The 115,343-nt window shown below is 66.0% G+C and carries 94 protein-coding genes and 2 pseudogenes (1 of these 96 running past the window's edge); 49 read left to right on the top strand and 47 right to left on the bottom strand.

Going from position 1 to position 115,343, the window contains the following annotated elements:
- A protein-coding gene (locus tag IP65_RS06525) for a BLUF domain-containing protein (protein ID WP_022678507.1) crosses the window boundary here: on the top strand, positions 1 to 295 show its 3' portion. Its footprint begins 155 nt before the window's first position; 295 of the gene's 450 nt are visible here — the last part of the coding sequence; its start codon lies beyond the left edge, outside the window; the stop codon is at positions 293 to 295.
- A gap of 88 nt (positions 296 to 383) precedes the next feature.
- Complete coding sequence (locus IP65_RS06530; protein WP_022678508.1) at positions 384 to 1,526, top strand: GGDEF domain-containing protein; 1,143 nt, start codon at positions 384 to 386, stop codon at positions 1,524 to 1,526.
- Positions 1,527 to 1,533: 7 nt separating this feature from the next.
- On the opposite strand, the gene IP65_RS06535 is transcribed toward IP65_RS06530, so the two are convergent.
- Complete coding sequence (locus IP65_RS06535) at positions 1,534 to 2,295, bottom strand: GntR family transcriptional regulator (protein WP_022678509.1); 762 nt, start codon at positions 2,293 to 2,295, stop codon at positions 1,534 to 1,536.
- 171 nt (positions 2,296 to 2,466) lie between these two features.
- Between IP65_RS06535 and IP65_RS06540 the strand changes: the two genes are divergently transcribed.
- The 3 genes and pseudogenes from IP65_RS06540 to IP65_RS06550 all read left to right on the top strand — a co-directional run bounded on the left by IP65_RS06540 (position 2,467) and on the right by IP65_RS06550 (position 3,616).
- Positions 2,467 to 2,637, top strand: a complete 171-nt coding sequence (locus tag IP65_RS06540; protein WP_156306442.1) for a hypothetical protein — start codon at positions 2,467 to 2,469, stop codon at positions 2,635 to 2,637.
- Positions 2,638 to 3,005: 368 nt separating this feature from the next.
- Positions 3,006 to 3,299: pseudogene (locus IP65_RS06545) on the top strand (HU family DNA-binding protein); the annotation flags it as partial.
- Positions 3,300 to 3,337: 38 nt separating this feature from the next.
- A complete protein-coding gene (locus tag IP65_RS06550; RefSeq protein WP_022678512.1) occupies positions 3,338 to 3,616 on the top strand; it encodes a hypothetical protein in 279 nt (92 codons plus the stop codon).
- A gap of 45 nt (positions 3,617 to 3,661) precedes the next feature.
- Here IP65_RS06550 and IP65_RS06555 read toward each other — a convergent pair whose 3' ends face one another.
- Entirely contained in the window at positions 3,662 to 4,117 is a 456-nt protein-coding gene (locus IP65_RS06555) for a GreA/GreB family elongation factor (RefSeq protein WP_022678513.1), read from the bottom strand.
- A 264-nt stretch (positions 4,118 to 4,381) separates the two neighbouring features.
- Between IP65_RS06555 and IP65_RS06560 the strand changes: the two genes are divergently transcribed.
- From IP65_RS06560 to IP65_RS06575, 4 genes are all read left to right on the top strand, one after another.
- Positions 4,382 to 4,939, top strand: a complete 558-nt coding sequence (locus IP65_RS06560) for an SOS response-associated peptidase family protein (RefSeq protein WP_022678514.1) — start codon at positions 4,382 to 4,384, stop codon at positions 4,937 to 4,939.
- Between the two features lie 185 nt (positions 4,940 to 5,124).
- Entirely contained in the window at positions 5,125 to 6,126 is a 1,002-nt protein-coding gene (locus IP65_RS06565; RefSeq protein WP_022678515.1) for a diacylglycerol kinase family protein, read from the top strand.
- The gene (locus tag IP65_RS06570) at positions 6,123 to 7,016 is read left to right on the top strand and encodes a hypothetical protein (RefSeq protein ID WP_054131147.1); all 894 of its coding nucleotides are present in this window, start codon (positions 6,123 to 6,125) and stop codon (positions 7,014 to 7,016) included. Before IP65_RS06565 ends, IP65_RS06570 begins: the two co-directional genes overlap by 4 nt.
- Positions 7,013 to 7,774 carry an NTP transferase domain-containing protein gene (locus IP65_RS06575; protein ID WP_054131268.1) on the top strand — a complete coding sequence of 254 codons (762 nt, stop codon included), beginning with the start codon at positions 7,013 to 7,015 and terminating at the stop codon, positions 7,772 to 7,774. Before IP65_RS06570 ends, IP65_RS06575 begins: the two co-directional genes overlap by 4 nt.
- On the opposite strand, the gene IP65_RS06580 is transcribed toward IP65_RS06575, so the two are convergent.
- Both IP65_RS06580 and IP65_RS06585 read right to left on the bottom strand, forming a co-directional pair.
- A complete protein-coding gene (locus IP65_RS06580; protein ID WP_054131148.1) occupies positions 7,771 to 9,084 on the bottom strand; it encodes a lipopolysaccharide biosynthesis protein in 1,314 nt (437 codons plus the stop codon). The genes IP65_RS06575 and IP65_RS06580 overlap by 4 nt on opposite strands.
- Positions 9,081 to 10,268, bottom strand: coding sequence for a hypothetical protein (locus IP65_RS06585; RefSeq protein WP_022675438.1), 1,188 nt, complete (start codon positions 10,266 to 10,268; stop codon positions 9,081 to 9,083). Before IP65_RS06585 ends, IP65_RS06580 begins: the two co-directional genes overlap by 4 nt.
- Before the next feature lie 188 nt (positions 10,269 to 10,456).
- Here IP65_RS06585 and IP65_RS06590 point away from each other — a divergent pair, with 188 nt between their 5' ends.
- Positions 10,457 to 10,897, top strand: a complete 441-nt coding sequence (locus IP65_RS06590) for a DUF2141 domain-containing protein (protein ID WP_022675437.1) — start codon at positions 10,457 to 10,459, stop codon at positions 10,895 to 10,897.
- On the opposite strand, the gene IP65_RS06595 is transcribed toward IP65_RS06590, so the two are convergent.
- The 10 genes from IP65_RS06595 to IP65_RS06640 all read right to left on the bottom strand — a co-directional run bounded on the left by IP65_RS06595 (position 10,886) and on the right by IP65_RS06640 (position 26,228).
- Positions 10,886 to 11,458 (bottom strand): TetR/AcrR family transcriptional regulator, encoded by a 573-nt coding sequence (locus IP65_RS06595; protein WP_022675436.1) that lies wholly within the window; start codon positions 11,456 to 11,458, stop codon positions 10,886 to 10,888. The genes IP65_RS06590 and IP65_RS06595 overlap by 12 nt on opposite strands.
- Positions 11,459 to 11,573: 115 nt before the next feature.
- A complete protein-coding gene (locus IP65_RS06600; RefSeq protein ID WP_022675435.1) occupies positions 11,574 to 13,343 on the bottom strand; it encodes a diguanylate cyclase in 1,770 nt (589 codons plus the stop codon).
- A gap of 177 nt (positions 13,344 to 13,520) precedes the next feature.
- Complete coding sequence (locus IP65_RS06605; protein WP_054131149.1) at positions 13,521 to 15,977, bottom strand: TonB-dependent receptor; 2,457 nt, start codon at positions 15,975 to 15,977, stop codon at positions 13,521 to 13,523.
- Between the two features lie 102 nt (positions 15,978 to 16,079).
- Positions 16,080 to 16,751: a response regulator transcription factor gene (locus IP65_RS06610; RefSeq protein ID WP_054131150.1), complete on the bottom strand. Its 672-nt coding sequence runs from the start codon at positions 16,749 to 16,751 to the stop codon at positions 16,080 to 16,082.
- Positions 16,748 to 18,040: a sensor histidine kinase KdpD gene (locus IP65_RS06615; protein ID WP_054131151.1), complete on the bottom strand. Its 1,293-nt coding sequence runs from the start codon at positions 18,038 to 18,040 to the stop codon at positions 16,748 to 16,750. Before IP65_RS06615 ends, IP65_RS06610 begins: the two co-directional genes overlap by 4 nt.
- Positions 18,041 to 18,109: 69 nt before the next feature.
- Complete coding sequence (locus IP65_RS06620; protein ID WP_054131269.1) at positions 18,110 to 19,570, bottom strand: efflux transporter outer membrane subunit; 1,461 nt, start codon at positions 19,568 to 19,570, stop codon at positions 18,110 to 18,112.
- On the bottom strand, positions 19,563 to 20,765 hold the full coding sequence (locus IP65_RS06625) for an efflux RND transporter periplasmic adaptor subunit (RefSeq protein WP_022677974.1): 1,203 nt from the start codon (positions 20,763 to 20,765) through the stop codon (positions 19,563 to 19,565). Before IP65_RS06625 ends, IP65_RS06620 begins: the two co-directional genes overlap by 8 nt.
- Positions 20,755 to 24,009, bottom strand: coding sequence for an efflux RND transporter permease subunit (locus IP65_RS06630; RefSeq protein ID WP_054131152.1), 3,255 nt, complete (start codon positions 24,007 to 24,009; stop codon positions 20,755 to 20,757). Before IP65_RS06630 ends, IP65_RS06625 begins: the two co-directional genes overlap by 11 nt.
- Positions 24,010 to 24,163: 154 nt before the next feature.
- The gene (locus tag IP65_RS06635; protein ID WP_054131153.1) at positions 24,164 to 25,558 is read right to left on the bottom strand and encodes a HAMP domain-containing sensor histidine kinase; all 1,395 of its coding nucleotides are present in this window, start codon (positions 25,556 to 25,558) and stop codon (positions 24,164 to 24,166) included.
- Positions 25,548 to 26,228: a response regulator transcription factor gene (locus tag IP65_RS06640; RefSeq protein ID WP_022677977.1), complete on the bottom strand. Its 681-nt coding sequence runs from the start codon at positions 26,226 to 26,228 to the stop codon at positions 25,548 to 25,550. The genes IP65_RS06635 and IP65_RS06640 overlap by 11 nt, the downstream gene beginning before the upstream one ends.
- Before the next feature lie 65 nt (positions 26,229 to 26,293).
- Here IP65_RS06640 and IP65_RS06645 point away from each other — a divergent pair, with 65 nt between their 5' ends.
- On the top strand, positions 26,294 to 26,707 hold the full coding sequence (locus tag IP65_RS06645) for a group II truncated hemoglobin (protein ID WP_054131154.1): 414 nt from the start codon (positions 26,294 to 26,296) through the stop codon (positions 26,705 to 26,707).
- Between the two features lie 309 nt (positions 26,708 to 27,016).
- On the opposite strand, the gene IP65_RS06650 is transcribed toward IP65_RS06645, so the two are convergent.
- Positions 27,017 to 28,447, bottom strand: a complete 1,431-nt coding sequence (locus IP65_RS06650) for a PLP-dependent aminotransferase family protein (protein WP_054131155.1) — start codon at positions 28,445 to 28,447, stop codon at positions 27,017 to 27,019.
- A 100-nt stretch (positions 28,448 to 28,547) separates the two neighbouring features.
- Here IP65_RS06650 and IP65_RS06655 point away from each other — a divergent pair, with 100 nt between their 5' ends.
- The gene (locus IP65_RS06655) at positions 28,548 to 29,216 is read left to right on the top strand and encodes a pyridoxamine 5'-phosphate oxidase family protein (protein WP_022677611.1); all 669 of its coding nucleotides are present in this window, start codon (positions 28,548 to 28,550) and stop codon (positions 29,214 to 29,216) included.
- 103 nt (positions 29,217 to 29,319) lie between these two features.
- On the opposite strand, the gene IP65_RS06660 is transcribed toward IP65_RS06655, so the two are convergent.
- From IP65_RS06660 to IP65_RS06700, 9 genes are all read right to left on the bottom strand, one after another.
- Complete coding sequence (locus IP65_RS06660; protein WP_022677610.1) at positions 29,320 to 30,489, bottom strand: pyridoxal phosphate-dependent aminotransferase; 1,170 nt, start codon at positions 30,487 to 30,489, stop codon at positions 29,320 to 29,322.
- 77 nt (positions 30,490 to 30,566) lie between these two features.
- Positions 30,567 to 31,037 carry an Lrp/AsnC family transcriptional regulator gene (locus IP65_RS06665; protein WP_022677609.1) on the bottom strand — a complete coding sequence of 157 codons (471 nt, stop codon included), beginning with the start codon at positions 31,035 to 31,037 and terminating at the stop codon, positions 30,567 to 30,569.
- 61 nt (positions 31,038 to 31,098) lie between these two features.
- A complete protein-coding gene (locus IP65_RS06670; RefSeq protein ID WP_022677608.1) occupies positions 31,099 to 31,788 on the bottom strand; it encodes a response regulator in 690 nt (229 codons plus the stop codon).
- Entirely contained in the window at positions 31,785 to 34,442 is a 2,658-nt protein-coding gene (locus IP65_RS06675) for a sensor histidine kinase KdpD (RefSeq protein WP_054131156.1), read from the bottom strand. The genes IP65_RS06670 and IP65_RS06675 overlap by 4 nt, the downstream gene beginning before the upstream one ends.
- The gene (kdpC, locus tag IP65_RS06680) at positions 34,442 to 35,053 is read right to left on the bottom strand and encodes a potassium-transporting ATPase subunit KdpC (RefSeq protein WP_022675161.1); all 612 of its coding nucleotides are present in this window, start codon (positions 35,051 to 35,053) and stop codon (positions 34,442 to 34,444) included. The genes IP65_RS06675 and kdpC overlap by 1 nt, the downstream gene beginning before the upstream one ends.
- Positions 35,054 to 35,065: 12 nt before the next feature.
- Positions 35,066 to 37,063 (bottom strand): potassium-transporting ATPase subunit KdpB, encoded by a 1,998-nt coding sequence (kdpB, locus tag IP65_RS06685; RefSeq protein WP_054131157.1) that lies wholly within the window; start codon positions 37,061 to 37,063, stop codon positions 35,066 to 35,068.
- 29 nt (positions 37,064 to 37,092) lie between these two features.
- On the bottom strand, positions 37,093 to 38,808 hold the full coding sequence (gene kdpA, locus IP65_RS06690; protein ID WP_054131158.1) for a potassium-transporting ATPase subunit KdpA: 1,716 nt from the start codon (positions 38,806 to 38,808) through the stop codon (positions 37,093 to 37,095).
- A gap of 13 nt (positions 38,809 to 38,821) precedes the next feature.
- Positions 38,822 to 38,911 carry a K(+)-transporting ATPase subunit F gene (gene kdpF / locus IP65_RS06695; RefSeq protein WP_022675158.1) on the bottom strand — a complete coding sequence of 30 codons (90 nt, stop codon included), beginning with the start codon at positions 38,909 to 38,911 and terminating at the stop codon, positions 38,822 to 38,824.
- 123 nt (positions 38,912 to 39,034) lie between these two features.
- A complete protein-coding gene (locus IP65_RS06700; RefSeq protein ID WP_133726776.1) occupies positions 39,035 to 39,313 on the bottom strand; it encodes a hypothetical protein in 279 nt (92 codons plus the stop codon).
- A 166-nt stretch (positions 39,314 to 39,479) separates the two neighbouring features.
- On the opposite strand from IP65_RS06700, the gene IP65_RS06705 reads away from it, so the two are divergent.
- Positions 39,480 to 40,109, top strand: coding sequence for a DUF1826 domain-containing protein (locus tag IP65_RS06705; protein WP_022675156.1), 630 nt, complete (start codon positions 39,480 to 39,482; stop codon positions 40,107 to 40,109).
- Here IP65_RS06705 and IP65_RS06710 read toward each other — a convergent pair.
- Entirely contained in the window at positions 40,085 to 41,053 is a 969-nt protein-coding gene (locus IP65_RS06710; RefSeq protein WP_054131270.1) for a bile acid:sodium symporter family protein, read from the bottom strand. The genes IP65_RS06705 and IP65_RS06710 overlap by 25 nt on opposite strands.
- A gap of 129 nt (positions 41,054 to 41,182) precedes the next feature.
- Between IP65_RS06710 and IP65_RS06715 the strand changes: the two genes are divergently transcribed.
- On the top strand, positions 41,183 to 42,043 hold the full coding sequence (locus tag IP65_RS06715; RefSeq protein ID WP_054131159.1) for a LysR substrate-binding domain-containing protein: 861 nt from the start codon (positions 41,183 to 41,185) through the stop codon (positions 42,041 to 42,043).
- Here the strand turns inward: IP65_RS06715 and IP65_RS06720 are convergent.
- On the bottom strand, positions 42,007 to 42,951 hold the full coding sequence (locus IP65_RS06720; protein WP_022675356.1) for a LysR family transcriptional regulator: 945 nt from the start codon (positions 42,949 to 42,951) through the stop codon (positions 42,007 to 42,009). The two genes, IP65_RS06715 and IP65_RS06720, sit on opposite strands and share 37 nt — an antisense overlap.
- A 118-nt stretch (positions 42,952 to 43,069) precedes the next feature.
- Here IP65_RS06720 and IP65_RS06725 point away from each other — a divergent pair, with 118 nt between their 5' ends.
- The 5 genes from IP65_RS06725 (at position 43,070) to aguB (ending at position 46,735) form a co-directional block, all read left to right on the top strand.
- Positions 43,070 to 43,768: a pirin family protein gene (locus IP65_RS06725; RefSeq protein ID WP_022675355.1), complete on the top strand. Its 699-nt coding sequence runs from the start codon at positions 43,070 to 43,072 to the stop codon at positions 43,766 to 43,768.
- A 106-nt stretch (positions 43,769 to 43,874) separates the two neighbouring features.
- Positions 43,875 to 44,315 (top strand): OsmC family protein, encoded by a 441-nt coding sequence (locus tag IP65_RS06730; protein ID WP_054131160.1) that lies wholly within the window; start codon positions 43,875 to 43,877, stop codon positions 44,313 to 44,315.
- 42 nt (positions 44,316 to 44,357) lie between these two features.
- Positions 44,358 to 44,678, top strand: a complete 321-nt coding sequence (locus IP65_RS06735) for a hypothetical protein (RefSeq protein ID WP_054131161.1) — start codon at positions 44,358 to 44,360, stop codon at positions 44,676 to 44,678.
- 144 nt (positions 44,679 to 44,822) lie between these two features.
- Positions 44,823 to 45,884 (top strand): agmatine/peptidylarginine deiminase, encoded by a 1,062-nt coding sequence (locus IP65_RS06740; RefSeq protein ID WP_197279222.1) that lies wholly within the window; start codon positions 44,823 to 44,825, stop codon positions 45,882 to 45,884.
- Positions 45,872 to 46,735: an N-carbamoylputrescine amidase gene (gene aguB, locus IP65_RS06745; protein WP_022675351.1), complete on the top strand. Its 864-nt coding sequence runs from the start codon at positions 45,872 to 45,874 to the stop codon at positions 46,733 to 46,735. Before IP65_RS06740 ends, aguB begins: the two co-directional genes overlap by 13 nt.
- Positions 46,736 to 46,876: 141 nt before the next feature.
- Here aguB and IP65_RS06750 read toward each other — a convergent pair whose 3' ends face one another.
- Entirely contained in the window at positions 46,877 to 47,347 is a 471-nt protein-coding gene (locus tag IP65_RS06750; protein WP_022675350.1) for an Lrp/AsnC family transcriptional regulator, read from the bottom strand.
- Positions 47,348 to 47,536: 189 nt separating this feature from the next.
- Here IP65_RS06750 and phhA point away from each other — a divergent pair, with 189 nt between their 5' ends.
- The 4 genes from phhA (at position 47,537) to IP65_RS06770 (ending at position 53,689) form a co-directional block, all read left to right on the top strand.
- Positions 47,537 to 48,403 carry a phenylalanine 4-monooxygenase gene (gene phhA / locus IP65_RS06755; RefSeq protein WP_022675349.1) on the top strand — a complete coding sequence of 289 codons (867 nt, stop codon included), beginning with the start codon at positions 47,537 to 47,539 and terminating at the stop codon, positions 48,401 to 48,403.
- A 9-nt stretch (positions 48,404 to 48,412) separates the two neighbouring features.
- Complete coding sequence (locus IP65_RS06760) at positions 48,413 to 48,715, top strand: 4a-hydroxytetrahydrobiopterin dehydratase (protein ID WP_022675348.1); 303 nt, start codon at positions 48,413 to 48,415, stop codon at positions 48,713 to 48,715.
- Positions 48,716 to 49,005: 290 nt separating this feature from the next.
- Positions 49,006 to 52,023, top strand: a complete 3,018-nt coding sequence (locus tag IP65_RS06765; RefSeq protein ID WP_054131162.1) for a TonB-dependent receptor — start codon at positions 49,006 to 49,008, stop codon at positions 52,021 to 52,023.
- 106 nt (positions 52,024 to 52,129) lie between these two features.
- Positions 52,130 to 53,689 (top strand): tryptophan halogenase family protein, encoded by a 1,560-nt coding sequence (locus IP65_RS06770; protein WP_082349819.1) that lies wholly within the window; start codon positions 52,130 to 52,132, stop codon positions 53,687 to 53,689.
- Positions 53,690 to 53,770: 81 nt separating this feature from the next.
- On the opposite strand, the gene IP65_RS06775 is transcribed toward IP65_RS06770, so the two are convergent.
- The gene (locus IP65_RS06775) at positions 53,771 to 54,961 is read right to left on the bottom strand and encodes an ROK family transcriptional regulator (RefSeq protein ID WP_107716300.1); all 1,191 of its coding nucleotides are present in this window, start codon (positions 54,959 to 54,961) and stop codon (positions 53,771 to 53,773) included.
- Between the two features lie 228 nt (positions 54,962 to 55,189).
- Between IP65_RS06775 and IP65_RS06780 the strand changes: the two genes are divergently transcribed.
- Positions 55,190 to 57,760: a glycoside hydrolase family 3 protein gene (locus IP65_RS06780; protein ID WP_156306445.1), complete on the top strand. Its 2,571-nt coding sequence runs from the start codon at positions 55,190 to 55,192 to the stop codon at positions 57,758 to 57,760.
- Between the two features lie 68 nt (positions 57,761 to 57,828).
- Here the strand turns inward: IP65_RS06780 and IP65_RS06785 are convergent, their stop codons facing one another.
- Positions 57,829 to 59,118 carry a sugar porter family MFS transporter gene (locus tag IP65_RS06785; RefSeq protein WP_054131165.1) on the bottom strand — a complete coding sequence of 430 codons (1,290 nt, stop codon included), beginning with the start codon at positions 59,116 to 59,118 and terminating at the stop codon, positions 57,829 to 57,831.
- A gap of 215 nt (positions 59,119 to 59,333) precedes the next feature.
- On the opposite strand from IP65_RS06785, the gene IP65_RS06790 reads away from it, so the two are divergent.
- From IP65_RS06790 to IP65_RS06800, 3 genes are read left to right on the top strand one after another with little or no spacing between them, the layout of a single operon-like run.
- Positions 59,334 to 62,765: a LamG-like jellyroll fold domain-containing protein gene (locus IP65_RS06790; RefSeq protein WP_082349822.1), complete on the top strand. Its 3,432-nt coding sequence runs from the start codon at positions 59,334 to 59,336 to the stop codon at positions 62,763 to 62,765.
- The gene (locus IP65_RS06795) at positions 62,765 to 64,237 is read left to right on the top strand and encodes a carboxylesterase/lipase family protein (protein WP_054131166.1); all 1,473 of its coding nucleotides are present in this window, start codon (positions 62,765 to 62,767) and stop codon (positions 64,235 to 64,237) included. The genes IP65_RS06790 and IP65_RS06795 overlap by 1 nt, the downstream gene beginning before the upstream one ends.
- A complete protein-coding gene (locus tag IP65_RS06800; RefSeq protein WP_231627581.1) occupies positions 64,234 to 65,025 on the top strand; it encodes a GDSL-type esterase/lipase family protein in 792 nt (263 codons plus the stop codon). Before IP65_RS06795 ends, IP65_RS06800 begins: the two co-directional genes overlap by 4 nt.
- On the opposite strand, the gene IP65_RS06805 is transcribed toward IP65_RS06800, so the two are convergent.
- Positions 65,018 to 66,094 (bottom strand): putative zinc-binding metallopeptidase, encoded by a 1,077-nt coding sequence (locus IP65_RS06805; RefSeq protein ID WP_054131167.1) that lies wholly within the window; start codon positions 66,092 to 66,094, stop codon positions 65,018 to 65,020. The genes IP65_RS06800 and IP65_RS06805 overlap by 8 nt on opposite strands.
- Positions 66,095 to 66,240: 146 nt before the next feature.
- Between IP65_RS06805 and IP65_RS06810 the strand changes: the two genes are divergently transcribed.
- Positions 66,241 to 66,501, top strand: a complete 261-nt coding sequence (locus tag IP65_RS06810) for a hypothetical protein (protein WP_054131275.1) — start codon at positions 66,241 to 66,243, stop codon at positions 66,499 to 66,501.
- Between the two features lie 785 nt (positions 66,502 to 67,286).
- On the opposite strand, the gene IP65_RS06815 is transcribed toward IP65_RS06810, so the two are convergent.
- From IP65_RS06815 to IP65_RS06830, 4 genes are all read right to left on the bottom strand, one after another.
- Positions 67,287 to 67,838 carry a hypothetical protein gene (locus IP65_RS06815; protein WP_054131168.1) on the bottom strand — a complete coding sequence of 184 codons (552 nt, stop codon included), beginning with the start codon at positions 67,836 to 67,838 and terminating at the stop codon, positions 67,287 to 67,289.
- 225 nt (positions 67,839 to 68,063) lie between these two features.
- Positions 68,064 to 70,316, bottom strand: coding sequence for a CHASE2 domain-containing protein (locus IP65_RS06820; RefSeq protein WP_054131169.1), 2,253 nt, complete (start codon positions 70,314 to 70,316; stop codon positions 68,064 to 68,066).
- Positions 70,313 to 71,683, bottom strand: coding sequence for a FecR domain-containing protein (locus IP65_RS06825; protein ID WP_231627582.1), 1,371 nt, complete (start codon positions 71,681 to 71,683; stop codon positions 70,313 to 70,315). Before IP65_RS06825 ends, IP65_RS06820 begins: the two co-directional genes overlap by 4 nt.
- On the bottom strand, positions 71,664 to 72,350 hold the full coding sequence (locus IP65_RS06830; RefSeq protein ID WP_022676752.1) for a response regulator transcription factor: 687 nt from the start codon (positions 72,348 to 72,350) through the stop codon (positions 71,664 to 71,666). The genes IP65_RS06825 and IP65_RS06830 overlap by 20 nt, the downstream gene beginning before the upstream one ends.
- Before the next feature lie 237 nt (positions 72,351 to 72,587).
- On the opposite strand from IP65_RS06830, the gene IP65_RS06835 reads away from it, so the two are divergent.
- Entirely contained in the window at positions 72,588 to 74,066 is a 1,479-nt protein-coding gene (locus IP65_RS06835) for a PAS domain-containing sensor histidine kinase (protein ID WP_022676751.1), read from the top strand.
- Positions 74,067 to 74,084: 18 nt separating this feature from the next.
- On the opposite strand, the gene IP65_RS06840 is transcribed toward IP65_RS06835, so the two are convergent.
- Both IP65_RS06840 and IP65_RS06845 read right to left on the bottom strand, forming a co-directional pair.
- Entirely contained in the window at positions 74,085 to 74,363 is a 279-nt protein-coding gene (locus tag IP65_RS06840; RefSeq protein WP_022676750.1) for a hypothetical protein, read from the bottom strand.
- Positions 74,364 to 74,567: 204 nt separating this feature from the next.
- A complete protein-coding gene (locus tag IP65_RS06845; protein WP_022676749.1) occupies positions 74,568 to 75,257 on the bottom strand; it encodes a TetR/AcrR family transcriptional regulator in 690 nt (229 codons plus the stop codon).
- Between the two features lie 107 nt (positions 75,258 to 75,364).
- Here IP65_RS06845 and IP65_RS06850 point away from each other — a divergent pair, with 107 nt between their 5' ends.
- The 4 genes from IP65_RS06850 (at position 75,365) to IP65_RS06865 (ending at position 81,557) form a co-directional block, all read left to right on the top strand.
- The gene (locus IP65_RS06850) at positions 75,365 to 76,591 is read left to right on the top strand and encodes an efflux RND transporter periplasmic adaptor subunit (protein WP_043609506.1); all 1,227 of its coding nucleotides are present in this window, start codon (positions 75,365 to 75,367) and stop codon (positions 76,589 to 76,591) included.
- 6 nt (positions 76,592 to 76,597) lie between these two features.
- Positions 76,598 to 79,768 (top strand): efflux RND transporter permease subunit, encoded by a 3,171-nt coding sequence (locus IP65_RS06855; RefSeq protein WP_022676747.1) that lies wholly within the window; start codon positions 76,598 to 76,600, stop codon positions 79,766 to 79,768.
- Positions 79,769 to 79,773: 5 nt separating this feature from the next.
- Positions 79,774 to 81,207, top strand: a complete 1,434-nt coding sequence (locus IP65_RS06860; RefSeq protein WP_028657970.1) for an efflux transporter outer membrane subunit — start codon at positions 79,774 to 79,776, stop codon at positions 81,205 to 81,207.
- Between the two features lie 68 nt (positions 81,208 to 81,275).
- Entirely contained in the window at positions 81,276 to 81,557 is a 282-nt protein-coding gene (locus tag IP65_RS06865) for a hypothetical protein (protein WP_231627583.1), read from the top strand.
- 80 nt (positions 81,558 to 81,637) lie between these two features.
- On the opposite strand, the gene IP65_RS06870 is transcribed toward IP65_RS06865, so the two are convergent.
- Complete coding sequence (locus tag IP65_RS06870; RefSeq protein WP_022676744.1) at positions 81,638 to 82,726, bottom strand: Gfo/Idh/MocA family protein; 1,089 nt, start codon at positions 82,724 to 82,726, stop codon at positions 81,638 to 81,640.
- Positions 82,727 to 82,756: 30 nt separating this feature from the next.
- Here IP65_RS06870 and IP65_RS06875 point away from each other — a divergent pair, with 30 nt between their 5' ends.
- The 4 genes from IP65_RS06875 (at position 82,757) to IP65_RS06890 (ending at position 88,412) form a co-directional block, all read left to right on the top strand.
- Complete coding sequence (locus tag IP65_RS06875; protein WP_028657968.1) at positions 82,757 to 83,665, top strand: aldo/keto reductase family oxidoreductase; 909 nt, start codon at positions 82,757 to 82,759, stop codon at positions 83,663 to 83,665.
- A complete protein-coding gene (locus tag IP65_RS06880) occupies positions 83,662 to 84,723 on the top strand; it encodes an LLM class flavin-dependent oxidoreductase (protein ID WP_022676742.1) in 1,062 nt (353 codons plus the stop codon). The genes IP65_RS06875 and IP65_RS06880 overlap by 4 nt, the downstream gene beginning before the upstream one ends.
- A gap of 79 nt (positions 84,724 to 84,802) precedes the next feature.
- Positions 84,803 to 86,062: an MFS transporter gene (locus IP65_RS06885; protein WP_022676741.1), complete on the top strand. Its 1,260-nt coding sequence runs from the start codon at positions 84,803 to 84,805 to the stop codon at positions 86,060 to 86,062.
- A gap of 64 nt (positions 86,063 to 86,126) precedes the next feature.
- Complete coding sequence (locus tag IP65_RS06890) at positions 86,127 to 88,412, top strand: TonB-dependent receptor (protein WP_022676740.1); 2,286 nt, start codon at positions 86,127 to 86,129, stop codon at positions 88,410 to 88,412.
- Between the two features lie 64 nt (positions 88,413 to 88,476).
- On the opposite strand, the gene IP65_RS06895 is transcribed toward IP65_RS06890, so the two are convergent.
- Entirely contained in the window at positions 88,477 to 89,193 is a 717-nt protein-coding gene (locus IP65_RS06895; RefSeq protein ID WP_054131170.1) for an anti-sigma factor, read from the bottom strand.
- On the bottom strand, positions 89,190 to 89,654 hold the full coding sequence (locus tag IP65_RS06900; RefSeq protein WP_054131171.1) for an RNA polymerase sigma factor: 465 nt from the start codon (positions 89,652 to 89,654) through the stop codon (positions 89,190 to 89,192). Before IP65_RS06900 ends, IP65_RS06895 begins: the two co-directional genes overlap by 4 nt.
- Positions 89,655 to 89,695: 41 nt before the next feature.
- On the opposite strand from IP65_RS06900, the gene IP65_RS06905 reads away from it, so the two are divergent.
- Positions 89,696 to 91,045, top strand: a complete 1,350-nt coding sequence (locus IP65_RS06905) for a S8 family serine peptidase (RefSeq protein ID WP_231627584.1) — start codon at positions 89,696 to 89,698, stop codon at positions 91,043 to 91,045.
- Positions 91,046 to 91,176: 131 nt separating this feature from the next.
- Entirely contained in the window at positions 91,177 to 91,995 is an 819-nt protein-coding gene (locus IP65_RS06910) for a hypothetical protein (RefSeq protein WP_156306449.1), read from the top strand.
- Between the two features lie 39 nt (positions 91,996 to 92,034).
- Here IP65_RS06910 and IP65_RS06915 read toward each other — a convergent pair whose 3' ends face one another.
- Positions 92,035 to 92,994: a LysR family transcriptional regulator gene (locus IP65_RS06915; RefSeq protein WP_054131278.1), complete on the bottom strand. Its 960-nt coding sequence runs from the start codon at positions 92,992 to 92,994 to the stop codon at positions 92,035 to 92,037.
- A 122-nt stretch (positions 92,995 to 93,116) separates the two neighbouring features.
- Here IP65_RS06915 and IP65_RS06920 point away from each other — a divergent pair, with 122 nt between their 5' ends.
- Positions 93,117 to 94,268: an MFS transporter gene (locus IP65_RS06920; protein WP_054131173.1), complete on the top strand. Its 1,152-nt coding sequence runs from the start codon at positions 93,117 to 93,119 to the stop codon at positions 94,266 to 94,268.
- On the opposite strand, the gene IP65_RS06925 is transcribed toward IP65_RS06920, so the two are convergent.
- The 3 genes and pseudogenes from IP65_RS06925 to IP65_RS06935 all read right to left on the bottom strand — a co-directional run bounded on the left by IP65_RS06925 (position 94,265) and on the right by IP65_RS06935 (position 98,811).
- Positions 94,265 to 94,975, bottom strand: a complete 711-nt coding sequence (locus tag IP65_RS06925) for an HAD family hydrolase (RefSeq protein WP_054131174.1) — start codon at positions 94,973 to 94,975, stop codon at positions 94,265 to 94,267. The genes IP65_RS06920 and IP65_RS06925 overlap by 4 nt on opposite strands.
- 48 nt (positions 94,976 to 95,023) lie before the next feature.
- A pseudogene (locus IP65_RS06930) lies at positions 95,024 to 96,151 on the bottom strand (Ca2+-dependent phosphoinositide-specific phospholipase C).
- Positions 96,151 to 98,811 (bottom strand): TonB-dependent receptor, encoded by a 2,661-nt coding sequence (locus IP65_RS06935; protein WP_082349832.1) that lies wholly within the window; start codon positions 98,809 to 98,811, stop codon positions 96,151 to 96,153. Before IP65_RS06935 ends, IP65_RS06930 begins: the two are co-directional and overlap by 1 nt.
- Positions 98,812 to 99,159: 348 nt before the next feature.
- Between IP65_RS06935 and IP65_RS06940 the strand changes: the two genes are divergently transcribed.
- The 6 genes from IP65_RS06940 (at position 99,160) to IP65_RS06965 (ending at position 107,015) form a co-directional block, all read left to right on the top strand.
- Entirely contained in the window at positions 99,160 to 99,669 is a 510-nt protein-coding gene (locus IP65_RS06940) for an RNA polymerase sigma factor (protein ID WP_211183156.1), read from the top strand.
- Complete coding sequence (locus IP65_RS06945) at positions 99,666 to 100,673, top strand: FecR family protein (protein ID WP_022674544.1); 1,008 nt, start codon at positions 99,666 to 99,668, stop codon at positions 100,671 to 100,673. Before IP65_RS06940 ends, IP65_RS06945 begins: the two co-directional genes overlap by 4 nt.
- Before the next feature lie 159 nt (positions 100,674 to 100,832).
- A complete protein-coding gene (locus tag IP65_RS06950) occupies positions 100,833 to 103,952 on the top strand; it encodes a TonB-dependent receptor (RefSeq protein WP_231627585.1) in 3,120 nt (1,039 codons plus the stop codon).
- 113 nt (positions 103,953 to 104,065) lie between these two features.
- Positions 104,066 to 105,616, top strand: a complete 1,551-nt coding sequence (locus tag IP65_RS06955) for a tryptophan halogenase family protein (RefSeq protein WP_022675900.1) — start codon at positions 104,066 to 104,068, stop codon at positions 105,614 to 105,616.
- A gap of 21 nt (positions 105,617 to 105,637) precedes the next feature.
- Positions 105,638 to 106,354, top strand: coding sequence for a SapC family protein (locus IP65_RS06960; RefSeq protein ID WP_022675901.1), 717 nt, complete (start codon positions 105,638 to 105,640; stop codon positions 106,352 to 106,354).
- A 10-nt stretch (positions 106,355 to 106,364) separates the two neighbouring features.
- Positions 106,365 to 107,015 carry a DUF6445 family protein gene (locus IP65_RS06965; protein WP_054131175.1) on the top strand — a complete coding sequence of 217 codons (651 nt, stop codon included), beginning with the start codon at positions 106,365 to 106,367 and terminating at the stop codon, positions 107,013 to 107,015.
- A gap of 18 nt (positions 107,016 to 107,033) precedes the next feature.
- Here the strand turns inward: IP65_RS06965 and chrA are convergent, their stop codons facing one another.
- Together chrA and IP65_RS06975 are read right to left on the bottom strand one after the other, a co-directional pair.
- On the bottom strand, positions 107,034 to 108,344 hold the full coding sequence (chrA, locus tag IP65_RS06970; protein WP_022675903.1) for a chromate efflux transporter: 1,311 nt from the start codon (positions 108,342 to 108,344) through the stop codon (positions 107,034 to 107,036).
- Between the two features lie 144 nt (positions 108,345 to 108,488).
- A complete protein-coding gene (locus tag IP65_RS06975) occupies positions 108,489 to 109,157 on the bottom strand; it encodes a hypothetical protein (RefSeq protein ID WP_022675904.1) in 669 nt (222 codons plus the stop codon).
- 139 nt (positions 109,158 to 109,296) lie between these two features.
- On the opposite strand from IP65_RS06975, the gene IP65_RS06980 reads away from it, so the two are divergent.
- From IP65_RS06980 to IP65_RS06990, 3 genes are all read left to right on the top strand, one after another.
- The gene (locus IP65_RS06980; protein ID WP_022675905.1) at positions 109,297 to 110,541 is read left to right on the top strand and encodes a GTP-binding protein; all 1,245 of its coding nucleotides are present in this window, start codon (positions 109,297 to 109,299) and stop codon (positions 110,539 to 110,541) included.
- A 149-nt stretch (positions 110,542 to 110,690) separates the two neighbouring features.
- Positions 110,691 to 111,389 (top strand): VIT family protein, encoded by a 699-nt coding sequence (locus IP65_RS06985; RefSeq protein ID WP_054131281.1) that lies wholly within the window; start codon positions 110,691 to 110,693, stop codon positions 111,387 to 111,389.
- Between the two features lie 189 nt (positions 111,390 to 111,578).
- A complete protein-coding gene (locus IP65_RS06990) occupies positions 111,579 to 113,309 on the top strand; it encodes a phospholipase D-like domain-containing protein (protein ID WP_054131176.1) in 1,731 nt (576 codons plus the stop codon).
- A gap of 22 nt (positions 113,310 to 113,331) precedes the next feature.
- Here IP65_RS06990 and IP65_RS06995 read toward each other — a convergent pair whose 3' ends face one another.
- Positions 113,332 to 113,946: a response regulator transcription factor gene (locus tag IP65_RS06995; RefSeq protein WP_054131177.1), complete on the bottom strand. Its 615-nt coding sequence runs from the start codon at positions 113,944 to 113,946 to the stop codon at positions 113,332 to 113,334.
- Positions 113,946 to 115,316 (bottom strand): histidine kinase, encoded by a 1,371-nt coding sequence (locus IP65_RS07000; protein ID WP_054131178.1) that lies wholly within the window; start codon positions 115,314 to 115,316, stop codon positions 113,946 to 113,948. Before IP65_RS07000 ends, IP65_RS06995 begins: the two co-directional genes overlap by 1 nt.
- Positions 115,317 to 115,343: the final 27 nt, after the last annotated feature.

Genomic DNA, 115,343 nt, shown 5'->3' on the forward strand with positions numbered 1-115,343 from the left:
CGGGCAGCATTTCATCCAGGCACTGGAAGGCCCCGCCACCGCACTGGCGCAGATGCGAAGCACGATCTGTGATGATGTGCGCCACACCCACATCATGACGCTGGCCGAAGGCACGCTGCCCTATCGCCGTTTCGATGGCTGGGCACTCGCCTATGCCGGGGCATCAGTCTATCTGGCCGGCCAGGTTCGCACGGCCATGGCCGATGGTGCACCCGCGCTACTAAGCCTGTTGCAGGCGTTTGCCAGGCCCCTGCCCGGCGCGAACCCCGGCTGCGGCCAGCATCGTGCGACGTGATCAACATTTGTTAACCCCGCAATCGCAATCTGCACGTAATCATTGAGCCCGCCTGCGCCGCAGGCGGTGCCATGTGGAGAGAGCGCCGGTGCCCCGAACGACGTTTCCGGCCGGTGCCGGCGCGGATGCCGCTGCCGGCGGGCCAGCACTGGCCGACCGCATCTATGCCGAACTCGTGCGCGGGCTCTATGCCACGCCATTGCAAGCGATCTACATGGCGGTGATCTTTGCCGCCTATCTCGCCCTGATGATCCACGACACAGGGGATCGCGTGATCATGGTACTGGGTTGCCTGGCGGCTTGTGCCTGGACCACGCGGATCATCCTGGCGGTGCGCTTGCGTCACCGCGCCCTGACCGCCCTGCTCGACCGGCCCGCCGCGCGCCGGCTGGAACTGCTGTTCGCTATCCCCTATGGCAGCTTTGCCGGGTTGCTCGGCCTGATCGGGGCGCGGGTGATCCACCTGGATCGTGGCGATGCGCGGGCCCTGACGATCTGCGTGCTTGTCGGGTTTTGTGCAGGCGTGGCGACCGGCGTTGGCGCCCGGCCGCGTCTTGCCTCGCTGTTCATGGCCCTGGCGATGACACCAACCCTGCTGCTCGCGCTGGCCGAGGCCCGCCCTTTGACGATCGGGCTGGCGTTTATCGCCACGGCTTTCGTGATCGGCGGCCGACAGTCGCTGCGCATGCGCCATGACATGGTCAAGGCTGAGATCGGCCATCGGCTGGTCTCGCTCTCGCTGGCCCGGCGCGACAACCTGACCGCCCTGCCCAATCGCCTCGCCCTGCGCGAGCATTTCGAGGCCAATGCTGCCGTCATGTCTCCCCACGGCCTCGTCGCCGTACATTATCTCGATCTCGATGGCTTCAAGCCAGTCAACGATGCCTATGGCCACGGCACTGGCGATCGCCTGCTGGAACAAGTGGCCAATCGCCTGCGCGGCGCGATCCGCAATGGCGATATCGTTGCGCGCCTGGGCGGCGATGAATTTGCCGTCGTGCAATTTGGCCTGTCACGCAGCGAAGAGGCCGGTCTTCTCGCGCAGCGCCTGCGCACCACGATCGCCGAGCCGTTCGAGGTGGATGACCATGTCATCCTGATCTCCACCTGTGTGGGCAGCGTGGTGAGCGACAATCGCGCCGATCAGCTCGATGCGCTGCTGCAGGAGGCGGACGCGCGCCTGTACCAGGCCAAGCGCGAGCGCGGCGCCAATCGCCGCCGCGTCGCCTGAGGCTGCGTCAGATCTCGCTCAATTCGGCGACCAGGTCATAGGCATCGCCACGATAATAGCTGTGGGTGATTTCGATCACCCGACCATCGGGCAGAAACGCCCGGCGTTCGATGAACAGGCACGGATCGCCGGCAGCGATGCCCAGTAGATCGGCCATCTCCGCCGGAAAGCCGATCGCGCGCACGCGCTGCAGCGCCCGCACCGGCCTGTGCCCAGCCTGTTGCAAGGCCGTGTAGAGCGAGTTCTCGACCGTCGCGACCGAAGGCAGGCCCCAACCCGGCACGGTGGCGCCTTCAAGCGCCATGGTCACGCCATCGGCGTAACGGATGCGCTGGAAGCGATAGACTTTCGAGCCCGGCGACAGGCCCAGCGATAGCGATTCCTCGGGCGTAACGAGGCCTTCGGAACGATCGATCCACTTGTTGCCGGGCTTGCGCCCGCGCGCCATCATGTCTTCCGAAAACGATGACAGCGCCGAAAAGCTCTTTTCCACGCGGCCGCTGCTGGCTTTCTGAAGGTTTTCCGAGACAAAGGTGCCCGCGCCCTGGCGCCTTTCCAGCAAGCCTTCTTCCACCAGGCCATCGATCGCCTTGCGGATCGTGACGCGCGACAGCCCGTATTCCTCGCAAAGGTCGCGCTCGCTGGGCAGAGCGGCGCCGGCGGCAAGGCGACGGCTGTCTACCGCGTGACGAATAAGCTTTTGCAGCCGCATGTAGCGTGGGCCGGCTTCGTTTTCCCGAAGCGCACCAATCTGATCAACGAAGGCCATGGCTCTCCTTTACGCCCAAGCACTACGCCGCCCGGGAACCGAGAACAACAGGGATTTTATCTGTATGGCAATGGTTATGGATTGAACTCACACCCAATCAAGGCGCTGGGCAAGAATCGGGACGTTGTTCGAATGCATGCCGTGGCGCGATTCTGCCGTTGGACCAGCGTGATGGCCGCATTTTTCGGTCCGATATGGAAAATTCATGTGTTTGCGTGGCTGACCCCGGATGTGTCGCTGAGCCTGCGCTTGCCTCATACCGCATATGCGCAATCGCGCCGTCATGAAGGCGATGCGCAGAACCGTTACAGTTGTTATCGCGTGCCCCAATCCGCTGATTGAGCGGAGCCTGACGATGGGGCCTGCAGCGCAGCCGACGTAGGCGCAAGCCAACCCTGTTTACGGCAATTTCCGTTGTCGCGTCGGGATATTCGGCAATATCGCTGGCTATCGCCAGGCCTGTGCAACCTTACGCAAGCGCCCGGACATGCAGACGCCGAAAGATCGTTAACGTCAGCGCATGGATTGCTGCCGGAAAACCGGCCTCCTGCGTGCTGCAACGCGTCATGATCTGGCTATGGCCCCAGACAATGACGGTGCCAACGTGCCGTAGCGGTGGAAAACGCGCCGGCGAATGAACGCAAACCCATGGTTCTTCGTCTCTCCGCCGATTTACAGCGCGCAAATCAGGCGTTAGGCCCCACGCAGCATTTTGGAGAAACGCTACCATGAACACTACTGAACTTGTCGATGCCGTTGCCGCCAGCCAGGGCATTGCCAAGGCCGAGGTCCGCAAGACGGTCGACGCCGTTTTCGCCGCCATCGCCGAAGCCGCTGCCAAGGGTGAGGAAATCTCGCTGAACGCGTTCGGCAAGTTCAAGGTCAAGGACGTGCCGGCCCGCGAAGGCCGCAATCCCTCGACCGGCGAACCGATCCAGATCGCGGCTTCGCGCAAGCTCAGCTTCGCGCCGGCCAAGGCTCTCAAGGACAAGCTGAACGGCTAATCGCCGCTGCTGGCTTTTTCCCCTCGGAAAGGCGTTTCGTGGATTTCGACGACCAGATGCGCCGCTACTTCGGCGCTGCCGATCCTGCATCGGTAGCGCCAGCGGCACTGGCCGCGGGCATGGAACGCCTTTCCGTGGATTTTGGCCTGGAGCATGATCCCGGCCGGCGCTTTGCGATGTGGGCGTTGATGCACATCCTGGGCAATGCGCCCGATCTCGACGTGGCCTTTCCCGATCCTGCCGAGCGGGACGCTGCGCGCAACTTCATGGATATGCTGGACCAGCTCCAGGCGCAGGCCCCCACCGACCCCGCTTGAGCGCCCATCGCGCCGCGCAGGCTTTCCCAGCGACGCCGATCAGCTTCACGTGATCGTGACGATCTCCACCGCTTCGGCCTTGCCACCAAAATCCACATATTCGCCCGCTTCGGCGCCCATGATCGCGCGCGCCAGCGGCGCGGAAAACGCCAGCAGGCCTGCCGCTGGGTCGGCCTCGTCGTCGCCGACGAGCGTGACCGTCCGCTCCCGACCGTTGTGCACCAGCGTGACCGTGGAACCGAACTCCACCACGTCACCGGCCGGCGCAGGCATTACCTGGGCGGTGGCCAGGCGCGTACTCCAATAGCGCAGATCGCGGCGCGCGGCCTTGAGCGCCTCCTCATCCTGCAGCGTGGCGATCAATGCCTCCACCTCTGCCACTCTGGCGCTCAATTGCGCCAGGCCACGCGCCGTTACCAGATTGGGCCCAGCCGGGATCGGCCGCTCGAACTTGGGTTCGAGATGCTCGTCATCACTTTCGCGGCGGAACGCAACGCTCATGCCTGGTCCTTGGTCAGCAGGGGTGGGTCCCCCCTCTTGCCCGCTTTGCGCGACAGAGCAAGAGCAGCCACCGCCCCACGAGCGCAGACCATAAAAAGCCGGCGGGCAAAAGCGCAAGCCTTGCCCGCCGGCAGCAGGGTGAAATAGAGTTGCGAGCGTCACAATGCCCTGCGCGCACCGAAAAGGCCAGAGGGGCCAGCAAGCCATTTCTCTGCGTGAAATGCTTGGCGGCATGGCCATGCTGTTTCACAAGGATTGCCAGCCATGTCACTCGCCTATGTTCTCGATGCCCCGGCCCATGCCATTGCCCAGGCGCTGGCGGCCGATGCCAACGGCGATGTCTGGACCGGTGGCGCGGTGAACCCGGGCGGCTATGCTCCGGTGGTGGTGCGCGGCCGCGATGGCCGGCGGCGCCTGGTGCCGCGCCAATGGGGCGTGCCACCACCGCCCCGCGGGCAGCATGTGGTGACGACGGTGCGCAATGTGGAAAGCCCGTTCTGGATAGGCACTTTGCGCCATCCCGAGATGCGCTGCCTGGTGCCGGCCACGCATTTTCGCGCAGGCGGCGCACGGCGGTGGTGGCGATCGCCCGATGCGCCGATCATGGCCTTTGCCGGCATCTGGCGCGATTCCGAAGTGCCCAGCTTTGCCATCCTGACCGTTGGTGTCGACGCGCTATCGGGCCCAGCCAATCCCCCCGCCTCCGTCCCCCTGCTGCTGACGGCGCCGCAACAGGCGCGCTGGCTGGCGCAAGGCTGGAAGGAGGTGGACACGCTGGTCCAGGCGCTTCACCCCGATCGGATCATGCCACTGGGCGATTGAGCGGCGGCTGCTTTTTACGAACCGTACCCAAGCCTGCCTTACGCGCCCGCCTATTTTGCACCGAATAACAGTTTTTTTTGGAAACTGATCTTGGCTTTGCGCGTTGGCGACACCATTGGAGTTTTTACGGACCGTCATGTCAAAGCGCTGCGCCACTGGCGCGGTGCGCATTCTATCGAGCGGAAATGAGACAGGAATTCAATCAACACGGCGGGGTGGCGATCATCCGCGCCAAGGATTTTACCCCCACCGAAGTCAGCCGCCCGGTGCCCCGCGTAGGCGTGGTGAGCAATCCGCGCAGCCACCGCAACAACGGCGGCTCACGCCCGACCGAACTGCCCGAGGCCGTCGTGTTCAAGCGCGAACCCTCATCGCGCAACGAACTGGTCAGCATCATCACCCAGTTTGCCAACGAAGGCGTCGAACTCATTGTAATCGATGGCGGCGACGGCACCGTACGTGATGTCTTGAGCGTGGCGCACATGGTGTATCGCGGGGCATTGCCGCGCGTGGCGGTGATCCCCTCGGGCAAGACCAACGCGCTGGCGTTCGATCTGGCCTTGCCCGCGCACTGGAGCCTGGGCGACGCGATCCGAGCGCACATGGAAAACCGCGTCGCCGACCGCGCGCCGGTGCATATTCACTGGAACAACAATGCCCTGCCCGACCAGCTCGGCTTTATCTTTGGCCTGGGCGTGTTCAGCCGCGCAACGTTGCTGGCGCAGCGCGTTCACCGCAAGGGCATGTTCAACGCCATCGCGGTGGCAATGACCGTGCTGATGGCCTTGCTGAAGAGCCTGTTCGGCGGGCCGCGCAACAGCTGGCGCCGTGGCGACATGGCGCGGGTGTCGCGCGATGGCGTGGAGATCTTTGCCGAACGCGTCTATCTCATGCTGGCCTCGACCTTGCGGCAGATGCCGGTGGGCCTGCGCCCGTTCGGTCGCATCCGCGACGGGCTAAAGTTCCTTACCGTCAAGGCCCCGCCCCGTGCCCTGCACCGCAATTTCCTGGCGGTGATCAAGGGACGGGAATCGCCGGCATTGGAAGCAGATGGCTATATCCGCCGCGATGCGGACAAGGTCTATCTCTCGCTCGACCGGGGCTTCATCCTTGATGGCGAGCAGTTTCCCGGCGGCAATCTGATCATCAGCCGGGGCCGGCCGATCCAATTCGTGGTTCCGGCATGAGCCTGAACCAGGCGGTGGCAGCCAGCCTCGCACAACCGGTAAAGCCAGAGATCGTGGCGGCGGCCCGCCAGGTCTGCGCCCGGCTCGGTGGCGATGCCGTGCTGTTTTATGGATCGAACCTGCGGCGTGACGATCTGGAGGGGCTGGTTGATTTCTATGTCCTCCACCGCCGCCCGGCGCGCGGCTTGGCGGCGTTGATCTGGCCCGACGTTGGCTATCATGAAATCGGTCTTGGCGCCGTCACCGTGCGGGCCAAGGTCGCGGTCATGTCCCTGGCGCAATTTCGCCGGGCGGCGCGCGGCGAAAGCATCGATACCACGGTATGGGCGCGGTTCTGCCAGCCTGCCCGGCTGCTCGTGGCCAACGACCTTGCCATGGCTGCTGCGGTCACCCAGGCGGTGGCCGATGCTATTGCCACGGCCGCCCGCTTTGCCCTGGCGCTTGGCCCAGGCCAAGGCCCGGCGCAGGCGTGGTGGCGGGCGCTGTTCCGCCAGACCTATCGCGCCGAACTGCGGGTGGAACCGCCCGCCCGCAGCGACGCCATCCTCTCGGCCGATCCAGCCCATTTTGCCACGATGCTGCCGCTTGCCTGGGCCAGCCAGGGCATCCTGCTGTCTGGCAGCGGCGCGGCCTGGCAACCGGAAGTACCGCAAGGACAGCGCCGCCGCTGGCAGCGCGCCTGGCGGTTGCGCCGCGCGCTGGGCAAGCCGCTCAACGCCCTGCGCCTGGTCAAGGCTGCCTTCACGTTCGAAGGTGCCGCCCGCTATGCCTTGTGGAAGATCGAACGGCATTCCGGCCTGCGTCTGGCGCTGACACCATGGCGCGAACGCCACCCGATCCTGGCCGCACCGGGCGTGTTGTTGCGGCTATGGCAGGCGCGGCGCGCATGACCACATTTTCCGCCCTGATCCTGGCGGGCGCGCGCGGGCCGGACGACCCCGTTGCCGCCAGCGAGGGTCTGCCGGCCAAGGCGCTGGTTCCGGTGGCCGGTGTGCCAATGCTCGCGCGCGTGATCGCGGCGGTGCGCGCCGCCGGAGCCGGGCGCGTGGCTGTCGCTGCGTCTGATCCCGCCATCGCGGCCCTGGCGCAGGAACTGGGCTGCGAACTGGTGCCGGCAGCCCACGGCCCCAGTGAAAGCGCCGCGCGCGGCTTTGCCTCGCTGGGTGCGCCGATGCTGTTGACCACGGCCGATCATGCGCTGTTGCAACCAGCATGGGTTGCCGATTTTCGCGCGGCGGTATCGCGCGATGCCGATGTCTCGGTGCTTTTGGCGCGGCGCGACGTGGTGGAGGCAGCCGTCCCCGAAACGCAGCGCACCTGGCTTCGCTTTGCCGATGGGCAATGGTCGGGCTGCAACCTGTTTCACTTTGCCACGCCCCGCGCCGCGGCCGCGTTTGCGCTATGGCAGGCGGTGGAGCGCGACCGCAAGCGGCCTTGGCGGATCGTCTGGCACCTCGGCCCCCGGCTTCTGCTGCGCTATGCGCTGGGGCGGCTGTCGCTCACCGAGGCGATGGCCACTTTGGGCGGGCGGGCTGGCCTGAGGGTGGAAGCGGTCGCCAGTCCCCACGGGCTGGCGGCTGTCGATGTCGACAAGCCGGCCGATCTGGTGCTGGCGCGGCGGATCGCCGGCCGACTTGGCCCCACCTAGGCGGCTGCTTCGTCCAACCCGTGATGCATGGCATAATGCCACAAGACCGCGCCCAACAACACGCTTGCCGCCACCGATCCGGCGAACACGCTGATGCTGGCGCCCAGGGCTCCGATTTGGGGCAGCAGCACCAGCATCAAGCCAAGTTGCAGCGCCACGGCCGCAGCCCGCGCCACAGTGGCCGACAGCGCGCGATGCACCGAGAGCAGGATCGGCTCGAACGCGGCGGCGGCCAGTTCGATCGCGCCGGCCCCGGCCAGCCACAAGAGATAGACATATCCTGCACCGAACGCGTGCCCGCCCACGGCCATCAACAGATTGCGGCCCGCCAGCGCCACCAGCGCCATCACGGCGCCGGCCGCCAGCAAGCCAGCCAGGCCGACGCGCAGCACCCCGGCGCGAAAGTGCGCGCGCGACGCGGTACGGATCGACCGGACGATTTCGGGAAAGGCGGCCCGCGTGAGCAGGATGGAAATCTTGGACAGGGCATTGGCCAGTTGCGCCGCAAGGCGAAAGGCCCCTGCCGCCTCGGCTCCGACAAAGCCGCCGACCAACAGCAGCGGCGCCTGCCGGGCGGCAAGGCCCAGGGTCGATTGTCCGTTGGTGCTGATCAGCACGCGACCGATCCCCGGATTTTCCGCGCGCGCCTGGCGCCAGCCATGGCGCACCCGCAGCAATCCGCGCACGTCACCGGTTTGCGCCGCCAAGGCCCAGGTTGCGGCCAAGGTCAACAGCTCGGCGATGGCCCAGGCCAGCAGGAAGCCGGCCAATTCCGGCCAAAGCCATTGTGCCAGCGTCGCCCCGACCAGGCGGCCGATTGGTTGCACGCTATCGGCAAGGGCCGCCAGGCGGAACCGATCACGCATGCGCAGAATGCCCGTGGGGGTGGAGCGCAAGGTGATCAGCTGCACCACAGCATAACCGATGGCATAGGGCACCACAGCCGCATCCATGCCGAACGGCGCCGGCCAGAGGGAAAACAGTACAATCACCAAGGCGATGCCCAGGCCGGCGCTGCAGACTTCGATCAGCGCGGCGGCCTGTTCCAGGCGCCAGGTGGCGGCGTTGTCGCCGGCCGCCTCGTGATCGAGGCCATATTGCACGACCACTTTCCACGTTTCGAAGCTGACCAGCATGGCCAGCGTCTGGGCGGTGCCCGTGATCAGGGCAAAGCGGCCGAAATCAGCCAGCCCCAGCGTGCGCGTCGCCATGCCGATATAGACGAGCGAGAGCACGGCCATCAGCGCGTTGCTGGCCAGGAGCCAGCCCAGATTGGCCAGCACCGCGCGCAGCCGCGATCGCGCCGTCACGCCTGGGGTCCGATCGCGCCGCGCCCGGCGGCCAGGTCGCGCAAGGCCTGCGCCGCGCGTTGCACGGCCGGATGGCCTGCCTGATGCGAGACCGTGTCGGCAAAGATCGCCTCTTGTGTGGCGCGAAAGGCATCATGGCGCTGCCATGCGCCAGGGATCAGCGCTGCCAGGCCCGCCGCATCGCGCGCCACGTCGCCAGCCTGCCAGGCCGGATAGGCCCCCTCGCGCGATCGTGGATCGTGCGAGAACGCATCGAGGAACAGCAGCGGCCGGGGTCGGACCAGGAATTCATAAACCTGGCTCGATACGTCGCCGATGTAGGCGTGCGCGGCCAGCGTATAGGTCATGTCGACCAGCGCGGCGCTGCCGGTATCGATCAGGATATTGGCTGCGCTCTGCCAATGCGGGGCGATATCCGGGCGCAGGCGCGCGGTGCGGTATTCCAGCGATACATGAAGTTTCTTGGCAAACAGCATGATATGTGGGGCAAAAATCAGATTGTACGCTTGCCCCGCCGGGCTGGCGAACCAGTCCAGCAGCGCCGGGCCATGATCATACCAGCTCGACAGCAGCGGATCGAAGTGCGGGTTATAGACCAATACGGGATTGCCGTTGGGGAACAGGCGCTTGGACTGGGCAAGATCGATCGTGTCAAACTTGGGGTAGCCAATCACACGCAGTCGCTCGGCCGGGGCGACGCCGCGCGCCACCATCTCGCGCGCGGTCTTGTGACCACTCACCAGGATCAGGTCGAACCCGCCCTTTTCCGGATGATAGGACACCATGCGATCGCCCGCACCGTGGGGCACATAGGCAAACAGCGCCTTGCCCCGCCCTTCGCGGATGGAGAGGCACGTGCGTTCTGCACTGACCACCACACGCGCCGCGTTGATCCGCCCGGCATGATGGCGCAGCCGCATCAGCCGCCGTACCGGCGCCACCTTGTTGGGCAGTGCCAGCGCGGCTTCCAGCCACCCCGGCAACGCCATGTCATACCACGCCACCTGCCCCGCTGCCGGGCCGAGGATGCTTTCCACGCGCGCGCGGATGGCCGGCGTGGCTACCGCGCAGGTGACGGTACGGCCATCGGCACCCGTCTTCACCATCGCGCGCGCGATGCCGGCAATATGCGCCACCTGGTGCGGGGCATCGTGGTTGAACAGAAACAGAATGTCGTCCGCCATGGGCTGGCGGTCACCCAATTCCGGGCGAATTGCAACTCTTTCCCGCCGGGCAAGAGCATGCCCACCGCCCCCATCAGACAGGAGAAGCGAACGTGCCAACAACGCCATGGGTATGGGCGGGCGCCACAGTGTTCCTCGCGTTTTTGCCGCTGAGCGCACTTGCGCAGATACCCGCCACGCCACCGGCCATGCCAGCAGCGCAAAGCCGCACACCCGACCGGGAATGCCTTCCGGGACAACCCTCACTTACCGTGGAGGTCAGCGGCTTTATCAACGACAAGGGGACGGTGCGCGCCCAGCTTTACGGGCCGGGTGGCGCGCGCTTTCTCGACAAGGGGCAATGGGCAATGCGGATCGAGCAGCGCCGCCATGGTGGTGGTCCGATCCGCTTTTGCTTTCCGATCAGCCAACCGGGCGACTATGCCGTGGCGGTGCGCCACGATGCCAACGCCAACGGCAAATCCGATTGGAACGATGGTGGAGGTTTTACCCGCAATCCGCATCTCTCGGTGTTCAAGTTGAAGCCCGCGTTTGCCGCCACGGCCGTGGCTATCACCAACCGGCCGATCAGCGTGCCGGTTATCATGCAGTATCGCAAAGGGCTGATTATCGGGCCATCAGGCCGGTGACGGCGCCAGTTGTGCGGGCAAGACCAGGCGCACCAGGTCGGCTGCATCGGGGCTGGCCAGAAACGTGAGTGCCGGGGCATAGGCGATCTCGAACAAGAGCGCGCCGAGGGTTTCCGGCTGCGCCGGACCATCGGGGAAGCGTTGCCGCAGATAGCCGCCAAGTTCGCGCCAGCCCCGTCGCACGATTTCCTCAAGCCGCTCAAGGCAGGGCGATCCGGGCGGCGAGGTGCGGGCCAGTTCCAGCACCGACAGGGACCATCCGCCATGGCGCGAACGCTCCTGCGCCCAGGCGGCCACCACGTCCACCACCCCGGCGGCATCGGTGGCGCCGTCAAGGTCGGCCAGCAAATCGCCAAGGCTGCGAAGCGCTTCGGCGCTCAACACTTCGAGATAGATCGCTTCCTTGCTGTCGAAATTGGAATAGACCGCGCCCTTGGTGAAGCCGGCCGCATCGGCAATGCGTTCGAGCGAGGTGATCGCATAGCCATCGCGCCGAAACAGATCGGTTGCCGCCTGCAGCAGCCGTTCGCGCGTACGCGCCTGGCTTTCGCTGCGCTTCAATCGGGCCAAACTCGTTATCCCCTCGTGGTCCACGTCTGGCGCGGTTCACGTCGCCAAGAACCGAGGATTAAGCGGAGCCAAGCCGGCTAGGCAAGGCCCTCGCCCAAAAACAGCGTCAGTCGCTGATGCCGATGCGGATCGGCATCGCGGCGTCATCGCCTTCGGGATAGATCACGTCGGGCGCGATCACCACGCGGTTGCGGCCCTGGTGCTTGGCCGCATAGAGCGCGGCATCGGCGGTGCGATAGAGCGCGGCGAAATCGTCTCCGGTCCGCGCCATGGCGACGCCCACGCTCACCGTTACCTGCCCACGCCCGAAAAACGGGGAATGGTCGCAATCACCCAGCCCCGTGCGTACGCTTTCGGCGAGTTGCAGGGCGGCAAAGCGGCCCATGCCGGTGGCGAGCAAGGCAAACTCCTCTCCGCCCAGGCGCGCTGTCACACACATTGCCCCGTCCCAACGCGCGAGCCGCCGCGCCAGCGTTACCAGCACGACATCGCCGGCGTCGTGGCCATGGGCGTCGTTGATCGCCTTGAAGCGGTCGACATCGAGCAGCAGGAGCGCCACACCCTGGCTATCGTCCAACACCGCGTCTGGCGCCTGGGTTACACGGTCGAGCAGCGGGGTGATCGCGTCGGTGAAACCACGGCGATTGCGCAACCCGGTCAGCGGATCGCGCCGGGCCTGCTCCTGCGCTGCTGCTTCAGCAACGAGGGCGCGGTCACGCTCGATCCGCATGCCCATGAAGCGCCGGGTGGCCGCAACCGACAGCCACACCGTCTGCCAGGCCGATGCGGCCAGGACCAGCATCTGCGACCCCCCGCCCCATACGGCGTGGCTGAAATCCACGACCGACGACAGGCCGAGCGCCAGCATCGGCACAGCCCATGCGCCCACAAACGCACGCGCGGCGCTGCTGCCCCGCCGCCATGCGGTAATCAGGCACGATCCGGCCAGAACCAGCAGCAGCAAGACCAGGAAGCCCAATGCATTGGCCCAGAACTCCAGCGGCCCGCTGCGCATCAGGCTGAGCGGCACGCCAAGCAGTGCCGTGGCGAGCGCGACCACACGGGTGGTGCGGCCCAGCCAGCGCGGCACGTGCCCAGGATCGATCGCGGTAAGCAGGCTGTAGGTGGCCAAGAGGGTAGCCAGGCACGACAGCGCCGTGCAGATCTGCGCCGAAACGACCCCGGCCAGCCCCGGAAAGAAGAACAGGTGAAACTGCGACCACATCGCTCCCCAGGCGACCATGCAGGTGGCCCAGGCGCCCTGCCAGGCCGGGAATTGCCGTCGCACCGCGAACGCGAGCCCGAAATTGTAGACCGCGCCCAACGCCAGCAGCATCAGCATCGCGCCGATCATGCTGGCCATTGCCGTGGCCTGGATCTGCGCCTGGCCGCCATCGATCAGGCGCATGCGAAGCATAGGTGCCGATGCCACTCGATCGAACCGCAACATCACGCCAACCAGCGCGGCATCGCGCTGCGGCGGCACGAACGCGATCTGGCCACCCAGGCGCCAGTTCGCGCCATAGGCACCGCGCGCCACCTCCTGCCAATCGGCGGTGCCATCGCCATAGAAAAAGCCCACGTGCAGCGCATCGAACCGCGAGGAATGGACCATCAGCACCGGCGTTGGCCCCGCCTGCGCCAGAGTTTGCGCGTTAACCTTGAGCCAGAGGCTGGCGCGTTGGTAATCGCGCGGCTCGCCATGGCAGGAAAAGCGCGTAGGCAGGGTGGCGTCGTGGCCAAGTGCCGGCGTGGCGCCCGTGGCATGGCAGGCATTTTCCAAGGTAATCCATTGGTCAGGCGCGCCAGCCAGGGCCGGCTGTGCCACCGCCAGGGCCAGGCAAGACAAGATCAGCCGCACCGCACGCCCCAGCATGCGCCGCCCCCCATCCATCGCTGCGTCCAAACCACTCATGCAGCGGCATTTACCACAAATACCTATGTAAATGATTACCGGATTGAAAACCAGCCCGACGCGGGGGGCGCGCCGGGCCGGCGGGGTGGCAACCGGCCCGGTTTGGGGGGTGGCCGGTTGCCGGGGGGCCGGGAAAGCCTAGAAATGCAGGCGGGCACCCACCTGGAGAGAGCGGGGCGCGCCAGGCGCGAAGAACGTCGATTGCAGCAAAGGCCGTTCGCCATCGATCACTGGGCCGGCAAAGGGCCGTGACACCACCCTGCCCTGCGCATCGAAGGCGGTGGCGCCGAGTTGTGCGGCGCTGGCATAATCCTTGTCGAACAGGTTGCGGACCATGGCAAAGATCGTCAGCCCGGTGCGGGGACGAACTTCTCCCCCAAGATTGAACAGCGCATACGGGGCCGTTCCCCCGGGGCCGAGATAATAGGTGCCGTCCGCCTGGTGGGCATTGTTTTCATTGCCGCGAGCAAAGGCACTGGAAACGGCCACCATGTCGAGGTTGAGTGAGAGCCACGGCGTGGCCTCCCAACCCACCGCCGCTTTCACGGTGTGGCGTGGCAACAGGGGAATGCGATTGCCCGGCTGGATCGCGATCGTACCGTCAAAGCCCGGCCCGGCACCATCGTTGCTGCTGTTGCCCGAACCGTTGACCACCTCGCTCGACCGATAGGTGGCGTCGAGCAGCGTATAGCTTGCCGAAAAGGTGAAGCCGCGCAGCCGGGCATCTGCCGACAGTTCCAGGCCCTGCCGCCGCGTCTTGCCGAAATTGCGGAAGTAGCCATAGCCCAAGGCATCGTTGGCCACGAACAGGATATCGTCGCTGCTGTCGGTTCGAAACAGCGCCGCGTGGACATGGCCCCAGCCATTGCCGCGATCGAGGCGGATTTCCATCGTGCGGGCAATCACCTGGCGCAGCGGAGGATCGCCGGCAAGAGCGTTGGGCAGTCGGCATGGGCTGGCCGGGTCGGAACAGCCCAGTTCGATGGCCGAAGGGGCACGGCTGGCCTGGCTCCACGATAGCGCCAGCGTCGTGCCGTCAGCCGCCTTGCCGGTGAGCGTAATCGCCGGGTTGAGGCGATGATAGACCGGGCTGCTGTCGAGCGAGCCGGTGCCGCCGCCCGGAGTGATTGCGTCGCGGTTGCGCACCGCCACCCGGTCATAGCGTGCTGCCAGGTCCAGGGTAAGCCGCTGGCCAAGCCCGACACGGTCAAGTGCATAGGCCGACAGCGCGGTGGTGCGGCTGCGCAGATCGACCCTGGCATCAAAGGCGTTTTCGGAATCCTGCGTGCCATCGGCAAAGGCGCCCGGCCCAGACACCGGCATGACCGTGCGATCGGGCAGGATATAGCCGAACTGGCTGCTTTGCGTGAAATGCGCGGTACTGCCGATATAGGATGCGCCCAGCGTCAGGTCGTGGGCAAACGGCCCCGTGGTGAAGCGGCCCGATGCCTCCAGCGTTGCGCCCCATTCGCTTTGCCGGGTTTGCGAGCGGTTTATCAGGCCATCGCATTTCTCGTTCGGCTCGGTGTTGAGCAGCACGTTGGCAATGCAGCGCCATTTGGGAAACGGCGTGTTGGCCTGGGTTTCGCCGGCAACGGGAAAGCCGGTATAGCCCGCACTGGTGAGGGCCGCCTGTTCAGCCGCGTTGGGCTGATAGAGGTTTTCGCCCAGGGCATCATCGTTGACGTCGCCATTGTACGTCTGGGTGCGCAGATGGCGCCAGAAAGCGTTGCCGCGCAGATGCAGCCCGCTGTCCAGGCGGGTTTCGCCATTGAGCACGACCATGCCCATGCGATTGCGGGTGTTGTCGGGCGCGGTGTAGACGCTGCGCCGATCAGCAGCGAGCAGGCGCATTTCCTGAAGGCCATTGCCGTTGAGGTTGGTATCGGCAAAGTGGCCTGTCAGCGATACCGACGATGCCGCATCGCTCCACCCCAATTTGGCCAGCGCCCGGCTGGCGCGCGAGCGCGAAAGATCGCGCCAGCCGTTCTCGCGGAAATGGTCGGCGGCGACGTACCAATCCAGCCCACCGGGCAGAACGCCGCCGGCCTGGGCGCTGCCGGTCACGCGGCCGAATGCACCGCCGCTGGCCTCCAGCGTGACGCCAGGATCGCTCTTGCCGCTCTTGGTGCGCAGGACCAGCGCGCCGCCCAGGGCATTGCGGCCGAATTGCGGGGCCGCGCCCGATACCAGGTCGATATCGGCCACCGCCATGGTGGGGATCAGATCCCAGCTGACCACGTCACCGAACGGCTGGTTGACGCGCACCCCATCGAGATAGACCGAAAGCCCCTGCGCCGTGCCGAGCAGCGGCGAGGCGGTGAGGCCGCGATAGTTCACATCGGGTTGCAGCGGATTGCCCTGCACGTCGTTGATCGTAACGCCGGGTGCCGTGCGGGCCAGATGCTCGGCGACGCTTACTGCCTGAGTAGCCTGTAGTGCCCTGGCATTGCCCACTTCCGGCGCTTCACCCGCCAGCGGCGTGGCGCGCACGATAATGTCAGGCCCCGTCGCGGTCGTATCCTGCGCTTGTGCCGGCATCGCCAGGCACAGGCACGATGCACCCGCGCAGAACCAGCCCCTCATGTCCCGCATCACGCTCTCCCTGTTTTTCAACATGGAGGCCGTAACAGGATGAAACGCCAATAACCTGAGCGAACGCTCAGACTGACCCAAGGTATGAGACGGTGCTGGCGCCTATTCCGGCAAAGTCAGGCGAAAACCCCGGCCGCGAACCGCGGCGATCGCCAGGCCGCAGGGGCCAAGCCGCTTGCGCAGCGCACTTACCGCCACATCGACGGCGTTGTCGGTGATCACGGCATCGGCGCCCCACACCCGATCGATCAGCGCGATCCGCTCCACCACCTCACCCCGTGCCAGCGCCAGTTCGGCCAGCAGCGCCAGGCTGCGCGGCTCCAGGGCCAGCGGGGTGCCGTGCCATGCGGCTGTGCCGGCGGCGCGATCGATGGAAAGGCCCTGCCAGGTGATCGGCGGCGGCAGCAATTGCCCGGCGCGGCGCACCAGCACGCCCACCCGGGCCGCCAATTCGGCAAAGGCAAAGGGCTTGGCCAGGTAATCATCGGCGCCTGCATCAAAGCCTTCCAGCCGATCATCGAGCGCTGTGCGCGCTGTGAGCATAAGGATCGGCATGGCATGCCCGGCGTCGCGGATCTGGCGGCACAGCGCCAGGCCATCGGCATCGGGCAGGCCGATATCGAGAATGACCGTGGCCATCTGCTCGCGCGCCAGGGCGTCGAGCACGCCCGCCCCCTGGCGCAGCCACCGCACAGTAAGGCCGCGGCCGCCCAGGCCCTGGACGATCGCCCGGCCAATGCCAGCATCGTCTTCAACCAGCAGGACCAGGCTCATGCCGCGCCATCCTGCAAGGGCAGGCGAAAACGGATCGCGCAGCCGCCATCGGGCTGGTTTGCTGCCTGCACGCTGCCACCATGACGCTCTGCCACCCAACGGGCCAGGGCCAGGCCCAACCCGCTGCCACCGCGCTGCTGGCCTTCGTGGGTCTGGTAATAGGCATCGAAAATGCGCGGCAACTCGGCCTCCATCACCCCCGGCCCGCGATCGTGGATCACCACCTCAGCCACGCCATCAGCGGGCATCAGCGTGACGCCGAGGGCCGAATCCATTGGTGAAAACTTGATACCGTTTTCGATCACCGCCAACAGCGCCTGACGCAGCCAGCGGGCATCGCCCATCATCGGCAGGGGGTGAGCCGGGGCGGCCAGCGCCATTGCCACATCAACGCTTGCCGCATAGGGCCGGGCCGCCGCCACGGCCTCGGTCACCACCTTCCCAAGATCGAACGGCGCGCTCGCCAGGGCCAAGCGCCCATCGTCTGCGGCAGCAAGGCCAAGCAGTTCGTCGATGCGGTGGGTAAGGAAACCGGCCTGCGCCACGATGTGCCCCAGCGTTTCGCGCAAGAGGTGTGGATCGGCATCGGGCTGGTCCAGCGCCACTTCGGCGGCGCTGCGCACTGCGGCCACCGGGGTGCGCAATTCGTGGCTGACCTTGGCAAAGAACAGGCGGCGCGAGGCATCGACGGCGGCGATGCGGGCGGTGCGCGCCTGGACCATGGCCGCCAGCGCGCGGTTGCTGCGCCACAGCAGCCAGGCCCCGCAGGCCGCGCAGGCCAGGGCGACGGCAGCGAGCAAGCCGGCCAGGACCATGCTGCGCTGCCCGGCGCGGGCCAGCGCCCTGCGCCCGGCCTGAAGCTCGCCATTTTCCTGGCCATCGATCGTGCGGGCCAGCGCTTCCAACCGCATCTGCGCGCCGGGCGTGCGGGCAAGCTGCACCAAGGCATCGGCACGGATCTGCTCTCGCGTTAGCGTCGGGCCGCGCGCCAGACCTACTTCTTCGGCTACCAGCGCACGATAATCGGCCAAGGCCCGTTCGAGCGCGGGGCCCTGCCCCGCTGGGGCGAGCGCGACGATCCGCGCGACAACGGCCGCCTGCCGCTCCGACAGGCTGGCCTGCGTGAACTGGCGGTTGGCGCCGCGCGCGCTGATGGCAAAGGCCACGACCAGCCCGGCGAGCGCCGCCACCAGCAGGGCAAACAGCAATGCCGCCACGCGTGCGCGCCAGGCCAGGCGGGTATCGGCCGCGTCATGGCCAGCAGCGGGCGCGGCAACAGAGTGAACCATGCCGCCATCATCGCGGGGGCTGGCGGAAAAGCCAAGCCCCCGCAACGATCGGCACGACGTCGGGCCTGATCAGCCAGCCTTTGCCGATGACGGCGCCGCAGCCATGCTGGTATCGCCCTGCCAGCCGCCGCCCACGGCGCGCAACAGGCGCACTGCTGCCTGCAGGCGCTGGGTATCCACCTCGATCGCCTTTTGCCGTGTGCGCAGCGCCGTGGTCTGGGCGGTGACGACGTCGAGATAGCTGACCGCGCCGCGTTCATAGCGGCGGGTGGCCAATGCCTCGACCGTGCCAGCCTGCTCGGCCGCGCGCGCCTCGGCGCTGGCTTCGTCGCCCAGGTGATGGAGCCGGGACAGGCCGTCTTCCACATCCTGCACCGCGCCCAGCACGTGGCCCCGATAGTCTGCGGTGGCAGCATCCCAATCGGCGCGGGCCTGCATCACGCGGGCGTGGCGACGCCCACCATCGAACAGGGTCATCACCGCCGCCGGGCCAATCGACCAGAACGTGTTGGGCGCGGCGATGATATTGGCCAGCGTGGTATCCTGCAGGCCAACCTGCCCGCCCAGCAACAGCGAGGGGAAGAAGGCCGCGCGGGCAACGCCAATGCGCCGATTGGCGGCATACATCCGCCGTTCGGCGGCAGCGATATCGGGCCGGCGCTGCAAGAGCGTGGAAGGCACGCCCACCGGCACCGCGGGCAGCGCCAGGCTGCGATCGGATGGCGCGATGGCAAAGCCGGTGGCCGGCACGCCCGCCAGCGTCGCCAGCGCATGTTCGGCCAGGGCACGGGCATTGCGGGCATCGGCCAGCGCGGCCTGCGCCTCTGCCAGCTGCGTCGCGGATTGGCCAGTTTCCATGGCATTGGCGATGCCACCGGAAAAGCGCCGCTGCGTCATGTGGTCGGCCCGGGCATAGGCGGCCACGGTATCGTCGAGCAGCGCGATGATGCGATCCTGCCCGCGCAGCACGGCATAGCCTTCAGCCAGTTCCGCCTGAAGTTGCAGGCGGGTGTCGGCCACGTCATCGGCAGCAGCCTCGGCATCGGCCCGCCCAGCGGCGACATTGGCCCGCACACGACCCCACAGATCGGCTTCATAGCTGCCGGTCAGGCCCAGGGTTTGCGCGCCATAATAATCGGGCTGGGTGCTGCCGCGCAGCGGGCGATCAGCCGATTGCCGGTTCTGCGTGACCGTCGCCCCGGCGCCCAGCTGGGGATAGAGATCGGCCCGCGCCTGGCGCAGCAGGGCCGCAGCCTTGTCGTGCCGGGCAACGGCAGCGGCAAGCGAGGGATTGCCGGCGTTGAGCTGGTCTTCCAACCCGTTGAGCACGGGATCGCCGAACACGGTCCACCATGCGGCGGGCGGCATGGCGGCATCGCCGCTGGCCGGCACCCACGGCCCGGTGCCGGAAAAGGCGGCGGGCAGGCTGACCTGCGGCGGTTTATAGGCCGGGGCGCTGGCGCACCCGGCCAGGGCCATGGCCAGGGCAGCGCCCAGCCCCAGCCGCAGCTTGGCAAGGCGATCAGGCATGTTGGCCGCCCCCACCGTTTGCACCGGCATGGGCGACATGCACCGCTTCGCCATTGGCGATCGAATCCGGCGGGTTGTCGATGATCTTGGTCCCGGCGGACAGGCCACTGACCACTTCCACCGTCTTGCCCAGATCGCGGCCGAGCGTGATCGACAGCAGCCGTACCCGGCCATCGCTGCCCACCGTGGCCACCTGGGTGCCGGCAGAGCGGAACAGCAGCGCGCTAGACGGGATCATGACCGCCCCTGCGCTGCCCGGCACCTTGAACGCCACTTGGGCAAAGCCGCCTGCGCGCAGCGCGTGGGCGGTATTGTCGGCCAGCAACTGCACCTGCAAGGCGCCGTTCTGCGGGTTGATCGCATCGGACGTGCCAACAACCTTGGCGGCAAACGTCTGGCCCGGCAGATCGGGCACGGTCAGGGTCGCTTCCACGCCCGGTTTCATCGCGGCGGCATAGGTCTGCGGCACGCCCACGTAGATGCGGATGCGGCTGACGTCGGCCACGGTAAACATCGGCTGCTGGTTGGTGGCACCAGGCCCCACCAGATCGCCGATGTCGGCAGTGCGCTGGGTCACCACGCCGGCAAAGGGCGCGCGCACCGTGGCATAGCCCTTCATCGCCAGAAGCCGGGCAAGGTCTGCCTCTGCCCCGCGCACGGTGGCAACCTGAACCGCCAGGTTGCCGTTGCGCTCGTCGGCTTCCTGCTGCGACACCGAATGGTCGGTCAACAGGTCGTTCCAGCGCGCTGCCGTGCTGCGGGCTAGGCCCGCGCTGGCCTTGGCCTTGGCCAGCGCGGCGCGGGCGGCCGCGATCTGCTGGTCAAGCTCGGGCGTCTCGATCTGCGCCAGGGGTGTGCCCTGGCCCACGGTGGCGCCGATGTCGCGCGTCCAAGCCTGCATGTAGCCAGGCACGCGGGCAAAGATATGCGCGGTGTTCCACGCCGCCATGGTGCCAGGCAGGCTGAGCGCGCCGCTGGCTGCGGCCGGCGTCACGTCCACCAGGTGAACGGTGGGAATGGCCTGCGCCTCGCTCCAGTTGCGGGTGTCGAGTGCCTCGCCATGGCGGCTGTAGATGCCCACGCCCACGATGACGGCGGCCACCACGCCAGCAACGATGCCGGCGGTCTTGAGCCCGCGCGGCGCGCGCGCCGGGGCGTCTTCCTGGCCCACGACCAGGCTGGTTTCATTCTGCATGGACAAGGTCTCCCTTGATGAAAGTGGGATCATCGGACGGCGGCGGGGTGGGCTGCGACGTGGCGCCGCCCCGGCGCTCCTTGCGATGGACGATGGAGAAGACCACGGGCACGAACACCAGCGTGGCAATGGTGGCGCAGATCAGGCCGCCGATCACGGCGCGGCCGAGCGGGGCGTTCTGTTCGCCCCCCTCGCCCAGGCCCAATGCCATCGGCGCCATGCCGATGATCATGGCCAGCGCCGTCATCAGCACCGGGCGGAAGCGGGTGGAACCGGCTTCGATCGCGGCCAGGGTGGCATTGCCCAGCACGGCCAGGCGTTCGCGGGCAAAGCTGACCACCAGCACCGAGTTGGCCGTGGCCACGCCCATGCACATGATCGCCCCGGTCAAGGCCGGCACCGATAGCGGCGTGTGCGTGGCAAACAGCGTCCAGGCAATCCCGGCAAGCGCAGCCGGCAGGGCCGAAACGATCACCGCCGGATCGATCCAGCTCTGGAAGTTGACCACGATCAGCAGGTAGATCAGCACGATCGCGCCAACCAGACCCAGGACCAGCCCGGTGAAGGCCGCGTTCATGGTTTCCACCTGGCCCCGGATCTTTACGGTCGAACCCTTGGGCAGGCTGGCGGCCGTATCGTTCAGGATCTTCTGCACGTCGCCCGCCACGGCGCCCAGATCGCGCCCTTGGGTGGTGGCATAGACGTCGAACGCCGGCTGCACCGCATAGTGCGAAATCAGCGCCGCCGTTGGCTCCCGCGTCATGGTGCCCAGGGCACCCAGCAGCTGGACCGAACCGGGCCGGGCCGAACTGACCGGGATGTTGTCGAGCGCGCCGATGCTGTCGGTGCGGTATTGCGGGGTCTGCACCACGATCGGATAGGACACGCCGTTTTTGGGATTGAGCCAGAACGTGGGCGCCACCTGCGCACTGCCGGCAAGATTGACCGAAAGGCTCTTGGTCACGTCGTTTTCGGTCACGCCAAGCCGATCGGCTTGGGCACGATCGATGTCAAAGCGCAGTTCCGGGGCGTTGGTCGCCTGCTGCATGCGCACGTCGGCGATCCCGGCAACATGGTTGATGCGGCCGGCCAGCATCCGCGCATAATCGGCGTTGGCCTTGGTATCGGGCCCGGTCACCATGACGTCGATCGGAGCGGGCGCACCGAAGTTGAGGATCTGGCTAATGATGTCGGCCGGCAGGAACGAGAACGTGGTGCCGGGGAACAAATGCGGCAGATGCTCACGCAAGGCGCGGACATAGCCGTCGGTCGGGTGATGATCTTCGGCCAGGGTCACCAGGATGTCACCATCCTGCGCACCGATGCCGCCGCTGTTGGCATAGGCGGTGTTGATGCCCGAAGACGACATGCCGATGTTGTCGACGATCGACACCAGCTCATCGCGAGGCACCGTGGCGCGGATCTGGTCCTCCACCTTGTCGAACAGGGCGGCGGTCTCTTCCAGGCGCGTGCCGACCGGCGCGCGCACGTGCAGGCTGATCTGACCGGAATCGACGCTGGGGAAGAAGTTGCGCCCCAGGAACGGCACCAGAACCAACGAGGCCAGCACCACGATCATGAACCCGGGCACAAACCGCCGGCGGCTTTCGAGCGCGGCGCGCAGCACGTCAACGTACCAGGCGCGGATCGCCTCGAATCGCGTTTCAAAGCCATGCTGGAACCGGCGCAGCGGGTGCATGCCCGGCTTCTGCCCGGTCATGGCATCATGGCTGACCATGATATCCACGGCATGCTCAGAACCATGCGCGCGCAGCAGGAAGTTGCTCATGGTCGGCACCAGCGTGCGCGAGAGCACGAAGCTGGCGATCATCGCAAAGACCACCGACTTGGCCATCGGGGCAAACAGGAAGCCGGCCACGCCGGGCAGGAAGAACATCGGCAAGAAGGCGATGCAGATGCACAGCAGCGAGACGAAGGCCGGGCGCACGATCTGCTCGGCCCCGTCCATGATCGCCTCGGCCACGCCCTTGCCCTGTTCGAGGTGCCAATTGATGTTTTCGATGGTGACGGTGGCATCGTCCACGAGGATGCCCACGGCCAGCGCCAGGCCACCCAGCGTCATGATGTTGAGCGTTTCACCGGTCACCGCCAGGCCCGCCACGGCGGCCAGGATCGCCAGCGGGATCGAGGTGGCGATGATCACGGTTGACCGCCACGAGCCCAGGAACAGCAGGATCATCAGGCTGGTCAGGGCCGCCGCCAGCACGCCTTCGCGCACCACGCCCGAAACCGCCGCCTTCACGAACAGCGACTGGTCCGACAGCAGCTGAATCTTGAGGCTGTCGGGCAGCGTTTCCTTGAGCTTGGGCAGCAGCGCCTTGACGTCGTTGACGATATCGACGGTCGAGGCAGAGCCCGACTTGAGGATCGTCATCAAGACCGCGCGCCCGCCGTCGACTCGCACTTCGTTCACCTGCGGCGGCGAACCATCGTGCACATGCGCAACGTCACCGATCGTCACTGTCGTGCCATCGACCGTGCGGATCGGCAGCGCGTTGAGTTGGTCGATTACCTGCGGGCTGTTGTTGAGGCGGATGGAATATTCGAACTCGCCGATCTTGGTGGTGCCGGCGGGCACGATCTGGTTCTGCGCGGCGAGCGCGGCGCCGACGTCTGCGGCCGAGAGATTGTGCTGCAACAGCGCGGCGGGATCGAGATCGATCTGGATCTGGCGTTCACGCCCGCCATAGGGCGATGGCACGGCCGCACCCTGCACGGTGGCGAGTTGCGGACGAATGCCGTTCTGCCCAAGGTCGTAGATCGCCTGCTCGGAAAGCTTTCCCGAAGACAGCGCCATCTGCAGGATCGGCACCGTGGCCGCGCTGTAGTTGAGGATCAGCGGCGGCGTCATGCCGGGCGGCATCTGCTTGAGCACGGTTTGCGACACCGAGGTGACCTGCGCGGTCGCCGTGCGGATATCGACGCCGGGGCGGAAGAAAATCTTGACCACACCCACGCCGTTCATCGACTGGCTTTCGATATGATCGATATCGTTGACCGTCGAAGTGAGCGAGCGTTCGTAATAATAGACCACCCGGCCGGCCATGTCCTCGGGCGGCAACCCGCGATATTGCCACACTGCGGCAATCACCGGGATGCGGATATCGGGAAAGATGTCGGTGGGGGTGCGTAGCCAGGCGATCGAACCCGAAAGCACGATCAGGATGGCCAGGACGACGAAGGTATATGGCTTGCTGAGCGCAAGCTTGACCAATTGCAGCATGGCGTTCCCAATGGGTTTGGCCCGCCCGCACCGCCTTCGCACGCGCGAAGGCAGGCGCAGGCAGGCGCCAGAAACGTGGGACGCCGCCAATGGTGCGGCGCCAACCGCCGGCTCCATTGAACCGAGCGGCAGCGCGTTGCCAATGAAATGAATTTCACATTGCCGGAACGTGCCCGGCGCGAATGCGTGCGGCCAGCCCCGGACGCGCGCGGTCGGCCCGCGCCGGCGCCAGTTCGAGCGCAAACTGGTGCAGGTGGGCAACCGCTGCCACCACGCTCAGGCCCAGGCCCGAACCTGGCACGGCAGGCGATGCCGCGCCGCGATCGAACCGGCGCACCACCGCGTCGACCTGTTCGGCCGGAATCCCCTCGCCTTCGTCCACCACGGCGATCACGGCCTGACCGCCCTCGCGCGTGACAGTGACCATGACGGTGCCGCCCGGCGGGCTGAACTTAATGGCGTTGTCCACCAGGTTGCTCAGCGCCTCGACCATCAGTTGCGCATCACACACCAGCGTGACCGGCGCGAGGCTGCCTGCCAGCAGCGCCACCTCGCGCTCCTCGGCAAGGGGGGCATAGAGATCGATCACCACCGCCACGAGTTCATCGATGCGGGTGGCGGCAAAACCCTGGCGGCGGTGGCCAGCCTCGATCTCGGAAATGCGCAACAGCGCGGCAAAGCGCGCGAGCACGGTGTCGAGATCCTCGATCGCGGCATTGATGCGCTGCCCTTCCGCCTCGGGCAAGTTCGGCGCGCGGGCGGCGCGGTACAACTGGTTGCGCACGCGCGTGAGCGGGGTGCGCAAATCGTGGGCAATGGCATCGGTCACCGATTTGACTTGTGCCATCGATCGCTCGACCTCGCCGACCATGTGGTTGACCGTGTCGGCCAGCAGATCGAGTTCGTCACCGCGCCCCTCGATCGGCATGCGCGCATCGAGGCGCCCGCCGGCGATCGTGCTGGCCACGCGTTGCAGGCGGTCCACCCGTCGCAGCGGGCCCAGGCTCAGCGCCAGGCCGGCGCCCAGCAGCAGCGGCACGACCACCAGGCCGCTGGCAAGCAGGATCACCAGCACGTGATCGCGCAGTTCGGTGATCACGGTGGAATCGCGGCCGACCATGATGATGAAGCCGCCGGCGGTTCGCTCAGCCAGGATATGCAACGGCCCGCGTACGTCCGGCCCATCTTCACGCGCATAAGTGTGCCCCAGCCGCAGCGGCGGGCTTGCCCCCAGATCGCCCGCCACCCAGCGCCCGCCGGGCGAGATCAGGCCGAAATGCCCCAGCGGATTGGCCCCGGCGCGGGAAGAGGCATCGATGGCGGCGGGCAGATCGGCCGGCGGCACCGCCACCAGGCGCGCCATTTCCGCGCGCAGGATCAGATCGACGCGCGTGTCGAGGTTTCCGGCCGTGAGGCTATAGACCATCGCCAGCACCAGCAGCACGGCCAGCACCGATGCCGCGCCAAACATCACCGCCAGGCGAAACGTGCTGGTCTTGCGAATGGCGGAAAAGCGCGGCCAGGTGGCCCAGGGCCATTCAGCCGGCATCAAAGCGATACCCTTCGCCCTTGACCGTTTCGATCAGCGACGGCTGCCCTGGCAGATCAATCTTCTTGCGCAGGCGGGCGATATGCACGGCGATCAGGTTAGCGCCGGGATCGAAATAATACCCCCACACCCGTTCAAAGATGATCTGTCGCGCCACGGTTTCACCGGCATTGCGCATGAGGAATTCAAGCAGGCGAAATTCCATGTGCAACAGGCGCACCGGCTCGCCAGCCACGCGCACCTCGCGGCGGATCAGGTCCATTTCCACCGGCCCTGCCGTCAGCAGCGCGGTGGATGCGGCCATCTGGCCCTGGCGGCGCAGCAGCACTTCCACGCGCATCGCCATCTCATCAGGCGCAAACGGCTTGATCAGATAATCGTCGCCGCCCGCGCGCAGCCCGGCAATCCGCTCGTCGACATCGCCCAGCGCGCTGATCATCAGCACCGGCAATGTAAGCCCGGCCGCGCGCAGCCGGGCGACAACGGACAGCCCATCGAGCCCGGGCAGCATGCGATCGAGCGTGATTGCGTCGAACGGTTCGCGCAGGGCCAGTTCCACCCCGCTGTCGCCGTCGTTCGCCGCGCGCACCTCGTGCCCGTGGCCGCGCAATTCGGCCACGATTTCGCCGGCCGTGTCGGGATCGTCCTCGATAACCAGAATGCGTGCCATGGCAGGGTGCTTTAGCCGCGAACGCGGGCGCTGGCCAGCACGCACGGCCAGGGCTATGGCGCGGCATGACCCAAGCCCCGGATGCCCCTGCCGACAGCACTGCGCCCACCCCGTATGACCTGCTGGGTGGGGAAGACATGGTGCGAGCCTTCTGCGCCCGCTTCTATCACCTGATGGACAGCCTGCCCGGCGCTGCGGCCTGCCGCGCGGTGCATCCGCCCTCCCTCGAACGCGCCGAACAGCGGCTGTATGAATATCTGACCGGCTGGCTTGGGGGACCGCCGCTCTATACCAGCCAATATGGCCATCCCCGCCTGCGCATGCGCCACATGGGTGCCTCGATCGGTGAGGAAGAGATAAAGGGCTGGCTGCTGTGCTTCCACCAGGCCTGGGCCGAACAGGTTCCGCCTTCCCCGCTTTCCAGCACGATCGTGGAACGGGTGGAAGGGCTGGCCTGGCACATGGCCAACCGCGCCTAACCATCCTGGCGAAAATGCCGGGCAATTGTAAAATCGCTCGCCAAAATCTGTGTGCAGTGCAATAATCAACGAATTGCACGTTGATTTTGGATTCGCCTAAACCACGGCACTGTCGCATCTTTTTGCATTGGGGAGCGCGACTATGGAGCTTTCACCCAAGATCTGGGCAGTGCTGCTATGCAGCATTGGCCGCCACCAGCCCAACCGTGGAAAACGCTTTTACGAGGCTGGCGTGGAATATTGCCCGTGCCGCCATTGTGGCCGCCGCCTGCGCCACATGGGCCATCGCGACTGGCGCCCGTAACCCCGTCAGGCGGGCAGCGGCACCAGCCGGTCAAGCGCCGTGGCGAGGCGGTCGATCGCCTGTGGCGTAGCCGTGGCCACACCGAGCAGCAGGCCGGCACGCGGCGGGCTGAGAAATAGCTGCGACAATGGCATCACGCCCAACCCATGCTCGTGCAACGCCTGCGCCAGCGCGGCATCGTCTTGCCCGGCCAAGGGATCGAGCCACAGTGCGAGTTGCAGGCCGCCATCGACCGGCCCGATCTGCCAGCGGCCCCGCGCCATGCCAGTCAATCGCCCGGCCAGGTCGAGCATGCGCTGGTGATAGACCTTGCGCATGCGGCGCACATGGGCGTTGAGATGCCCCTCTGCCAGGAAATCGGCCATCGCCGCCTGCACGTGCACCGGCACCATGCCACCCGACAGGCGCACCGCCGCCCGCATCGGGGCCACCAGGCGCGGTGGCACGATCGCATAGGCGACGCGCAACCCCGGCGCGAGAACCTTGGAAAACGTGCCGAGATAGGCAACGCAGCCGGCATCGTCCAATCCCTGAAGGCTGGCCAGCGGGCGTCCGGCATAGTGGAACTCGCTGTCGTAATCGTCCTCCACGATCAGGGCGCCGTGGCTGGACGCGCGATCAAGCAGCGCCAGCCGCCGCGACAGGCTCATCGCCGCGCCGGCCGGATACTGGTGCGATGGGGTGACGTGGATCAGTCGCGGCGGCGATGCCTGCGGCGCGCGCGCCGGATCGAGCCCCTCGTCATCCACCGGCACCGGCACCAGCGTGGCACCCGCCCGGCGCAACAGCGCCTGGGCCGTGGCATAGCCGGGGTCTTCCACCCAGGCGGTATCGCCCGGCGTCACGACCAGCCCCGCCAGCAACGCCAGCGCCGCCGCGGTCGACGGCACGATCACCACTTGCGCCGGATCGGCCACCACGGCGCGGCGCCGGCGCACGTGATCGAGCACGGCGGCACGCAGGATCGGCAGTCCCTGGGCATCGGCATAGCCCAGGTCATGGACACGCAAGGCCCGGGCGCGGGCGCCGAGGCAGCGCGCCCATGCCGCATGGGGAAACGACGCCAGATCGGGCAGGCCCGGGCGCAGTGGCAGGAAGCGGCTGGGATCTTCCTGGGCCGCGGCAGCCAGGCCCGCAGGTTCTGCCCGCTTTGGCCGGCCCCCTCCGCTCAACGGCGGCGGCGGCAAAGGCGCGACGCGGGTGGCAGAACCGGGCGTGGCATGGACAAAGCCTTCGGCGGCGAGCCGGTCATAGCCGGCCACCACCGTGCTGCGCGCGATGCCCAGCGCCACAGCCAGCGCGCGCGTCGACGGCAAAGGCGCGCCGGCCGGCAGCGTGCCTGCCAGGATACGTTCGCGAAACGCGCGATAGACCTGCCCTTCCAGATCGCCCGCAGCGCGGTTCAACACCAGCCAGGTCAGCGGTTCGGCATGCATGGGGGCGCCTTAAGCGGACTGCTCATATTTTGACAAGTGGACCTCATCAACAAACCACTTTGTCGGCAAAACCAGCCTGCCACAGCAAGAGGCCTAAGCGATGACAAACCAGTTTCCCGTTACAGACCGCAGCCGCGTGCGCCGCATGCACGATCGCGCCAGCCATGCCTGGGCCGATGTTCATGCGGTACTGGATGCCGCGCCCATGTGCCACGTTGGCTATGTGATCGACGGCGCGCCTTATGTGACGCCAACGCTCCACTGGCGGCAGGGCAACCGCGTGTTCTGGCACGGGTCTTCGGCCAGCCGGTTCCTGCGACAGGCCGAAGGGCAAGCGGTATGTCTGACAGTGAGCCTGATGGATGGCTATGTCCTGGCGCGATCGGCCTACAACCATTCGGTCAACTATCGCAGCGCCATGGTATTTGGCCGCGCCAACAAGATCACCGATGCGCAGGAAAGCGCCGCTGCGCTTCGCCAGATGGTCGACAGCCTGTTCCCCGGCCGGTGGGACACACTGCGCCCGATGACCGCGCAGGAGGCCAAGGCCACGACGGTGATGTGGATGGATATCGCCGAAGCGAGCGTGAAGGACCGCGTCGGCCCACCCGGCGACGCGGATGAGGCGGACGTGCCAGTCTGGGCCGGCGTCCTGCCGATGCGCACCACCCTCGGCACGCCCGAACCCGCGCCGGAGATAGCAGCGGGTGTGCCGCTACCTGCCGACCTGGCCGAACTGGTGGCGTCAGGGCTGCTCCGCCCGGCGTAGGCGCAAATGGGGGGCTGTGGCCTGACCGAAAGCAGCGGAAAACCAGGTAGCTGGCTCCCGGATCAAATCCGGGGTCCCGCTATTCTGCTACGGAACTTCGGCCCTACGCCAGCACCCGCTCCACCGTATTGCAAAAGCGTTCCATTTCCTGGGGCGAGCCGATGGTGATGCGCGATCGCGTCGGCCAGATCGGCCAGGAGCGACCGATGGCAATGCCCTTGGCCTCGAACGCGGCCTTGATCGGTGCAGCGGGCCGGCGCCAATCGACCATCAGCATGTTGGCGGCGCTGGGCAGCACCGGGAAACCGCGCTGCGTGAGGAAAGCGGCGGTCTTTTCGCGGGTCTGCGTGTTCTGTTCGCGCCGGGCGGTGATCTGGTCCATTCGGCGCAGGCTGGCGCTGGCGCAGGCGAGCGCCGGCACCGGCAGTTGCAGCGTCTGGATTACGCCATCGTACTGCATCAGCTTGGCCTGAAGGTCAGGCCGGGCGATCGAGAGGCCCATGCGCATGCCGGCCATGCCGAAAATCTTGGAAAAAGTACGCAGGATCACCACGTTCTGGCCCTGGCGCACCAGATCCATGCCCGATGCCGCGCCGGAAAAGTGCAGATAGGCTTCGTCCAGCAGCAGTACGGCATCCTTGGGCATGGCATTGGCCAGCCACACGATGTCGGCCATCGGGGTGAGCGATCCGGTGGGGTTGTTGGGGTTGCAGATGTGATAGAGCCCGGCGCGCGGATTGGCCGCCAGCATGGCACGCACATCGTGGGCCTGGTCGCTGGCCCGCAGCGGCACCTTGGCCACCGGCGCGCCAATGTAACCAGCCACCATCCAGGCCACCTCGAACGTGGGATCGGCGGTTACCAACCCGCGCTCTGGGCTGCAAAAGCCGACGACGGCGCGGGCGAGCGGGCTGCCCGATCCCGCCCAAGGCACGACATGATCGGCGCCCACCTGCTCCATCGTCGCGACGGTCTCGATCAGGGCGTCACGCTCACCGGCGGGATCGTAATAGTTGCTGCGGGCAACGGCGGCGCGGGCAGCGTCGGTGCCGTCGTCCACCGGCCCTTCCCAATATTCGTTTCCATTGAGGCGGATCGTGCCTGGAGCCACTTTCAGGCCATTGGCAGCCGAAGCCGCGCTGGGTTGCGGGCCGGCCTGGCCCGCCGGCGCGGCCAAGGCCCGCTCCCCCAGCGCGGCGCTGGTGCCAAGGGCAGCGGCGATCTGGAACATGCGCCGACGATCGAGCGGCAGGGCAGCGGAAAAGTCTGTCATGGCGCAGGCATCCTTTGGCAAAAACGCAAGGGAGGCGCGATGGTGCAGTGCCGCGAAGGCGCGGTCAACCGCCGCGTTCAGAATGCGGCGGCATGATGCAGCGGCAGGCTTTCGGCAGACTTGACCGTCTCCATCACGATCGAGGCGCAGACCACGTTCATTTCGATCCGCGATACCAATGCCTTGTACACGCGGTCATAGTCATCGACGCTGGGCAGCACGATGCGCAGCAGGTAATCGATGTTGCCGGTCAGGCGATAGACTTCCATGATTTCGGGGATGCCGGCCACGGCCTGGCGGAACTGCTCGGTCCACGCCGCGCTGTGCGTGCGCACGCTGACGGTGACGAACACCGTGGTCGGCAGCCCCACCTTGGCGCGGTCGATCACCGCCACGTTGCGGCGGATATAGCCTGCCTCGCGCAAGTGGGCGATGCGCCGCGAACAGGCCGACGGCGAAAGATGCACCTTGGCGCCAACATCGGCCAGGGGCGTATCGCTGTCACGCTGCAGAACGTCGAGTATAGCCAGATCACGCGAATTGAGCATACGAAAGACCTCCCGCCACGCAAATGCAGGATAACGCAGCGCTGCGCAACCAGTGTGCAGATTAAGCGGTAATCAGGCGATAGCCCACGCCGGGCTCGTTGCGGATCATGCTCGCTTCAACGTCGCCGTCCTCCAGCTTGCGGCGCACCCCGCGCACGGCGACGCGCAAGTATTCCACATCGTGTTCATGCCCTGCCCCCCAAACCGCACGCAGCAGCGCGGCATGCGACACGACGCGACCCGGGTGGCGACACAGTTGCGCCAGAAAGCCGTATTCCTTGGGCGTCAGATGCACTTCCACCCCATCGCGCAGCACGCGGCGGGCCGCCAAATCCACCGTTACGGCGCCAACCTGGACCACCGGCTCTTCCGCCACGCGGTTGAGCCGCGTGCGCAGGGCCACGCGGATGCGCGCGTGGACTTCGTCGGTGTCGAACGGCTTGGTGACATAGTCATCAGCGCCCAGATCGAGCGCGGCAACCTTTTCATCGGTGGCGTCGCGCGCCGAAACGATCAGCAGTGCTGCGCCCGTGGCCTTGACCAGCGGGATAAGTTCCAGCCCGTCGCGGTCAGGCAGGCCCAGATCGAGCAGCACCAGATCGGGCTTGTCGATCGCCAGTGCCGCCAGGGCAGCGCGGGCATCGGCGGCCTCGATCACCTCGTGCCCGGCGCGGGCCAGGCTGCCGCGCAGCAGGCGGCGGATGGCGGGTTCATCGTCCACCACCAGGACGCGGGTGGCAAGGCTGCTCATTCGGCGCTGATCTTTCGCAACTGGCTTTCCGAGAAATGCAGGGTGAAGCGGGCGCCGGGGCGATCGCTGCGGTTGGCGGCGCTGACATCGATGCCCATGGCGCGGGCAAAGCCCCTGACGATGGCCAGGCCCAGGCCGGTGCCGCCCTTGCGATCGGAGCCTTCCACTCTTGTGAAAACTTCGAATATGCGAAGCGACATGCCCGGCGGCAGGCCAGGGCCTTCGTCCAGCACCAGCAGGTCGAGCCCATCGGCACGGCGCTGGGCCGACAGAATGATCGCGCCTTCTTCCCCACCATGGCGCACCGCGTTCTCGATCAGGTTGATCAGGCAGTGGTGAAACAGGCGCGGATCGACCATCACCAGCGGCAGATCGGGAGCGATATCCATCGTCACGGCGCGGGTGCCGAGCGTGCGGCGCAGATCGTGCACCGCGCTGGCCACGGCCTCGGCCAGGTCCACCGCCTCGGGCCGCAGGGCAATCGCGCCGGCCTCGATCCGCACCATGTCGAGCAGGTTGGCGATGAAGCGTTGCAACCGTTCCGCCTCGGCCCGGGCAGTGGCAAGGATCGGCACTTGCTCGGGATTGGCGGGCGTGAGTTCGCGCAGCGTGCCGACCACGGCGGTGAGCGGGGTGCGCAGATCGTGGCTGATCGAAGACAGCAGCGCGGCACGCAACCGGTCGCGCTCTTCCAGTTGGCGCACGCCGGCCATGTCATGCTCAAGCCGGATGCGTTCGAGCGCTAGGCCGGCCTGGTCTGCCAGGCTGCCCAAGAGCGGGAGGCGATCGCTGCGCACCGGGGCGCTGGCATCGCCGCGTGCCAGGCCGAGCACCGCGAGCGGCGCGCCGCCGGCCGAAAGCGGGGTAAACAGCCATTCCGACGCGGTGAGCGTGCCCGACCCGCGCCCGGCCGGCTGCGCGCGATCGAACGCCCACTGCGCCGCGGCGAAATCGAGCACTTCCAGCCGGTGCTCGGGCGGAAAGGCGGCGGCCACGGCCAGCTTGCCGTCTTCGGGCAACAGCATCAGGGCATGGGCATCGAGCAGGCGGGATGCTTCGGCACAGAGCACGCGGCCCAGTTCCTCGGCCGTGGTCACCCCGGTGAGCAACCGCGCAAAACCAGCGAGCGCCGCACTGGTGCGGGCACTGGCGCCCGCGAGCAACGCCTGCTGCCGCAGTCGCGCGGCAAGCTGGCTGCTGACCGCCGCCACTGCCACCAGCACCAGCACGGTGATGATGTTCTGCGGATCGGCGATCGTGAACGTGCCGGTCGGCGGGATGAAGAAGAAGTTGTAGGCGAGCGAGGCGACCAGACCGGTGATCACCCCGGTGGCCAGGCCATAGCGCGTGGCGGCGAGCATCACTGGCAGGAAATAGAGCAATGCCACGTTGGTGATCGGCGCGGCGGCAAACAGCAGGCGGCCCAGTGCCGTAACCAGCGCCGTGGCGCCCAGCGCCGGCACCAGGCCACGCACCAACGGCCCCCAGCCCCAAGCCCCGATCGGCGCGCGGTCCAACGCGATACGCGCCTGCGCGCCGTGCGCGACCGGCACCTGCTGCAGGGCAAGATCGGGCAAGCGCCGCGCCAGGGTATCGACGGTAAGGCGCCGTTGCCAAGCAAAGCGGCGCGGGCGCGGCGCGCCAACCACCAGCAGGGTGGCGCGGGTATCGGCGGCAGCCTGTTGCAGGCCATCGACCACCCCTGCGGCCGGCAGCGCCAGGACCTGGCCGCCAAGCTGGGTGGCGAGGTGCATCGCCTCGGCCAGGCGGGCATTGGCCTGCGCGCTGCGTTCGCCCGGCGTATCGATGTGCACCGCCGTCCACGGCGCGCGCAGGGCATCGGCCAGGCGCCGTCCGGCGCGCACCACGTCGCTGGCCGCATCATGGCTGCCCACCGCCACCAGCACGCGATCGGCGGTGGCCCAGGTGCCGGCGAGCGCCTGGGCGCGGACATCGTCGAGCATCTGCGCATCGACCGCCTGGGCCGCGCGGCGCAGCACGAGTTCGCGCAGGGCCGAAAGATTGGAGCGGGAAAAGAAGTGATGCAGCGCGCGCGCCGCCTCGTGCGGGACATAGACCTTGCCCGCGCGCAACCGCTCGATCAGTTCATCGGGCGGGGTATCGACCACCTCGATCTCCGCCCGATCGAGCAGGCGATCGGGCACGGTTTCGCGCACCCGCACATGGGTAAACGAAGCGACGACATCGTTGAGGCTTTCGAGGTGCTGGATGTTGAGCGTGGACCACACGTCGATCCCGGCGGCGAGGATTTCCTCGACATCCTGCCAGCGCTTGTCGTGCCGGCTGCCCGGCGCGTTGGCGTGGGCGAGTTCGTCCACCAGCACGAGCGCGGGCTTGCGCTCGAGAATGGCGTCGAGGTCCATTTCCAGCAGGGTATGGCCGCGATGCGCTACCTCTTTGCGCGGCAGCACCGAGAGCGGGCGCAGCCGTGCCTCGGTCTCGACCCGGCCATGGGTTTCGACCACGCCCACCACCACGTCCACCCCGGCGCGGGCCTGGCCCAGCGCGTCGTCGAGCATTTCGCAGGTCTTGCCAACGCCAGGAGCCGCCCCAAGGAAAACCTTGAGGCGGCCTGAGGTTTCCTGCTCGGCAAGGCGCAGCAGGGCTTCGGGATCGGGGCGTGCCGGCGTCATCAATGCCCTTGTGCGCGCGCCGACGTGGCTTCGTCCAGTGCCCTGTTGAGCGCCAGAACATTGACCCGCGGTTCGCCCAGCAGGCCCAGCAGCGGCTGCTCCACCTGCGCCTCTACCAGTTCATGGACCTTTTCCGGGGCCAGGCTGCGGGCGGCGGCCACGCGGTTTACCTGGGAAAAGGCTGCCTCGGGGCTGATATGGGGGTCAAGCCCCGAGGCAGAGGTGGTCACCAGGTCAGGCGGAACGGGAGAGCCTGGTGAAGAGGCGGCAAAATCCTTGACCGCGCCGGCCACGCGATCGTGCAAGGTTTGCGAGAACGGCGCGAGGTTGGACCCGGCAGATGCCGAGGCATCGTAGCCATTGCTGCCCGCCGCCGAGGGGCGACCGTGGAAGTAGCGGGCGCTGGTAAAGGCCTGGCCGATCAGGTCAGAGCCGATGACCTGGCCGTGGTCGGTGATCAGGCTGCCATTGGCGGCCCAGGGAAAGGCAGCCTGGGCCACGGCGGTGATGGCGGCGGGGTATGCCAGGCCAAGCAGGCCAGCAAACAGCCCGGTCATCATCAGCGAGGGACGCACCGCAGCGACGAGTTCCCGATTGATTACAGACGACATGAGCGAAATCCCTTAGGCAAGATGCAGAGCGGCGACGAGCATATCGATCGCCTTGATCCCGACGAACGGCGCGATGAGCCCGCCGACGCCAAAGACCGCCAGGTTGCGAGCAAGCAGTGCGCCAGCCCCGACCGGACGATAGCGCACACCCTTGAGCGCCAGCGGCACGAGCGCGGGAATGATCAGGGCGTTGAACATGATCGCCGACAGGATCGCGCTTTGCGGGGTGGCAAGGTGCATCACGTTGAGCACCGAGAGCTGCGGATAGAGCACCAGGAACATCGCCGGGATAATGGCGAAGTACTTGGCCACGTCATTCGCCACCGAGAACGTGGTGAGTGCGCCGCGCGTCATCAGCAACTGCTTGCCCAGCCCGACGATCTCGATCAGCTTGGTCGGATCGCTGTCGAGATCGACCATGTTGCCCGCTTCGCGCGCAGCCTGGGTGCCGGTGTTCATCGCCACGCCCACGTCGGCCTGGGCCAGGGCGGGCGCATCGTTGGTGCCATCGCCGCACATCGCCACCAGGCGGCCGCCCTGCTGCTCGCGCCGGATCAGCGCCAGCTTGTCTTCGGGCGTTGCCTCGGCCAGGAAATCGTCGACGCCGGATTCAGCGGCAATGGCAGCGGCGGTTAGCGGATTGTCACCCGTGATCATCACGGTGCGGATGCCCATCTTGCGCAGTTCGGCAAAGCGTTCGCGGATGCCGGCCTTGATCACGTCCTTGAGCGCGACGATCCCCAGCAGCGTGCCGTTTTCAGCAACCGCCAGGGGGGTCTGCCCCTGGCGCGCGACGTCTTCGGCAATGCGGCGCAGCTCGGCAGCCGCCGTGCCACGGGCGGCATCGGGAACGCTGCGCAGGATCGCATCGACTGCGCCCTTGGTCACGACGTGGCCGTTGTTATCAAGGCCGGAGATGCGGGTCTGGGCGGTGAACGGAATGACCTCGGCACCGGCGGGTACGTCGGGCACGTCCAGGCTGTGCGCTTCCTGCGCCAGACGCAGGATCGAGCGGCCTTCGGGCGTTTCATCGGCCAGGCTGGCCATGAGCGCGGCGCGCGCCAAGGTGGCCGGAGCCGTGCCCGCCAGGGGCAGGAAGTTGCTGGCCTGGCGGTCACCGACGGTGATCGTGCCGGTCTTGTCGAGCAGCAGGACGTCGATATCGCCGGCCGCTTCCACCGCGCGGCCAGACTTGGCGAGCACGTTGAATTGCACCAGGCGGTCCATCCCGGCGATGCCGATGGCCGAAAGCAGTGCGGCGATCGTCGTCGGGATCAGCGTGATCAGCAGGGCGGCCAGCACCGCCACGGGGATCTGCCCCCCGGCATAGCGGGCAAATGCCGGAATGGTGGCGACCGCGATCAGGAAGATGATCGTGAGGCCGACGAGCAGGATGGTGAGCGCGATCTCGTTCGGGGTCTTCTGGCGCTGGGCGCCTTCGACCAGGGCGATCATGCGATCGAGAAAGCCCTGCCCGGCTTCCTGCGTCACCCGCACGGTGATCTCGTCAGACAGCACGCGGGTGCCGGCGGTGACGGCCGAACGGTCGCCACCGGCTTCGCGGATCACCGGCGCGCTTTCACCGGTGATGGCCGCTTCGTTGACCGAGGCCACGCCGGCGATCACTTCACCATCGGCGGGGATCAACTCGCCAGCGGCGACCATGACGACCGCGCCCTTTTGGAGGGTGGCGGCCGAAACCTTGCTGCCATCGGGCAGACGGGCCACCAGGTCTGACCGCGTGGCGCGCAGCGAGGCGGCCTGGGCGCGGCCGCGCCCTTCGGCCAGGCTTTCGGCAAAGGTGCCGAACAGCACCGTCAGCCACAGCCAGACGATCAGCTGGATCTGAAAGCCCAGCGACAGGCCGGTGTGGCCCACGAACAGCAGCACGGTAAGCAGCAGCGCGACGACGGCGGTGGTGAACAGCACGGGGTTGCGCACCAGCTGGGCGGGATGCAGCTTGCGCAGCGCGCCACCCAGCGCCGGTACGACCAGTTCGGCCGAAAACATCGAGGTAGGTTGGGACACGGCAGGTATCCTCAGTAAAGCAGGCCGGCAGCGCCGGTGAGATGATCGGCCACCGGGCCAAGCGCGAGCGAAGGCAGGAAGGTAAGGCCACCGACGATCAGGATCGTGGCGACCAGCAGGCCGATCCACAGGCCACCCGTGGTCGGGAACGAACCCGGCCCGGCCGGCGTGTGCTTGCGGCTGGCAAGGCTGCCGGCAATCGCCAGCACGGGGATCACGATCAGGAAGCGGCCAAGCCACATCGCCACGCCCAGCAGGCCGTTGTAGAACGGGGTGCCCGCAGTGAGCCCGGCAAAGGCCGAACCATTGTTGGCCGTGGCCGAGGTGAAGGCATAAAGGATTTCGGAAAAGCCATGCGGCCCCTTGGCCAGCGGCCCGGCAAGGCCCGCCGGCAGCACCACGGCCACCGCAGTAAGTCCCAGAATGCACAGCGGCAGGATGACAATGGCGAGCACCGCCAGCTTCACCTCGCGCGCTTCCACCTTCTTGCCCACGTATTCCGGGGTGCGGCCGACCATGAGCCCGGCGAGGAACACCGCGAGTACGGCAAACAGCAGGAAGCCATAGATGCCCGAGCCCACGCCACCGATGACGATTTCACCCAGTTGCATGTTGAACAGCGGCACCAGGCCACCGAGCGCGGTGAAACTGTCATGCATGGCGTTGACCGCCCCGCACGAAGCCGCCGTGGTCACAGCCGCGAACAGCGCGCTGGCCGCCGCGCCAAAGCGCACTTCCTTGCCTTCCATGTTGGCGCCCATCACGCCCAGGTGATGCAGCATCGGGTTGCCGGCGGCTTCGCGCCACCACGCGAACGAGGCACCAGCCACAAACAGCAGCAGCATGGCCCACAGGATCGCCCAGCCCTGGCGCGTGTTGCCCACGGCCTTGCCGAACGTATAGGTCAGCCCGGCGCCCAGCGCGAAGATCGACAGCATCTGGACGAAATCGACCAGCGCGGTGGGATTTTCGAAGGGATGGGCCGAGTTGGCATTGTAGAAGCCGCCACCGTTGGTGCCGAGCATCTTGATCGCTTCCTGCGAGGCGACCGGGCCGACCACGATGGCCTGGTGTGCGCCTTCCAGCGTCTTGGCATCGATCAAGCTGGCAAAGGTCTGCGGCACGCCGCTGGCCACCAGATAGAGCGCATAGACAATGCACGCCGGCAGCAGGACATAGAGCGTCACGCGGGTGAGATCGGCCCAGAAGTTGCCCAAGTGGCGCGTTTCGGCGCGGGCAAAGCCACGGAACAGGGCAAAGGCCACGGCAATGCCGGTGGCTGCCGAGAGGAAGTTGTGAATGGTGAGGCCAAGCATCTGCGACAGGTTCGACAGCACCGTTTCACCGGCATACCACTGCCAGTTGGTGTTGGTGACGAAGGCAATCGCAGTGTTCATCGCCCCGTCGGGCGACAGGCCGGCAAGGCCGCGCGGGTTCATCGGCAAGCTGCCTTGAAGCCGCAGCACGGCGTAGGTAAAGATCACCGTGACGACCTGGAACAGCATCAGGTGCACGGCATATTGCCGCCAGTCCTGCTCCTGGTTCGGGTTGATGCCGGCGACACGGTAGAAGGCGCGCTCGACCGGGCCGAGCACGCGGTGCAGCGGCGTGGTGCGGCCTTCATAGACGGCAAACAGCCAGAGGCCGAATGGCTTGGCCATCAGGGCGACCAGCGCGGTGAATACCAGGATCAGGCCAAAGCCCGACGCAAGGGTGGCAGATGTCATTGCACGGCCCCCATCAGAAGCGTTCGGGCCGCAGAAGCACGGCCACGAGATAGACAAGCAGGCCAGCCGCGACGAGCGCAGCGAGCATTTCGGGAATGGTCATCGGAGTGTTCCTCAGGCCCCGTGGTGTCGGAGCCAAAGCTTCAGGCCTTGTCGCACAGGGCAACGGCGGCGAGCGTGATACCGAACAGGCCGGCAAGAATGGCCAGCCAGACAAGATCAGTCATTATGCGCGATCCTTTCGCGACACGGGCAGCCAGGCACGCGGCGGGCGCGGCTGCAACCGGAATAGGCCAGAGCCACCGATGCCCAGGCCAAGCCCGGTCCAGAGCGCGGCCACGATCAGCAGCGCGACGAGCAGCGCCAGCGGGCCGGGATGGCCGTTTTCCGCGTGTTCAACCTGGGCCAGGCCCCGGGCAAGCAAGGGGACGGCGGCCAACGCGGCCAGCCCTGCGAGGCGCAACCCCATATCGCGTCCGCGCGGCCCCACAGATCGATAGTCCATGATCAGCTCCTTGGCTGTGAGATGGCGTCGATGTGGGCCTTGTGGCCGTTAAGGTTCCACGGCGCGGTGCGTGCAGGGCATAAGGATTCCGTAAAGACCGCCTGGCTTGACCGTGGCACGCTTTGGCGTCAATGTAATGGTATCACATTACATTTAACGAGATGCCATGACCACCTCCCTGCCCCGCCATCCCGCCATCGCCTGCGCTCCATGCGAAGCGGTGCTGGCACAGATTCACCAGCCCGCGGTGCAGCTCGCCCTGTGGCAGCGGCCCCGCCCGGCAGCGCTGGCCTGGCTAGACGGGATCGACCTTGCGGCGATTGCCGATATCGACTGCTGGATCGATGCACCGTTTCGGGCAGATGCGGTGGACAAGCAGCTGCATGCCGCAGGATTTCCGGCGCAACCGGCCACGGCCGCGCTGACCGCCGACATCGTGCGGCAGATGCGCGGTTTTGCCGCGATAACGCACAGCCCGCGCCTGCGCCTGCGCCTCGATGTGGTGGAAACCGATGCCTGCCGCCGCTTCCACATGGACTATGTCAGCGTGCGGCTGCTGCTGCCGCTGGTCGGGCCAGGCACGCAGTGGATCATGGCCGATGCGCCGCCCCACGGCCCGGTGCAGCAGTTGCAGCCGGGCCACGTTGGCCTGTTCAAGGGGCGGCTGGCGGTGGCAGAGCCGGCCGTGCTTCACCGCTCTCCGCCGATCGCCGGCACGGGGCAGCGGCGGCTGTTGCTGGTGCTCGATCCGCTGGATCAGACCGCCAATGATCAGCTTTCCGGCCGGGCGGCATAGCGCCGCGCCAGCGTGGCGCAGACGAACAGCTGCGCCTGGTGGAATAGCATCAGCGGCAGGACAATGAGGCTGACGGCGTGGCCGGCGAACAGGATCGTCGCCATGGGGATGCCGCTCGCCATGCTCTTCTTCGATCCGCAGAACACGATGGTAATCTCGTCTTCGGTGTTGAAGCCCAGCTTGCGGCTGGCAAGCGTGGTGGCGACAATGACCAGTGCCAGGATCAGCAGATCGAGCACCAGCACGATCAGCAGGTCGACCGGAGCCAGACGGGTCCACACACCCGCCACCATGCCTGCGCTGAACGCGGCATAGACCACCAGCAGGATCGACCCGCGATCGACATAGCTGACGATCCTCTTGTGGCTGGCCAGCCAATCGCCGATGAACGGCCGCGCCACCTGCCCGGCCACGAAGGGCAGCAGGATCTGCATGGCGATGGTTTCCAGCGAATGGGCGGAAAAGCCGCCGCTGGCCGAGGTGGGCAGCAGCAGCGCGGTGAGCACCGGGGTGAGCGCCACGCCGACGAGGTTGGACAGCGACGCACTGCACAGCGCCGCCGGCACATTGCCCCGCGCGATCGAGGTGAAGGCGATCGACGATTGCACGGTCGACGGCAGCACGCACAGGAACAGCAGGCCCACGGCAATATCGGGCGCGACCAGCCCGCCGATGAGGTGGACGACGCCAAGCCCGATCAGCGGAAACAGCGCGAAGGTGCTGGCGAAGACCAGCGCCTGCAGCCGCCAATGGGCCATGCCCTGCCACACCGCCTGGGGCGCCAGCCGCGCGCCATAGAGAAAGAACAGCAGCGCCACCGCAGCGGTGACCGCCACATCGGCCACGGCGACCCCGGCGCCATGCGCCGGAAACACCGCTGCAATCGCGATCGTGCCGATCAGCAGCAGCAGATAGGGATCGATCAGAGTGCGCAGCTTGCCCATCGGCGGCGTGTCCTTGCCAAAAATGTCAGCCTGCACCTAGGGCTCTGCGTGGCCATGCACAATCATGATCATCGCGATAACAGTCATTCATCATCTTGATAGCAGGCGATACTGTGGCATGATGGCCCGATGATCGGACCTGACCTGCTGCGTGCGTTTGTCACCGTCGCCGAATGCGGCAGCTTTACCGGTGCAGCCCGGACGCTGGGCACGCGGCAATCCACGGTGAGCCAGCAGATCCGCCGGCTGGAGGAGCTGGCCGGGCGGCGTCTTTTGGCGCGAGACACCCACCGCGTGGCGCTATCGGCCGAAGGGGAAGCGTTTCTCGACCATGCCCGCCGCGTGCTCGACGCCCACGGCCGGATGGATGCCCACCTGTCCGGCCTGCGCCTTCGCGGCCAATTGCGCTTTGGTGCGTGCGAAGATTTCGTGCTGTCGGCCCTGCCCGATGTCTTGGCGCAGTTTTCGCGGCGCCATCCCGATGTCGACGTGGCATTGACCGTGGCGCTGAGCGAAACGCTCTATGACCAGTTCGACGCGGGCGGGCTGGACATCATGTTCGTGAAGAAGCGCTCCGGCGAGCGGCGCGGGGTGACCGCCTGGCGCGAGACGGTCGGCTGGGTCGCCTCGCCCGACTTCCGGCTCGATCCGGGCGATGCCGTGCCGCTGCTGCTCTATCCGCCGCCCAGCGTGACCCGCGCGCTGGCGCTCGATACGCTGGATCGCGTGCGCGCACCCTGGCGCGTCGCATTCACCAGCGGCTCATTGAGCGGGCTGACCGCGGCGGCGCGGGCCGGGCTTGGCGTGATGCCGCACTCGTTGCGCCTGGTGCCGCAAGGGCTGGCGCCGCTTCGCCCGCCCGGCACCTTGCCCGAGCTACCGGCAATCGAATTTGCCGTAATCGCGCCCGGTGGCCACAACCTGGCGGCAGAAGCGCTGACCGCCGCGATTCTTCACTGGGCGGGCGGCACGGGCGCCGTTGCTACCTGATCGACCGACCATGGCGCGCGAGACAGGTGGCGGGCGAGAAAATCGATCAGCACCCGCACCCGTGCCGGGCGCTGGCTGCCCGGCGGCGTTACGAGATGCAGCGCGATATCGGGGATGCGCCATTCGGGCATTACCTCGACCAGGCGGCCGGCGGCCATGTCTTCCCACACCATGAAATCGGGTTGCAGCGCCAGCCCTTGGCCTGCCAGCAGCGCCGGAGCCAGCGCATCGGCATTGTTGGCGCCAAGCCGGCCCTTGACCGTCACGACATAATCCCCTTCCACCGCGTGGTGGAAGCGCCAGGATTCCGGCGCATCGAGATTGGTGTAGAGCAGCCCGACATGCCGCGACAGATCGCGCGGATGGGTGGGCGTGCCATGCGCCGCAAGATAGGAGGGCGCCGCGACCAGCGGCCGGCGCACCGCACACAGCCGCCGCGCCCGTAGCGAGCTATCATCCAGCCCGGCAATGCGCAGCACCACGTCGTGCCCGCCGCCCACGACATCGACCCGCGCGTCCGACAGATCGAGATCGAGGCCCACGTGCGGGTAAGCCTCCAGGAATTGCGGCAGGAGCGGCGCGACATGGCGCAGGCCAAAGCCCATGGGCACGGCCAGGCGCACCAGACCGCGCGGCACATCGCCTTCCGCACCTGCTTGCGCCTCGGCCGCTTCGCCATCGGCCAGGATGCGCCGCGCCCGATCGAGCACGCCGCGCCCGCTTTCGGTCAGCGCCAGGCGGCGGCTGGTGCGGTGGAGCAGCGGCACGCCCAGCCGCGCTTCCAGCCGGGTCACCGCCTTGGACACCGTGGGCTTGGACAAGCCCAGGGCATCGGCGGCTGCCGCGAACGAACCAGTATCGACCACTTTGGCAAAGATCGCCCAGGCTTCGAGATCAGGCAAAGACATTATGCAATTTCCTTCACTGATGCTTTTCCATCATTGCCATTTCTTTGCAAGTGAGAATGCCTAGATTGGCCCCAACAGCTGAACGGCACCGAACGCCGCCAGCCACTGGAGACAAGCCATGATCGAACTGCGCCCCTTTTCCGGCATCGGCCGCGCCAACCACGGCTGGCTCGATGCTGCCCACCACTTCTCATTCGCCGATTACTATGAACCGACGCGGATGGCGTGGGGCAACCTGCGCGTGTGGAACGATGACACCATCGCGGCCAAGAGCGGCTTTCCGCCCCATCCCCACCGCGACATGGAAATCATCACCTATGTGCGCGAAGGCGCGATCACCCATCGCGACAACCTGGGCAACCAGGGCCGCACCGCCGCCGGTGACGTGCAGGTGATGAGCGCAGGCACCGGGATCACCCATGCCGAATACAACCTGGAAGACGAAACCACCCGCATCTTCCAGATCTGGATCATGCCCACCCGCCAGGGTGAGCAGCCGAGCTGGGGTGCGCGCCAGTTTCCCAAGGCCGAACGCTCGGGTGAGCTGGTGGTCCTCGCCAGCGGCTATGCCGAAGACAAGGACGCGCTGCCGATCCGTACCGAAGCGCGCCTGGTGGCCGCAACGCTGCTGGCCGGGCAGAGCGTGGACTATGTCCTGGGCGCAGAGCGCAAGGGCTATCTGGTGCCGGCCACCGGCAAGATCACGGTGAACGGCGTGACGGCCGACGCGCGCGATGGCCTGGCCATTGCCGATGTCGACACGATCACCATCTCGGCGCTGGAAGACAGCGAAATCGTGCTGGTCGACACGCTGTGATGGCCTGACGCCGGCAATTGACCAACGGGGCGGTCGCAAGGCGCGGCGGCCGCCCCAGCTTACCCGCCCCAACGTATCTGGCGCGCCGATCGAAAGGTTCACGGCCATGACCCAAGCCAACACCCCCGCCCATGTGCCCCATGCCAGCGCCACCAGCACCGGCGCGGGCACGTTCCAGTCTCGCCTGGCGATCGGCGGGCGCGAAGGGCAGGAGGATATCCTGGCCGATGAACCGGTAGCGCTGGGTGGATTGGGCACTGGCCCGACACCCTATGACCTGCTGTGCGCCGCGCTGGCCACCTGCACCACGATGACCCTGCGCTTTTATGCCGGGCGCAAGGGCTGGGACATTGGCGCCGTCCACACCGTGGTCACCCATGCCCGCGTTGCCGGGCAGACCCCGCCCGACCAGTTTTCCCGCGCCATCACGCTCGACCCCGCGCTTGAACCAGCGGTTCGTGACGAGTTGCTCGGCATCGCCAACCGCTGCCCAGTGCACAAGACGCTGACGCAGGGTGCCGCGGTAGCCACTGTCCTGGCTGCCTGAGCGGCTGCCCTTCCCCATCCCCGTTTTGCAAGAGGTCTTGCCATGGTTCCCGCCGCCGTCACCCCCGCACTTTCTCGCCAGGATTGGCTGGCCGCCCACGTTGGCGCGCACGATGCCGACACGATCGGTTGCCGCGCCCCGGCCATGCCCGATCACGCCAAAACCCGCCTGCAACGCTGGATGACCCGCCTGTTCGGCGACAATGCCCCGATGCCGCTGGCCGATCCACGCCTGGAGGCCGTGCGCCGCTTTGCCTGCGCCACCCGCGCCGGCCGGCTGCCCGATGGCACGCTGATCGGCGAGTTGCACCAGCGCGGGCTGGACGATGCCGAACTGGCCGCGATCGCCCGCTTTGCTGCGTGAATGGCTCGGCGCGTGAGGTCAGGTGAACGCTTTTCATCAAAAGCGTGAAAAGGTCGCGTTTGGCAAGCCGGGAACCACAAGCCATGATCAGCCACGCCCCCCGATTAAGGCAGGGGCATGCATCATTGGCAAAAGGCAAATCCCATGCGGCTGGACCTGTCGCCCTATCTTTCGCAAAAATTCCTCATGCCAGCGGAAACCGAGCGGCATAGCGCGTGCTGGATGGCCTGGCCGGTAAGGACCGCGTTGTGGGGCGATCGCCTCGCCGCCGCCCAGACCGATTTTGCCACGGTGGCGCGTGCCATCGCCCGCTTCGAACCGGTGCACATGGTATGCCGCGAGCAGGACGTTACGGCCGTGCGCGAACAGTGCGGCGACGCCGTAACGCCATTCATCGCGCCGATCGATGACAGCTGGATGCGCGATTCCGGGCCGACGTTCGTGCGCGGCAGCAAGGGCGGCCTCGCCGTGGTCAACTGGGCGTTCAACGCCTGGGGGCGCAAATACCACCCCTATGCCGCCGATGCCGCGCTCAAGCGCCGGATGGCCGAGCAACTTGGCCTGCCGCTGGTAACCTGTCCCTTGACTGCCGAAGGGGGCGCGATCCTGTCTGACGGCGAAGGCACGGTGATCACCACCGAAAGCTGCCTGCTGCACGCCAACCGCAACCTGGGGCTCACCCGTGCCCAGGTCGAGGCGGAGCTGCTCGCCGCGCTGGGTGCGGAAAAGATCGTGTGGTTGCCGGGGGACGCAGCCGAAGTGGAAACCGATGGCCATGTCGATTGCCTGGCGGCCGTCGTGCGGCCCGGGGTGGTGATGATGGAAGACCCGGCGACGGCCAGCGGTGCGCGCGCCGAGACGCTGGCGGCCAACCGCGCCGCTCTGCTGGCGCAGCGCGACGCGCGGGGTCGGCCCTTTGCGATCATCGATCTTCCCGCCGCGCCCACGATCGATCCGCGCGATGCCCGGCACCAGCCCTCCTATGTCAACTTCTACATTGCCAATGGCGCGGTGATCATGCCCGGCCATGGCGTGCCGCAAGACGACGCGGCGCGCGCTGCCGTGGCCGCCGCGTTTCCCGATCGTGCCGTGGTTCAGCTGGTGTTGCCGGCCCTGCCCTATGGCGGCGGCTCGATCCACTGCATCACCCAGCACCAGCCCGCACCGCATTTCCTGCCCGATGGAGCCCAGCCATGCGCCCAGTGACCGTTGCCGCCACCCAGTTTGCCTGCACGTGGGATCTTGCCGCCAATCTCGATCGCGCCGAAATGCTGGTGCGCGAGGCAGCTGCGCAGGGCGCCCAGGTCGTCCTGCTGCAGGAACTGTTCGAAGCGCCCTACTTCTGCGCCGACGAACGACCCGATCACTTCGCGCTGGCCCGCCCCTGGGCCGGCAACCCGGTGATCGCCCGCTTTGCCGATCTGGCGGCCGAGCTGGGCGTGGTGCTGCCGATCAGCTTTTTCGAAAGCGTGGGTGCAGCGCACTTCAACGCCCTGGCGATGATCGATGCCGATGGCACCGAGCTGGGGCTTTATCGCAAGAGCCACATTCCCCAAGGGCCAGGCTATCGCGAAAAGTACTTCTTTGCCCCGGGCGATACCGGGTTCCAGGTGTGGGACACCGCCTTCGGCCGCATCGGCGCTGGCATCTGCTGGGACCAGTGGTTTCCCGAATGCGCGCGCGCCCTGGCCTTGCAGGGCGCCGAACTGATCCTTTACCCAACAGCGATCGGCAGCGAGCCGGCCTTTCCCGGCTATGACAGCCAGCCACACTGGCAGCGCGTGATGCAGGGGCATGCCGGCGCCAACATGGTGCCCGTCATCGCGTCAAACCGGGTTGGCTTTGAAACGAACCAGGACGGTGACATCACCTTCTACGGCTCGTCCTTCATCGCCGACCAGTTCGGCGCCGTGGTAGCCCAGGCCCCGCGCCAGGGTGAGGCGGTGATCACCGCCAGCTTCGACCTGGACGAAATTGCCCCGCAGCGTGCCGGCTGGGGCCTGTTCCGCGATCGCCGGCCAGAACTCTATGGCGTGATCGGCACCTACGGCGGCTAGGATGTGTGGGGATTCAGCCCATGGCGGGCTGCGAACGGCCGCTTTTCGCGCTTCCGGTGCTCACGTACCAAAAGTACGCTGCGCTCCGGGTCGCGAAAATCAGCCATTCTCGCGCCACCCTGGCCTGAATCCCCACACACCCTAGACCGGCAATTGCGTGGTGGCCTTGATCCGCTTGAGCGCAAAGTGCGAGGCGGACGTGGCCACCGCCGGGTGGCGCAGCAGGGCGTGCATCAGGAAATGCTCGTATTGCGCCATATCGCGCACCACGATGCGCAACTGATAGTCCCATTCGCCCGACATCGACAGGCATTCGAGCACTTCATCGCGATCCAGCACGAATTGCTCGAAACTGCCACGGGCCTGTGCATCGTGGGCCTTCATCCGCACCTGGCAGACGGCATCGAGCGCCAGGCCCAGCGCAGCAGGATCGAGCAGGCGCACCGCCGGCCCCAGCACCCCGGCCTCTTCCAGCGCCTTGAGCCGGCGCCAGCACGATGCGGGCGAGGTTCCCACCGCCTCGGCCAGGGCGGCGTGGCTGAGATCGGCCTCGCGCTGCACGGCCTGAAGCAGGCGGCGATCAAGAGCGTCAAGGGCAAGCGGGGCGGTCATGGCGTCTCTCATGGGGTTGCGAACGACAGAGGGAAGCAGCGAATCAAAAAGAAATTTGTGCATTGCCAAAAAAATTGTGAAGCATTCATACCAGCATCATTGCACAAAACGATACAGATCATTCACCCTCGGGCGATCGACCACACATTGTGAAACGACTTTCCAGATCGCCTGCGACACACTGCGCAGATGGCCAGCGATCTTCCCCTCACGCCGCCCCCTGGTGCTGCCGCCGATTGGACAGTGCCGCAGGACTGGGCCAGCTACACGCCGGCCGACCATGCCACGTGGGACACCCTGTTCCGCCGCCAGGTGGAAATGCTGCACGATCGCGCGGCGCCGGAATTCCTGGCCGGGCTGGACATCCTGCGCCTGTCACGCCCCGGCATTCCCGATTTTGCCGAACTGTCAGAGCGACTCTATCAGGCCACGGGCTGGGAAGTGGTGGCCGTGCCGGGGCTGGTTCCCGATGCGGTGTTCTTCGATCACCTCGCCAACCGCCGCTTCGTGGCCGGGCGCTTCATCCGCCGGCCCGATCAGCTGGACTACCTGTCCGAACCCGACGTATTCCACGATGTCTTTGGCCATGTGCCGCTGCTCGCTGATCCGGTCTTTGCCGATTACATGCAGGCCTATGGCCAAGGCGGGCTGCGGGCGCAGGGCATGGACGCCCTCGTCAACCTGGCGCGGCTCTATTGGTATACCGTGGAATTCGGGCTGTTGCGCACGCCGCACGGGCTTCGCATCTATGGCGCGGGGATCGTGTCCTCGCACGGGGAAAGCGTGTTCGCGCTGGATGACCCCTCGCCCAACCGACTGGGTTTTGACCTGTCGCGGCTGCTGCGCACGGACTATCGCATCGACACCTATCAGCAGAGCTATTTCGTAATCGACAGCTTTGCCGACCTGCTTGACCAGACCCGCAATACCGATTTCGCCCCGCTCTATGCCGCCGTGGCTGACCTGCCCACGCTTGCCCCCGACGCGGTGATCCCGCAGGATCGGGTATTGCACCATGGCACGCAGGCCTATGCCCGTCGCATGCCCGCTGCCTGAAGGAACGCCATGCCCGAAACCAAATCCATCGCCGCCCTTGGAGAAGCCGAACTGGTACAAGCCCTGGCGCTGTTGCCGCACTGGCAGCATGACCGGGCGCGCGCCGCACTGTACCGCCGGGTCGTCATGCCCGATTTTCCTGCGGCTATGGCATTCATGGTGCAAGTCGGCTTTGCCGCCGAGCGGATGGACCATCACCCGGAATGGAGCAACGTCTACAACCGGGTGGACATCTGGCTGACCACGCACGACGCGGGCGGCATTTCGACGCGTGACGTGGCCTTGGCTGGAATCATCGACGCCCTGATCTGAATTCCGCGACGCTGGCGTAACGGCCCTTCACCCCCGGAAGCGATTCCGGGGGTGTTTTTCGTGTGCGGCGTGGCCTGGCCGCCCTGCTCGCCGCCACGGCATTGCTGCAACCGCGTTGTCGAGAAGTCATCGCCATGTGCCTTCAAACAACTGGCGAAATTGGATTTTCCGAAAGGCGTTTTGGTAACGTTCAGAAAACGTTTGACGCAAAGGGCATTCGCGGGCAATTTGATAAAACAAAATTGTTTAATCGTAGGCAAGACCTACAATCTTCAGGAGAGGACATTTCGATGCGATCGTTTGCGTCTCGTTCCCGCGTGCTGCGTTACGCGGTATCGGCCATCGCACTGGCAACCCCGGTCCTTGCCACGGCCCAGACCGCTGAAAATCCTACCACTGACAGCGCTGCCGGAACGCCCGAACAGGCGATTATCGTTACTGGCATTCGCGCCTCGGTCGCCCGCGCGATCGACGTGAAGCGCAACAGCGCCAGCGTGGTCGATGCCATTTCCGCGCAGGATATCGGCAAGCTGCCCGACGTGACGATTTCCGACTCGCTTCAGCGCATTCCGGGCGTGCAGATCCGCCGCGACGCCGGCGAAGGTGCCAGCGTGAACGTGCGCGGCCTGCCCCAGGTGCAGACGCTGCTCAACGGCGAAGCCTATCTCGGCGCGAACTCGATCACGTCGGTCCAGCCCAACTTCACCGACATCCCGTCGCAGCTGTTTTCGGGCGCGAACGTCATCAAGTCGCCCACTGGCACGCTGCTCGCTTCGGGCATCAGCGGCACGATCGACCTGCTCACGCGCCGTCCGTTCGATTTCAAGTCGGGCCTTTCGGGCGCAGCCGCCGTCGAAGGTTCCTATGGCGACAAGGCCAAGAAGTGGAACCCGCAGGTCAATGGCCTGCTCGCCTGGCGCAACGATGACGTCGGCTTCCTGGTTTCGGCATCCTATGCCAAGGTCGATCTGTCCAACTCGTATTCGGGCATCCAGCGCGATTACGGCGGCCGCCTCGCCAATGAATCGATTGGCGATGCCACCGGCTACGGCGGCTTCCGCTTTGACGATCCCAATCGCGGCACCTCGATCTACAACAACGGCCTGCTCACCGGCGTGGACGTGAACGGCGATGGCGATGCCAACGATACCTATTTCTCGCCCCAGGCCCACACCGGCTGGAACCGCATCACCACGCGTGAGCGCTTCGGCCTCAACGGCTCGTTCCAGGCGCACCTTAACGACAAGCTCGACCTGGTTGCCGACGGGTTCTACACCAAGCAGACGCAGTATGATCGCACCGCTGGTTTCCAGTTCCAGGCGGTGAACTGGCAGGCGGCCGATTTCGTGCCGGGCCACTCGCGCGATACCGGTGTCAAGATCAACGGCTACAACTTCAACGTCGTCGACCAGTACAACTACACGCTGCAGAACTTTGACAGCTATTCCGAAACCGGCCGAACCAAGTCTGACTCGATCAACCTCAACCTTGAACTGCGCTATAACAGCGGGCCGTTCAAGGCGACGCTGCGCGGGCTTTATGGCAAGGCGCACAAGAACTTCGACGACAGCTATTTCCAGCTGAGCCTGTCGAACGGCAAGCAGTGGTTCAATGGCGTGGGCCACTATCCGGCCGCGCTGGGCGGCGATCGCACGTTCAACCCGCTGGGCTACACCTACAACACCCTGCCGGCCTCGATCGACTATCGCGGCGAAATGCCCAATTTCACCCTGCCGAACGCGCTGGCCAGCAACCTGGGGAATCCGGCTGCCTACGGCTTCAAGACCACGTCTTCGGAAAACAACTACCGGTCGAATTCGGATCTCAAGGTGGCGCGCTTTGACGCCAGCTATGAATTTTCGCCCGATGTGTCGTTCGATTTCGGTGCGCGCTATGGCGAGCGTGGTGCAGAAGCCTATTACTTCGATCGTGCCGCGCCGTTCTATGCCGGTCAGGGCGCATCCGATCCCAACGGTTGCTACGTCAAGTGGAAGGCGTTCGACGTTCAGATGAACAGCAGCAGCTGTTCGGCGGGCGATGCCAACGGTTTCTATACCGCGGGCCTGACGCGCCTGGGCAACGACGCGACGATCTCCAAGTACCTCAAGCAGTACACCGTGCCGGCCGGGGGCGTCGGCGCGTTCTACGTGCTCGATCCGCACGCGATGGACGATGCCGCCTCGTTCCAGAACAGCTTCTATCCCGGCAACAAGGAATTCGTCATTCCGGGCCGGTCGTATTCGATCAAGCTCCACCAGAAGTCGGCCTATGGCCAGCTCAACTGGAACACCGAAATCGGTGGCATGGCGCTGCGTGCCAACGCCGGCCTGCGCGTGATCAACACCACCTTCAACGTGCGCCAGAACATCTCGGGTCCGGGGCAGCCCTATGGTCTTCCGGCTGCCGACGTGGGCGATATCTATACCCACCGCTCGTTCACCGACTGGCTGCCGGCGCTCAACGCCTCGCTCGACGTGACTGAAAAGTTCCGCGTGCGCGCCGCGTTCTCCAAGAACATGACGCTGCTTGATCTGGCGCAGTGGGGCGGTGGCCTCGATCTCAACTACGCGATCGATACCACGTTCAACCCACCGATCTTCCGCGTGTCGGGCGGCAATTCCAACGGCAACCCGATGCTCGATCCCTGGCGGTCGACCAACTATGAAGTGTCGTTCGAATATTACCTGAACCGTACCAGCCTGATCAACTTTGGCCTTTATCGCATTGATATCGCCAGCTTTGTGAAGACGGACTCGGTCAAGCGGACGGACCTGCCCGATCTTGACGGCGTGGTGCGCAGCACCGTGTTCATCAACTCGCAGGTGCAGGGTCGCGGCGGCTATCTGCAGGGCATCGAAGCCGGGGCCAAGCTTGGGTTCGATTTCCTGCCGGGCGTGCTCAGCGGCTTTGGCGTCGATCTCAACTACACGCTGTCTGATTCCAACGCCGGGGGCACCAACCTGAACGGGGCCAAGCTGCCGTTCCAGGATAACTCCAAGCACCAAGTCAACGCGGCGCTGTGGTTCGAAAAGTATGGTCTCCAGGCCCGCGTGGCGTGGAACTATCGCTCGGCCCGCGTGGAGCAGACGAACTTTGCCGGCATCGACGGCCTCACACTGATGCAGGCCCCGACCAACTATGTCGACGCGTCGGTTTCGTATGATATCAACAAGCGTCTGACGATCTATGCCCAGGGCTCCAACCTGACCGGCGAACATGAGCGCTATTACCTCGCGTTCCCCGACCAGAAGGCCTTCAACAACATCTACGAACGCCGCTTCCTGATCGGCGCCCGTACCAAGTTCTAAGTCTATCGAACCAAAGAGGATCTTTTAACGAGCCTCCTGACTGACCCGCCGTCCAACTTCTCCCCTGGGCGGCGGGTCTTTTCGTTTCAACCACACGAGTGTTGCCATGACCGACATGCCAGCCGCCCAGCACGCCAAGCCCATCCGCCAGATCGTGATCGCCGGCGGCGGCACGGCGGGCTGGATGGCTGCCTGCTATTTTTCGGGCCGGCTGGCACGGCAAGGCGTGGCCATCACCGTGGTGGAATCCAGCGCGATCGGCACGGTGGGCGTGGGCGAAGCCACGGTGCCGGGCATCCGCGACTATTTCCGTGCGATCGGCGTCGAAGACATCGACGTGCTTCGTGCCACCGGCGGCACGGTGAAACTGGGCATCGAGTTTCGCGACTGGGCCCAACCCGGCAGCCGCTTCTTCCATCCGTTCGGGCTCTATGGCGTGCCCTCACGCGGGGTGCCGTTTCACCAATACTGGCTCAAGCTGCAGCATGCCGGCGAGCCGACCGACCTTGCGGCCTACAGCCTGTGCAGCGCGCTGGCGCAGCGCGGCGCGTTCATGCTGCCGCCCGACAAGCCGGTGAACGACTTGGCTGTGTTTGATTGGGCGGTACACTTCGACGCCAGCCGCTTTGCCGCGATGTTGCGCGATCGCGCGTTGGCGCAGGGCGTGCGCCACATCGATGACGTGATCAACGATGTGGCGCTGGATGCGCAGACCGGCCATATCGCGCATCTGGTAACAAAGGAGCACGGCAGCGTTGCCGGCGACCTTTTCATCGACTGCACGGGCTTTCGTTCACTGCTGCTGGGCAAGGCGCTGGGCGTGGGGTGGACCGACTGGACCGATCTGTTGCCATGCGACCGCGCGGTGGCCATTCCCTGCGCCGCCGATGCGACGCGCGATTGGTCCTATACCGTCAGCACCGCGCAAGAGGCCGGCTGGCAATGGCGCATCCCGCTGCAGCATCGCGTGGGCAATGGCTATGTCTATTCCAGCGCGATGCTGTCGGATGACGAGGCGACGGCCAAGCTGCTGTCACGCCTGGAAGGTGAAGCCCTGGCCGAGCCCAACCTCATCCGCTTTGGCGCTGGGCATCGCCAACGGTTCTGGGTGGGCAACTGCGTGGGCATGGGCTTGGCGGCGGGGTTCCTGGAGCCGTTGGAATCGACCAGCATCACCCTGATCCAGACGGCGATCGAACGCCTGGCGGAATTCTTTCCCGATGCCACGTTCGATCCGGCGCTGGCCGACGAATTCAACCGCGCCACCACACTGGAATATGCCCGCATCCGCGATTTCCTGATCCTGCATTACCTGGGCAACCGGCGCGTGGGCGAGCCATTCTGGGACCGCCTGCGCCAGGCCGACGTGCCCGAGATGCTGGCCCACAAGCTGCGCCTGTTCCGCGCGCGGGGGCGGCTGGTGCGCTATGAATGGGAAAGCTTCCTCGATCCCAGCTGGCTGTCGATGTACGCCGGGTTCGATTGGCTGCCCTCGGCGCACGATCCAATGGCCGATCACTTTACCAATGCGGAGATCAGCGAGGCGCTGCGCCGTATGCGCGAAACCGTGGCGGGTGCCGTGGCCGAGGCGCGGCCACACCGCGATTTCATTGCGCATATCGCCGGCATCGCCGGCAGCCCACCGGCCGGCCCGTTGGCCGCCTGAACCCGCGCCCGCCCGTTTGCACCAAGGATGATGCCGCCATGGATGGCCTGCGCCCGGCCAGCAGCCTTGCCGCCCTGCGGCTCAGCCCTGGGCGTCTGCCGTCCACAGCACGCGCGCGGCGGGCAACAGGAAATGGCTGAAGGGCAGGATCGCCGCGCCCACCGCCGGTGCATCTTCGGCCAGCCAGGCACGCTGGACCAGCGACAGCGCAGGAACATGCGCGCCACGCCGCTGCAACAGCTGATTCAGCCGATCGGCCAGCGCATCGACCCAGCGCCCCGGCAACCGGCCGCCGACGAAAATCGCCGCCGGGTTGATCAGGCAGTTCACCGCGATGAGGGGATCGCACAACTCTTCGGCGGCGCCTTCCACCCAGGCAGCCATGGCACTGGCGAGACGAGGATCATCCGGGTTGCCGCGCAGATCAGCCTCGGTCAGGCCGACCGCACCAAGGGCACGGCGCACGCCCGAAAGCGAGACGAGATCCTGCACCGGGTGCGGGGCCTGTCCTTCCCGCCGCGCCAGCATGAAGCCGATTTCGCCGCTGCGGCCATTGGCGCCGCGAAAATAGGCGCCATCCACGACCAGGCCACCGCCCAGCCCGGACGAAACCAGGATGTAGAAAAAGCTGGAGCAGGTCTGGCCGTGGCCCAGTTGCTGTTCACCCATCGCGGCCGCGGCAGCATCATTTTCAACGAAGATCGGCAGTTCGAACGGGCCACGGAACAGGTCGGCAATATCGGCAGTTTCCCAGCAGGCGAAATCGGCAGGCCGGCCCGGCAGATCGACCAGACCGAAATCGTCGGGCTTTGCCACACCCAGCCCAACCAACCGCGCCGGCTCGACCCCGGCCTCGTCGAGCAGGCGGCGGATCGACCCGCGATAGAGCGCCTGGACATCGGCTGGCATCGGGAAGGCAATGTCCTGAGTAATGCCGGCGACAACCGCGCCGGCAAAATCCACGACGACCAGCGTGATGTGATCGCGATCGATGTTGACGCCAATGGCATAGCAGGCCGACCGGTTGATCACCAGGCGCGTGGCGGGCTGGCCGCGTCCGCCGCGCCGCTGGCCGGCATCCTCGATCAGGCCATCGGCCATCAGACGCTTGGTAATGTTGGCTATGGCCGGCGGGGTGAGCCCGGTGATGCGGGCCAGATCGATGCGGGTAAGCGGGCCGTTGACGCGGATGGCATGCAGCGTGACGCGCTGGTTGTGATCGGCCGCACGCTCAAGGTTCGTGCCAGACAGGCGGATCTGATCGCTGGCCATTATGCCGCCCGCCCCTGTGGGGTTGCCGTCCGGGGCGGTTTCAACCTGTTCATCGTGCCTCGATCCCATGTGTTTCTATTGCCACGCACGGCCTGCGAAACAAATGCGAAAAGCGGGGCATTTGCGCGCAAATTTCATGCATCAGCCTGTCGGTTATGCCCGACTTTGGCACAGCCCCTCGTGAAAACCAAAAAATATTTAAACTTGTTTTAATTAAGGATGCCCGAAATGCCTGTAAATCGTTTTCGCCTATCAACTTACCTGTCGACAGCGGCCGCACTGGCCTTTGGCCTGGGCCTGTCGTGGGGCGGCGCGGCCTGCGCGCAGACTGCGCCGAGCGAGGCTGCCCTTCCCGCGGCCGCTGCCAGCGCCGTGGCCCACCCCGCGCTGTGGCCCCAGGCCCGCTGGCCCTGGCGCCAGGATGCCGCGATGGAAGCCCGCATCGATGCGCTGATCAAGCGGATGACGCTGGAGGAAAAGGTTGGCCAGATTCTTCAAGCCGATCTTTCCACCGTCACGCCCGACGACGTGCACCGCTATCACCTGGGATCGGTGCTCAATGGCGGCAATGCCGGGCCGGGCGGCAATGACTATGCCCCGGCGCCCGAATGGCTCAAGCTGGCGGACGCGTTCTATGATGCCTCTGTCGACAAGCGCGATGGCGGCGTGGCCATCCCGGTGATGTGGGGCACCGATGCCGTGCACGGGCACAGCAACATCGTGGGCGCCACGCTGTTTCCCCACAATTCCGCACTGGGCGCCACGCACGATCCCGCGCTGCTGCAACGCATCGCGGCGGTGACCGCCACCGAAGTGCGCGTGACCGGCATCGACTGGACCTTTGCCCCGACCATCACCGTGCCGCAGGACACCCGCTGGGGCCGCGCCTTTGAAGGCTATTCCGAAGATCCGGCGCTGGTGGCCAGCTATGCCCGGCCATTCATCGAAGGGCTGCAGGGCAAGCCCAATTCCGGCCCGCTACTGGCCGGGCCGCATGTGATCGCCACGGCCAAGCATTTCCTGGCCGATGGGGGCACGTTCGAAGGGCGCGACCAGGGCGACGCCGTGATCGACGAAGCGACGCTGATCAAGGTGCATGCCCAGCCCTATGTCAGCGCGATCGACGCCGGCGTGCTGTCGATCATGGCCAGCTTTTCCAGCTGGCACGGCGTTAAGATGACCGGCAACAAGAGCCTGCTGACCGACGTGCTCAAGAAGCGCATGGGCTTTGCCGGCCTGGTGGTGAGCGACTGGAACGCGCATGGCCAGGTGGCCGGGTGCAGCAACGCCTCGTGCCCGCAGGCGGTCAACGCCGGGATCGACATGCTCATGGCGCCCGATAGCTGGAAGGCGCTCTATCACAGCCTCATAGCGCAAGTGCAGGATGGCACGGTGCCGATGGCGCGACTGGACGAGGCCGTGGGCGCGGTGCTGCGCGTCAAGATGCGCGCTGGTCTGTTTGGCGCCGGGCGCCCGTCTTCCCGCCCCTATGCCGGGCAGTTCGATCTGCTGGGCAGCGCACCCCACCGCGCGATTGCCCGCCAGGCCGTGCGGGAATCGCTGGTACTGCTCAAGAACGAGGCTGGCATTCTGCCGCTGTCGCCCAAGGCGCGCATTCTGGTCGCCGGTGATGGCGCCAACGACATTGCCCGGCAATCGGGCGGGTGGACGCTTTCGTGGCAAGGCACCGGGCTTGATCCCAAGCTGTTCCCCGGCGCCACCACGCTGTGGCAGGGCATCGATACAGCAGTGCGCGCGGCAGGCGGGCAGGCCACACTTTCGCCCGATGGCAGCTTTGCCGGGCAAAAGCCCGACGCGGCGATCGTGGTCTTTGGCGAGACGCCTTATGCCGAATTCCAGGGCGATCTGCGCAGCCTGCAACTCAAGCCCGATCTGCGCGCGCCGCTGGAAACGATGCGCAAGCTCAAGGCCGCTGGGGTTCCCGTGGTTGCGCTGATGCTGACCGGCCGGCCGCTCTATACCAACCCGTTCCTCAACCTGGCAGATGCCTTTGTCGTGGCGTGGTTGCCGGGATCGGAAGGCGAAGGCGTGGCCGATGTGCTGCTGCGCGGCAGCGATGGCAGCGTGGCCCACGATTTCACCGGGCGCTTGCCGTTCCGCTGGCCGATGACGGCCGTGCCGGGCGGGGCAACGCTTTATCCGCTGGGCCACGGCCTGTCGCTCAAGGCCAAGGCGCCCCGGTGGGTGCCCCTGCCCGAGCAATCGGGTGTGGACGACAGCGCCGGCAGCACCACCGAGTATTTCCAGAAAGGCGTGCCCACGCCAGGCTGGTCGCTGGAAATCCAGAACGCCGGCACCGGCGGGGTGACGCGGATCACCAGCGTGCCCGCCACGGTGGCCGATAGCGGCGTGGCCATCACCGCCAGCGATTACCAGGTGCAGGAAGGGGCGCGGACCTTTGCCTTTTCCGGCAGCAAGGGCACCGCGGCGCTGGCGCTCACCACCCACGCCCCGGCAGACCTCTCGCGCGAGACCAACGGCGAGATGATGCTGGTGACCACGATCCGCGTGGATACGGCGCCCACCGCGCCGGTTACCCTGGCGATGGACAGCGCCGGAAAGGCCACCAGCCTGTCGCTGGGCAAGCTCGACATGCTGCCGCGCGGCACCTGGACCACGCTGGGCATTCCGCTGCAATGCCTGCGCACGGCAGGGGCGCGGATGGATGCGGTCGACGCGCCGCTGATCCTGTCAACCGGCGGGGCGATGACGATCAGTCTGGCCCGGGTGAAGCTGGGGATGGATGCGCAAGTGCGGCTGCCCTGCGCCACGCATTGATCGCCGCGCCAAGCCCTCCTGACGCATGACGCGGGCCGGGACGATCCCCGGCCCGCGCCCATGCACGGTCAGTGCGAAAGCCGCGCGGCCAGTTCCTCGAGATCGACGCCGCGCGTTTCGGGGAAGAAGCGCCAGACCACCACCGCCTGCACCGCCATGGCCAGGGCAAAGACCACGAAAGGTAGGCTCTGGGTGAACTGCGCGACCACCGGGAAGGCAAAGCTGATCGCGGCGTTGAGCACCCAGTGCGTGGTGCTGCCCAGCGCCTGGCCGCGTGCGCGCACCGGCGTGGGAAAGATTTCCGACAGATAGACCCAGATCACCGCCCCTTGGGAAAAGGCAAAGGCAGCGATGAACAGCACGAGCAAAGGCAACAGGAACTGCGCGCCGCTGCCCGAGGCATAGATCGCCGCCACGCCCGCCAGCGCCAGCGTGGTCCCAATCGCGCCGGTAAGCAGCAGCGGGCGACGGCCCACGCGATCGATCACCGTCATCGCCACCATGGTGGCAACAAGGTTGGTCAATCCGATGGCGACCGCCTGAAGATCGGCGGACACGCCGGTGAAGCCGGCCGCAGCGAAAATGTCGTTGAGGTAATAGAGAATGGCATTGATGCCGGAAAGCTGGTTGAACGCGGCAATCGCGATCGCCAGCAGGATCGGCCGGCGATGGCGCCGCCAATCGAGGCGTGCATCGGATTGATCGGTGCTGGCCAGCGCCATGGCATCGAGGCCAAGCCGGTCTGCCGCCACCCGTGCCTGCGCCCCACGCCCCTTGCTCGCCAGCCAGCGCGGACTTTCGGGAATGCCGGGCAGCATCACCGCAAAGAACAGCGCCGGCAGGGCCGCGATGCCAAGCTTGGCCCGCCAGGCAATGTCAGCCGGAAGCGCCAGCGCCAGCAGCCAGTTGCTGCAATAGGCAAGCAGGATGCCGGCAACGATGTTGAACTGGAACATCGCCACCAGCCGGCCACGCCGGGCCGCGGCGCTGACTTCGGAGATATAGACCGGCGCCAGCACCGACGAGCCGCCGATGGCAAGGCCGCCCAGAAAGCGAAAGGCCACGAACAGCGCCATCCCGCCCGCCAGGGCAGAACCGATCGCCGAAACGAGATAAGCGACACCGATCCAGGTCAACACCCGGCGGCTGCCCAGGCGATCGCCCAGCCCGCCGGCCATACTGGCCCCCACCAAGGTACCCCACAGCGCGGCAGAAACGGCAATGCCCAGCCCCGTGGCGGAAAGTGCGAAATGCTGGCGCAACGCCTCGGTCACGCCGGAAATCACCGCCGTGTCGAACCCGAACAGCAGGCCGGCCAGGCTGGCCGCGACGGCTGCCCTTACGGCCGCCTTCGGCATAGGCTGCAGAGCCCCTTCCCCCGGGCCGCTACCGCCCTCGAAATTCGCATGCATCGCGCTCTCCCAATCATTAATTCAATTTGACTTATTAATTCGGTTTGCGTCAGAAAGGAACCGACGATGATGGGCTGGCGACCGCGACGACGGGCCATCTCATACACTGGTGCCAACACCCGGCCAAGCGGGTGACGCGCCGACCAGGAGAGGGATTTTCGATGCGTTTTGCCACAAGCCTGCTTGCTGCCACGATTCTGGGTGGAATGCTGGCCCCGGTCGCGGGTGCTGCGCCTGTGACCAACGGCGGCCCGTGGAATGCTGCCCTGATGCAAGGCGGCATCGGCATCACCCGCGATGTGCCGACTACGGCTGCGGTGCTTGCCCCCCATTCCCCCACGGCCCTGGCCGCCTGGGTGCGTCCGCAGGCCATACAGAGTGGCACTGTGGTGCTGCTGTCGCTGGGCGATCCGGCCACGGCCTGCCGCTGCCTGGCCCTGATCGATGGCAAGCCAGCGCTGCGCATCGGATCGGCGATGATCGTGGCGCCCCGTGCGATTGTCGCCGGGCGGTTCAGCCATGTGGCCGCCAGCTGGGATGGTGAACGCGCCACGCTCTATGTCGATGGGCAGGAAATGGCGCGCGGCGCCTTGGCCGATGCCGGTGCCTTGGCGCCCCGCCTGGCAGTCGCCCCTGCCATGCCCGGCGCGCCGCACTTTGGCGGCGACCTGGTCGATGCCCGGATCGAGGATGGTGCGCTGCCGCTGCCCGCCGTGCAGGCGCTGGTTGCCACCCGGCCCGATTTCGATCTGGTGCAGATGTGGCACGTGGGGGTTGGTTGGGAATTCCAGAAGACCGCCAATACCGGCTATTGGCGGCAGCAGGACCCCTGGACACTGCCCCAGGCCAAAGGCGGCTTCTCCGCACCGGTGGCCAAGCCCGTGCCGGCTGCCGCCGTGGTTCAGCCGCTGGCCGATGGCGTGTGGCGGATCAACGGCTGGCAACTGGCTGGCGCGCCCGATGTGCCGGGTGCCGATGGGGCCACGCTTTCGCGCCCCGGCACGCCCAAGGGCCAATGGCGCACGGCGACCGTGCCAGGCACGGTGCTGACCACGCTGGTGGATCGCGGGGTCTATCCCGATCCCTATTACGGCCTCAACAACCTGCGCATTCCCGAAAGCCTGGCGCGGCAGGATTGGTGGTATCGCACCAGCTTCACCGTGCCGGCGGATGCGGCGGGCAAGCGCCTGGCGCTGCGTTTCAACGGCATCAACTATGCCGCCGAAATCTGGGTCAACGGGCAGAAGCTGGGGCAGACCAAGGGCGCCTTTGCCCGCGGCGAATTCACGCTGGTGCCGGTGGCCGGCGAAAACGTGATCGCCGTGCGGGTTTCGCCGCCGCCGCATCCGGGCATTCCGCACGAGCAGTCGATCGCGGCCGGGGTGGGCGAAAACGGCGGCCAACTCGCCATCGATGGCCCCACGTTCGTGGCCACCGAAGGGTGGGACTGGATCCCGGGCATTCGCGATCGTGACACCGGGCTGTGGCAGGACGTGCAGTTGCGCGCCCGTGGCGACGTGCGCCTGCTCGACAGCCAGGTGGTGACCGACCTGCCCCTGCCCCGCACCGACAGCGCTGACGTGCTGATTACCGTGCCCCTGCGCAACGATGGCACGACACCGCGCACCGTGACGGTGCGCGCCGCGTTTGACGATGTCAGCGTGGAACGCAGCGTCACGCTTGCCCCTGGCGAAGGCGAAGTGCGCTTTACCCCCGCCGATTTCCCGCAACTGCGCATCAAGAACCCGCGCCTGTGGTGGCCCAACGGCTATGGCGAGCAGGCCCTGCACCCGCTGCATATCACCGCCACGGTCGATGGCGCGGTGTCTGACCGTGCCGAGACGCGCTTTGGCATTCGCGAGGTTTCCTATGACCTGTCGCTGATGGATCATGCCGGCGCGCTGCGCCGTGTCAACGTGCAGCCCACCGATGGGCGCCTTGCCGGCACCAAGCTGATCGACGTGCGCCACGAGGCGATCAAGGAAACCCCGCGCGGCTGGGTAGAATCGCTCACGCTGGCAGGTGAAACATCGTCTGGCGTGCAAGCGCTGGGCGCGGCCGACACACTGCCCGAACCGCACCTGACGATCCGCGTCAACGGCGTGAAGATTGCCGCGCGCGGCGGCAGCTGGGGCATGGACGATGCGATGAAGCGCGTCTCGCGCGAGCGGCTCGAGCCGGCCTTCCGCCTGCACAAGGAAGCCCACCTCAACATCATCCGCAACTGGATGGGCACCAGCACCGAGCCGGAATTCTATGACCTGGCCGATGAGTACGGCATGATGGTGCTCAACGATTTCTGGCAATCGACCCAGAATTTCCAGGTGGAGCCGCAAGACCCGCAGCTGTTCCTGGCCAATGCCGAAGACGTGGTGAAGCGCTATCGCAACCACCCCTCGATCATCATCTGGTTCGGCCGCAACGAAGGGGTGCCCTACCCCACGCTGAACGAGGGACTGGACGACCTGCTGTTCAAGCTGGACGGCACCCGCTGGTACACCGGCAGCTCCAACACGGTGAACCTGCAGGGCTCTGGCCCCTACAACTATCGCCAGCCGCAGGGCTATTTCACCGATCTGGCCACCGGTTTCTCGGTGGAAACCGGCACGCCTTCGCTGGCTACGGCGGCCGCAATCGCGCAATATGTGCCCGAAGCCGATCGCTGGCCGCTGAGCGATACGCTGGCCTATCACGACTGGCATTTTTCGGGGAATGGCGACACCAAGACGTTCATGGAAAGCCTGAACCGCCGCTTTGGCGCGGCAACCAGCTTTGCCGATTTCGAACGCAAGGCGCAGATGATGAACCTGGAAACCCACCAGGCCATGATCGAGGGTTTCCTGGGCCATCTCTGGACCAAGAACAGCGGGCGCCTGTTCTGGATGACCCATCCGTCCTGGCCATCGAACGCCTGGCAAATCTACAGCTCTGACTTTGACACCCACGCCGCCTATTACGGCGCGCAGCGGGCCGCCCGGCCACTGCACGCGCAGCTCAACCTGCCCGACAATGCGCTGGTGCTGGTCAACACCACGCAAGATGATGCCAGGGGCCTGACCGTGACCAGCACGGTGACAGACCTGGCCGGCAAGGTGCTGTTCACGCGGCGCGACCGTGCCGATGCCCTGGCCAACCGCGATACCACGCTCAAACCCCTGCCGCTCGACACGATCTTTGCGTCGGCGCCGATGGTGCTCGTCAGCCTCAAGATCACCGATCGTGCCGGCAAGGCGGTCAGCGATACGGTCTATTGGCGCGGCAAGGACGAGGATGCCTACCGCGCGCTCAATGCCATGGGTTCCGCGCCGCTCGCGATCAAGACCGGCACCCCGCAGGACAGCGGCAGCGAACGGGAAATGGCCATCACGCTGACCAACAGCAGCAGCACGCCGGCTCTCAACACCCGCGCCACGCTGGTGGATGCGGCTGGCAAGCGAATCCTGCCGGCCTATTACAGCGACAACTATGTTGCGGTCATGCCGGGCGAAAGCCGCACGATCACGGTGCGCTGGCCGGCCAGCGCCGGCACGGCAGCGGCAGTGACGCTGGAAGGATGGAACGTGCCGGCCGCGCAACAGGGTCTGTCGCAGTAATGCGGCTGCGGCATGGCCTGGCCGCGCTGGCGCTGGCCGCTGCCCCGGCATGGGCAGCGCCCGGCGCCGGGCACCCTGTCGCGCTGACGCAAAGCGGGCCGGTGGTCGGCACGGCCGACGCCGATGGCGTGACGCGCTTTCGCGCCGTGCCCTATGCTGCGCCGCCACTGGGCCCGCTGCGCTGGCAACCGCCGCAGCCGGCGCCGGTGTGGAAGACCCCGCGCGACGCCACCGCGCCAGGCGCAGCATGCCTGCAAAACGATTACGGCTGGAACCACGCCGACTATGTGCGCGGCAACGAGGATTGCCTCACGCTCGATATCGCCAGCCCGGCGCTGGCGGGCAAGCGCCCCGTCATGGTGTGGATCCATGGCGGCAGCAACCGCGCGGGATCGGCCGGTGGCACGGTGTTGAGCGACCTGGCGCGCCACGGCGTGGTGCTGGTGGCCATCCAGTACCGGCTTGGCATCTTTGGCTTTCTACCGCACCGCGCGCTGGCGGCAGAGCGCGATGGCAAGACCGGCAACTATGGCCTGATGGACCAGATCGCCGCGCTGCGCTGGATCAAGGCCAACATTGCCCGGTTTGGCGGCGATCCTGGCAGGATCATGATCTTTGGCGAAAGCGCCGGCGCCGAAGACGTGGGCTATCTCCTTGCCAGCCCACAAACGCCCGGCCTGTTCCAGGCCGCCGCCTTGCAAAGCGGCACCCCTGGCTTTGGCCTGCCGCCGCGACCGTTGGCCGAGGCGCTGCGCCTGGGTGACCAGCTCGACGCCCAACTGGGAACCGATGGCAGCGCCGCGCCGCTGCGCGCGGCATCGCCGCATGCCCTACTCGATGCAGACAAGGCGCTGCACGACAGCGCGCTGGAAAGCGACGATTTCATGTGGCTGCGCGCCACGGTGGATGGCGCCGTGCTTCCTGCCGTACCCGAAGCCCTGCTGGCCAGCGCGCCACCGCGCCCGGTGATCCTGGGTTCCAATCGCGCGGAATTTGGCCTGCCCGGTGGCCGCCCGCATCGCGATGCCAACGTGGCCATGGCCTTTGGCACCAATGAAGCGCAGGTGCGCGCGTTCTATCGGCTGGATCAACCCGATCCGCCCGAAGACCCACGCCTGGGCAGCCGCGATTTGCACATCGCTACCGACATTCTGTTCCGCTGCCCCACCGGGCGCATGGCCGATCTCCTGGCCGCGCATGGCTGGCCGGTGTGGCGGTACGAATTCGATATCGGGCCAGGTGGCGCGCGCAGCTTCCACGGTGCGGACATCGGCTATATCCACAATGCCACGCCGCTGGCCGATGGCAGCACGCTGCAAGCCCACTGGATCGCGCTGGCGCAACACGGCGCGCCACTCGCGGGATGGCCAGCCTATGCGCCCAAGCGCACCCATCTTGTCATCAGCCCGCAAGGCGTCAGCACTGGCGAGGCGCTGGCCGACCTTCCCTGCCGTTGGAGCCGCTATCTGTGACCATTCCTGCCAATCGCCGCCGCTTCCTGGGTTTGATCGCAACGGCGCCGCTGGGTGTCGCTGGCGCCAGCACCGCCGCCCGCGCGGCGCAAGCCGTGGCACCCGTTTCCCCCACCCCTGTGCCACCCCCTGCCGCCGTGGCATTGACCGATGACGAGCGGCGGCGGCTGACCGATTTTCCCTGGCTCGCCCGCTATGCTGAAGACAATGCACGCATCACCGCCGCCGCCACGCCGGTCAAGCTGGTCTTCATGGGCGACAGCATCACGCAGGGCTGGCCCGACAAGCACCCCGCCTTCTTTGCGGCAGAGGGCCGCGTGTGCCGGGGAATCAGCGGCCAGACCACGCCGCAGATGGTGCTGCGCATGATGGCCGACGTCATCGCGCTCAAGCCCCGCGCGGTGCACATCATGGCCGGTACGAACGACATTGCCGGCAACACCGGCCCAATGACCCTGCAGCAGACGCAGGACAACCTCGCGGCGATGGCCATGCTCGCCAAGGCCAGCGGCATTGCCGTGCTGCTGGCCTCGGTGCCACCGGCTGCACGGTATTATTGGCGCCCGGGCCTGGATACGGTGACCCCGATTGCGGCGATCAACCAGTGGCTGGCCAGCTATGCCGCCACGCACGGGCACACCTTTGTCGATTACCACGGCGCGATGCAGGATGGCGCGGGCGGCATGCGGCCGGGCCTCGCCTATGACGGCGTGCACCCGACCGAGGCCGGCTATGCCGTGATGGAGCAGGTGCTCTCGCCCATCCTGGCAGCGAAAGGCTTTAGCTGACCCGCGCGGCTGCAACGGTTTGCTGGATGAAAGACAGCTTGGCGATGATCGCGTCAGACAAGTGGAAGGGATAGAGGTCGGCCTGCCCCATCGCCCGGTTCACCGCGTTCATCGCAAAGGACACCGGCGCCATTTCCGCCGCCAGCGCGGCGGCATCGGCGCGATAGGGATCGAACTCCACCGCCACCTGGCCGTCGCCATCATGCCCGCCAAACGCCGTGAGCGACAGGTCAAAGCCCCGCGCCGTTGCCAGCACATCGACGATGTGCAGGTAGTGGGCAAAGGTTTCGGCAAAATCCTCCCACGGGTGGCTGGTGGCATAGGCGCTGACGAAGTCCTCGGTCCACGGCTGCGCGCCACCGCCATAGTGCGCGGCGAGCGCGGCACCGTAATCGGCGCGTTCGTCTCCGAACAGGGCGCGGCAGGCTTCCAGTGTCGCGGGATCGGTCGCGACCAGGCGTGACCAGAAATGGTGCCCCACCTCGTGCCGGAAATGGCCGAGCAAAGTGCGATAGGGCTCTCCCATGTCGAGACGGACCTGCTCGCGATGGGCATCGTCGGCCTCGGCCACGTTCAACGTGATCAGGCCTTCGTCGTGGCCGGTGATGATCTTTGGGCCACTGCCCGCAGCGCCGGGCTCGCCATAGAGGAAATCGAAAGCCAACCCCTGCCGTTCCGGCGTTTCCTCTGCCTTGGTCTCCAGCGGCAGGCCAAGGCGGATCAGCGTGTGGAACAGGCGGCGCTTGGCCTCTTCCACCTTGGCCCACAGTGGCGGCACGGCGGAATCGGCCAGATCGGGAATGGTGCGGTTGTGCCGGCAGGCACGGCACATGCCGCCCGGCGCATCGCGCGTGGTCAGCCAGTTGCAGATGCCGAAATCGTTGTTGTTGGCGCAGACCACCAGATCGGCCGAAGTCTCGGTGCGATCCTTCCACGTGGTGCCCTCTTCCGCCAGATAGCGAAAGCGATCGATCGCTGGGTCATAGCCTAGCGTTGCAGTGCAGGCAGGGCAAACCCGCACTTCGAAATGGTTGAGGCGCAGGCATTGAGGGCAGGCAAACGGGCGCATCGGTGGCTCCGGGCTTGGCGGGGAGTGACAGGCGGCTTGCCTTGCCAGCACTACGCCGCGTACCTGCCCTGGTTCCAAGCGCCCGGCGATCTTGCCGGCGCAGCGCGGTTGCGATGGCGCGTAGCTTTGGGCACAAGGCCGCCGCGATGAAGAAGAAACGCCGCTATCTCACTGCCACGATGCACGATGGCTACGTCAAGACGATCGGCCCGACCACCGACAGCTTTACCCATTACTGGCGGATCGTGGCGGAGCTGGAAAACGGCAAGACCGAGGTATTCTGGGGGCACACCCGATCCTTGGCAGAGGCGCGCCGCAAGGAGTCCCCGGCGCGCGAGGCAGCACGCATGCGCGGCTGGAAAAGCCACAGGTTCGAGATTGCCGAATTGGTGGAAACACCGGCCTGAACGGCCACGCTGGCGCAGCGCTCATCCAAACTGCTCCTGATCGGATGATGTTCGCAGCCAAATGATCCGAAATTGACATTCCTTTACAAGCGCGAGCCGGACCGATGTGCGATGGCAATCGGAGGGGATGGATCGGGGTATCGGTAGTGTCTACAAGCATGCACAGCACGGATTGGCACAGCACAGATTGGGCACACGCCAGCGCGGATGACGCCCTGGCGTCTCGCGCAAAGGCACCCAATGGCCGCAAGTTGGCTTATATCGTTGCCCTGAACATGGCGCTGTGGGGCGCCATGCTCGTGGCAGCCTGGCTCGTGGCGCACGGCTGACGCAACGCGACAACAACCGCCTGTTGCCTTTCCACCGGATCAAGGCGCTGGTTTGCCAGATGTTTGCGTGACGGGCGATGCCAAGAACCTCGCCTGCACCAGTGCCGCCCCCCACGACGCAAATCGGAGTTGCGAAAACAGCTAAGGTCGGGCTTCGGGAAAGGTGACAATGACCGGATGTGTCTGGATCGAGAGCATCCAGAACACCACCACGCTTACCAGGCCCAAAGCACCCCAGACGAATTTGCGCGCGCGAAAATCAGCGATCGCGCTCGCCAAACACTATGCACTGTCGCCTAAAATCGCAATGCCCCAGATCATCAAAGTCAACATGCTACTGACGTAACACGCCTTGCCGTGCCCAGCAATGTATCAAGCCTGGACCCAATACTGCGGCACTACTTCTGCCTGGAAAAATTACGCTACCTTCGCCGCGTTGCAAATTCAGGCCTACAGCTATCGCGGTATCATCGCGGCGATGATATAGTTTACCAGATTCCGCTGTGCCGGCGCGAGCCGCACCGCCAGCATGGTGGCGTTGTTGTCCGCATCCATCCACACCAGCCCGTTAATCGGGTCCGCCGATGGACGCAGGCGTGTCATGGTGCCAAGGCCTTCGCGATGGGCGGGGGTTTCGAACGTCACATAATTCCGATTTATCCGCAGGATGCGATCATGCGGATAGGGGCCGAAAGGGAACTGGCGACGCGGCGCGATGCCCTCCGCTATGACGGATTCCACGAAAGCCTTGCGATCGGGAAACAGGCGGGCCGCAATGCGCGCCGCTTCGCACCGGCCAGACGTATCGCCCAGCGAGATGCTGACCTGGATGGCGGGCCCGATCAGTTTGGCCGAAAATGGATCGGCACCAAGCCCCGTGGGCGAAAGCATCAGCACGGAACCGTTGGAGCCATAGAGTTCAAAGCAGCGCCAGCCGCGCGGCGCCAGAACGCCGCCGGTGGTATTGCTGGCATACCAGGCCAGCCGTGGTGCCAGTTGCGCTGGCACTTTAGGGGCATGGTCATCATTCCTTGGGGCCGCCAGCGGGCCGGTTTGCCCGTCTGACCGGCACCCCACGAAGGGCACGGGCAAATCTTTAGCCCAGGCTGGTGTGCTTGCAGCCGCAATCGCCATCGCCAGCATGATCGCCAACCGCATGCACGCCTCCCCTTTGTGGGAACTGGCCCTAAGGTGACCAAAGCTAACACCAGGCATGGGCCGGGGTCCAGCCGCTCAATCCTTGATCGGCAGCGCCAGCGTGAACGTGGTGCCCCTCCGCGGCTCGGTCTCGCACGAAATCACGCCGTGGTGGCGCACCATCACGGTGTGTACGAAGCTAAGGCCAAGACCCGCGCCGCTGGTCTTGGGGCCAAGGCCCACCGGGCCACGGGCAAACCGTTCGAACATGCGCGCGCGCAGGTCTTCATCCATGCCGCAGCCCTGATCGGCGATCGTGCACAGACCCCAGGCGCTGCCATCGGCACGGACCTGGCGTGTCAGCGTGCAGGTGATGGTGGTGCCATCGGGGCTGTATTTGATGGCATTGCCGATAACGTTGCCCAGCGCGCGCGTCAGCAGGGATCGCTCCCCCATCACCAGCATCTGCTCGTCGCCGTGGGTAACGATCTCGATCGCCTTGGCGCGCGATTGCGGCCAGAGATCATCGATCGCGTCGATCAGCATGTCGCCCAGATCGACCTCTTCCAGCGTGTACTCAAGGTATTCCGCGCGGGCGAGTTGCACAAAACCATCGGCCAGGCGCAGTGTGCGCTCGGCATAATGGCGGATGGCACTGGCTTCTACCGGAGCGATGCGATCGGCCGGCGCGGTTTCCAGCACCGCCAGGATGGAGGCCTGAGGCGAGCGCATGTCGTGCGTCAGGAGTTGCACCACGTCGTCACGTTGGCGCTGTGCGGCCTTGGACTCGCTGATGTCGACAAAGCGGATGATCCAGCCGGCACGCTGGCCATCGGCCTGCGTCTGCGGGGCCATGCCCACCAGATAGAAATGCGCCTGATCGCGCTGCACTTCGTGCGTCGCGGGCTCTTCCGCTTCCGGCGGGAATGGCACCGGGTTGCCGCTGCCAACCAGGCGCACCGCCGATAGCAGGGCCTGGGCCTGGGTAGCGCCGGGAATAATGGCATGCCCAAAGGTGGTGAACAGGCGATGGGCGGCGGCGTTGGCCATCACGATGCGCCCGGGCAGATCGGCCACCAATGTGGCATCGGGCAACTGGTCCAGGCGATCGGCCACGAAGTGCTGCATCTCGCGGTTGCGGGCGATGGCCGCATGCAACAGCGCGATGGTGCCGGCGACACCGTGCCTGACCGACCCCACCAAGGCCACGCGGGGCAGTATCGATGGCTCTTGCTCAAGCCGCAGCAACTGGACGCGCATGAACTGCTCGATCACGGCAAGCTGCCGCCAGCCCCACAGGGGATAGGCAACGGCAAGCCCGGCGAGCGCCGCCCCGGGCGGCAACCACAAGCGCCACACCAAGAGGCACAGCGCCGCGATCGCGACCACCACGCCAGCGCAAAGAGCAAAGACCACCATGGCCGGCATCCGTCGCCATGGGCCCAAACCGATCATCAGCACCAGAAGTGGCATCAGCCCCAGGCCAAGCCGCGCAGGCATGCCGGCCGGGCGGATCATCGTGCGGCTGATCAGGCCATTCACCAGATTGGCTTCGATCTCCAGGCCAGACATGACACTGCCGGTGGGTGTGGGATAGCGGCTGCCGAGCCCCGTGGCAGTGGCGCCGACCAGAACCACCCGATCCCGCAGCAGTTCGGGCGGTACTTGCCCGGCCAGCACGGCCGCAGCCGAAACACCCGGCCAGTGTCCGCCGCCAGCACCGAACGGGATCAGGCGCGCGCCCACCGACATCGCAGGATGATCAGCGGGCGTTGCCGGGCTGGTGGCAGCCAAGGCGGCCAGGGCCATGAGGTGCTGCACAGGCCCGGCAGCAACCGTAGCGGACCGCACCACACCATCGGCGTCAGGATCGATCGTGGCATAGCCGATGCCGCTTGCGGCCTGACGCACGGGCGCGATCGGCAGCACAGGCGTCGCGGCCACACCGGAAAGACCGGGCGCGGGCGGCACCATCGGCAGGAAGATCGGCCGGGCTGCGGCGATCGAGCCGGCCAGCAGTGCATCGACGGCCGGATCGCCCGGTTCGGTAAACAGCACGTCATAGGCAATCGCGCGCGGCTGCCCTGCCTTGATCCGGTCGATCAGCGCGGCATGGATGCCCCGGTTCCAGGGCCAGCGCCCCAGCCGCGCAATGCTGTCATCGTCGATTTCAACCATCAGCACCGACTGCCCCGGCGCCGGCGCGCCCAGTTGCAGCAGGCGATCGTAGAATGCGTTGTCGAGCCGCAGCATCGTGCGGTCGGCGGTCAGCACGATGACCAGCACGCTTGCCACCAGCAGGATCAGCCACCACTGCGTGCGCAGTTTCAGCTGATGGCCCAGGCTCACCAGGATGCCTCGATCCGCACGTCCTGATAATCGGTCCAGCGCGAAACGGTGTGGCCGTCGATCACCTCGTCCATCAACACGCGCCAGCGATAGCCGCCCGGTGCCAGGGCCAGACCAACCAGGGCATGGCTGGAAAGACCGGCTCGGTCGATCGTCGGACGGTCTTCGCGGCCTGGCTTGGCCAACTGGAAGCGGAAGGTGGCGCGGCTTTCATGCGCCGGGTCCCAGTGGAACACATACTGGCGCACCGGGCCATTCCAGCTTTCTTCCACCGACAGGCGCAGGCTGTTTTCCAGCCGCCGCTCGAATTCGGCGAGCGCCGGCTTGCCTTCCAGCCCATGGCCATCGATCGCGGTAGCGCGGACGAAATAGCGTCCATCGGGCAGACCCGCCAATTGCGCCGAAGATCCGGCCACGACGGTTTCATCCAGCACTTTGAGGAACTGGGCATCGGCCGCCAGTTGCAGGTGATAGGCCCGCGCGCCCGGCAAGGCCTGCCAGGAAAAGCGCAGATCCGCTCCGGTTTGCGGGGCTGCCGCATCAGCCAGCAGCGGCGGCGGCAACAGCGCGATCGGCTCATCCAGATCGCTCGCGGAACCAAAGCCGGCAGGCAGCACCTGCGCGCTGCGCCCCTGGGGATCGAACCCGACCTTACCTTCCAGCACCTCGCTCGTCGCACGGTGCGCATCGGCGTCGTAGCTCATGCGGAAACGGGTGCCGCGCACCGAGGTGACGGCGCCGGGCGTGGCGAACTGAAACGTGCTGGCCGGATCGGTCATCGGCGTGACAGCGGCGCTCGCCCGGCCCCGCTCGATCGCGAACAGGCGCTCCACATGCCGATCCAGCACCACCTTGCGCAGGCGGCGCACCCGCACGGCCGATTGCGATGGCAGCGCGATGCTCGTGTCATCGGGCAGCGTGACGGTGACAAACGAGCGCTGCCCGGTTTCGAGCAGCATGCCCTCGGTCACCGGCATGCCATTGGCCGCCGGCCGGCCATCGATGCGCACCGCGCCGCGCCAGCTCAACACAGTGCCGCGCACCGCTTCCTGCTTGAGCAGCACGCGCGGTATCAACAGGGTCTTGCCAATGGGCAGGCGCAGCGGATCGGCTACACGGTTGAGCTGTTGGACGGAGCGATAGGTTTCGGGCCGAATCAGATAATCGCTGGCGAGGCGGAACAGGTTGTCACCCGGCCGCACGAGGTAGCGCACCATGTCATCCGGGGCGGGCGTCAACGACGCATTGTCGGGCGCCGATGCCGCGTGCGTGGCGCAAGGCGCCAGGAACGCCGCCAGCGACAGCGACTGCGCAAGGGCGAGCGCAAGGCGTGGCCGGGCCACGGCGTCAGGCAGCCAGCGCTTCAAGGCGATATCCATAGGCATAGATCGGCACCAGCTTGAAGCCATTGCCGGGCCGCAGGTTGAGCTTGGTGCGGATATTGGAGATATGCGCATCGAGCGTGCGCGTGGGCAGATCGGGATTGCGGCCCCACAGCGCCTCGAAGATATAGGCGCGCGACAAGGCGCGGTGCATGTTGCGGAAGAGCAGGAGCGCCAGCGCAAATTCCTTGGCCGTGAGGGCAACCGGCTGCCCCTCCAGTTCCACCGTATCGGCGCGCGTGTCGAACTTGTAGGGGCCGAACTGTTCGACCATGGGGCTGGTCGAAGGATAGGCGCGGCGCACCAGGGCGTTGACCCGCGCCTTGAGCACGGCCGGCGCCACCGGCTTGATCACGTAATCGTCTGCGCCGGCAGAAAGCCCGGCCACGATGTCTTCCTCGGCCGAGCGGCTGGTGAGCATGAGTGCGGGCGGCGGCACTTCCAGGTTGCCGCGTGTCCATTCGATGATGGCAAGCCCGGTCATGCCGGGCACGTTCCAATCGAGAATCAGCAGATCGTAGGTGGTCCGATGCAGGGCGCGCGTCAGCACCTGCCCGTCGCCGAACACCTCGCAACTATGCCCCGCCTCGGCCAGGGTCATTTCCACCAACCCGGCCAAGGCCACGTCATCTTCCAAAATCGCTATGCGCACGGCGGCCCTTCTGCGCCCGCAATTCCCGGGCGACCAACCGCCTCCTTAGCAATGCCTGCGCGCAAAGCGAGATAGCGCAAAATCCCTTTGCAATGTTTTACAGCATGCCCGAAAGCTGAAGTCGGCAGACAAAGGCGATCTGGTGTTTTATCGCCCGGAATGACATCTGCCAAAACCGTCTGCACAGCGGCAGATTCATCGCTGCGGGACCGCCGTGCACAATGTTGAGGAAACGGCATGGATCGCCCGCACACGCCAACTGACGCAGCCTTTGAACCGATCGACGAGATCACTATCGTCGATGGCCGTCTGGGCGGGCTGATCGGCGCTGCACCCAATGCCTATGTGCTGTTCCAACCCGATCTGACGATCGCGGGTTGCAACGACGCTTATGTCGCGGCCGTGGGGCGCCCGCGCAAAACCTTCGTCGGCCTGCCCTTGTTCGAGGCTTTTCCGGCCGATCCGGACAGCGAAAGCTACCGCCTGCTGCGCAAGTCGCTCCATCGCGTGCAGCGCGCCCATGAAACCGATCACATTGCCTTCATCCCTTATGCGGTGGGCGATCCGGGGACAGTGCCGACAATGCGCTATTGGAGCGCGACGCACGTACCGATCATGAGCGCGGACGGCAGGTTGCGCTATATCCTGCAGCACACCGCCGACATCACTGCGCTGCTGACCCAAACCGCAGATACGGGCAGGGCAGCCATCCTCGAGGCAGGCATCCTGATGCGCGCCAACAAGGTGCAGGCCGAAATCGAGCGGATGCGCGATCTGTTCGATCAATCGCCAGGCTTCATCGCCATCCTGCGCGGGCCGGACCACGTGTTCGAAATCGCCAACGCGGCCTACAACCAGTTGGTCGGGCATCGACCGCTGTTGGGCCTCCCGCTGCGCGAGGCCTTGCCCGAAGTGGTGGAACAGGGGTTTGTCGACCTGGTGGACGGTGTTTACCGCACCGGGCAGCCCTATATCGGGCGCAGCGCGCTCGTCTCGCTGCAACTGGCGCCGGGCCTTCCGCCGGAAGAACGCTATCTCGATTTCGCCTATCAGCCGCTGCGCGATGCCGCCGGCGCTGTGCACGGGGTTTTCGTGCAGGGCGTGGACGTGACCGAGCAGCAGCGCGCCGAACAGCGCATGGCCACAATCATGCGGGAAAGCGTGCACCGCATCAAGAACACGCTGGCCATGGCCCAGGCGGTGGTTTCCGCCACGCTGCGCGATGCGCATGACATGGTCACCGCACGCCGTGATATCCTGGCCCGGCTGAGCGTGCTGTCGGTAACGCAGCCGGCACTGATCGAAGGGCACTTGGCGCCGGCCGACGTGGCACTCACGGTGATGGCGGTGATGAAGCTGCATGTCGATCTGTTCGGCCGCATCACCATGGAGGGCCCCAGCGCCGAAATCGCGCCCGCTGCCGCACAGGGGCTGGCCCTGATCCTGCACGAGTTGGCGACCAACGCGATCAAGTATGGCGCGCTGTCATGCGACAGCGGCAATCTGTCTCTCACCTGGCAAACCATCCCGGCGGAAAACCGGGTCGAACTGTTGTGGCATGAAAGCGGCGGCCCAGCCGTGCGCCAGCCAGACCGCAAGGGCTTTGGCACCACCCTGATCGAACGCGCCCTGCCCCGCACCGGTGGCAACCGCGTGGACCTGTACTTTGCGCCGGCCGGCGTGCAGTGCCGGATCAGCCTGGCCCTGCGCGCCTGACGCAGCGGATGCGCCCGTCTATCTGACGCGGAACGCCACCAGGCGGGTGGCAAAGGGCGCCAGCACTGGATTGGCAAGGTCAGCGGTGGCATCGGGTTGGCTGGTCAGCAGCACGCGCGTGGGGCCGAGCGGCACGTCCTTGAGTTCCGCTGCGGTCAGATCGGCCATGCCGATCTCTTCCCCGTAATACATCAGCGCGGTTCCGCCGGCGGTCAGCGTCATCGCCGCCGTCAGCCGCGCGATCGCATCATCGTGCACCCCATCGCCAAAGGCGGCGCGCCGCGACGGCAGGGACAAAGGCCAGCGCGCACATCGCCGTTCCCGCTGCCAGCGTGGTGGCAAAAGCCCGGAGATGGTGATGCAACGATATCATGCGCGCGGTCTCCGCCAAAGCAACGACAGGAACGTGCCAGCGCCGGATCTTGCCGATTGCACAGCGCTCGCCATGAAACACAGCGTGGCACGGCGCAGCAGGCTATGCAATCGGTTGCAATGCTCTGATCAGGCGAGCTCGGTATTCATTACCACGCTTGGCCGGCAGGCCACGCCGGCCATGGCAGCCGGCGTCTGGTCTGCGCCGCGCAGCGCAAGGATTTGTGCCCGGAAAGAGGCAAAGGCCATCTCTGCCATGCGCCGCGCCTCGGCCTCGCCCCGGATGAGATCGTGCTGCATCAGGCCTAGCGACAGCATCAGCAGCATGTCGGCCATGCAACCGCGAGCCGATGCCACGTCATCGCCAGGCAACAGCACTTCGATCGCGCGGAGCAGGCCGGCATGCACGGTGTTGTGACAGCGCTTGAAGATTTCGGCCACTTTTGGATTACGGGCAGACTCGGCGACGATTTCCGCGATCAGCACGTTGGGACAATCGGGATCGGGGATCAGGAAATCGTGCAACCATTGCCACACGGCCGATTCGTCACGCAGGGCAACGCCCAGCACGATATCGCCACGTTCCAGGAATTCGCCGGCGTCAGACGCCACGATCTCGGCGATGATCGCCTCCTTGGACGCGAAATCGCGATAGAGCTGACCTACGGCCACGCCCGATTCCTTGGCAATCTGGGCAACGCCAGTTGAATGAAAACCATTTTCTATAAATAGCTTACGCGCAGCAGCAATGATCTTTTCCCGCCGCTGCGCCGCCTTGCCCCCCGCCCTGAGGCACGCTTGCGCCTGATCCGTAGTCATAGCCTCTCTCTACCCAAAATTTCCTGCTTGACCACTGGCCCCCCGGCGCAGTAGCGCAAATTTGTGAGTGATCGTTCACTCTCATACACTGATCGGCAGGATTTTGCATGACATTTTTGCGACGCGTCACCCCGGCGCTGGCTTTGGCCCTTGCGGCATGCGGATCGCAACCCCCAGGCGCGGGTGGTCCCGGCGGGCCAGGCGGCGGCGCTGCGCCTGCCGTTTCGGTGGTGGCGGTGCAGGAACAGCCCCTGCCGATCACGGCCGAATTTCCGGGCCGGACGGTGGCCTACGAAACCTCGGACGTGCGGCCCCAGGTCAACGGCCTGATCCAGTCGCGCCTGTTCACCGAGGGTGATTTCGTGCGCGCCGGCCAGCCGCTTTATCGCATCGATCCCGCGCCCTATCAGGCCCAGGTGATGAGCGCGCGGGCAGCGCTGGCCAAGGCCCGCGCCGCGATCGCCTCGACCCAGGCCCAGGCGAGCCGCTATGGCGAACTGGTCAAGATCAACGCCATCGCCCGCCAGGACTATGACAACGCGGTGAGCACCGCCGGACAGGCCCGGGCCGATGTGGCGGCACAGGAAGCTGCCCTGCGGACCGCGCAGATCGACCTCGCGCGCACGACCATCACCGCGCCGATCAGCGGGCGCATCGGCCGCTCGCTCACCACCACGGGCGGGCTGGTTTCGGCCGCACAGGCCACCGCGCTCACCACGATCCAGCGCATCGATCCGGTCTATGTGGATATTCCCCAATCCAGCGCCGACCTGCTCAAGCTGCGCCGCCAGATCATGGACGGCAAGCTGACCAAGGACGGCAAGGCCAAGGTCCAGTTGATCCTGGAAGATGGCAGCACCTATCCGCTGCAAGGCGACCTCCTGTTCACCGACGTGACCGTGGACCAGGCGACCGGTTCGCAGGTGCTGCGCGCCGTGTTCCCCAATCCGCGCAGCCTGCTGCTGCCGGGCATGTTCGTTCGCGCCCGCCTGGTGCAGGGCACGGTGCAGAATGCCATGCTGGTGCCACAACAGGCGTTGACCCGCGATGAACATGGTAATGCCGTGGTCATGGTGGTTGGCGCGCAGAACAAGGTGGAAGCGCGCCCGGTGCAGACCGGCGGCACGCAGGGTGACAAGTGGATCGTTACCGGCGGGCTGCGCAGCGGCGACAAGGTGATCGTGGAAGGTGGCATGATGCTGCAGCCGGGGATGCCGGTGAATCCGCAGGCCTGGAACCCCAACGCCCCGGCCGGCACAGCACCCGGCCAGGCACAGGGCCAACCTGCCGGACAGGCAAAGGGCCAGCCCTCCGGCCAGGCACAGGGAAAGTAATCCCGCATGTCACGCTTTTTCATCGACCGACCCATCTTCGCATGGGTCATCGCGATCGTGCTGATGCTGGCCGGCGTTCTGGCTATCCGCACGCTGCCGATCTCGCAGTTTCCGGCAATTGCCCCACCGGCGGTGTCGATCACCGCCACCTATCCCGGGGCTGACGCCGAAACCCTGGAGAAGACCACCACCCAGATCATCGAACAGCAGATGAAGGGGCTGGATCACCTACGGTATTTCTCGTCCTCGTCCTCCGCTGCGGGCACGGTGACGATCACTCTCACGTTCGAGCAGGGCACCAACCCTGATATCGCCCAGGTGCAGGTGCAGAACAAGCTGCAGGCGGCCACCCCGCTCCTGCCGCAGGAAGTGCAGCAGCAGGGCCTGCAAGTCGCCAAGGCGACGCAGAACTTCCTGATGTTCGTTGGCCTGTATTCGGAGAGCGGCAAGCGTTCCGGCGCGGACTTGGCCGACACCCTCGTTTCCAAGCTGCAGGATCCCCTGTCGCGCGTTTCGGGCGTGGGTGACACGCAGATTTTCGGGTCGCAATACGCGATGCGCGTCTGGCTCGATCCGCTCAAGCTGAACCAGTACGCCCTGTCGGTCGCCGATGTCACGGCCGCGCTGAAAGCGCAGAACGCCCAGGTTTCGGCCGGCCAGATCGGCGCCCTGCCCGCACCGGGCACGCAGATGCTCAACGCGACCGTGGCGGTGCAATCACGCCTGTCCACGCCAGAGGAATTCTCCAAGATCCGCCTCAAGATCGGCAGCGACGGCGCCGTGGTTCGCCTGGGCGACGTTGCCCGCGTCGAGGTTGGCGCGGAAAACTACGGCTTTGAATCCAAGTGGAATGGCAAGCCTGCCGCTGGTCTTGGGATCAAGCTGGCGCCTGGCGCCAACGCGCTGGACACCGTTGACGCCATCAAGGCCCGCGTGAACGAGCTTTCCACGCAGTTCCCGTCTGACATCAAGGTCATCTATCCCTACGATACCACGCCGTTCGTCCGCCTTTCGGTGGAGCAGGTCGTGCACACCCTGGTCGAGGCCGTGGTGCTGGTATTCCTCGTGATGTTCCTGTTCCTGCAGAACTGGCGCGCCACGCTGATCCCCACGATCGCCGTTCCGGTCGTTCTGCTGGGCACCTTTGCCGTCATGGCGGCAGCGGGCTATTCGATCAACACGCTCACGCTGTTCGGGATGGTCCTGGCCATCGGCCTCTTGGTCGACGACGCGATCGTGGTGGTCGAAAACGTCGAGCGCCTGATCGTGACCGAGCACCTCAGTCCGATCGACGCCGCGCGCAAATCGATGAACGAGATTTCCGGCGCGCTGATCGGCATCGCCATGGTGCTGGCGGCCGTGTTCCTGCCGATGGCGTTCTTCGGCGGATCGACCGGGGTGATCTATCGCCAGTTCTCGATCACGATCGTGTCGGCCATGGCGCTTTCCGTGCTCGTCGCCTTGGTGCTGACGCCCGCGCTGTGCGCCGCCATTCTCAAGCCGCACAAGCCCAATGAGCAGGAAAGCAATGGGCCGCTGGCCCGTTTCTTCCGCTGGTTCAACGAAAAATTCGATGCCGGCCAAGAACGCTATGAACGCAGCGTGCGCTCCACCGCGCGCAACTGGAAACGTTCGATGGTGGTCTATGCCCTGATCGTGGGCGGGTTGGCGCTGTTGTTCGTGCGGCTGCCCGGCGGGTTCCTTCCCGATGAAGACCAGGGCATGGTCATCGCTCTGGTCCAAGGCCCAGCCGGCTCTACCGCCGCGCGCACGGAAAAGGGCCTCACCGTGATCCGTGACCACTTCACCAAGCAGGAAAGCGCCAACATTGCCGGCGTGTTCACGGTGAACGGTTTCAGTTTCGCGGGATCGGGCCAGAACAGCGGCCTGGCGTTCGTGCCGCTCAAGCCGTGGAGCGAACGCTCTGGCAAGGCCAACGCGGCGCAGTCGATCGCCGGGCGCGCCATGGGCGCGTTTGCCGCCTATCGCGACGGGCTGATCTTCGCGATCACCCCGCCCGCCGTGCAGGAACTGGGCAATGCCACCGGGTTCGACCTGCAGTTGGTGGACCAGGCCGGACTGGGGCATGCCCGGCTGCTGCAAATTCGCAACATGATGTTGGGCATGGCCATGCAGGACAAGAGCATGGTCGGCGTACGCCCCAACTCGCTCGACGATGCGCCGCAGCTCAAGGTGACGGTGGACCAGGAAAAGGCGGGTGCGCTCGGCCTTGATCTGTCCACGATCAACAGCACGATCGCCACGGCGTGGGGCGGCAGCTACGTCAACGACTTCGTCGATCGTGGCCGTGTAAAGCGGGTCTACGTCCAGGCCGATGCGCCCTATCGCATGGCGCCCGAAGACATGGACAAGCTGTTCGTGCGATCCAGCAACGGCAGCATGACGCCCTTCAGCGCCTTTTCCACGATCTCGTGGGAAAAGGGGCCGGTGCAGCTCACCCGCTACAACGGCCTGCCCTCGATGGAAATTCTCGGCGCACCGGCACCGGGCGTCGCCACCGGAAGCGCCATGGCCGCGATGGAGGCGATCCACGCCAAGCTGCCCCCCGGCACCGCGCTGGAATGGACCGGTCTTTCCTATGAAGAACGGCTTTCGGGTGGGCAGGCGCCGGCGCTTTATGGCCTGTCGCTGCTGATCGTGTTCCTGTGCCTTGCCGCGCTGTATGAAAGCTGGTCGGTTCCGCTGTCCGTCATCATGGTTGTGCCGCTGGGCGTGATCGGCGCGGTGCTGGCAGCCACGCTGACGGGGCTCAACAACGATATCTACCTTCAGGTGGGCCTGATCACCACCATCGGGGTGTCGGCCAAGAACGCGATCCTGATCGTGGAATTTGCCGAAGAGCGCATGCGCGACGGCATGGGCGCGTTCGACGCGGCGATCAGTGCCGCCCGGCTGCGCCTGCGACCGATCCTGATGACCAGCCTTGCCTTCATCTTCGGCGTGCTGCCCCTGGCAGTGGCGACCGGGGCTGGTGCTGGCGGCCAGAATGCCATCGGTCGTGCCGTCGTGGGCGGCATGCTCTCCGCAACGGTGCTGGCGATCTTCCTTGTGCCGATGTTCTTCGTGGTGGTCTTCAACCTCTTCACGCGGCGCAAGCAGGCCGATCAAACCCATACCCAAGACGACGAGGGCGCGTCCGCGCCCCAGGGAGTCTGACTGTCGTGACCAAATCCCAAACCGTGCTCGCGGCCGTGCTGCCTGCCCTGCTCTTGTCGGGCTGCAACCTGGCGCCGCGCTATGCCCGGCCGGCGCCAGCCGTGCCGCCGGCCCTGCCCCAGGGCCAAGGCGTCTATCCGGCGGCTGACGCTGCCCAGACGCAAGACCTGGCCCGGATCGGCTGGCGCGAATTCTTTCGCGACGATCGCCTGCGCCAGGTGATAGAGCTGGGCCTGGCCAACAACCAGGACCTGCGCCTGGCCGTGGCCAATGTGCAGGCGGCGCGCGCGCAATATCGCTCGCAACGCGCCAACCTGTTCCCGGCGATCAGCGCCAGCGGATCGGGCACTTATACTAACACCGCGTCCTTTGCCGCCAGCGCTGGTGGCGCGGCCAGCTCGGGCCCGGCCGACATCCAGTATTTCACTGGCAACGTCGGGCTGTCTTCGTTCGAGATCGACCTATTCGGACGCCTGCGCAACCTTTCCAAGGCGGCGCAGGAGCAGTACCTGGCCAGCGAGGAAGGGCGGCGCGCCACGCGCGTCACCCTGATCGGTGAAATCGCCGCGGCCTGGCTCACGCTGGGCGCGGATCGCGATCAGCTGGCCACGTCCGAACGCACGCTCAAGGCCTACGCGCAAAGCCTGGATCTGACCAAGGCGCAGTTCCGTATCGGCGTGACCTCTGCCCTGGAAATGCAGCAGGCGGAAACCAGCTATCAATCGGCGCGCAATGACATTGCCGTGCTGCAAACCCAGGTGGCGCAGGATCTCAACGCGCTACAGCTGCTGACCGGTGCGCCTGTGCCCACCGAATTGCAACCGCAGGGGCTGGGAACCGAACCGGCAACGATCGATGCTCTTCCGGGCAATCTTGGTTCCGACGTGCTGCTGCGCCGGCCCGACGTGCTCCAGGCCGAGCATCAGCTGATCGCGCAGAACGCCAATATCGGCGCGGCGCGGGCCGCGTTCTTCCCGCGCATCTCGCTCACCGCCACGATCGGCACGATCAGTTCGACGTTGAGCAACCTGTTCTCGTCGGGAACGGGAACCTACACCGTCTCGCCCTCAGCCAGCCTGCCGCTGTTCAATTTCGGGCAGAACCAGGCCAATCTCGATTATGCCAAGGCATCACGCGATGCGGCGGTGGCGACCTATCAGAAAACCATCCAGACCGCATTCCGCGAGGTTTCCGATGCGCTGGCCCAGCGCGGCACGATCGACGAACAGATGGCGGCGCAAACCGCCCGGGTTCAGGCCGCCCAGCAGGCGGCGATGCTGTCTGACGCGCGGTTCCGCGCCGGGGTGGAATCGTTCCTCACCGCCCTTGATTCGCAGCGTAGCGCCTATGCCGCGCAGCAGCAGTTGGTGACCACGCGCCTGGCCCGGGCCAACAACCTGGTGACGCTCTATCGCACCTTGGGAGGCGGCCTCGATTGAATCGCTTGCCAAAGCGCCAGACCAGAATAGTATCTGTTGCATAACATATATGCGGAAGAGGTCTGGCGATGAACGAAGGCATGCGTGACGGCGTAACCGATGCGGGCGATGAAAGCCTGATCATCCTCGAATCGCTGCTGTGTCTGATGCGGGAAAAGAATCTGCTGAGCCGCAGCGATATCGAACTGCTGTGCGAAAAGGTGGAGCGTCGTGCCACCGGCACCAGCCGCAATCCCTTGCCGTGCAACAATGGCAGCGCGACCGAGGCTGTCAGCTACCTGCGCCGTCTTTCTGCCTATCTTGGTCAGCGCTATGGCGGCAAGCACATGCGCCGCGGCGCCGCCAACTGATCCACCAACCAGTGCCGGGCGGCAGAGGGTCCGCTGCCCGGCCTAAGTTGTTTTCCTTCACGCCTTCACTGCCGGGTCCATCAACCCAGCACTTCTGCCATGTCCACCGCGCGGTGCTCACGCGCGCTCATCTCGGCCGCCGTGCCTATCGCCACGGCCATGAGCCCGTCATGGGCCGTCACCAGCACATCTCCTTCGCCCCGCACCGCGCGCGCAAACGCCGCGTGCTGGTAATAGGTCGATCCGTGGTGTGATCCGGCCGCCAGCGCGGTTTCGTCCACCGCCACGTGCCGGCGTTCCACCGCCTTTGGCCCCGGCCAGGGCACGCGCGGCGACCACACCAGGTCTCCGGGCGGGATCAACACATCCAGCCGGCCCTTGTCGCCCGTCGCGCTCATTTCTTCCTGGTGTTCGGCGCCTTCGGCAAACATGCACAGATCGAGCATCGCGCGGGTGCCATTGGCAAAGTCCACCGTGGTAAAGCTGTTATCAATGATATCAGGCCGTGCACCGTCATAGCGCTCGTCTACGTGGTTCACGTCCATGGCGCCCGAGCAATAGACCCGCACCGGCTCGCTCTGCGTGATCAGCCGCATCAGATCGAAGAAGTGGCAGCATTTTTCGACCATGGTGCCGCCGGTCTTGGCCGAAAAGCGGTTCCAGTCGCGCACCTTGACCAGGAACGGGAAGCGGTGCTCGCGAATCGAGAGCATATGCAGCGCGCCCACCTGGCCGGCGTGGATGGCATCGATGAACGCAGCAGCGGGCGGCATGAAGCGGTATTCCATGCCGGTCCAGAACGGGGCGCCGCGCGCGGCTGCCTGCTCCACCACCCAGCGCGCATCGGCCATCGTGGTACACAGCGGCTTTTCGCACAGGATCGCCACGTTGCTGGCGAGCAGCGGCTCCAACACGGCGCGGTGGGTAAAATTGGGCGACGCCACAACGACGGCATCGATTCCGCCCCCGGCCACCAAGCTGGCGGCATCGGCATGCACGGCCACATCCTGGCCGGCATCGCCCAGCGCGGCCCGCGCCCATTCGATCGAGGTTGCTTCGGGATCAGCGATGGCGACGATTTCGGCATCGGGCAACAGCTTGATATTGTGGATATGCTCCACCCCCATCATGCCGGTGCCGACCAAGCCGTAACGCAGTTTCTCTACCATCACCAAGCTCCTTGTGCCATGGCGCTCTCCATGACGAACCTCAGCCTAAAGACCGAACCCGTCGCGCTCGGCAAGAGCGGACTTGCCGTTTTCCCGATTGCCTGGGGCATGTGGCGGCTGGCCAGCCCCGACGGCAACGATGATCTGGGTGCCATTGCCGATCGTGTGGAAGCCGCGCTGGATGCGGGCGTAACCCTGTTCGATACCGCCGATATCTATGGTTGCGATGCGCCGGTGGGCTTTGGCGGGGCCGAAGCCCTGTTCGGCAAGGCGCTGGCGGCCAATCCGCATTGGCGCGAGCGCATGGTCATCGCCACCAAGGGCGGCATCTGGCTGGGCAAGCCCTATGATTCGACGCTCGCCTATCTGCGCAGCGCGATCGATGCCTCGCTGGCGCGGCTGGGGCTGCCCAGCGTTGACCTTTACCAGATCCACCGCCGCGACTTCCTCACCCATCCGCGCGAAGTGGCCGACGCGCTGGTCGAGATGGTCGAGGCGGGCAAGGTCAAGCACGTGGGCGTATCGAACTACAGCCCGGCCGAGGTTTCGGCATTGCAGGCCTTCCTGCCCTTCCCGCTGGTGTCGACCCAGCCGGAATATTCTGCCGCGCGGTTTGACCCGCTCTATGATGGCACGCTGGACCAGGCGATGGAACGCGAGATGGCCGTGCTGGCCTGGTCACCGCTGGGCGGTGGCAGGCTGACCGATGCCGCACACCCGGTCGGCGCGCTGCTGGCCAGGCAGGGCGCCGCCTATGGTACCGACGCGAGCGCGGCGGCATTGAGCTGGATCATGGCGCACCCCGCGCGGATCGTGCCCATCGTCGGTTCGCAGCAACCTGCCCGCATTGCCGCGCTGCGCGACGCCTTCAAGGTCGAATGGACGCGCGGCGGATGGTACGCGGTGCTGGAGGCATCGCGCGGAGAATCCATGCCGTGACCCAAAATTCCTGTGAAATCAGCTGGTTTTCAGCGCTTTGCGATGACGACTATGAATATCTTGGGCAAAGCGACCCGGCGCTGCAATCCAGTTGGGAGCATTGCCGCAATATCGTGCTGGGTGCCGAAGATGGCGGGTTTGACAATATCCTGCTGCCCTCAGGCTATGCTTTGGGCATCGATACCACGGCTTTTGCCGCGGCGATCGCCACGCAGGTGCGGCGCATCAAGCTGCTGATGGCGGTGCGGGTCGGCGAAATGTGGCCAGCGCAACTGGCGCGCCAGATCGCCACGATCGACCAGATCCTGGGCGGGCGGCTGACGGTCAACATCATTTCCAGCGACCTGCCGGGCGAAACGCTCGACGGGGCGTCGCGCTATGAACGCACCGACGAGGCGATCGCCATCCTGCGCACCCTGCTCGCCGGGCAGGCACTCGATCACCAAGGCCGGTTCTGGAACCTCAAGCTCGACGCGCCACGCATGCTGCAGGCCGCGCCGCGCGTGCCGGCGCTCTATTTCGGTGGCCTGTCTGAACCGGCGCGCGAAACCGCCGCCAAGGGCTGCGATGTCTATCTGATGTGGCCCGACCGCATGGAGGCTGTGAAAGACATCGTCGCTGATATGAAAGCCCGCGCGGCGCGGCATGGCCGCACCATCCGCTGCGGCTATCGGGTGCACGTGGTGGTGCGCGAGACGGAAAGCGAGGCCCGCGCCGCCGCCGATCGCCTGCTGAGCAAGCTGGACGCCGCGCAAGGCGCAGCGATCCGCGCCAAGTCGCTCGATTCCCAATCGGTGGGTGTGCAGGCCCAGGCCGCCCTGCGCGAGGCAGCCGCTGGCGATGGCTATGTCGAAGACAATCTGTGGACCGGGGTCGGCCGCGCCCGATCGGGCTGCGGCGCGGCGATCGTGGGCGATCCTGACCAGGTTCTGGCCAAGCTCAACGCCTATCGCGCGGCGGGGATCGATGCCTTCGTGCTTTCGGGCTATCCCCATGCGCGCGAGGCGGATCTGTTTGCTCGCCACGTCTTGCCGCATATCGACCACGCACCGTTTTAATCTCTACTGCAAAAGTTGAACTTTCTGGCACTCCCTTGCCGCACCCCGTAACAGGCATGGCAAAGGAGTGCCGCCACCGATGACTGCCCTGCTCAGCCCCCGCCGCCGCCAGCTGCTGTTTGCGCTGGCCCTGACGGCGGGCATTCTCAATCTGGTCGATCGCCAGATCATTGCGGTGCTCAAGCCAACCATCGCCGCCGACCTGCATTGGAGCGACGACGATTACGGTACGCTGGCGGCGCTGTTCCAGACCGGGGCGGCGTTCGGCTTTCTCGCGGCGGGCTGGCTGGTCGATCGTCTGGGCGTGCGACGGGCCAATGCCTTTGGCGTGGCGGCCTGGTCGCTTGCCGCGATGGCGCATGGCTGGGCACGCAGCTTTGCCGCGTTCATGGCCTGCCGCATCAGCCTGGGCGCGAGCGAGGCGATGGGCACCCCGGCCGGCATCAAGACCATGGCGGCGATCTTTCCGCCCGAGCAGCGATCGACCGGCATCGGCCTGTCCAACGCCATCAACTCGATCGGCGCGATCCTGGCGCCACTGGCCATTCCGATCGTTGCCGCCGTCTGGGGCTGGCGCGCGGCGTTTGTCATGGCCGGCGCGCTGGGCCTGGTCTGGGCGCTCGCCTGGTGGCTGGCCACGCGCGGCATCGATTTTGCCGATACGCCGATGGCCAAGGCGCAAGATCATCATGGCGCCAGGCCGGTGTGGCGGGAGCGGCGCACCTGGATCATCGCCGGTGCCAAGGTGCTGTCTGATGCCACCTGGTTCCTGATGCTGTTCTGGATGCCGGACTATTTCCACCGCGCGTTTGGGCTGGCCGGCACCGAACTCGGCCCGCCGCTGGCCCTCGCCTATGCCGGCGCGGCAGTCGGATCGGTCTTGGCCGGCACGCTGTCGAGCCGCTGGATCGGCGCCGGCCAGCCAATCGACCGCGTGCGCAAGCTCGTGATGCTGGCCTCTGCCCTGGTCGTGACCCCTGTGCCGCTGGCCTTGCTGGCCCCCAGCGCGTGGAGCGCTGCTGCGGTGCTGGCACTGGCGCTGGCCGGGCACCAGGGTTTTTCCACCAGCCTGTTTGGCCTGATCGCCGATGTCACCCCGCGCGCACGCGTGGGCCGTGTCACCGGTTTTTCCGCGTTTTGTGGGAATATGGGCGGCACCGCGATCACCAAGATTGCCGGCCTCACCCTGGCGGCCGGGCTGGGCTATGGCCCGCTCTTTGCGTTCGCGGCGGTTTCCTATCTGCTTGCCCTTGGGCTGATCAGGCTGGGCATGCCGCGCATCGTCGCGGTGGAGGAAGGGACCGAAGGAAGCGCCATGGGCATGGCGTTGGGGCACTAAAGAAAAACTTTCTTCTCTACCTATAGGGTTGAGTATAGCGCCGCCGCGTTCAAGGGAGAAATCGATGCCCAAGTTTTCCGTTTCGCTGCGCAGCGCGCTCTTGCTCGCCGGTGCTTTGATCGTGCCAGCCGCCGCCGCTGCCCAGGATGCTCCGCCCGCGGCGCCTGCTCCGGCAGAAGCAAACGCGCCGGCACCGGGCGAAATCGTCGTCACCGCGCGTTTCCGCAACGAAAGCCTGCAGCAAGTGCCGATCGCGATCAGCGCGGTCAGCGGCCAGTCGCTCAACGATCGCGGCATCCACAATCTCCAGGACCTGTCGGCCAGCGTGCCCACGGTCGATTTCCGCAGCGGCGCCTCGAACAAGGACCGCACAGTGTTCATTCGCGGCGTGGGCACGATCACCACCTCGCCGGGTGTCGAATCCTCGGTTTCGACCGTGCTCGATGGCGTGGTGCTCAACCGCCCCGGCCAGGCCACGCTCGACGTGGGCGAGGTTGAGCGCATCGAAGTGCTGCGCGGCCCGCAAGGCACGCTGTTTGGCAAGAACGCCTCGGCCGGCGTGATCAACATCGTCACCGCCGCGCCCACCCAGGCATTCCATGCCTATGTCGAAGGCGGCGCCACCACCGACGCCGAATACCGCGTGAAGGCGGGCGTCACCGGCGGCCTGACCGATACGGTCGCGGCGCGGATCGACGGCGTTTACGCCAACTACAAGGGCAACGTGTGGAACGCGGTGACCAAGGACAAGGTCAACGGGTTTGAACGCTATGGCCTGCGCGGCAAGATCGAGGCGCGCCCGAGCGACGCCTTGACGCTGACGCTCGCGGGTGACTGGCTACACAGCTATGACCCGACCTCCAACGGGGTCTATGCCAACACCAACCAGATCGCCTATCCGACCAACGCCGTCACCGCCTCGCCCACGCTGGTCGGCATCCTCGCCGGCTACGGCATTACTGCCGGGCCCAGCAACCGCACCGCCGCCACCACGTTCGATACCAACGTGCGCGACGAGAACTTCGGCGCATCGCTGACCGCCGATCTCTCGCTGGGGGATTACAAGGTCACCTCGATCACCGCCTGGCGCGGCTGGAAGAACCACCAGCACCAGGATCTCGATGCCACGCAGGCCTCGCCCGCCGTGCAGCCGCAGAGCGACGACCATGGTGACGTCAACACCAACCAGTATTCGCAGGAACTGCGCCTCACCTCGCCCAAGGGCAAGCTGATCGACTATGTCATCGGCGCCTATGCCCTGCGCGCGGAAACCGACGAGCGCTATCAGCGTGATCTGACGCGCACGTCTGGCCTGACGACGGGCGTTGCCAAGTATGGCATCCGCGCCAACAACTATGCCCTGTTTGGTGAAGCCAACATCAACTTCACCAGCAATTTCCGCGCCATCGCCGGCTATCGTTCCACCTGGGACAAGCTGAGTTATTATCACGTGCGCACGTCGACGGCTGATCCGGCCAACACCGGCAGTGCCGCATTCAACGTGTCGGGCATCCGCGCCTATCACAACAGCAACGGCAGCACGTCGACCCGTGGCGATTCCTGGCGCGCCGGGCTGCAGTGGGACGTGAGCAGCCACACGCAGGTCTATGGCACCTGGTCGCGCGGGTACAAGGGGCCGGCCTACAACGCCTTTTTCAACATGCAGCCGACCGATGAAATCGCGCTGCTGCCCGAAACCTCCAATTCATTCGAAGTGGGCATCAAGGGCAGCACGGCCGATCGCTCGGTCCACTATGCGCTGGCGGTCTATTCGACCACGTTCAAGAACTATCAGGCGAACGTGGCCGATCTGGTCAACGGCACGGCGGTGACGCGCCTGATCAACGCCGGCAAGGTCCGCACCCAAGGGGTGGAGGCCGATGTCACCCTGGTGCCGACCAAGGGCTTCACGGTCGATCTGTCGGCCGCCTATGACGATGCCAAGGTGGTAAACTTCAACTGCCCGGTGGGCCTGCCCGCCAGCTGCGACATCAATGGCCAGCCGCTGCCCTTCGCGCCCAAGGTCAAGCTGTTTGCAAATGCCGCCTATCGCTTTGCCCTGACCAACGCAGTCGATCTGGAACTGCAGAGCGACATCGCCTTCAAGAGCGAGACGCAGTACCAGCTGACGCAGACGCCGGGCACGATCCAGCCCGCCTATGCCATCTGGAACGGCAGCGTCGCGCTGCTGGGCCACGACGATGGCTGGCAGCTGCGCGCCTATGTCAAGAACATCACCAACACCCACTATGCCAGCTATCTGGTCAATGGCGGGGTGGCCGGCATCGTGCGCTATGTGCCGCGTGATGACGTGCGCTATGGTGGCGTGACGCTGCGCAAGACGTTCTGATCGGCCGATCCGTCGCGCTGCCTTGCTTCTGGCACGGCGGCGCGGCGGATGCCGGCGAGACGCGTCAGCGCTTGCGCCAGCCCGCAGCACGTGCCGCGCGTTCGGCAGTGGGATCGAGGGCAGGCCCCTGCGCCATGTCCTGCGCCAGGGCCATCAGCGCCGCATCATGGCTGCCGGCCTGGCGATAGGCGCCATCGTCGCCGGGCCCCGCCGCTGCGCCGCCGCCGACCTGCCGGATCAGCTTCCATCCCCGCGCGTCGTGGCAGGCAATGCCACTACCCTGCCCGCTGTCATAGCCGCGACACAGCGCGCCCGATGCATCGGCAAAGCTGATCACCACCCGCGCCGATGCGCCCGCCGGCGCCTGACCAGACAACTGGGTATCGAGCGCGCTGGCCAGCGCGCCATCGGCATAGCCCGGCCCCGCGCCGTTCCCGCCTGGATGCTGCAGCACGACCGCCAGCGTCAGCGATGCCGCCAGCGCCAAGCCGATGCCCCCGCCCCACACCAGGCGTCTCGGGCGGCGCGCACGGGCGGCGCTGAAATCGATCACCTCGGCGCTGGTTTGTGGCTGGCTGGCCGCAGCGAGCAAACCGGGCGGCAACGGCGCGTCGAGCACCGGGTCATAATGCGCGGCAAGCCGGGCCTTAAGCGCACGATGACGCTCAACCTGCCGGGCCAGCGCGGGATCGGCGGCCATGGCGCGCTCCACCTCTGCCTGCATGGCGGCATCGAGTTCGCCATCGGCATAGGCAGCCAGAGTTTCGGGAGAGGGCGTCACAGGTCGTCTCCCAGCATGCCGAGAAGCGCGTCGCGCCCGCGCACCAGGCGCGAATTGAGCGTGCCTACTGGGCAGCCGACGATGTCGGCCGCTTCCTTGTAGGACCAGCCCTCGACCATCACGAGCAGGACCGCCTCGCGCTGTTCATCGGGCAGGCGCGCCATCGCGCGGTCCACGTCGGACAGCTGCGCGCGCGCCTCCTGCCCGCCATCGGCGCCAACGGTCACGCCAGCGTCTTCGTCAACAAAGGTTTGGCCACGGCGGTTTTCGGCACGGGCCTCGTCGATCCACAGGTTGCGCATGATCCGATACATCCAGCTATCCAGGCGGCTGCCCTCTTGCCATTGCTGGCGGCTGCGCAGCGCACGTTCCACGGTCATCTGGCAAAGATCGTCGGCCCGCGCCGCATCGCGCGCAAGGCCCAGGGCAAACCGGCGAAGCCGGGGCAGCAGGGCCAGCATGGCGGTTTCAAAACGGTCGGTCAGCGTTCTTGCCTTTTCCGATGGATAGAACGAACCATGTCGCTCGTTTCATCCATAGGCAATTCCGCCTGACTTGGGAAACCGTCTTGCGCAAGATCACCCCTGCCCTGCTGGCGATGCTTTGCGCCACGACGCTGCCCATGCCTGCCCTGGCGCAGGGCGTGATGCCCGGTATCGGCCAGGGAATGGGCCAGCAACTGGGCAATCCATTCGACAACCGGCTCGATCCCGTGATCGATCGCGCGCGCCAGGCGGTGGACCGCGTGCCCGGCGATGTGGCCCAGGCGCTCGACAATGCCACCACCACTATGGTGCAAAGCGCCAGGGCCCTTGCCGAAGCGCGGGTGGAGCGGATCGATCGCCTGCTACGGCAAAACCCCGCAAGCATCGAACGGGACGCGGCCGGTGATCCGGCCGTTAAGGGCGAACTGCTGATCATGGCGCCAGAGGCGGCGATGCTCGACAAGGCACGCGCCCTGGGATTTGCCGTTATTGGCAACGAACGCCTCGCCTCGCTCGATCTAGCGGTAACGCGGCTGGCAATTCCATCGGGAATGAGCCTGGCACAGGCGCAGGCCGCGCTGGGCAAGGCGCTGCCCGATGCCACGATCAGCGCCGATGTGCTGCACTTTACCGCCGGCGCTGCAAGCCCGCGTGGCGGCGTGATGCATCTGGGTACGATGCCTGCCTTGCAGACGCCGGTGGGCATGATCGATGGCGCCCCGGCGCAGGCGATCGATGCCCTGCAAGGGTTCGCCCCCGGCGCGCCGGCAGCATCGGACCATGGCAGCGCCGTGGCCAACCTGCTGTCCGGCGCCGGCGTGCGGCATATTCTGGCGGCAGACGTCTATGGGCGCGGCCCCACCGGTGGCAATGCCCTGGCCATTGCCCGCGCGGTGGACTGGCTGATTGGCCGGCAGGTGCGCGTCATCACCATCAGCCTGGTTGGCCCGGCCAATCCCTTGCTGGCGCGGGCGATGACGGCGGCATTGCAGCGCGGCGCCGTGATCGTCGCTGCCGTGGGCAACGATGGCCCCGCCGCGCCGCCGGCCTATCCCGCCAGCTATCCTGGCATCCTGGCCGTGACCGCAGTTGACGCCCGCAACCGCGCCCTGATCGAGGCTGGCCGTGCCCTGCACCTCGACTATGCCGCGCCCGGCGCCGGATTGCGGGCCGCCAATGCGCGGGGGCAAATGGTGCCGGTGCGTGGCACGTCGTTTGCAGCGCCGCTCGTCGCATCGCGCGTGGCGGCGGCGCGCGATGCGCATGCCTCCGTGCTCCAGGCGCTGGACCGGGAGGCGATCGACCTGGGCCCGCGCGGCCCCGATCAGCAGTATGGGCGCGGGCTGCTGTGCACGATTTGCCGCTGATCTTCCGGTCGATCGAAAAAAATTTGCGAGGATGGATTAAACCCGAGCGGAGGTCCGTTTTCAGAACAACGGGATCATGATCGGCCACAAAGATGGAAGGTCGATCCCACAGTTCAGGAAAGGATCAGATCATGCGTAAGCTCTTTGCCACTTCGCTTGTTGCCTGCACCCTCATCGCCATGCCGGCCCACGCCCAATTGCTGGGCGGCGGTGGCCTTGGCGGCGGGATGGGTGGCGGTCTTGGGGGTGGTCTTGGCGGCGTGATGGGCGGCGCCATCGGCCGTGGCGGCATGGTGGGCGGCACGCTCGACGGCGCGTTTGACGGTTCCTCCACGCTCGACACCGTGCGCTCCACCACCCGTGGCACCGCCAACGGCTCGGGCAGCACCAGCGGCAACACCAGCGTGAACCGCCACAACGGCAAGGTTCACGCCGATCGCACCGCCAGCGGCAACGCTGCGGGTTCGGCCAGCCAGGGGCTGACCGCTCCCGCCGGATCGCTGACCGGCTCGCTGGCTGGCAATGGCAGCGGCACCGTGGGTGGCAGCGCCAATGCCCAGGCCATCGGCACCGACCAGCTGACCAGCACCACGCGTTCGGCCACGAACACGGTGCGCACCACCGCCAGCGGCGCGGCCACCCGCGTCGAAGACACCGCGAACATGGCCCGCGCCCGTGCCACCAGCACCGCCCAAACGGCGCGTGATGCCGCCAGCGAGCGCGTCGCCCAGGCCCGCAGCACCGCCACCAACGCGGCTGAAGCGGGCAAGGCCAAGGCGCAGAGCGCCGCCAACACCACCCGTGGCTATGCGGCGAATGCCGCCGCCAGCGGCCAGGGCGCAGCCAATGGTGCAGCAAGTGCCACGCGCAACGCGGCCCAGCAGGCCTCCGGCAGCGTCGCCGGCAGCGCCAGCGGCTCGGTTACCGGCTCGGCTTCCGCCAGCCACTGATCCCTGCCTTGCGGCAGGCAACGATCCCGGCGCATGACCTCATGCGCCGGGATTTTTTGTAGGCCGCAGGCTTTCGACCAGATGATCGACAAAGACCCTCACGCGCGCCGGCGTGGCCGTTCCGCCGACAAACACGGCATGAATCTGCTCTTCATCGGCGGGATTGAACGCTTCGAGCAGCGGGATCAGCCGCCCATCGGCGAGAGCCTGGGTCACGCTGAATGTCCCCACCCGCGCGATGCCGATGCCGGCCTGGGCCAAATCGCCCAGGGTTTCGCCATTGTTGGCCACGATCGTGCCGCGCACCTCCAGCGCGAAATCATCCACCGTGCCATCGGCCCGCACGCGGCGGAACGGCCATACCGGTTCGGCCCGGCGGAAATTGAAGTTGAGGCAATTGTGGGCGTGCAGGTCTTCGGGCACCTGCGGCACGCCATGGCGCGCGAGATAATCGGGCGAGGCGACGATCACCCGCCCATTGCTGCCCAGCTTGCGCGCGGTAAGCGCACTATCGGCCAATGGGCCAAAGCGGATCGCCACGTCCGCCTCGCCAGCGGCGACGTCCACCAAGGTGTCGGTAAGGGCGATATCGACCAGCACATCGGGATAGCGGCGCACGAAGGCGCCCAGCAGCGGCACGATGCACAGCCGCCCGTGCGATAGTGCCGCGCTCACGCGCAGGCGCCCGCGCGGCGTGCCGCGATCGGCGATCTGCTGCTCTGCCTCGTCAAGATCAGCGAGGATGCGACGCGCCGCGCGCAGATAGGCTTGCCCCTCGGCCGTCATCGCCAAGGCGCGGGTAGAGCGCAGCAGCAGCCGCACGCCCAACCGCGCCTCGATCCGGTCGATGCCCCGGCTCACCGCCGAAGGGCTCAGGCCCAGCACGCGTCCTGCGCCCGAAAAGCTGCCGCAATCATGCACTGCGGCAAACAGCGCCATCTCTCGCGCGCGGTCCACGCCGTGTGCGGCTTCGCCGCCCACTGCAGGATTGGCTGGCATCTTTGCACCCATTGCAAAAATCCTTCGCGTTCAAACCCTCTAAACACGGGGATCAGTCTGCGCCATCTGTGCATTCATTGGCAAGGCGCTCGGGCGCCGTAAAACAGATCAGGATCATCGCAATGAAATGGAATGCCGGGCTCATGGCCCTGGCCCTGGGTGCCTTTGGCATCGGGGTGACCGAATTTGCCCCGATGGGCCTGTTGCCCGCGATCGCCACGGGGCTGGGCGTCTCGATCCCGGCCGCTGGCCTGCTGATCAGCGCCTATGCCATGGGCGTGGTGGTGGGCGCGCCGATCATGACGCTGACCACCGGGCGGGTGTCGCGCCGCACGCTGCTGGTGGGCCTGGCCGGGATATTTACCCTGGGCAACCTGATGGCCGCGCTGGCGAACAGCTATGACATGATGCTGCTGGCCCGGCTGGTAACCTCTTTCAACCACGGCGCCTTCTTCGGCGTGGGCTCGGTGGTGGCAGCCAGCCTGGTGCCGCCGCAGCGGCAGGCCGGGGCCGTGGCCACGATGTTCATGGGGCTGACGATCGCCAATGTCGTGGGCGTGCCGCTCGCCACCTGGGCCGGGGAGAACGTGGGCTGGCACACGCCGTTCTGGGCGATCGCCGCGCTGGGCGTGCTGATGATGGCCGCGCTGCGGTTTACGCTGCCGCCCCTGCCGGCGCAGGACAATGCCAATCCCATGGCTGAACTGCGCGTGCTGATGCGCGGCAAGGTGCTTGGCGCCCTGGCGCTGACCGTGGTGGGATCGAGCGCCATGTTCACCGTGTTTACCTATATTAGCCCGATCCTGCGCGATGCGACGCATGCCTCGCTGGGGTTCATCACCGCCATGCTGGTCACCTATGGCGTGGGCCTGACGGTGGGGAACTGGCTGGGCGGCAAGTTTGCCGATCGCTCGGTCGATCGCACGCTGATTGTCACGCTGGCGAGCCTTACCGCCGTGCTGATCGCCTTTGCCGCGTTGATGCCCCATGCCGGCGCCGTGGCGGTCATCGTGTTCCTGTGGGGCGTGGCGAGCTTTGCCCTGGTGCCGCCGCTGCAAGTGCGGGTGATGAGTGCCGCCGCCGATGCGCCGCACCTTGCTTCATCGGTCAACATCGGTGCGTTCAACCTGGGAAATGCCCTGGGTGCCGCGCTGGGCGGCGGGGTGATCGCGCTGGGCTGGGGCTATCCGGTGATTGCGCTGGCCGGCGCGGCTACCTCGGCCATCGGACTGATCGCGATCGTGCTCACCAGCCGCAAGGGCCAGGCTGCTTAAACAGCAGTGCCCGCGTTGATCCGATCGATCAGCGCGGGCAGCTCAGCCAAGCGTGCGAGGGTGGCAAAGCGCTCTGCCCCGTCTGGCACCGGCGCCTGTTCGTGCGACCAGGCGCCATCTTGCGGCACATAGGCCGCCCAGGCCCCGGCGCCGAGCGCCGGCAGGATATCCGAACGCAGGGAATCCCCGGCCATGATCGCTTCGTGCGGGGCAACACCGTGGCGAGCGAACAGGCCAGTAAAGGTCTGCACGGTCTTGTCGCTGACGATCTCCACGCCCGAAAAGCATTCGCCCAGGCCCGAGGCGGCAAGCTTGGTTTCCTGGTGCAGCAGGTCTCCCTTGGTCACCAGCACCAGTTCCCCGCGCGCCTGCAAGGCCGGCAGGGTCTGCGCAATGCCATCGAGCAGTTCCACCGGATGCTGCAATAAGGTTCGCCCCACCGCCAGCAGATCGGCGATCATCGCCGGGGTGAGCGCAGCGCCGCACAGTTCCAGCGCGGTCTCGATCAGCGACAGCGTAAAACCCTTGGCGCCATAGCCATAGACCTTGAGATTGCGCGCCTCGCACGCTTCCAGCGCGCGCCGGGCAACGCCTGCTTCGGCAAAGGGTTCGAGCATGGCGGTAAAGGCGGCCTCGGCCCCGTTGAAGTGGCGCATGTTGTGCCACAGGGTATCATCGGCATCGAGGCAGATCAGGCGTATCGTCATGGCACCGCGATGGCACAAGTGCCCGCGCAGTGCCATGCCCGAGAGATGTCAGGGCGCCAGAGTGCAGCGTCCGGCAACCCGCACCGGATTGCAGCGCGCCATGGTGCCGCCCGGCAAGGTTACCACAAAGCCAAGGCCCAACGGATCGGGCGCGCCGGGATAGTAATCGGTGCTGATCGCCTGGGCGCCGCTGTCCTGCGCGGCACGGGCCTTGGCCAGATCGTGGGCGCGCGCCTCTTGCGTGTTGGCGTCGGTGCGGGTGCGCACGATCACGCCGGCCTTGACCAGTGCCTTGATCCGCGCGCCATCTACCAGCGGGTCTTGCACGATCTGGATCGCGCTTTCCGGCTGGCCATCGGGATACTAGCCAAACATAGGCCGCCCGCGCAGCGACGGATGCCCCGCGCGATAGGCGTCAGACACCGCGGGCCGCACATCGAACAGGATGAAGATGCGCCCGCGCGCCGCCGCCAGCGTGGGCCAGCCACGGCGATGCACCGCATCGGCCAGCGTGCTGGCGTTGCCGCGCACTTCGTCAGGCGTGATCAGCCGCCGCCCCGGCAGGGCCTTGCGGATTTCCCCGTCCAACTGATCGAGCAACGCGGCATTGTCGAGCGGCAGCGGCTGGGTGGCCAGGCGGTTGTCGGCACTGTCGGCCGCGTTGATCGTGATCATGATCGGCAAGTGGCGCGGATGGGCGCGTGACCAGCGATCGATCTCGCCCAGGCAGCTGACCAGCGTGGGACACACCGCATGATAATCGATATCGGGAATGTGCAGCACCTTGAAGCCCGGCCGCACCATCACCGCCGGGTCAAACCCCTGCCCCTTGCCCTGCTGATCTGCCGGAAGCAGCGCTTCTCCGGCCGGGTGGGCATAGCGCCCGCCGGCCGGATCGGCGAAGATATCGATCTCCACCTGGCGCACCCCGGCATCGAGCTGCGCGGCAAGCGGCAGGTGATAGTAATCCAGCGCCTGCGCCAGCTTGGCATCACGCGCCCGCAACTGGGCCATGATCGGCGCCGGAATCTGCGCCTTGAAGCTGTTGTGCGAACCAACGACCTGAATGTCGTTCATCCGCAGCGGCGCGTCCGCCGCCCCGGCCAGAGCCGGCGCCAGCAGGGCCAAGGCCCCACCGAGCACCAGCCTGGCGCCTGTTGCGAAAGACCGCCGCATCAGAATTCCGCCCGCGCGCCGAACAGGATCGTGCGGCCGTAATCGTTGATTTCGCCAAAGCGGATGGTGCGGTCGTTGTAGGTATATTGACGCGCCTTGGCGATGTTGATCGCTTCCAGGCTGAGCGTGACATTGTCGGTCACGCACACCGCGATCGAGCCATCGAGCGAGCCGAACGCAGCGGTATAGACCGGCGCCTGGGTGGTGCTGCCCGTGTTCGACAGATAGCGATCGCGCCAGACATAGGACAGCCGCGTGGACAGCGGGCCCTTTTCATAGAAGCCCACCACGTTGAAGCTGTTCTTCGACAAGCCGATCAGCTCGTTGACGATCGGGCGCGAGCCGGCGGTGTAGTTCGCCTCGACCGAGGTGCGGGTGTACGAGGCCTGCAGCCCCAGCCCATCGAACGGCGCGGGCAGGAACGTGAACACCTGGTGATAGGCCGCTTCCAGGCCATAGACCTTGGCATTGCCGCCATTGACCTGGGTGCTCAACTGCACGGTGCCGCGGCCGGGAATGTCGATCGGCACGTTCTGCTGGGTGATGTAGTTATCCATCGCCTTGTAGAACACCGCGCCCGTCAGCGAGCCGGTCGGGTTGAAGTACCATTCCAGCGACCCGTCGAACTGGGTGGCCAGGAACGGCACCAGCGCCGGGTTGCCGCCGCTCGCCGTGGGCGCGTCGGTCGACACGGTGATGCGCGGCGCACTGTCGGTCACGTTGGGACGGGTCAACACCCGGCTGGCGCTAAGGCGACCGATCAGGCTGCGCGAAAATTCTGCGCGCAGGTTGAAGCTGGGTAGAAGGTTGTTGAAGGTCTTGGGGAAGCTGACCGGCGTGGTCGTGCTGCCGCTGCGCAGGTTGCCGCTCGCCACCTGGTCGGTGTGGACATAGCGCACGCCCAGATTGCCGGTGATCGCGACGCCGCCGATGGCAAAGGTGTAATCGGCGCGGGCATAGACGCTGGCGATCTTTTCGGTGGTGTGGAACGAGGCAGCAAGGTCGGCAGCCGTCAGCGCCGAATTGCGCACCGCCGGCGTGAAGAACGCATTGAGATAGGCGCTGGTCACCGGCACCAGGAACTGGCGCGGGATATTGCCGCCCAACCCTTGCAGGTAATCGTCGAACGGCAGCTGCTGATAGGCGCCGCTGCCCAGGCTAGTGAGCGGCGTGCCGGCGGCCGGGTTGACCAGGAAATCGCGGCGCGAATAGTCGCGCTTGCGGAACTGGTATTCGCCGCCGGCTGCCAGCTTGGAGATGAAACCGCCCAGATCGCGCGCCACGTCGGCACGGCCGTAGAAGTTCCAGTCCTTGCTGTTCTTGGGCGCGATGTTGAATTGATAGAGCTGGTAATTGGCCGGATTGGTGGGATCGACCGTGGTGGTGAAGGTGGGCACCGCCTTGTAGCCGCCCGTGGCGTCATATGTCAGCGGGGCAAAGAACATTGCGCGGCTGCGCACGGTGCCCACGTCATAGCTGGGGTGATAGCTGTGGGCATAGGACCAGTTGGCCAGGCCCACCACGTGCCAGCCATCACTGTCCCACGTCTGTCGCAGATTGGCGTTGAACAGGTCGTGGCGGTTGAGGCTATATTCGCGCGAGGCCATGAAGCGCACGTCGTTGATCGTGGCCTTGACCACCGTATCGCCATCCAGCACCACGCTGCTCGGCACCAGCACCGGCTTGTGGCCCGCGACGCTGCTGTCGTCGGGATAGATATCCAGGCCGAACTCGTCATAGGCCACGTCCAGCCGCGTCGCCATGAGGTTGAGGGTGGTCGTCGCCTCGGCACTGGGGCGCCATTGCAGCGAGAGCATGCCGGAAATGCGCTTGCGCTTTTCGGTTTCCACCGTGGGGCGCGTGCGCGTGGGCAGGTAATAGCCGCTACCCAGGGTGGAGGCGAAGCGATCCTTGTACCAACCGAAGTTCAGGAAGCGGTCGTTGCGCACGTCCTTGGCCCAATACTGGGCCCCGGCGAGCACGCCGAACGTATCGTCCTTGTTCACCCAGCTGGTGATCAGCGTGGCGTTGGGGCGCACGCGATCGGTCTTGCTGGTATAGGTGCCGCGCAGGTTGAGCGTGGTCTTGGTGCCCACGTCGAACGGTTCAAACGTCTTGACGTTGATATTCCCGCCCAGCGCGCCTTCGGTCATGTCAGCGGTGGGCGTCTTGACCACGTCGATGCGCGAGGTGAACTCGGCCGGCAGCATTTCAAAGCGGAACTGCCGCCCCGCCGCGCCGCCGTTTTCGATCACTTCGTTGACGGCCACCGGGCTGCCGTTGAGCAGCGTGTTCTGGAACTGCGGCCCCAGCCCGCGCACGCTGACATACAGCCCCTCGCCACGCGGCCGGGTGATCGCCACGCCGGTCACCAGTTGCAGCGCCTCAGCCACGTTCTGGGTGGGGAACTTGCCGATATCGGTCGAGGCGATGGAATCGACCTGGAACGCAGCCGTGCGCTTCACCTGGGTGGCCGCATTCAAGCTGCGGGCATAGGTGCCGGTCACGACGATTTCCCCGGCATCGGCCGCCGCATCCGCTGCGGCTGCGACAGGTGCGGGTGCCGTGGCCGGCGCGGCTTGCGCCATGGCTGGCAAAGCCAGGGCGAGGTTCGCCACAAGCGATGCCGACGATACAAGTGCCAGTTTGGTGATGCGCATTATGATTGCCCCGAAGAACGTTTATCGTTTCGGGGGCGGCCCTAGGCGGCAATCATGACGCTTCGCGGTAAGACCCGTGACGGATTGATGAATATCGCAAATATGTGCAACATCGCGTCTTCTAGGCTGATCTGGCCGGGCCAAGCGCCAGCGTTTTTTGCGGATATCGCCGGATCGGCGCTATCGTCGCGAAATATTTTGCCGCAAGCGGAAGGAAATGGCGCCGGCCGGTCTCTAGGCCTGTGAAAGAGGGAAAACCCAAAGCCGATGGAGGATGGGACGGGACCGGATCTGCGAGCGCAACTCGAGCGTCGCCGCGCCTTGGCGCGATGGGTGGCGCAAGAGATCATGCCGCACGAACCGCGCCTGCGGGCATGGTTCGTGAAGCGGCGGATTGCGCCCGATGTAGTGGATGAACTCATGCAGGACGCCTATTGCCGCATCGCCATGCTCGATACTGTCGACCATATCGACTGCGGGCATGCCTATTTCTTTTCTATCTGCCGCAACCTGCTGGCCCGCCGGCTCAAGCGCCAGGTGATCGCCCCATTCGAGGCGATCAGCGAGATTGAAAGCTATCGCGACACCGGAATGCCCACGCCCGAGGAGCAGGTCGCCACGCGCATGGCGTTCGAGCGGGTGCGCAGCCTGTTGGCGCAATTGCCCGAACGCTGCCGCCGCATCGTCGAACTGCGCAAGTTCGAAGGCTGGTCGCAAAAGGAAATCGCCGCGCATATGGGGATGACCGAAAAGGCCGTCGAAAAGCAGGTGTGGGTGGGTGTGCGCGCCATCCGCGAAGGCTGGGACCGGCTTGAACGCGAGCCCGAAATGCTGCCCACCGGACGGAGGGCGTCATGACCACAACCAGCCCCCTTACCCCCGCCGATCGTGATGCCGCTGCCACTTGGGTGGCGCGCATGGACGATGCTGCCGCTTGGAGCACCGCCGACGAAGCCGCACTGCAAGCCTGGCTGGCAGGCGATCCGCTCCGCCATGGCCTCCTGCTGCAGGTACAGGCCGCATGGGAACTGCCCGGCGTGGTCACCCCGCCGGCCGCGCCCGAAGCGGTCGATAGCGCGCCAGGTGATGACGCGATCGAGCCTGCCAACGATCGCGGCGCCTGGGCACGGCGTGGCGTGCTGGGCGGCCTGGTGGCAGCGGGTATCGCCGGCGCGGCCGCCACGCGCCTGGTGCTTGCCAATGGCGCCCAATACGTCACCCGCCTGGGCGAGATCCGCCGCGTTCCGCTCGACGATGGCTCGGTCATGACGATCAATTCCGATACCGCGCTCAAGGTCAATCTGGGCCAGCACGCGCGCGAGGTGGAACTCGATCAGGGCGAAGCCTGGTTTGAGGTAGCCAAGGATGCCAAACGCCCGTTCGTCGTTGCCTCTGGCCCGGTGCGCGCCCAGGCGATCGGCACGGCCTTTTCGGTGCGCAAGCGCGAGGAAGGGGTGGAAATCCTGGTGACCGAGGGCGTGGTCGAAACCTGGTCTGCCGCCGATGCCACCCAGCGCCTGCGCGTGGTGGCGGGCGAGCGTGCCATGGTCAACGCCCGCGCCCTGGTGCATTACCAGGCGAGCGAAACCGCACCGGTCGACCGCGCGCTGGCCTGGCGCAACGGCATGATCGATCTCAACGGCACCACGCTGCGTGAGGCGGCTGACGAGTTCAACCGCTATAACCAGCGGCAGATCGTGATCGCCGATCCCGAAGTCGCGGCCGAGCAGTTCGACGGGCTGTTTCGCATCGGTGACCCAGACGGCTTTGCCCAGACACTCAAGGCGACGCTGGCCGTGAAGATCGATGTCAGCGATCCGCGCACCATCCGTATCGAACGCGCAGCCGAAACAGGATTCTAGAAATAAATTTTCACAATCGAAGAAGGATAATCGCCAGAGCATGTCTCTAGGCCAACACAGATCGAAATGATCTGATGCGTAATGAAATCCTGATGGGAGGGATATATGACAACGACCACACTGCGTGGCGTTCTTTTTGCGACGACTGGCATTGCCTGCATGGCAACCATGCCCGTTGCCGCACAGGCCAACACCGAACTTCGCCAATTCGCCATTCCGGCGCAATCGGCCGAAACCGCCATCGGTATCCTGGGCCATCAGGCCAATGTGCAGATCATTGCCTCGCGCAAGGTCACCCGCGCGGTGCGCACCAACGAAGTGCGCGGCCGCCTTACCGTGTCCGACGCGCTTGAGCGCATGTTCGCCGGCACCGGCCTCGCCGCCCGCCAGACCGGCCCCGCGACGTTTGCGGTAATCGCCCGCCCGCTGTCGAACCGCGCGCCGCTTGCCACGCAAACCGTTGCCCTGGCCAGCCAGGCCGCCGCGCCAGAACCGGCCGCCGCGCCCCGCCCGGCCCCAGAAGCACCCGCCGCGGCAGAGCCCGAGCCGCAGGCGATCATCGTCACCGGCCTGCGCGCCAGCCTCGACAGTGCGCGTGGCATCAAGCGCGCATCGTCGGGCATTGTCGATGCCATTTCCACCAAGGACATCGGCAAGCTGCCCGATGCCAACCTTGCCGAATCCCTGCAACGCATCACCGGCGTTTCGATCGACCGCTCCGGCGGCGAAGGCGCCTTTATCACGGTTCGCGGCTTTGGCCCGGAATTCAACACGGTTCTGGTCAATGGCCGCCAGGTGGCCACCCCTACCGACCCGAGCCAGGCCTCGGGTCGGGCCTTTTCGTTCGATACGCTGGCGTCGGAACTGGTTTCGGGCGTGGAAGTCTACAAGTCGTCCACCGCGCGCTATCAATCGGGCGGTGTCGGTTCGACCGTGAACATCAAGACCGCGCGCCCTTTCGACTACAAGGGGCGCAAGTTTTCCGCGACAGTTGACGGCAACTATGACGGCAACGCGCGCAAGATAGCGCCAGACGCCTCGTTCCTGTTTGCCGACACGCTGGCCGATGGCAAGTTCGGCATCCTCGTTTCGGGCAGCTACCAGCATCGCTTTACGCGGCTGGCGCAGGCGCAGACCGACGGCTGGCTGGTCAACCCGGCGGTGCCGGCGGCAGAGGTGAACGGCGGCAAAGGCACGATCAGCGCCAACAATCCGCAGGGCAACATCTTCATCCCGCAGAACTACGACACCAAGGTGACGCGCGAAGACCGCGAACGCATTGGTGGCACAGTGGTGCTGCAATACCGGCCCAGCGATGCAGTGACGATCACCGCTGACGCGCTCTATACCAAGTTCACCAACAAGACCGAAACGCGCTCGTACGGTCACTGGTTCACCGCCTCGAACCTGACCGACGTGGTGACCGATGCCAATGGCACCGCAACCGACCTGACCCAGGCCAGCGGCATCGCCACCGACTTCCACTACAAGAAGTTCGACAAGCGCACCAACACCCGCGAATTCGGGCTCAACCTGGAATGGAAGGTCACGCCCAACCTCACCGCCTCGTTCGACGGCACCTATTCGCTGGCCAAGGAAGACCCCAACGGCGGGCAGGAAGCCTATCTGGCGCTGCTTGGGTATCTTACCGGCTCGTCGCGCTATCAGTCGGATGGTTCGGTGCTGCCCTGGCAGACCGAAACCCTGCCCACCTTTGCCAATCCCGCCAGCCCTTGCGGCAGCGCAGTGACCAATTCGGGCCAGCCGGGCAGCACCACCCCGGTGGGCGCCGGACAGCCGATGTGCCAGCACGTGATGCTGCTGCGCGGCTATGGCATCCGCGACAAGGTCACGCAGGGCCGGGCTGATTTCGCCTACAAGGGCGATGGCAGCGAAGGCCTGGTGAACGCCAACTTCGGCCTTTATTACTCGCGTGACCGAAAGGATACGTCGCTCTATTCCAACGATGGCGGCACGGGCTGCACCACCTGCGGCTATAACGCGCCGGCTCCGGCCGGGGTGCCGATCACCACGTTCAACGCCGGCAGCGGTTTCCTGTCAGGCCTGAGCGGCGCCAACCGCCTGGCCACGCAGTGGCTGACGTTCGATGGCCCCACGCTGTTCAACGCGATCACCGCGCAGCAGCGCGTGACCAACCCGAACTTCACCTTTGCGCCGCCCCTGGTGAACGACACGATCGTGACCGAACGCGTGCTGGGTGCCTATCTCGAAACCGAGTTCAAGGGCGATGTCGGCGGCCGGCCGCTGTCGATCGTGGCCGGCGTGCGGTTCGAGGATACCCAGACCAGCGTCAACGGCCTGGCCACGGCCTATACCGGCCTGGTCAAGCTGGCCAACGACCAGACTCAGTACGGTTCGGCATCGTCTGGCACCACCCGCACGGAGGGCAAGGCGCATTATCTCGACGTGCTGCCCAATATCGCGCTGAAATGGCAGCTGACCGATGCGGTAACCCTGCGCTTTGCCGCATCGCAGACGATCACCCGGCCGACGCTGGAACAGCTTTCGCCGGTGACCACGCTGGTCACGCTGCGGCCCGGCAACTTTGCCGCCAGCCGTGGCAACGCCGATCTCAAGCCGTTCAAATCAAGCAATCTCGATTTCTCGGCCGAATACTATTACGCGCCGAGCAGCTACATCTCGATTGGTGCTTATCTCAAGAGCGTCAACAACTTCATCGTGTTGAACCAGACCACCGGCACCGTGGCCAACGCTTCTGGCGGCCCGCTGCTCGATCCGGCGACCGGCCTGCCGGCGCAGTTCACGGTGACCGCGCCCGTCAACGGCCAGGATGCCACGGTCAAGGGTATCGAGGCGGCCTGGCAGCATACCCTGGGCAACAGCGGCTTCGGCTTCCAGCTCAACGGCACGCTGGTCGGCTCCAATCGCAAGCTCGATACCCAGAACCTGGCCAACAAGTTCGCGCTGACCGGCCTGTCCAACTCGGCCAACGCGGTGCTGTTCTATGACAAGAACGGGATCGAAGCGCGCGTGGCGTGGAACTGGCGCGACCGGTTCCTGCAATACCTCGCCCCGCCGCCGCTCAATGGCGCGGGCCAGGCGGTTACCCAGGTTCGCCCCTATTCACAGATCGATGCCAGCGCCACGTATCACGTTACGCCAGAGTTTTCGGTCTTTGTCGAAGGCGCCAACCTGACCAATTCCCGCACGCTGAAATATGCCTATTATACCAACCAGTTCCTCTATGCAGAGGATTCGGGCCGGCGCTTCAAGTTCGGGGCACGGGTCAACTTCTAAGGCAAACCCGTGTAGCATCACGGGATGAACAAAGGGGGCGCGCCACGGGAAACTGTCCGTGCGCGCCCCTCCTGCCCGGGAAACCGGGCACACACGACGGGAGATACATGGCAATGTCCGGCACGTCGCCCCGCGCGATCCGTTCGGTCTGCATCGTTGGCGGCGGATCGGCCGGCTGGCTCACCGCCGGGCTGATCGCCGCACGCCATGGGCGCGATCTTGCGGTCACGCTGGTCGAAAGCGTCTCGCGCGGCACGATCGGCGTGGGCGAAGGCACTTGGCCAACCATGCGCAACACCTTGCGCAAGATCGGCATTGCCGAAACCGATTTCATGCGCGCGTGCCATGCCTCGTTCAAGCAAGGCGCCAAGTTCGCCCGCTGGCGCACCGGCGCGGCGGATGATTTCTACTATCATCCGCTGGTCTTGCCCGAAGGGTTTCCCGATCTTGACCTCGCGCCCTATTGGAACAGTGCCGCCCAGGGCAACGGCAATGGCGGGCCTTCGTTTTCCGATGCCGTTTGTTTTCAGGAATACCTGTGCGAACAGGGCCTTGCGCCCAAGCTGATGACCTCGCCCGATTACGCCGGCATTGCCAACTATGCCTATCATCTCGATGCGGTGAAGCTGGGTGAGCTTCTTGCCACGCATTGCACCGGCAAGCTGGGCGTCAACCACATCGATGACGAGATCGTGGGCGTCACGCGGCGCGACGATGGCGATATCGCTGCCGTCATCGGCCGCGACAGCGGCGCGATCGCTGCAGACCTGTTTGTCGATTGCACCGGCTTTTCCTCCCGCCTGCTGGGCGAGGCACTGGAGGTGCCGTTCATCGACCGGTCCGATGTCTTGTTCATCGATCGCGCCTTGGCCGTGCAACTGCCGGTAGAGGAAGACAGCCCGATCGCTTCGCACACCATTTCCACCGCGCAAAAGCATGGCTGGATCTGGGACATCGGCCTGCCTACCCGGCGCGGCATCGGCTATGTCTATTCCAGCCGCCACGCTGGCGCCGATCGCGCCGAGGAAGAACTCGCCGCCTATGTCGGCCCCGGTTTTGCCAAGCTGACCCCGCGCGAAATCCCGATCCGTTCGGGCCATCGCGCCCAGTTCTGGAAAAACAACGTGGTCGCGGTGGGGCTCGCGGCCGGTTTCCTCGAACCGCTGGAAGCATCGGCCCTGGTGCTGATCGAGCTATCGGCCGATTACATCGCCACCAGCATGCCCGCCACGCGCCAGGCGATGGACTTTGTCGCCCGCCGCTTCAACAGCATGACGCGCTATCGCTGGGATCGCATCATCGAGTTCCTCAAGCTGCACTATGTGCTGTCCGAACGCAGCGACACGGCATTCTGGCGCGACAACCGCGATCCCGCCACGATCCCGCAAGACCTGCAGGATCAGCTCGAACTCTGGCGCGACACGCCCCTTGGCGAGCACGACTTTGCCAGTGCGCACGAGATGTTCCCCGCTGCCAGCTATCAATACGTGCTCTATGGCATGGGTTTCCGCACCCGGCCCCGCGCCGGCCAACTGGCGCAGCGTGACATGGCCGACGATGCCTTTGCCCGCAACGCTGCGATGAAGCGCAAGCTTGGCCAGATGATGCCCACCAACCGCGCCCTGCTCGACAAGCTGGCGCAGCACCGCTTTCCGCCGCTCTGAGCAGAGACGAGACGAACCACGATGAAGCTTGCGCAACTCACCCGCACCGACCACGCCGATCTCCGCATCGATCCCGCGCGCGCGGCGGCCAGCGCCGCCACCGTTCACCTCGTGCCGTTGGTAGCCGACGAAATCCGCACCGTGGCGCGCCAGTTCCCGGTGTTTCTGGCCAAGGACGGGGAAACCGGCGCGTTCTATCCTGCCGCGCTGATGGGGCTTGAGCCGCACGAAAACCTGTTCTGGAACGGCAGCACGATCGATGCCGATGTCCTGCCGCTCAACCTGCTGCGCCTGCCCTTCTTCGTGGGGGGCGAAGGGGCCGAGGCGGTGATCTGCATCGATACCGAAAGCCCCGCAATCGATCCGGCCGGCCCCTGCCCGATCGTCACCGCCGAGGGCGGCGAAAGCGACTATTTCCGCTCGGTCCAGGCGATCCTGGGCCGCCTGGTGCAAGGCCAGGAGCCCACGCGTCGGCTGGTTGATCTGATGCTCGAACACAAGGTCGTGCGCGAATTCAAGCTGGACCTGGCGTTTCACGACGGCAGTACCAGCCTGCTGACGGGCCTTTATGGTATAGACGAGGTTGCGCTCGGCCGCGCCCGAGATGGCATTGCCGATTTCGCCGATCTGATGATCATGGCCGCAATGTGCCTGTCGCAAGACCATGTCGGCGCGCTGGTCCGGCGGCGCAATGCCCGCCTGGCCGCGCAGGCCGACTGGTTCACGCCCGGCGCCTGAAAGACCGCCGATGCCGGTCCAGCCTCCGATCCGCCTGGGCCGCGAGGCTGTCCCGCTGTGGATCATCGACGATGCCTATCCCGCGCCGCAGGCACTCCATGCCGCAGCCGCCGCAGCCAGCCTGGCCGCCACCACGGACGACCTTTACCCCGGCGTGCGCGCGCCAGCGCCGGGCGCCTGGACAGACTGGCTCAATCGCGCAGTCCAGGCCTGGCCCGGCCTGGAACAGGCGCGCGTGCTGCGCGCCGATTTCGCCATTGCCACGCGCGATCCATCGGCGCTTGCCCCGGTGCAGCGCATCCCGCACTTTGACGATGCGGACGAGACGATCATGGCCGTGGTGCACTATCTGTGCCATCCGCCCCATGGCGGCACCAGCTTCCACCGCCAGCGCGCCACCGGGTTCGAACGGGTAACCAAGGCACGCGCGCCGGCCTGGCGCCAGGCGCTGGCCGCCGATGCGGCAAGGCACGGCCTTCCGCCCGCGGCCTATCACACCAGCGACACCGCCATGTTCGAACGGATCGGCGCTGCCGCGCTGCGGCACAATCGGCTGATCGTCTATCCTGCCAACTGCCTGCACTGCGGCGACGTGGCCGGATCATGGGCGAGTGGTGACCGCCTGACGATCACTGCCCTGCTGCGGATCGATCCGGCATAGCCTTACCCCACTCGCCAGTCAGGCAAGAGAGAGCAGCCATCCGCCGAGCGCGGCGACGCCCAGGGTGGCGGCGACGTTCCATTTGCGGCCCAAAATCAGCCAGGCAGAAGCCGCCACCAGCAAACCGGCCCGCACGTCAAAGCTGCTCAGAACCGGCACGTTCAGCGCCAAGGGCCCGATCCGCACGGGACGGAGCACCGCAAACAGCACCTGCAGCGCAAACCACGCGCTGAGGTTGGCGATCACCCCAACGATGGCCGAGGTGATCAGTGCCAGCCCTCCCTTGAGCAGGCGCGCATGTTCGAGCCGCTCTATCCACGGCGCCAGGGCAAAGACCCACAGAAAGCATGGGGCAAAGGTGACCCAGGTGGTCAACCCCGCGCCCAGTATCCCGGCAAGCAGCGGCGTGAACGGGGCCGGCGCGCGAAACGCGGCGAGATAGCCGACGAACTGGGTAACCAGGATCAGTGGCCCCGGCGTAGTTTCCGCCAGGCCCAGCCCGTCGGCCATCTCGGCCGCGCTCAACCAGTGCTGCGCGCCAACGGCCTGCTGCGCCATGTAGGCCAGCACGGCGTAGGCACCACCAAAGGTCACGACGGCAAGCTTGGAAAAGAACAGGCCAATGCGCCACAGCACATGGTGCGGCCCCAACAGGGCGAGAACCGCGATCATCGGCGCTGCCCAGGCGGCGGCGCCGATGGCGATCGACCACAGGCTATGCGCCCAGGGACGCGGCGAACGGGGCGGAAACGGCGCTGCCGTTCCCAGGCCCAGCCAGGCGGGCCGATAGCGCGCCACCATCGCGCCCAGCCCGCCGCACCCGATCACGACAAGGGGAAACGGTGCGTTGAACAGGAACAGCGCCAGAAACGCCAGGGCGGCGACCGCCTTGCGAAACGGCGTGCCGAGCGCCCGCCCGGCGACACGGGCCAGCGCCTGCACCACGATGGCCAATACCGCCGCCTTGATCCCCAGGAATACTGCCGCAAACCACGCCAGTCCGGCGGCAGAGGCATAGAGGATAGACAGCGCCAGGATTACCAGCGCCCCGGGGATCACGAACAGCAAGCCGGCGGCCAGTCCGCCGCGAATGCCGTGCAGCTTCCACCCGATCCAGATCGCCAGTTGCTGCGCCTCGGGCCCGGGCAGCAGATGGCAGAAATTGAGCGCGTGCAGATACTGATCCTGGCTGATCCACTTGCGCTGCTCGACCAGTTCACGGTGCATCAGCGCGATCTGCCCGGCCGGGCCGCCAAAACTGAGGCAACCGATCCGCGCCGCCACGCGCACCAGTTCATGGAAATCAGGAGGAGAAGACGTCTCGTTCATGGCCAGGCCAACACCTTTTGCGCCCACGAAACCGCAGGCGAGCGAAAGGCAACGCTTGGGCTCGCGCCTGACCGGGAGGTCGCACGGCCCCGGTTACCTTGGCCTAATCCATGGGTTCGGCCAAGGCAACCGGGGCTGCAAAGGTCAGGGCTTTTTCGGTGCCACCGCCTCACCAATCTCATGCGCCTTGCGGCCCACGATCGCGTCAGACTGGCGCGCTGCATCCAGGAACATCTCTTGCGATGCCACGGCATAGTTGCAGCCCACGAACAGACTGTCGCTGGGCGCGGAATGCGGTGCTTCACCGCCAAAGGCCTTGGCCAGCATCGCCGCCATGGCATTGCCGGTCGGTTCGAACGCGCCCAGCATCGGCCCGCTTTCGGGATCGATGAAATGATAATACTGTTCGGTCGCCTTGATCGGCGCACGCTCCAGGTGGTGTGCTGCGATAAACGCCTCGGCCTTTTTGCGCGGCCACAGCGTTACCACCCAGTTCTGCATGAAATAGACGCGGTCGACCGGCTCGCCCAGCAGCATCGCCGGCTTAGCCAGGGTATAGCCATACAGGCCGAGCATGCCCTCGGTCTGCTTGTCATCCTTGATTTCGTGCATCCACGGCGGCGCATCGCCAGCCAGGAACAGCGCCCCGGCAAACGCCTCGAGCGCATCGCGCGAACGGCATGACAGCGCATCGCCCAAGGTCTGCGGGGTCAGCGGAACGTCGCCATCGGCAGTTTGGGCCTGCACCGGGACAGGCGCAAACCCGGCAAGCAGGAGAGATAACGCGGCGGCAAGATAAGGCATCCGTTTCATCGGGTTAGTTTGGCGGCGGCGACGGCGATAGGCAAGTGGGCACCGCCACCATTCACCGAGCCCTGGCCACAAACCACGCTTGCGTCCTTGCGAAATAACCTGGATGATACATTATATCATGATTCGCAGGACAGAAACGATGACCGATCCCACCGCTATGCCCCCCGTCGTTGACTCCCGCCTTCCCGTCACCGTGCTGTCGGGCTTCCTTGGTGCGGGCAAGACTACGCTGCTCAACCACATCCTCGCCAACCGCGCCGGTCTGCGCGTTGCCGTCATCGTCAACGACATGTCGGAAGTGAACATTGATGCCGACCTGGTGCGTGGCGGTGAGGCGGCCCTGTCGCGCAGCGAGGAAGCGCTGGTCGAAATGACCAACGGCTGCATCTGCTGCACCTTGCGTGATGATCTGCTCCACGAAGTGCGGGCGCTGGCGCAAGCCGGGCGGTTCGATTACCTGGTGATCGAAAGCACGGGCATTTCCGAACCGCTGCCGGTTGCCTCTACCTTCTCGTTCCGTGACGAGGCCGGCATGTGCCTGGGAGACGTGGCGCGGCTCGATACGATGGTTACGGTGGTCGATGCCATCAACCTGCTCAAGGATTACGCCAGCCAGGATTTCCTGGCCGACCGCGGGGAGGCGCTGGGCGACGAGGATGACCGCAGCCTGGTGGGCCTGTTGGTTGAGCAGATCGAATTTGCCGACGTGGTGGTCATCAACAAGGCGTCGGCCGTGACACAGGATCATCTACAACTGGTGTGCAAGCTGGTGGCAAGCCTCAATGCCGATGCCCGCATCCGCATGTGTGATCATGGCCGGATAGAACTTGCCGATATTCTCGCCACGGGTCTGTTCGACGAAGAAAAGGCGGCGCAGCATCCGCTGTGGGCCAAGGAACTCTATGGCTATGCCAGCCACGTTCCCGAAACCCAGGAATACGGCATCGAAAGCTTCGTCTATCGCGCACGCCAACCGTTCGATCCCGCCAGCTTCCACGCCTTTCTGACCACCAACGGCCTCGATCAGGTGGTGCGCGCCAAGGGCCATTTCTGGCTGGCGACCAGGCCGGATTGGGTCGGTGAACTGGCCGTGGCCGGCAGCCAGACGATGACCGCGCGGATGGGCCGCTGGTGGGGCAGCATTCCCAAACAGCAATGGCCTGCCGACGATCGCTTCGAACAGTTTGTTGCGCAGCATTGGCATGCGCAGTGGGGGGATCGACGCCAGGAACTCGTGTTCATCGGCATCGGCATGGACGAGGCCCGCATCCGCCGCGATCTTGATGCATGCCTGGTCCCGGCTCAGGCCTTCACCCCGGATGCATGGGCAACGCTGCCCGATCCCTTTCCCGCCTGGGGGGAAAGCATGGCCATGGCCGATTAAGCCCTGCCCCGCGCCACAATTGGGGCGTGACAGCAGCCTGGAACGGCGACAAGGTAAGGGCGTTTTCCCGCCTATTGCCGTGTGCCGCTCGCGTCTGTCCAGGCATTGCGCAGGGCAACCTTGCTGACAAAGGAAACGTACCTGTGGCGATGACCAAGCAAGCGGGCCGCGAATATCATCTCGTCGACCGGATCGGATGGCTGCGCGCCGCGGTGCTGGGCGCCAACGATGGCATTCTTTCCACGTCCAGCCTGATCCTGGGCGTCGCTGCGGCCGGCGGCACGCGGTCCAGCGTGCTGATTGCAGCGCTGGCGGCCCTGGTCGCGGGGGCGATGTCGATGGCTGCGGGCGAATATGTCTCGGTCAGTTCGCAGCATGATACCGAGCAGGCCGACCTGGCGCGCGAGCGGGCCGAACTGGCCGCAGACTTTTCCGGCGAACTGGAAGAACTGGCCAGCATCTATCGCGGGCGCGGCATCGATGACGCAACGGCGCATATCATCGCCCGCGAACTGATGGCCAAGGACGCGCTCGCCGCGCATGCCCGCGACGAACTGGGCATCACAGTTGCCAATACGGCCCGGCCGATCCAGGCCGCATTCACCTCGGCAGCAACATTCACCTTTGGCGCCGCCATGCCGGTGCTGATCGCGGCGATCGCGCCTCGTGCATGGCTGATCCCGATCGAAATCGTCGGCTCGCTGCTGTTCCTGGCCGTGCTCGGTGCAATCGGTGCCGTCACCGGCGGCGCCAATGTATGGCGCGCCACGGCCCGCGTCACGTTCTGGGGGGCGCTGGCGCTGGCCGTTACGGCGGGTATCGGCCGGTTGGTGGGCACAGTAGTCTAAGCGCGTCAGCAGCGCGGGGCCGTGATGAAAAGGTGACGATTACCTGACCAGTCGTTCCGGTCAAAATCAATGCATTGATCAATACATTCCACGCCGGCGCTATTTATTGCCCCATATTTCCAGATTCATGATGTTCTGATTCGCGATCTGAATATTACTGTGGACTGCGAATAGGGCGGGGGACAGGGCATGCGGGTCACCACGGAAACGGGATTTCTTCGGCTGCGGGCCATTTCCGGCACGCGCGTGGTTTTGCTGGCGATCGATATTGCCGAGCAGGCGCGCGACGGACTGCTGGGCTTTGCCATTGCCCGGCTGGAAAACGGGGAACCGGTCTGGCTGCAAGGGCGCAAGGTCTTTGCCAGCGTGGAGCCAAACCCCGATCCGGCCGAAAGCTATCCCAGCAACCGCTACCCGATCCAAAGCCTGATCTGGTCAGACTTCAACGCCGCCCCCGGCCAGGACATCACCTATCGGGTGCATCCGGTGTATGGACCGGTGGCGGCCGTCACACTGGGCGATGCTGCCGAGATTACGATAACGACGATTGACCCGACGGCCGGCGCCCACGGCATCTATTTCAATTTTGGTGCAGTCGCCTCCCAGGCGTTTGCCGAAACCTTCCACAACCAGAAGCCGCAGGACGAGGACGATCCCGCCGACCGCGAGGTGCAGTGGCTTTCGCGGGGGGCGTTGCAGGCGGCGCTGGATTTCATCGCCAAGGCGGCAGACGGGGATTCCCTGCGCGTTGCGGCCTATGAATTCACCTATACCCCCATCCTCAAGGCGCTGCGCGCGGCGGCCGCGCGCGGTGTGGACGTGCGCATCGTGCACGAGGCGGGAACCGAACTTGACGAAAAGACCCACACACAAGTACCGACAAGCGCAACAACGACCGCCAAGAACGCGATCGAACGGCTCGGCCTGGCCAACCAGCCCAACCTGCGGCTCATCAAGCGCACGCGCCGCCGCAATATCCCGCACAACAAGTTCATCGTGTGGCTGCGCGGCGGGGAAGCCGTGGAAGTGCTCGCCGGATCGGCAAATTTCACCGCCTCGGGCTTCATCGGCCAGACCAACGTGGTCCATATCGTGCGCAACCGCGATGTCGCGCAAGACTACCTCGATTACTGGACCGAGCTATCGAAAGACCCGACAACGCCGGAACTTTCCACCTGGACCCAGGCCAAGACGCCACAGGACGATCTCGATGCGCTGACGGCGCCGCCTGGCATCACCACGTTCTTCTCCCCACGCAAGAACGACGTAATGCTTGCCTGGTATGCCGATCAGATTGCCGCCGCGACCGGCACGGTCATGTTCACCGCCGCCTTCGGCGTGAACAAACTGCTTGCCGCGCAGTTCGGTATCGATCGGCCATTCGTGCGCTTCATCCTGCTGGAGGATGAGCCGGACAAGCTGCTGAAAGCCAAGATGGCGCAAGACCGTGACGTGGTGGCGGCCTATGGGTCCATCCTGGGTGACTATGCCAAGAGCAAGAAGGTGTTCCCACCCTCAAGCCTCGACGCGTGGTTCCTCAAGGAAGAGTTGTTCCGCAAGCAGGGGTACGTGTTCTTCATCCACACCAAGTTCCTGCTGATCGATCCCTTGGGAGACAATCCGCTGGTTTGCACCGGATCGGCCAACTTTTCGACATCATCGCTGGAAGCCAACGACGAGAACATGCTGCTGATCCGCGGTGATACCGATGTGGCCGACGTCTACCTGACGGAATTCGACCGGATCTTCCGCCACTTCTATGCCCGTCAGGTGATCGACCGCCTCGCTGCCGAAGGCAAGCCGCTGACCGAAGCCAAGTTCCTGGACGAAAGCGACGGCTGGCTGGGCGAGTACACCCAGCCCGGGCGTCTCAAGACCAATCGCCAGCGGCTGTTCTTTCCCAACTGGCCAGAGCGATGAACCGTGCCACGCTCTGGCAGATTCAGGACAGGCCGGCTTCCAGCGCGATGCGCAGCAGATCGGCGGTGCGCACCACGCCCAGCTTGCTTTTGATCAGGCTGCAGTTGTTGGCGATCGTCTTGTATCCCAGCCCGAGGATATCGGCGATTTCGCTCAGGCTGCGCCCGGCGGCCAGGTGGCGGAGGATTTCCAGGTCGCGCGGCGCCAGTTGTGCCAGGGTCGTGGCCGGGACATAGGCCTGGGTCACCAGTTCCTGGGCGATTGCCTGTTCGACATAGCGTTCCCCCGCCGCCACCTTGCGAATGGCGAGCAGCAGTTCATCGGGCGACGCATTCTTGCTGACATAGCCCTGCGCCCCGGCGTTGAGCGCCCGCGCCACATAAAGTGGGTCGGCGTGCATCGACAGCACGAGGATCGGCGTCGCGCCGATCTGGCGGTGGCGAGCGACCAGTTCGATCCCGCCGAGTTCCGGCAGGTTGAGATCAAGGATCACCAGGTCGAGCGTGTTGGCCCGCGCGATTGCCAGCCCGTCGCGCCCGGTCGCCGCCTCGAACACCTGTGTGCCCGGCGTCATCATCAGCATGCGGCCAAGTCCGGCCCGCACGATCGCGTGATCATCAACCAGCAGAATGTTCATCACGCCTGCTCCTGCCCGTTTGCCGCCGGCACTGCGTGGATCTGGCACGGCAGTTGCGCACGCACCAGCCACACCGCCGCAGCGGCTTCGCGTCCATAGGCCAGTTGCCCCCCATGGGCTTCCACCCGCTCGCGCATGCCCAGCAGGCCCAACCCGCCACTGCGCGATGCATCGGGCGCGGCCTGTGGTACGCCGTCGTTTTCGATCCGCACGGTCAAGCGATCCGGTGCTTCGTGTGTAAGCGTGATGGCAATGCGGGCGGGCCGGGCATGGCGCATGGCATTGCTCAAGGCCTCCTGCACCACGCGGTAGGCGACCTCGGCCGTGCTTTCATCCAGTGCGGTTTCGGGTAGATCGAGCGCGAAGGCTATGTCCCCGCGCCGTCCTGCCCAGAACGCCACGAGATCCTTGATCGCCGCCGCGAGGCCAAATTCGGTAAGCCGCGCCGGGCGCAACCAACCGAGCAGGTCTCGCACCTGCCCCTGCATATGCACCACCGCCTGCTGGATTTCCTGGGCATGGCGGATCGCCTCTGCGGGCTTGCCCGCTTCGCACAGCTGCGCCAGCAGTGCGGCATCGAGGCCCACGGCAAACAAGCGCGGGCCGATCTCATCATGCAGGTCACGCGCGATTTCGGCGCGCTCTTCCTCTTGCAGGCGGACGATCTGGTCGCCCAACTGGCGGTTGCGCCGCATCGTTGCTGCCAGTTGCCCGGTCATCGCATTGAACCCGCGCTGCAACAGGCGCAATTCCGGTGGCCCCGCCTCTGGCACGGCGGCGGCATAATCGCCCTGCCCCACCTTGGCGAACTGTTCACCCAGCAAGACCAGCGGGCGCAGCCCCGCCCCCACCGCCAGCCAGATCAGCACGCCGCCGATCAAGGCAACCCCGGCGATCACCTTGAGCATGGTGAACGCCTCGTTCCAGGCCGATCGCGCATCAGACTGCGGCGTGGGCGTCAGGACCAGGCGCAGGCCTGGTGCCAGACCCTGTCCCGGCGCATCGGGAATGGGCAAGACAACCGCAGCCGCCTCCACTTCCACAAGACGGCCAAACCAGGCTGGCGGTGGCGCCTCTCCACTGGGACGCGAGGTGAGCAGGGCCTGTCCCTGCCGATCGACCACCGCCATGCGCACATGCCGATTGCCATCGAAGGCGTGGACGAGTTGCCGCATATCGCGGAGCGAATGATCGGAGCGAGGCAGGTCTTCGAACGTGCCGCTGGCGGTTTGCCGCGCGCCCGCCATCGCCGCGCGCAGTTCGGCAGCCAGTTCCTGGCGAACCTGATAGCCCACCAGCAGCGCGCACAGCGTCAGGCTGGAAGCCAGAACCAGGGTGATAAGCAGGATGACGCGCAGACGCAGAGACATGGTTCACGCCGCCTAGCACAGTCTGCG

Origin of the sequence: Novosphingobium sp. AAP1 (assembly GCF_001295765.1) — a bacterium.
Classification (GTDB): Bacteria; Pseudomonadota; Alphaproteobacteria; order Sphingomonadales; family Sphingomonadaceae; genus Novosphingobium; species Novosphingobium capsulatum.

What these genes read in the sequence shown, in the direction of transcription:
- IP65_RS06535 (WP_022678509.1), bottom strand. Translation starts at nt 2,295, where the DNA reads ATGGCCTTCGTTGATCAGATTGGTGCGCTTCGGGAAAACGAAGCCGGC.
- IP65_RS06540 (WP_156306442.1), top strand. Translation starts at nt 2,467, where the DNA reads ATGGCCGCATTTTTCGGTCCGATATGGAAAATTCATGTGTTTGCGTGG.
- IP65_RS06555 (WP_022678513.1), bottom strand. Translation starts at nt 4,117, where the DNA reads ATGAGCGTTGCGTTCCGCCGCGAAAGTGATGACGAGCATCTCGAACCC.
- IP65_RS06560 (WP_022678514.1), top strand. Translation starts at nt 4,382, where the DNA reads ATGTCACTCGCCTATGTTCTCGATGCCCCGGCCCATGCCATTGCCCAG.
- IP65_RS06565 (WP_022678515.1), top strand. Translation starts at nt 5,125, where the DNA reads ATGAGACAGGAATTCAATCAACACGGCGGGGTGGCGATCATCCGCGCC.
- IP65_RS06570 (WP_054131147.1), top strand. Translation starts at nt 6,123, where the DNA reads ATGAGCCTGAACCAGGCGGTGGCAGCCAGCCTCGCACAACCGGTAAAG.
- IP65_RS06575 (WP_054131268.1), top strand. Translation starts at nt 7,013, where the DNA reads ATGACCACATTTTCCGCCCTGATCCTGGCGGGCGCGCGCGGGCCGGAC.
- IP65_RS06585 (WP_022675438.1), bottom strand. Translation starts at nt 10,268, where the DNA reads ATGGCGGACGACATTCTGTTTCTGTTCAACCACGATGCCCCGCACCAG.
- IP65_RS06590 (WP_022675437.1), top strand. Translation starts at nt 10,457, where the DNA reads ATGCCAGCAGCGCAAAGCCGCACACCCGACCGGGAATGCCTTCCGGGA.
- IP65_RS06600 (WP_022675435.1), bottom strand. Translation starts at nt 13,343, where the DNA reads ATGCTGGGGCGTGCGGTGCGGCTGATCTTGTCTTGCCTGGCCCTGGCG.
- IP65_RS06605 (WP_054131149.1), bottom strand. Translation starts at nt 15,977, where the DNA reads ATGCGGGACATGAGGGGCTGGTTCTGCGCGGGTGCATCGTGCCTGTGC.
- IP65_RS06610 (WP_054131150.1), bottom strand. Translation starts at nt 16,751, where the DNA reads ATGAGCCTGGTCCTGCTGGTTGAAGACGATGCTGGCATTGGCCGGGCG.
- IP65_RS06615 (WP_054131151.1), bottom strand. Translation starts at nt 18,040, where the DNA reads ATGGTTCACTCTGTTGCCGCGCCCGCTGCTGGCCATGACGCGGCCGAT.
- IP65_RS06620 (WP_054131269.1), bottom strand. Translation starts at nt 19,570, where the DNA reads ATGCCTGATCGCCTTGCCAAGCTGCGGCTGGGGCTGGGCGCTGCCCTG.
- IP65_RS06625 (WP_022677974.1), bottom strand. Translation starts at nt 20,765, where the DNA reads ATGCAGAATGAAACCAGCCTGGTCGTGGGCCAGGAAGACGCCCCGGCG.
- IP65_RS06630 (WP_054131152.1), bottom strand. Translation starts at nt 24,009, where the DNA reads ATGCTGCAATTGGTCAAGCTTGCGCTCAGCAAGCCATATACCTTCGTC.
- IP65_RS06635 (WP_054131153.1), bottom strand. Translation starts at nt 25,558, where the DNA reads ATGCCGGCTGAATGGCCCTGGGCCACCTGGCCGCGCTTTTCCGCCATT.
- IP65_RS06640 (WP_022677977.1), bottom strand. Translation starts at nt 26,228, where the DNA reads ATGGCACGCATTCTGGTTATCGAGGACGATCCCGACACGGCCGGCGAA.
- IP65_RS06645 (WP_054131154.1), top strand. Translation starts at nt 26,294, where the DNA reads ATGACCCAAGCCCCGGATGCCCCTGCCGACAGCACTGCGCCCACCCCG.
- IP65_RS06650 (WP_054131155.1), bottom strand. Translation starts at nt 28,447, where the DNA reads ATGCATGCCGAACCGCTGACCTGGCTGGTGTTGAACCGCGCTGCGGGC.
- IP65_RS06655 (WP_022677611.1), top strand. Translation starts at nt 28,548, where the DNA reads ATGACAAACCAGTTTCCCGTTACAGACCGCAGCCGCGTGCGCCGCATG.
- IP65_RS06660 (WP_022677610.1), bottom strand. Translation starts at nt 30,489, where the DNA reads ATGACAGACTTTTCCGCTGCCCTGCCGCTCGATCGTCGGCGCATGTTC.
- IP65_RS06665 (WP_022677609.1), bottom strand. Translation starts at nt 31,037, where the DNA reads ATGCTCAATTCGCGTGATCTGGCTATACTCGACGTTCTGCAGCGTGAC.
- IP65_RS06670 (WP_022677608.1), bottom strand. Translation starts at nt 31,788, where the DNA reads ATGAGCAGCCTTGCCACCCGCGTCCTGGTGGTGGACGATGAACCCGCC.
- IP65_RS06675 (WP_054131156.1), bottom strand. Translation starts at nt 34,442, where the DNA reads ATGACGCCGGCACGCCCCGATCCCGAAGCCCTGCTGCGCCTTGCCGAG.
- kdpC (WP_022675161.1), bottom strand. Translation starts at nt 35,053, where the DNA reads ATGTCGTCTGTAATCAATCGGGAACTCGTCGCTGCGGTGCGTCCCTCG.
- kdpB (WP_054131157.1), bottom strand. Translation starts at nt 37,063, where the DNA reads ATGTTTTCGGCCGAACTGGTCGTACCGGCGCTGGGTGGCGCGCTGCGC.
- kdpA (WP_054131158.1), bottom strand. Translation starts at nt 38,808, where the DNA reads ATGACATCTGCCACCCTTGCGTCGGGCTTTGGCCTGATCCTGGTATTC.
- kdpF (WP_022675158.1), bottom strand. Translation starts at nt 38,911, where the DNA reads ATGACCATTCCCGAAATGCTCGCTGCGCTCGTCGCGGCTGGCCTGCTT.
- IP65_RS06700 (WP_133726776.1), bottom strand. Translation starts at nt 39,313, where the DNA reads ATGGACTATCGATCTGTGGGGCCGCGCGGACGCGATATGGGGTTGCGC.
- IP65_RS06705 (WP_022675156.1), top strand. Translation starts at nt 39,480, where the DNA reads ATGACCACCTCCCTGCCCCGCCATCCCGCCATCGCCTGCGCTCCATGC.
- IP65_RS06710 (WP_054131270.1), bottom strand. Translation starts at nt 41,053, where the DNA reads ATGGGCAAGCTGCGCACTCTGATCGATCCCTATCTGCTGCTGCTGATC.
- IP65_RS06715 (WP_054131159.1), top strand. Translation starts at nt 41,183, where the DNA reads ATGATCGGACCTGACCTGCTGCGTGCGTTTGTCACCGTCGCCGAATGC.
- IP65_RS06720 (WP_022675356.1), bottom strand. Translation starts at nt 42,951, where the DNA reads ATGTCTTTGCCTGATCTCGAAGCCTGGGCGATCTTTGCCAAAGTGGTC.
- IP65_RS06725 (WP_022675355.1), top strand. Translation starts at nt 43,070, where the DNA reads ATGATCGAACTGCGCCCCTTTTCCGGCATCGGCCGCGCCAACCACGGC.
- IP65_RS06730 (WP_054131160.1), top strand. Translation starts at nt 43,875, where the DNA reads ATGACCCAAGCCAACACCCCCGCCCATGTGCCCCATGCCAGCGCCACC.
- IP65_RS06735 (WP_054131161.1), top strand. Translation starts at nt 44,358, where the DNA reads ATGGTTCCCGCCGCCGTCACCCCCGCACTTTCTCGCCAGGATTGGCTG.
- IP65_RS06740 (WP_197279222.1), top strand. Translation starts at nt 44,823, where the DNA reads ATGCGGCTGGACCTGTCGCCCTATCTTTCGCAAAAATTCCTCATGCCA.
- aguB (WP_022675351.1), top strand. Translation starts at nt 45,872, where the DNA reads ATGCGCCCAGTGACCGTTGCCGCCACCCAGTTTGCCTGCACGTGGGAT.
- IP65_RS06750 (WP_022675350.1), bottom strand. Translation starts at nt 47,347, where the DNA reads ATGACCGCCCCGCTTGCCCTTGACGCTCTTGATCGCCGCCTGCTTCAG.
- phhA (WP_022675349.1), top strand. Translation starts at nt 47,537, where the DNA reads ATGGCCAGCGATCTTCCCCTCACGCCGCCCCCTGGTGCTGCCGCCGAT.
- IP65_RS06760 (WP_022675348.1), top strand. Translation starts at nt 48,413, where the DNA reads ATGCCCGAAACCAAATCCATCGCCGCCCTTGGAGAAGCCGAACTGGTA.
- IP65_RS06765 (WP_054131162.1), top strand. Translation starts at nt 49,006, where the DNA reads ATGCGATCGTTTGCGTCTCGTTCCCGCGTGCTGCGTTACGCGGTATCG.
- IP65_RS06770 (WP_082349819.1), top strand. Translation starts at nt 52,130, where the DNA reads ATGACCGACATGCCAGCCGCCCAGCACGCCAAGCCCATCCGCCAGATC.
- IP65_RS06775 (WP_107716300.1), bottom strand. Translation starts at nt 54,961, where the DNA reads ATGGCCAGCGATCAGATCCGCCTGTCTGGCACGAACCTTGAGCGTGCG.
- IP65_RS06780 (WP_156306445.1), top strand. Translation starts at nt 55,190, where the DNA reads ATGCCTGTAAATCGTTTTCGCCTATCAACTTACCTGTCGACAGCGGCC.
- IP65_RS06785 (WP_054131165.1), bottom strand. Translation starts at nt 59,118, where the DNA reads ATGCCGAAGGCGGCCGTAAGGGCAGCCGTCGCGGCCAGCCTGGCCGGC.
- IP65_RS06790 (WP_082349822.1), top strand. Translation starts at nt 59,334, where the DNA reads ATGCGTTTTGCCACAAGCCTGCTTGCTGCCACGATTCTGGGTGGAATG.
- IP65_RS06795 (WP_054131166.1), top strand. Translation starts at nt 62,765, where the DNA reads ATGCGGCTGCGGCATGGCCTGGCCGCGCTGGCGCTGGCCGCTGCCCCG.
- IP65_RS06805 (WP_054131167.1), bottom strand. Translation starts at nt 66,094, where the DNA reads ATGCGCCCGTTTGCCTGCCCTCAATGCCTGCGCCTCAACCATTTCGAA.
- IP65_RS06810 (WP_054131275.1), top strand. Translation starts at nt 66,241, where the DNA reads ATGAAGAAGAAACGCCGCTATCTCACTGCCACGATGCACGATGGCTAC.
- IP65_RS06835 (WP_022676751.1), top strand. Translation starts at nt 72,588, where the DNA reads ATGGATCGCCCGCACACGCCAACTGACGCAGCCTTTGAACCGATCGAC.
- IP65_RS06845 (WP_022676749.1), bottom strand. Translation starts at nt 75,257, where the DNA reads ATGACTACGGATCAGGCGCAAGCGTGCCTCAGGGCGGGGGGCAAGGCG.
- IP65_RS06850 (WP_043609506.1), top strand. Translation starts at nt 75,365, where the DNA reads ATGACATTTTTGCGACGCGTCACCCCGGCGCTGGCTTTGGCCCTTGCG.
- IP65_RS06855 (WP_022676747.1), top strand. Translation starts at nt 76,598, where the DNA reads ATGTCACGCTTTTTCATCGACCGACCCATCTTCGCATGGGTCATCGCG.
- IP65_RS06865 (WP_231627583.1), top strand. Translation starts at nt 81,276, where the DNA reads ATGAACGAAGGCATGCGTGACGGCGTAACCGATGCGGGCGATGAAAGC.
- IP65_RS06870 (WP_022676744.1), bottom strand. Translation starts at nt 82,726, where the DNA reads ATGGTAGAGAAACTGCGTTACGGCTTGGTCGGCACCGGCATGATGGGG.
- IP65_RS06875 (WP_028657968.1), top strand. Translation starts at nt 82,757, where the DNA reads ATGACGAACCTCAGCCTAAAGACCGAACCCGTCGCGCTCGGCAAGAGC.
- IP65_RS06885 (WP_022676741.1), top strand. Translation starts at nt 84,803, where the DNA reads ATGACTGCCCTGCTCAGCCCCCGCCGCCGCCAGCTGCTGTTTGCGCTG.
- IP65_RS06890 (WP_022676740.1), top strand. Translation starts at nt 86,127, where the DNA reads ATGCCCAAGTTTTCCGTTTCGCTGCGCAGCGCGCTCTTGCTCGCCGGT.
- IP65_RS06900 (WP_054131171.1), bottom strand. Translation starts at nt 89,654, where the DNA reads ATGCTGGCCCTGCTGCCCCGGCTTCGCCGGTTTGCCCTGGGCCTTGCG.
- IP65_RS06905 (WP_231627584.1), top strand. Translation starts at nt 89,696, where the DNA reads ATGGATAGAACGAACCATGTCGCTCGTTTCATCCATAGGCAATTCCGC.
- IP65_RS06910 (WP_156306449.1), top strand. Translation starts at nt 91,177, where the DNA reads ATGCGTAAGCTCTTTGCCACTTCGCTTGTTGCCTGCACCCTCATCGCC.
- IP65_RS06915 (WP_054131278.1), bottom strand. Translation starts at nt 92,994, where the DNA reads ATGCCAGCCAATCCTGCAGTGGGCGGCGAAGCCGCACACGGCGTGGAC.
- IP65_RS06920 (WP_054131173.1), top strand. Translation starts at nt 93,117, where the DNA reads ATGAAATGGAATGCCGGGCTCATGGCCCTGGCCCTGGGTGCCTTTGGC.
- IP65_RS06925 (WP_054131174.1), bottom strand. Translation starts at nt 94,975, where the DNA reads ATGACGATACGCCTGATCTGCCTCGATGCCGATGATACCCTGTGGCAC.
- IP65_RS06935 (WP_082349832.1), bottom strand. Translation starts at nt 98,811, where the DNA reads ATGCGCATCACCAAACTGGCACTTGTATCGTCGGCATCGCTTGTGGCG.
- IP65_RS06940 (WP_211183156.1), top strand. Translation starts at nt 99,160, where the DNA reads ATGCCGCACGAACCGCGCCTGCGGGCATGGTTCGTGAAGCGGCGGATT.
- IP65_RS06945 (WP_022674544.1), top strand. Translation starts at nt 99,666, where the DNA reads ATGACCACAACCAGCCCCCTTACCCCCGCCGATCGTGATGCCGCTGCC.
- IP65_RS06950 (WP_231627585.1), top strand. Translation starts at nt 100,833, where the DNA reads ATGGCAACCATGCCCGTTGCCGCACAGGCCAACACCGAACTTCGCCAA.
- IP65_RS06955 (WP_022675900.1), top strand. Translation starts at nt 104,066, where the DNA reads ATGTCCGGCACGTCGCCCCGCGCGATCCGTTCGGTCTGCATCGTTGGC.
- IP65_RS06960 (WP_022675901.1), top strand. Translation starts at nt 105,638, where the DNA reads ATGAAGCTTGCGCAACTCACCCGCACCGACCACGCCGATCTCCGCATC.
- IP65_RS06965 (WP_054131175.1), top strand. Translation starts at nt 106,365, where the DNA reads ATGCCGGTCCAGCCTCCGATCCGCCTGGGCCGCGAGGCTGTCCCGCTG.
- chrA (WP_022675903.1), bottom strand. Translation starts at nt 108,344, where the DNA reads ATGAACGAGACGTCTTCTCCTCCTGATTTCCATGAACTGGTGCGCGTG.
- IP65_RS06975 (WP_022675904.1), bottom strand. Translation starts at nt 109,157, where the DNA reads ATGAAACGGATGCCTTATCTTGCCGCCGCGTTATCTCTCCTGCTTGCC.
- IP65_RS06980 (WP_022675905.1), top strand. Translation starts at nt 109,297, where the DNA reads ATGACCGATCCCACCGCTATGCCCCCCGTCGTTGACTCCCGCCTTCCC.
- IP65_RS06985 (WP_054131281.1), top strand. Translation starts at nt 110,691, where the DNA reads ATGACCAAGCAAGCGGGCCGCGAATATCATCTCGTCGACCGGATCGGA.
- IP65_RS06990 (WP_054131176.1), top strand. Translation starts at nt 111,579, where the DNA reads ATGCGGGTCACCACGGAAACGGGATTTCTTCGGCTGCGGGCCATTTCC.
- IP65_RS06995 (WP_054131177.1), bottom strand. Translation starts at nt 113,946, where the DNA reads ATGAACATTCTGCTGGTTGATGATCACGCGATCGTGCGGGCCGGACTT.
- IP65_RS07000 (WP_054131178.1), bottom strand. Translation starts at nt 115,316, where the DNA reads ATGTCTCTGCGTCTGCGCGTCATCCTGCTTATCACCCTGGTTCTGGCT.